Genomic DNA, 113,371 nt, shown 5'->3' with positions numbered 1-113,371 from the left:
CGCTGTTTCGTCCGCGCCTGATCATCGGGCCCGGTCGGCTCGGCATTCTCGAAAAACTGTTCAAGCTGATCGACTGGAGTTTTCCGGTGCCGATGATCGGTTCCGGCAAAAACCCCTATCAATTCATCTCGGTGTTCGACTGCGCCGAGGCCGCATGCGCCGCATGGAAGGCCGGTGTGCCCAACGAGGCCTATAATCTTGGCTCGCTCAACCCGCCACCGGTGAAGAAATTGCTTGGCGACCTGATCCGACATGCCGGCTCGAAGTCGATCCTGCTGCCTACGCCCGGCTGGGCGGTGAAGCGCACGCTCGACCTGCTCGATCTCATCAACCTGCCGATCATGGATCCCGAGCAATATCTGATCGCCGACGAGGAATGCGTGCTCGACGTGTCCAAGGCCGAGCGTCAGCTCGGCTGGGTCCCGCAATATCGAGATGAGGACATGCTGATCGCCGCCTATAGCGAATACCGTGCCAAGAAGGCCGGGCACGCCGTCGCCGCCAAACATGTGCTCGCCGAATAGCGGATAGCCAAACAGTTCTATGGCGCACGACGCTGGTCGTAGGCGCGGACAGGAGATTGAAATGACCGTCATGGCCAAGCCGGAACAGACGAATGCGCGCACCCTGGTTGACGCACCGGCGCTTTCGCCCGCCACCATCGCCAAGCCCGACCTGATCAGCGTCGAGCAGGCGAAGGCGATGGACGTGGCGCGGATGACCGACCTGTTCAAGGCGCATCTGAACCCCGGCCAGCTGCATTTCATGAAGTTGCTCGGCTTCCACAAGATCAAGATCGAGCGTGCCGAGGGCATGTTCTACATCGACCAGAATGGCCGCAAGATCCTCGACTTCTTCGGCGGCTTCGGGTCGCTGGCCTTCGGCCATAACCATCCGCGCATCCTGGAAGCGAGAAAGAAATTCCAGGAAGAAAAGCGCCAGGAGATCGCCATCGCCTTCATGTCGCAGTATGCGGCCGCGTTGGCGCATAACATCGCCAAATGCTCGCCCGGCGACCTCGACATGGTATTTTTGGGCTCGTCCGGCTCGGAGGCGATGGAAGCGGCGGTGAAGCTTGCCGAACGCGCCGCCGGCCCGAAGCGGCCGAAGATCGCCTATGCGGAGAACTCCTTCCACGGCAAGACCAAGGGCGTGCTGGGCATCACCGACGGCCAGCTCTACCGTGCCGACTTCAAGATGGCCGACAACACGGTCCGCATCCCCTTCGCCGATATCGAAGCGGTCGAACGCCTGTTCCGCTCCGATCCGGAGATCGGCGTCATCGTGCTGGAAACCATCCAGGGCGGCGGTGGCATCATCCAGGCGCCGGCTGAATACTGGCAGAAGCTGCGCGCGCTGTGCGACCAGTATGGCGTGCTGTGGGTCGCCGACGAAGTGCAGTGCGGTTATGGCCGCTCGGGCCGCTTCTATGCCTTCGAGCATTATGGCGTCGTGCCTGATGTGACGGCATTGGCCAAGTCGCTGGGCGCCGGCAAGGCCGCGGTCGGCGCGATGATTGCGCGTCGCGAAATCTACATGAAGGCCTATGGCACGCCGAAGACGGCGATGATCCACGCCATGGCCACCTTCGGCGGCATGGGCGAGGCATGTGCCACCGCGATCGAGGGCATCAACGTGCTTTACGACGAGGGGCTGATCGACAACGCCGCGATCACCGGCGACTATCTGCTGACCCGCTTGCAGGCGCTGAAAGAAAAATATCCGAAGATCATCAAGGACGTGCGTGGCAAGGGTTTGATGATCGGGCTGGAGTTCCACGACTTCTCGCAGACCTTGCCGATGGTGCTGCGCCCCATCGTCAGCGTGCTCGACGACAAGCTGAAAGGCTCGCTGTCCGGCTTCGTCGGCGCGCTGCTCTTGCGCGACTATGACGTGCTCGTCGCCTTCACCGAATACAACCGCAACGTCATCCGGCTCGAGCCGCCGCTGATCTGCCAGCGCGAACATGTCGACCGCTTCGTCGACACCTTCGACAGCCTGCTGTCACGCGGCATCGTGGCGATCGTGAAGGACTTCGTGAAAAGCCAGGTCCGTTGAACGTTAGCCGATCAGACATGCTGACCAAGTCGCCCGCTCCGCAAAATCCACTCGACCGGTTCGCCGAAGCCGGTCTGGCGTGGGGCGAGCGGACCTATGCACGACTGGCGGCTCCGATCGGTGCGGCGGCTTTCGCGCTCTATATCGTTTTGACGGCGCTCACGGCCTGGGTGATGCCCGATGCCAACTGGGACATGCTGCCCTATCTCGCCATAGCCGAGGAAGGCGCCCATCCCGATGCGCAGGCGCTGCATGATTATGCCTACAACACCGTCAAATCGGGTGTCTCGGCCGGCGACTACAAGGCGCTGACCGACGATGGCGGTGGCTTCCGCAGCCACATGGCGCAGAACGCCGCCGATTTCCATTCTCTGCTCGGCATGTACCGGATCAAGTTTCTCTATGTCGAGATCCTGTCGACGCTGGGTCCCGTAATGTCACCGGTCGAGGCGATGCGGCTGGTGCAGGTGTTTTCGGTACTGCTGTTCGGCGCGATCACATTACTCTGGCTGCGCGGGGAAAAGGCATTGGCGTTGGCGCCGGTGGTCGGCGCGGTGCTGATCATGGCCGATTTTGGCGATGCGGCGCGCGCCTCGACGCCTGATCTGCTCACGTCGGCGCTGCTGCTCGGAGGGCTCTATGCCTATATTAGAGGCCGTGAGGCGGCGACGGCGATCCTGCTCTTCCTTGCCTTCATGGTGCGGCCTGACAACATTGTTTTCCTTGCCGTTTTCGCAGTGCTGCTGGTCGTGTTCCGGCAGAAGGCATGGGGCGCATTGGCGGGCTTCGCCGCCTCGCTGGTCGCTTATTTCGCCATTTCGCATTGGGCGCATCATCCAGGCTGGTGGCCGCATCTGTGGTTCTCCAGCATCGAACAGCACTACAACATGGACGGGTTCGAGCCGGCTTTTTCCATCACCGCCTATCTCCGGGCGTTTGCCGCCTCGCTGCTGCTCGCCGTCAATCTGAACAGCTGGGTCGGGGTCTCGGTGCTGGCGCTGGCCGGCTGGTTTGCGGCCAACCGTGCCGGCTTCGGGCTCGGTCACCGTGCCGGTATCCTGTTTGCGGCGCTGGTGCTCGGTGCGCTGGCCAAATTCACCGTCTTCCCGATCCACGACACGCGCATCTATTTTCCGCATCTGGTCCCGCCCTTCCTGCTGCTGGCATCGCCCTTCATGGCGCTGTGGGCGGCGGTCGCCCGCGGCCAGCACCGCGTCGCCTTGCACGTCATACCAGGAGACAAATCATGAACTCGGTTTCCAGCCTGGCGCGCATTGCCCTGTCGCTTGGCCTTCCCGCCGGCCTGCTCGATCGCGGGCCGTCGCTGCGCGGCACCAAGTTCCTCGCCAAGGCAGCGCTGAAGGCACGCTTCGGCCGCGGCCGGCCATTCCAGATGGTCAATGTCGGCGCCTGCGATGGTGCGCTGTTCGATGACGTGACGCCGTGGCTCCACCGCATTCCGACGGCCCGCGCCATGCTGGTCGAGCCGATCCCGTACAACCAGAAACGGCTGCGCGCCAACTATCCCGACACTGACCGCTTCGTCATCGAACCGGTGGCGGTGACAAAGACCAAGGGCACGATCACCGTCCACACCTTCGACGCGGCCGCGCTCGAGGCCGGCACGCTGCCGATCGAGTTCATTGGCTGCTCGTCGGTCACGGACACCAACCTGATGTCGGGCAAGAATGCCTGGGGCGAGGCCGACGCGAATTTCAACAAGTTCGCGCCGCACCTGAAAGACATCGAGGTGCCATCGGAGACCTTGCAGACATTGCTCGACCGCAATGGCATCACCCATATCGATGCCTTCCTCGTCGATTGCGAAGGCGCCGACTGGATCGTGTTCGAGCAGCTCGACCTCAAGCGCTATCGTCCCGGCATGATCAAGGTCGAGGTCGGTCCTCTGCCTGCCCTGGAGATCGGTCAGGTCGTGGTCAAGCTGAAGACGGCGGGCTACCAGGTCGGTTTCCAGGCCGAGGATGTCTGGGCATTTGCCTGATGGGTAGCTGTTTTCCCTGATTTGGGAGGGGTCGCGCCGCATCCGCGGCGTGTCGCAAACAGGCGGTAGCGCCGTGCCCGTCGCCTGCATATTGTGCGCCGATCAAACGGGCGCCGAAGCCGCCCGCAACAGCATTCTGGAGTCGCGGGCAATGGCAGAGTTTCCGAAAAAGGCGAAGGTCGTCATCGTAGGCCTCGGCGGCATTGTCGGCGCATCGATCGCCCATCATCTGATCGAGCGCGGTTGGGACGACATTGTCGGGATCGACAAGTCGGGCATCCCGACCGACATCGGCTCGACCGCGCACGCTTCCGACTTCTGCTACACCACCAGCCACGATTTCCTGTCGTGCTGGACGACGCTCTATTCCATCGATTTCTACGAGAAGATGGGTCATTATGCGCGCGTCGGCGGCTTGGAAGTCGCCCGTGTCGGCGACGACAGCCGCATGGACGAGATCAAGCGCAAGATCGCTTCGGCCAAGGCTTTCGGCACGCGCGCACGCCTGGTCGAACCGGCCGAGATCAAGGAAAAATTCCCGCTGATCGAACAGGATCTCGTGCAGGGCGGCCTGTGGGATCCGGACGCCGGTCTCGTCATTCCGCGCTCGCAGACGGTCGCCGGCAAGCTGGTCGACCAGGCTGAAGCCTCCGGCAATCTCAAATCCTTTGCCAACACGCCGGCGAAGTCGCTTGTCGTCAAGGACGGCCGCATCAGCGCCGTGGTGACCGATCGCGGCACGATCGAGGCCGACTACGTCATCGTCTGCGCCGGCATCTGGGGCCGGCTCATCGCCGAAATGGTCGGCGAGGACCTGCCGGTCATGCCGATCGACCATCCGCTGACCTTCTTCGGTCCCTACACCGAGTTCGCCGGCACCGGCAAGGAGATCGGCTGGCCGCTGCTGCGCGACCAGGGCAACTCGGCCTATATGCGTGACACCGGCGACCCCAAGACCGCCGAGGGCGGCCAGATCGAATGGGGCTATTACGAAGAGACCAATCCGCGCCTTTGCCACCCCCGCGATCTGCTGGAGAAGGACCAGGCACGGCTGTCGCCGTCGCAGCGCGATCTCGATATGGAGCAGATCCTGGCGCCGCTCGAACGCGCCATGGAACTGACGCCGATCCTGGGCGAACTCGGCTACAACGAAAGCCATTCATTCAACGGCCTGCTGCAGGTGACGGCCGACGGCGGCCCATCCATGGGCGAAAGCCAGAAGGTGAGGGGGCTTTGGTATGCCGTCGCCATCTGGGTCAAGGACGGCCCCGGCATGGGCAAGCTGATCGCCGACTGGATGACGGACGGCCGCACCGAGATCGACCATCACGCCATCGACTATGCCCGCTTCTATCCGCACCAGACCAAGGAACAGTTCATCTGGGATCGCTGCACCGAGACGGCGATGAAGGTATACAATCCGGCGGTGCATCCGCGTGAACCCTTCTCCAAGGCCCGCAACATCAGGCGCTCGCCGTTCTGGGAGCGCGAGAAGGAACTCGGCGGCTATTTCATGGAGCTCGGCGGCTGGGAGCGTGCGCATGGCTATGCCGCCAACGAGCATCTGCTCGAGAAGTATGGCAACCGGGTGCCGGTGCGCGAGAACGAATGGGACAACCGCCATTTCTGGCGCGTCTCCAACGCAGAGCATCTGGCGATGAGCGAGGATTGCGGCATCGTCAATCTCTCGCATTTCTCGATGTATGACCTCGAAGGGCCCGACCATGTCGCGCTGCTGGAATGGCTGTGCGCGGCCAAGATCGGCGGCGACAACAACATCGGCAAGGGCATCTACACCCACTTCCTCGATGAGGAAGGCATGGTGCGCGCCGACTTCACCGTGATCCGCATGGCGGACCGCTGCCGGCTGATCGACGGCGCCGACGCCGGGCCGCGCGACTTCCAGTACATGCGCCGTACGGCTCAGGACAAAGGGTTCGACGTCACCATCACCGATGTGACCGAGAAGTACGTCACCATCGGCATCTGGGGACCGAACGCGCGGACGACCTTGAAGAAGGTGGTCGAGAACCCGGATGGGCTTTCGCCGGAGAATTTTCCATTCGCGGCCATCAAGCCGGTCAGGATCGGCGGCAAGGATGTCACCGCCTTCCGCATCTCCTATGTCGGCGAGCAGGGCTGGGAACTTCATATGCGCTACGAGGACGGTCTGGCCGTCTGGGACGCGCTGCGCTCGACAGGCGTCATGCCGTTCGGCGTCGAGACCTACGCCAACACCCGCCGGATGGAAAAGAGCCTGCGGCTGCAGAACGCCGACCTTCTGACCGAGTATAATCTGCTGGAAGCCGATCTCGCCCGACCGAAGGTCAAGGAGAACGATTTCTGCGGCAAGGCCAAACATTTGGGGTATCGCGAACGCGCGCATCAGCCCGCCATGCTGTGCACGCTGGTGATGACCGAGAATACGGATTCCAAGGGTGTTGCCCGTTATCCCGTCGGCATCATGCCGGTGATGGACCCCGAGAGCGGGGAAACGCTGGTCGACGAACTCGGCCGCCGCTCCTTCACCACATCGGTCGCCTATGGCCCGACCATCGGCAAGAACATCGCGCTCGCCTATCTGCCGTGGGCCTATGCGCAGGAGGGCCGCAAGCTCGCGGTCGAGTATTTCGGCGAGACCTATCCGGTCGAGGTGGCAAGCGTCGGCTACAAGCCGCTTTACGACCCGGAGAATCTGAAGCCGCGGAGCTGATCGCCCAACGCCAGGGCGCGCACAGATTGGATCAGCCCGGCAAAGGCCGGGCTTTTCTCTTTTTCGGTGGGCGATTCTGGCTTACCCTCGCGGAATGTCTGGTTTGCCCTGCGCAAGACATCTGTTTTCCGCCTCTGCCGTACTGGGACTGATGCTCTGGCCGGCGCCAATGTCCCGCGCGGACGAGCCGGTCGATGTCGAGCTGGTGCTGGCGGTGGATGTTTCGCTGTCGATGTCGGCGGATGAGCTTGAGATCCAGCGCCATGGCTACGCAGCGGCGCTGACGCATGACAATGTGCTGCAGGCGATCGCCGATGGCGTCTATGGCAAGATCGCCGTCACCTATGTCGAGTGGGCCGGTACCAGCTGGCAACGCGTCATCGTGCCGTGGACGGTGATCGCAAGCCGGGCCGACGCCGAGCGGGTTGTGGCGCAATTTTCGGCCCAGCCGCCCGACAGCGCGCGGCGCACCTCGATCTCCGGTGCGCTGGAGTTCGGCAGCGACCTTTTCGCCGAAAGCGGCTACCAGGGAACCAAGCGCGTCATCGACATTTCGGGCGACGGGCCAAACAACCAGGGCGCGCCGGTCAATCTCGCCCGCGACGGCGTGGTCAGGCAAGGCATCGTCATCAACGGCCTACCGCTGATGACCCGAGGCGGCTTTTCCGGGGTCTATGACGTCAACGATCTCGACCGCTACTACAGCGACTGCGTTATCGGCGGCGCCGGCGCCTTCATGATCCCGGTCAACGACTGGACGCAATTTCCCGAAGCCATCCGCCGCAAGCTGGTGCTGGAGCTTGCCGGCCCGGCGTCGCGCCAATGGGCGGCGGAGGAGGCGGATCACCCGCCAGTGGTGCTGGCGCAGGACAAACCCGCCGCCGACTGCCAGGTCGGCGAGAAAATGTGGCGCAACCGCAACTGGATGCCCGACACCAGGTAGAACAATCTGAAACCGGTTGCCGGCTGCTTTCCACGCAATCACGTTCCTGTCGATTGACAAGCCCATCGGCCTCTGTGAACAATTTCCCCCAGAGAAACAAAAGGGGAACCGATATGAACAGGATAACCGTCTTTGCCGCGACATTGACGCTTGCCGCGGGTTTGACCGCGCCGGCGATGGCCGCCACGTCACTTACCATCGGCATCAGCGGATGGACCGGATTCGCGCCGCTGACGCTCGCCAAGCAGACAGGGCTGTTCGAGAAGCATGGCCTCGACGTGACCTTGAAAAAGGTGCCGCAGGCCAGCCGTCCGCTCGCCATCGCCAGCGGCGACCTGCAATGCGCCGCCACCACGGTCGAGACCTGGCTGGTCTGGAACGCCAGCGGGGTAGCCACCAAGCAGATTTTCCAGCTTGACAAATCCTATGGCGCCGACGGCATCGTCGCGCGCAACGACATCAAGACCGTCGCCGATCTCAAGGGCAAGACCGTCGCCTCCTCGGCGCCAGGCACGTCGCCCTATTTCCTGCTCGCCTGGGTGCTCAACAAAAACGGCATGTCGACCAAGGACGTGACGGTCGTCAATCTCGAGCCTGACGCGGCGGCGCAAGCCTTCCTCGCCGGCCAGAACGATGCGGCGGTCACCTATGAGCCGTTCCTTTCGGCCGTGCGCGACAAGGCCGACCAGGGTCATATCCTGGCGACCACGCTCGACTATCCGATGGTTCTCGACACGGTCGGCTGCACGCCCGAATTCCTCAAGGCCAATCCCGACGCCGCCAAGGCGCTTGCCGACAGCTATTTCGATGCTCTCGACATGATCAAGAAGGATCCGCAGAAATCCTACGAGATCATGGGCGCCGACGTGAAACAGTCGGCCAAGGAATTCGAGGATTCGGCGAAGTACCTGAAATGGGCCGACAAGGCTGAGAACAAGCAGTTCTTCACCAAGGAATTCCAGGATTTTTCCAAGACCGCGGGTGCACTGCTGCTGCAGATGGGGCTGATCAAGGAGGCGCCCGACGTCGCCACGCTGGCCGACACCAGCGCCGTGGCGAATTGACGGTTCAACCCCTGGGCATCGTGCGGTGGCGCAGAGCGCCGCCGCCTTCCCCCTGACAAAGGACGAAGATGCGCCCCTTGCATCCTGTCTCACCGAGCCTGCGAACAGTGCTCGGCATTTCCTTCTTCGTGCTGTTCGTGGCCTTCTGGGCCTGGATCACGCTTGGCGGCCACGTCAACCGCATCTTCCTCGCCGACCCGTTGTCGATGCTGCGGGACGGCTGGCGGCTGCTGGTCGAGGACCGTTTCTGGCTCGACATACTGATCACCATCTGGCGGGTCTTCGGCGGCTTTGTGCTGGCCTCGGTCGTCGCCGTGCCGCTCGGCATCGCCATGGGCGCCTGGAAGCCGGTGGAAGCGTTTCTGGAGCCCTTCGTCTCCTTCGCCCGCTATCTGCCGGCGTCGGCCTTCATTCCGCTGCTCATCCTGTGGGCCGGCATTGGCGAACTGGAAAAACTGCTCGTCATCTTCGTCGGCTCGGTGTTCCAGATCATCCTGATCATTGCCGTCAAGGTGGGTTCCACGCGGCGCGACCTGGTCGAGGCCGCCTATACGCTGGGCTCGACCAGCAACGGCATCGTCAGGCGGGTGATCATGCCGGCCAACGCGCCCGAGATCGCCGAGACGTTGCGGCTGGTGCTCGGCTGGGCCTGGACCTATGTCATCGTTGCCGAACTGATCGGTTCGTCGTCCGGCATCGGCTACATGATCATCAACAGCCAATCGCGGCTGGCGACCGGTCAGATCATCTTTGGCATCATCGTCATCGGCCTGATCGGGCTGTTGTCCGACTTCGCTTTCAAGGCGTTCAACCGCTGGCTCTTTCCGTGGAGCCTGGCGTGAGCAAGCTTCTCATCGAGGGCGTTTCCCGGACTTTTGCCGGCGTGCGCGGCGGAGAGCCGGTCAGGGCGCTGATGCCGGTCGACCTGGCGGTCGCGGCGAATGATTTCATCACCATACTGGGGCCGTCCGGTTGCGGAAAGTCGACGCTGTTGAGGATCGTCGCCGGCCTGGAGGCGCCAAGCGAAGGCCGCGTTCTGCTTGATGGCAAGGCGGTGACGAGACCGGGACCGGATCGCGGCATGGTCTTCCAGTCCTACACGCTTTTCCCATGGCTGACGGTCGCCGAAAACATCGCCTTCGGCCTACGCGAACGCGGCATGGCCGAAGAGGAGCGGGACGGGATCGTCGCTTCCTATGTCGATCTCGTTGGGCTGAAGGGGTTCGAGAACCATTGGCCGAAGCAGCTTTCCGGCGGCATGCAGCAGCGCACGGCGATAGCGCGGGCACTGGCCAACGATCCGGAAATCCTGTTGCTGGACGAGCCGTTCGGGGCGCTCGACAACCAGACGCGCGGGCTGATGCAGGAATTGCTGCTCGGCATCTGGGAACGGCGCAAGAAAACGGTGCTGTTCGTCACCCACGACATCGAGGAGGCGATCTTCATGGCCTCGCGGGTTATCGTGATGACGGCACGGCCCGGCCGCATCAAGTCGGATGTCGCCATCGACCTGCCGCATCCGCGCCACTACACGCTGAAGACCAGTCCGGAATTCTCGGCGTTGAAGGCACGGCTGACCGAGGACATCCGCGTCGAAGCGATGCGGACGGCAGACGCGCACTAACCGCTCGCGGCTCGGTCGTCCGCGCGTATGGTTTGGATCAGGCCGCCAGCAACTGCTTGCGGTCTACGCGCTCTTGCTGCGGCGAGCGGGCGTAGAGCTCGCGGTAGCATTTCGAGAAATGCGAGGCCGAGACGAAGCCGCAGGCGACCGCCACTTCGACCACCGGCAGCGACGACTGGATCAAGAGATGGCGGGCGCGGTCGAGGCGGATTTCGAGATAGTAGCGGGCAGGGGAGCGGCCCATCTCGGTGCGGAACAGGCGCTCGATCTGGCGGCGCGACAGGTCGACATGGTCGGCGATCTCGATCAGCGACAGCGGCTCGGACAGATTGGCCTCCATCAGTTCGATGATGGTCAGCACTTTCGAGTTCTGCACGCCGAGGCGGGCGCGCAGCGGCAGGCGCTGGCGGTCGGTCGGGCTGCGCACACGGTCGGTCAGCACCTGCTCGCACACGCGGTTGACGAGGTTCTCGTCGAAATCGTCGCCGATCAGCTTCAGCATCATGTCGAGCGCGGCGGTGCCGCCGGCGCAGGTGTAGATGTTCTGGTCGATCTCGAACAGGTCGGCAAAGACATTGGCCTTCGGGAAGGCCTCGGAAAAGCCCGGCAGGTTTTCCCAATGGATGGCGCAACGCTTGTTCGACAACAGCCCGGCGGCGGCGAGGATATGCGCACCGGTGCACAGGCCGCCGACGGCGACGCCGCGGTTGTATTCCTCGCGCAGCCAGGCAAAGGCCGACTTGTTCTGGCAGCGCTCGACATTGATGCCGCTGCAGACGATGGCCATGTTGGGGCGATCCGGCCCCGCCATCTTCTTGCGTTCCTCCTCGAGCGAGGTGTTGACCGCACACTCCACGCCGTTCGAGGCGCGCACGGGTTTGCCGTCGATGCTGGCGAGACGCCAGCAATAGGCCTCGTAGCCGAGCATCCGATTGGCGGAGCGCAACGGGTCTAGCGCGGTCGCAAAAGCGATCATGGTGAAATCGGGGACAAGGAAGAACACAAACGATCGCTTGATCGGATGCTTGACGGCGTTCACGGGGAACCTCATCTGGCCATGACGCGAACAGGATGTCGCGAATAGCATAGCGTCATCAGGAAAAACCATTCCTGTCAATTGGCTAGACGGCTTTGGCAAGATTAAATTTGCGACATGGGTCGCAAATGGACAATCGCCGCGCGGTGCTGCTCAAACTAGGCCACCGCCAGGTTGTGAAAAGGCGATGGAAGCGCAACGAGATAAACGCCGCCTCGGCGGAACCGAAGCGGCGGCAGTCGACTCTCAAGCCGTTGCAGGGAGCATGGCTCTGGAGATATCTTTGTATTCTCTATTTTTTACGCAGTTCAGGCGACGAAGCCGAGACGCGCGGCAGCCATGGCGCCGGTCTGGCCAGGCATGGTCTTGGCAAGGCGCTGACGCTCGAGAGCCGTGGTCAAGTTCATTTCGCGGCGTGCGAAGAGGCGGGCAAAAAGCTTCATGATCATCTCCAATCGGTTGCTCAGACGGGTCGCCTTCGCTTGATGGAGTGGGGCAGCTCGTTTGCTGGCGCTGATATAGGCTCGTGTAAGCAGAAACTAAATCGCAAAAGCGAAGCGCTTGATATGAAAAACGACACCGAATGCGACAAATTTGGGCAGGGTGTGGGTGGTGTTCTCAATATTTACGAATAGTTACAGATGGTTAGCTTCAAAAGCGAGCTGCCATGCGGCTTGCTCATATGCGCCATGCGGCGGCAGCATGGCTCCTGAATTCATTTGAATACAAATAAAATAGAGAAAGCCTGCCGGGCGGGTTGCGCGGCAGGCCTTCAGCACGGGGTACACACGATCTACTTTACTCCAGCCCAGGATCCGACGCCATTGCGAATGCCGGTCTTGGTGTCGGAAGCTTCCGGCCAACCGATGTCCTTCTGCAACTCGATCGGCAGGGAACGGATGGCGCGTTCGGTCTGGTAGCGGGCGCGGGCCGCGCTGAATTCGGTCGCGATGCGGCCGAGGGAGGACAGGATAGACATTTCGATCTCCTTTGCAGCGGCGCGGGAGGCGCCGGCAATGCGTTACGTCAGTCTGTTTCAGCTTCATTTCACGTCGAATGCAGGTCTGCGCCGTGGGCGTTTCGTGACCGCTTCTGGCAGCATGCTGCTTCGATGGAGTTGACTATGCTCCTGATCTGATGTTCAATCAAACGAAATGGAATGATGCTTTGTATCAGAAAAATTGAAGGCTGATCGCCATGAACGCCCCACTCAATCACCCGCTGCCGCTGCTCGACCTCGATGTTTTGCGCACTTTCGTGGCGATTGCCGAGACCGGCAGTTTCACCACCGCGGCCAATGCGGTGTTCCGCACACCGTCGGCGGTCTCCATGCAGATCAAAAAGCTGGAAGACATTCTCGGCCGCTCGGTGTTCGCGCGCGACGCGCGTTCGGTGACGCTGACCACGGACGGCGAAATGCTGCTCGGCTATGCCCGCCGGCTTTTGTCGATCAACCGCGAGGTGGTGTCGAAGTTCATCATTCCCGACATTGTCGGCGTGGTGCGGCTCGGCTCACCTGACGACTATGGCGAGCGCGTGCTGCCGCATGTGCTGAAGCGTTTCGCGCAGTCGCATCCCTCGATCGCCGTCGATGTCACCATCGACCAGAGCAGCAACCTGCGTCGGCGCATGGACGACCGGGCACTCGACATCACGCTTCTGACCAACTCCTACAAGACCAGCGCGCTCGGCGCCGAGGTGCTTTTGACCGAGCCGATCGTGTGGGCCGGCGCCAAGGGCGGCTGCGCGCATCTGCGCGAACCGCTGCCGGTGTCCTTGTGGGAAGAAGGCTGTGCCTGGCGGGCCGGTGCGCTCGAAGCATTGGGCCGCGAGGGCCGCAGCTATCGCGTCGCTTACATGAGCGCCCATACCGCAGGCCAGCGTGCCGCGATCATGGCAGACCTTGCGGTCGCGCCGCTGCCGCGATCGTTCCTCGGCAACGACATGGTCGAACTCTGTCCGAAGGACGGAATGCCCGATATCGGCACTTACAATCTTGCAATGGTGGTGGCGCCGGACGCCAGCGCGCCGGTCAAGGCCGTCGCCGACCACATTCGCGCGACCTTCGAGGTGTTTCGGGAAACCGGCAAGTTCTGATCATCCGGGATACTCGGACCGAAGGCCTTGCTCCGCCACCTCTTCGGAGGGCGCTTTGAACCTTGCTGCCGTGCCTTGAACGATCGGCGAGGGGCTCTCGCTCAGGAAAGCGACGATGTGTTGGCGCGCACGCCGCGCTTCCGGCATGTCGATCAACGGCCAAACGTGGAACATGCCTTCCTCGTAGACCAACTCCACCTCGACACCGACGGCGCGGGCTTTTTGTGCAAAGATCAGATTGTCGGGCGTGAGAAGATCGCGGGAGCCCGTCAGGAGCAATGTCTTCGGCAATACCGACAGTTCGCCATAGACCGGGCTGATGCGCCAGTCGGTCGGATCCATGCCGGCACTATAGAGCCGGATTGCCTCCCGCCCACCGGCAATGCCCAACCATGGATCGTTCCGCTCCGCCTCGAACACTTCGGGGTTTGCGAGCGAGACGTCGAGCCCGGGTGAAATCAGCACATGGCGCCAGGGCAGAGGCAGGCCTTCTTCAGCCGCCATCATGGTCAGTACCACGGCCATGTTGCCGCCCGCGGAATCGCCCATGAAGATGATCTCTTCCGCCTCTGTCTCCTCGAGCATCTGGCGATAGACGGCGCCGACCATGCCGAACATGGCGTGGAAATCATGTTCCGGGGCGATGGGATAGATCGGCACGGTGATGCCGTAGCCCAGCCGCTCGGCCATGTCGGCGATCAGATACCAGTGATAAGGCGTAATCTCAAAGACATAGGCGCCGCCATGCAGGTAGAGTATCCGTTTGTGCTCTCCGGCTCTGGGGGCGATTTCGTAGACCGGGAAACCGTCAACGGTGCGCGTCCGGATGTCGTAACGCTGCTGCAGCGCGGCCGGCGGATGGTGATCCTCGGTTTTGCGCGCGGCCGCGATCCAGCGCTGCAGGTTTTCCGGGCTGGAAAAGGCCTGCTTGCGGCTGTGCCTGAGCACGAAGGACACTACGTGGCTTTTCAAACTTGGCATGCGGATACACGGACTTCGGCTGCAGCCGACTAAGAGAATTCCCCTTCGCTCTTGAAGATCGTGCCCTGGCCAAAGATGTCAAGATCAGCGCCTTGTCCACACGCTGGTGTGATTAATGGCGCGGCAGAAGTGCCGCGCGTAGCCGGTTGTTGGCCGTCGGGGACGTACGAGGTCCCCGGCGGAGGCCGAGCAATTTGCATTTCTCGGAGAAGGTCATCAGCGCGTCGTCCCCAGAAGCAGCGAGGCGAGCGTGGCCTGCGGATCGTTCGGCGGCGATGCGGGCCAGCCGATGTCCTTCTGGACATGCGCCGGAAGACTGTTCAGCGCGCGGATCGCCTTGTTCCTGGCATGGGTTTGCCTGATGGCCACACCGAAGCGGCCGAGATTTTCGAACATCGACATTTTCATCTCCCTTGATGAACGGCGCTGGCCAAGGACTGTCTTCGGCCGCCGTTCGATGCGGGGTAAATGCGCCTGACATGTATCGGATAGATTTCGCGAAAATAGAGCGTTCGTTTCAAGATCCACCTGATCTGGAAACATTGCATACAAATGAGTTTCCGAGGCGCTGAAGCCGTTTTCAGGCTCCGAAAAATTCCATGTCCTCGCGCGGTGGTGCGCTGCGACTCGAACAGAAAGTGGTTGACAAGTCGCCCCGCAACTGCCCGTAATTGTGCAGTGCAGCAGAAGAAGTGTGCGCTGCAGCGCAAATACGGAAATCATGACCGGGAGTCATCGTGCCGAGTATCCATAGTATTCAATACCTGCGGGCGTTGGCCGCGAGCGCCGTGGTCTGCTTCCACGTCAGCGAGCAGTTCGGCGGCCCGTTCTCGGTCGGCGCCGCCGGGGTCGACATCTTCTTTGTGATCAGCGGTTTCATCATGTGGGTGACGACGGCGAGCCGCCCGGCGGATCCAGCGGGCTTCATCAGCCGCCGGATCACCCGCATCGTGCCGCTCTACTGGATCGTCACCTTGCTGATTGCGTCAGCCATGCTTATCAAGCCGCAATTTTTTTACGATCATCTGTTCAGTCCGCTGAATCTCGGCCGCTCGCTGTTCTTCTTGCCGCTTCGGGAAAACGGCGCATTGCACCCAATCGTCCTCCAGGGTTGGACGCTGAGTTACGAGATGATGTTCTATCTCGTTTTCGCGTTGACTCTTTTTCTGGGCGAACGATGGCGTTTGAGCGTGCTCGTCGGCGTTCTCACCATCATCGTCGCGCTGCATCTTGTCTTGCCTGACGGATATCCACGCTCCTTCACCAGCCCGATCGTACTCGAGTTCGCGGCCGGTGTCATTGTCGGACGCCTGTGGGTCCAGGACGTTCGGCTCTCGTTTGCGCTGGCCCTGACGCTGCTTGTTGGCGGGTTTCTTCTGCTTGCCGTCACCCCTGTGGCGGATGCCGATATGCCGCGCGTACTGCGCTGGGGCATCCCGGCCATGCTGATCGTGACGGGCGCGGTCTTTGCCGAACGTGCTCGGCCATTCAGGCCTGTGGCCTTGTTCAACTTCCTCGGCGAGGCCTCCTATTCGATCTATCTTTGGCACGCCCTGATGGGCGTCGCGGTGACCGGCATCACCTTGCGGCTCGGCATGCTGCCGGCACTGCAGCCGGCAGTGATCGTCGTTCTCAGCTTTGCGTTCTCGGCGATGCTTTATCTGGTCGTCGAAAAGCCGCTCATCCGGGCGCTGCACCCCTCGCGCCCCTAAGGCTCCAAGCTCGGACAAGAGACCCCACTTGCACGGGACTCGTGAATCCGACCGCGATGGCCTGAAGCGTCAGTCGCGACTGCGCCGAGCAGCATGGCCTTCGCGGGAGCGTCGGCGCGGTGCTGCATCTCCGGCGATGCCATCCTCGCTCACCGTCTTGCGTGGCGGCAGTTTCACCGCCGCCGACAGTTTCGGGAACGGGTCGACCTTGTTGGGTAGCGCCATGGCGTAGACGAAATGCTCCTGGAATTTTGGCTCCAGTGCGGTCTCGATCTTCTCGATCTGGCTCACCGTCTCCTCGATCTCGCGGCGATAGCCGCGATTGAGCAGCGCCATGCGGGCACCGGCACCGGCCGCGTTGCCGACGGCCGAGACCTTGTCGAGATCGCAATCGGGGATAAGGCCGAGCACCATGGCGTATTTCGGATCGATGAAGGAGCCGAAGGCACCAGCGAAATGGATGCGGTCGACATGCTCGGTGTTCTGCTTTTCCATCAACAACTTGGTGCCGGCATAGAGCGCCGCCTTGGCAAGCTGGATGGCGCGCACGTCGGTCTGGGTGATGGTGATCTTGGGTTCGCCTTCCTTCAGCACATAGGAGAAAGTGCGGCCGTTGGCGACGACGCGCGGCGAGCGCGCGGCAAGCGATCCGTCGACGACACCATCCTCCGAGATGATGCCGGCGAGATACATTTCGGCGACGATCTCGATGATGCCAGAGCCGCAGATGCCGGTGACGCCGGTCGCCTGCACGCTGTCGAGGAAGCCCGGTTCGTCGGACCACAGTTCCGAGCCGATGACGCGGTATTTCGGCTCCAGCGTGTCGGGATCGATGCGCACGCGCTCGATGGCCCCGGGCGCGGCACGCTGGCCGCCGGAGATTTCGGCACCTTCGAAGGCCGGACCGGTGGGCGAGGAGGCAGCGACAACACGCGCGCGATTGCCGAGTACGATCTCGGCATTGGTGCCGACATCGACGATCAGCATCATCTCATCCTGGCGATGCGGGCCTTCCGACAGCGTCACCGCCGCCGCGTCGGCGCCGACATGGCCGGCAATGCAAGGCAGCATGTAGAGGCGCGCGCCCTGGTTGAGCTTGAGGCCTATGTCGGAGGCCTTGATGCGCACGGCGCCCGAGACAGCGAGCGCGAAGGGAGCGCCGCCGAGCTCGGTCGGATCGATGCCGAGGAACAGGTGATGCATGATCGGATTGCCGACGAAGACGGAATCCAGAATGTCGTTGCGCTGGACATTGCCTTCCGCGCAGACCTTGTCGACGAGGCCGGAGATCGCCTCGCGGACGGCAACCGTCATGCCTTCGCGGCCATCGGGGTTCATCATCACATAGGAGACGCGGCTCATCAGATCCTCGCCGAAGCGGATCTGCGGGTTCGACGTTCCGGACGAGGCGGCGACGCGGCCCGACAGCAGCGACACCAGATGCATGGCGATGGTGGTCGAGCCGATGTCGCAGGCCAGGCCATAGGCCTCGTTCTTGAGGCCAGGCCACAGCGCGATGACGCGCGCGATGTCGCTGTCGGCATCCTTGTGGATGGCGGCTGTCGCGGTCCAGTTGCCTTTGCGCAATATGCCTTGCACCTGCGGCAGCAGATAGAAGTCGAATTCGAGGTTCTTAAAACCCCAGTCCTTCATCAGCGCGATCTTGAGCCGGTCGAGATCGCCTGATGGATTGTGCATGTCGGGCTCCTCGATCTCGACATAGCACATGCGGATGGCGGTATCGCGGGCGATCACCCTGGTGTCTGCATCCTTGCGGATGGTCTGCGCATTGATGACGGTATCCTGTGGCACGTCGATGACGAGATCGCCGAGGATCTGGGCGGAGCAGGAGAGGCGGCGCCGTTCGGGCAGGCCGCGCACGCGTTCGTAGCGCTCTTCCTTGGGGCCCTTGGGCGAGATGTGATCGTTCGAGGAGGTGATCTTGTGCTTGGCGAAATTGCCTTCCTGCACCTCGATCTGGCAGCGCCCGCAAGTAGCGCGTCCGCCGCACACGCTCTCGACATAGACGCCGAGCTGGCGCGCGGCGTCGAGCACCGGCGTGCCGACAGGGAACCGCCCGCGCTTGCCTGACGGCATGAACAGCACGAGCGGATCGGTAATATTTGCAGGTGAATTCACGATTGCGCGCTTATCCCCGGCCCATCCGGGCTTCACGACCGCCGCGCCGCCGGCTGCCATTGCCGCCGCCTTCGCCCGGTGCATTGACCGCTGTCGGCGCCGCCACCGCGTGGCCGCCTTCGGCCGGCTTGTAGTCCTTGTAGGTCTTGATCCACTTGGTGCAGTTCTCGTCGGTGCCGTTCAGCACGTTGGCGCCGCGCACGGCTTCCATCTCCTGCGGCCGAACCGGGTTCATGATCGCCGAGGTCATGCCGGCGCCGATCACCATCGGGATGAAGGCGGCATTGATGCCATGGCGGTGCGGCAGGCCGAACGAGATGTTCGACAGGCCGCAGGTAGTGTTTACCTTGAGTTCCTCGCGCAGGCGGCGCAGCAGCGCGAACACCTGGCGTCCGGCATCGCCAAGCGCACCGATCGGCATGACCAGCGGGTCGACGACGACGTCATGCGCCGGAATGCCGAAATCGGCGCAGCGCTCGACGATCTTCTTGGCGACGGCGAAGCGCACATCCGGGTCCATCGAAATGCCGGTCTCGTCGTTGGAGATGGCGACGACGGGCACGTTGTACTTCTTGACCAGCGGCAGGATGGCCTCGAGCTTTTCTTCCTCGCCGGTGACGGAGTTGACCAGCGGGCGGCCTTTGGCGACCTTCAGCGCGGCCTCGATCGCGGCGCTGACGGAGCTGTCGATCGAGAGCGGCAGATCGACCAGGCCCTGGACGATCTCCAGCGTCTGCACCAGCAGGCCAGGTTCGGTTTCGTTCGGGTTGACCGAGGTGACGCCGGCATTGACGTCGAGCATGGTGGCGCCGCATGCGGCCTGCTCCAGCGCGTCCTTGATGACGGTCTCGAAATTGCCAACCACCATCTCGGCGGCGAGCTTCTTGCGGCCGGTCGGGTTGATGCGTTCGCCAATCACGCAGAAGGGCTGGTCGAAGCCGATGATGATTTCTCGTGTCGCCGAGGCGACGATGGTCCGGGTCATGAAATCTCTCCGTCGTGATATAAAGAGTTCTTTATATCGTTATCTGTTGTCGATCAAGCGAATGGTGATCGCGCAGCGCTCTCAATGCGCGGTCTTCACCATATCCACCTGGGTTTCGGTAATTTCGTCGTGCAGGATGTGATCCAGCCGTTCGGCGACCATCTGGTCGTCGCGGCGGATCTCACGCTTCCATGGCTGGCGGCCCTTCAGCACGCCCGATTCGTCGACGATCTCGGCGACATATTCTTCCTGGCGGTAGGCCATCACATGGACGCCTGAGACACCGGGAATTTCCTTCACCTCGTTGATGATGTCGGTGCAGAGCTGCTTGCCTTCCTTCTTCTGGTCCTGGGCGCCTTCCAGTCGCTTGATGACGGCGTCGGGGATATGGATGCCGGGCACATTGGAGCGGATCCATTTTGCCGTCTTGGCGGAAGCGAGCGGGCCGACGCCACATAGGATGAACACCTTTTCGGTGTGGCCGAGATCGCGGGCCTTCTGCATGAAGGTTTTGAACATCGGCACGTCGAAGCAGTACTGCGTCTGCACGAACTGCGCGCCGGCGGCGATCTTCTTGCCGAGATGGATCGGGCGAAAGTCGAAGGGCGGCGCGAACGGATTGACGGCAGCTCCCAGGAACAGCTGCGGCGGCGTCGTCAGCTTGCGGCCGGACAGAAACTTGCCGTTGTCACGCATGATGCGGCAGGTCTCCAGCAGCGACATCGAATCGAGATCGAACACCGGCTTGGCACCCGGCTGGTCGCCGGCCTGCACGCCGTCGCCGGTCAGGCACAGCATGTTGGCGACGCCCATCGCGGCACCCCCCAGCACATCGCCCTGAATGGCGATGCGGTTCTTGTCGCGGCAGGCGATCTGCATGATCGGCGCATAGCCCATGCGGGTCAGCAATGCGCAGATGCCGACCGAGGACATGTGGCAATTGGCGCCGGACGCATCGACCGCGTTGATGGCGTCGACCCAGCCGTCGAAGATCTTCGCACGGTTGTAGACGTCCTCGGGATCGGCGCTGTCGGGCGGGTTGAGCTCGGTCGTCACCGCGAACTCGCCCCGCCTGAGCACGCGCTCCAGCCGACCGCGCGAGGTGTGGCCGGGCAGCGGATCGAGCGGCAAATGGATGCCGGCCGGATTTTCGTCGAGCTGGCGGCCGATCATGCGGAGCCTCCGGTCTTCGCGGCAGCGGCCTCACGGGCTGCCGCGGCCTGCGCGGTCACCCGCAGCCAGGCCGAGGTTTCGCGTAAAGACTGGTCGACCGGCTTCTGCACGGTGAGGATCCTGTCGGAATTGACCATGTTCTGCGAACCTTCCCAGGCCTTGACCCAGACGCAGGGCATATTGGGCTCGACTTCGCAATTGCCGTTGGCGCGCACGCCGCCGCAAGGGCCGTTGCGCAACTGCTTGGGGCAGTTCATCGGGCACGACATACCGGTCGAGGACAGGATGCACTGACCGCACATGCGGCAGTCGAACATGAAGCCTTTGACGCGCTTTTCGACGAATTTGATCGGAGCTTCGACGCGGCCATAACCGATGCCCTTCCACAAGGGGTGCAGCAGCAGGAAGGCGTCGGAAAAACGGGCATAAAACCATTCGAGCAATCGCGAGTGCCGAACTGACCATAATCTCACCGCGAACGAGCGCTGTACGCGGCGCTGCGGCGACACGTCGGCCGGCTTGTAGTCGGATTTCGGCGCTGCCTTCTTGACCAGCGTGGCCTGGGTAACCGCCGGGTTCTCGTCAGACATTTTCTTTTCCGCCCGCCTTGACCAGAGCGACCAGCCGCTCGCGGTCGTATTTCGCGTCGAGTTCGTGGAATGCCTTTTCGACCTCGGCTTCGAGATCGTCACCGACCGCAACCGGATCGGCCTTGCGCCATTCGGCGAGATAGTCGTCGGTGCCACCGGCGCCGGTGCGCATGGCGCACATGTCGATCGCCTCGGTGAAGCGCAAGGGCAGTTCGCGCTTGGCGTTCTGCCGGCCTTTCCTGACGATGACCTGGGCAGGGATGTCGCGCCAGTAGACGACGATAAGATCGGCCATGAATTCTCGCTCCTCGATATTCCGAGCATTGCCGCAAGCGTCGTAAGGCTGCTTGTTATGGGACGACGCGCGCGCATTCAAAAGCGACGCATTTCGATGTCGTAAAATGAAAGGTGGGTTTATTCGTTTGCGACCCATGTCGCGACGGGGTCGATGCAGCAGCAATGGCGGCGGAGTTTGCGCTGTTCCTACGCTGGATGCGTTACCAGATGCCGGTTCTCAGCCCAGTCCAGACGTAGAACCAGATCGTCGGGTGGTACCACTGTTTCGATGGCAGGCCTGGATCGAACGTTGCGAGTTTCCCCGCCAGCGCGTCGCTGACCGCCTCGACGCAGATATCGCGCGAAAACGCCGTCTGGCGCAGCGCATAGCTCGAGATGGTGTCGCCTTGTTTCGGCTTGCCGTGCGCCTGCTTCAGCACACCGCCGGTGTCGACGCCTGCATCGACCAGATGGACGGTCGTGCCGAAATTCTGCGGATCGCCTGACGTCAACGCCCAATAGCCGCCATTCATGCCGCGATATTTCGGCGTGATGCCGGCATGATAGTTCAGCACCGGACAAGGCATTTTGCCCAGCATCTCCCTGGAAATCAGCCGGCAGCCGTTCAGCAGCACGACGCCGGGCTTGATCGTCTCGATCGCCTGCAGGCATTCCTGGCTGTTGGCGGATGCCACATGGACGATGACCTGGCCTTGCCGCGGTTCCGTTTCAAGCTTCTCCTCGGCAATCAACCGGGCGGCGTGTTTGACATTAAGCCGTTTGCCAAGCCTGCTCAGCACCATCGTGCCGAGCTGACCCATGGCGGAGATCCAGCCCTGGCGTCGGGCGCGGCCGCGCAGCAATTGTTTTTTGGATTCAGGGATTTCGAGGACGACGCTGACAGGGCCGACGCGGTCGGCGAGGTCGTTGATCATGGCCCAGACGTGTGCGCCGCCACCGGTGACGACTACAATCGGCCGCGGATTGGATTGCGACGCTGCCATTGATCTTGCCATGCTCCACGGACCGGCTGATGTGGCCGGGACCTTAGGGCAGGTGGGTTAATCCTTGGTGTGCCGGAAGCCTTACGAGGACATGAAGATGCCGGTCAGCGCTTGAACTCCATGATGTCGAGCTTCGATTCGTAGTAGGGCGCGGGGAATTCGATGCGCCATTCCTTGGCGCTGTTGCGGAAAGCGTAACCGACCTGGTCGGTTTGCGGGCCGCTGCCATAGGGCCTTGCCCGGTCGTCGTTGACGGAGCCGGAGCCAAGATAGATCGAGCGCTTGTCGCCATCGTCGAAGAAGCGGCCCCGGGTGCGCTGCGAACCACTGATCTTTTCCAGCCGCCAGCCGGAGCCATCATCGGTCACTCTGCATTTGAACCAGCCATAGATGACGAGCGGGCTCAGCCCGCCGACCTTGATCGTGCGGCACCGCCAGCTGCCGGTGAGGTCCTTGTCGGAGAAGGCGGCCAGCGGCTTGGCCAGCAGTGCGTCGAGTTGCTCGACCTCGGCGGGGTCGCCCGCCTTTGCCTCGGCGAGCGCCGCCTTGCGGATGTCGCCATATTTGTCGAGCCGCGCCTTGTCGGCGGCGGTGATCAGTTTCCGCACTTGACCGTCGGCAAGGGCGGGCATGGTACAGCAGAGCAGGCCAACAACGGCAAGCAAGGGGCGAAGGTTCATCAAAAGATTCCCTGTTTTCGTCTGGAAGGGCGCCGCTGCCGTCTGGCGCATAACTTACCGGGTCGCTGGCGCCTGTCATCCGTGCTCAACAGCGTCACGGTCGAAATTCATGGTGTGACGAATGCGAATCTTGCTCACGGGATCGTCGGGTTGGCTGGGAAGCGCGTTGGCGCCACTCCTGCGTGGGCTTGGACATGACGTCACCGGCCTCGATCCCGTTCTATCGGCCGAAACGCGGATCGTCGGTTCGATCGCCGACCGTGACCTTGTGATCGACCGGGTCTATGACGCGTCGCGGGCGAGGGACAGGCTGGATTTCGCCTGCAGGACCAGCTTTGCCGACGTGCTGGCGGCGCTGGCAGCCGAAGACGGGAGCTGAAGCCGTCAGGCGTTCGCGGCCGCCCGCGCCAGGCCCGGCGTCAGGTCGCCAAAACCGGTGGAGCGGCGCTCATAGGTAAGGCCAAGCAGGGCGGCGGCCTTTTCGGCGACCTTGTCGAGTTCCGGATCGTCGGTCTGCGCAAGGTAGATCAGCTTCTCGTAATTGCCGAAATAGTCCTTGATCAGCTCCGGGTGCTTGTCCAGCCCGAGCGGCTTCATGAAGAAGGCATCGAACTGGCGGCACAGGAAGTCCGTCATGTAGAACGACATCATGTCGTCGTCGGCAACCTTCGCATAGGCGTCCATGCCTTGATAGAAGGCGAAGCAATGCGGACCGGCCATGCGCTCGACGCCATGCTTCTCCAGGACGCGGTCAAGCAGGCCGCCTGTGCCGCAATCGGCATAGCCGACGAAGATGTGCTCATAACCCTCCGCCTTGGCCTTCTCGATCGCCTTGTCCATGGCCGGTGCGATGCTGTCGGGATAGAAATGAAATTCCGCCGGCAAACACGTCAATTCGAGGTGATCCAGCCCGAGCCGTTCCTTGACGGCCAACACCTCGCGCGCAATCATCCCGCAGGCGATGACGAGCAGCCTGTCTGTCTGATTCGGTTTCGTTTTTTTCGTCTTGACCAAGTCGAGCCGGCTTTTCGCTGCGGGGTTAATTTATCTGTCGAGGGAGACACCGTCCATGAAACTGCTACGGGTAGCGCCAATGGCTATCCTTGCCTGCGCGCTCGCACTCACGGCCTGCGCCAACACCATTCGGGGTGTCGGCAAGGATGTCAAATCGACGGCGAGGGCGGTCAAAGACACTGTCGCCGATTGATCGGCAGCCACCTCCTTCATCTGGGAACAAAAAAGCCGCGCTGCAAGGCGCGGCTCTTTTTCGTCGTCCTGATGCCTTGGATCAGGCCGAAGCACGCACATTGTGCTTGCGCTTCATGAAGTCCTTGGCGGTCTCGACCGCCACCGCGGCGTCGCGGCAATAGGCATCGGCGCCGACGGCCTTGCCGAATTCCTCGTTGAGCGGTGCGCCGCCAACCAGCACGACATAGTCGTCGCGAATGCCCTTTTCCTTCATCGTGTCGATGACGACCTTCATGTAGGGCATGGTGGTGGTGAGCAGCGCCGACATGCCGATGATGTCGGGCTGGTGCTGCTCGATCGCATCGAGATACTTTTCGACCGCGTTGTTGATGCCGAGGTCGATGACGTCGAAGCCGGCGCCTTCCATCATCATGCCGACGAGGTTCTTGCCGATGTCGTGGATGTCGCCCTTGACGGTGCCGATCACCATCTTGCCCTGTTTCGGCGCGCCTGTGGCGGCGAGCAGTGGGCGCAGGATGAACATGCCGGCCTTCATGGCGTTGGCGGACAACAGCACTTCGGGAACGAACAGGATGCCGTCGCGAAAATCCTCGCCGACGATACGCATGCCTTCGACCAGCGCTTCGGTCAGCACCTTGTAGGGCACCCAGCCGCGCTCGAGCAGAATGCGCGTGCCTTCCTCGATTTCTTCCTTCAGACCGTCATAGAGATCGTCGTGCATCTGCTGCACCAACTCATCGTCGGAAAGTTCGGAAAGGATAATCTCGTCGTCGGACATTTTAATCCAGCTCCTCACGGCATCGCGACTGTGTCGCAAGGCACAAAATAATGGCGTTCATACCTAACCCGCAACGGGCGGGTATCCATAGCTGATTTGCGACTTCCCGCAAAAGGAAAGCGACTGGAAAATCTATCGGATTTCTTGTCGATTTTGCGACAGGCGTTGGCGCGGACGGGCCGTTTCGAATAGGGTGCATGGCTACGATCCGGCGAAAGCCGCGCCATGCGGCCGCAACGGTTACGGACCGGCCATAGTCAGGCAGGCCATATTCAGGGAAGAGCGATCATGAGCGAACACGCGGCAGTCGACCAGGAAGCGTCCAACGCGCGGCGTGGGCGCGGCGCCAGCGGTGGAGCAGCGGCAAGGCGCGCGGCGCGCTCCGGCGGCGGCCCGGGCACCCAGCTCACCTACATCAAGCGCAAGATCAACGTCTACGAAGTGCTGAATGAGGAAGGCCTGGCGCTGATCGAGAAGAACACCGACACGGTGCTCGAGGAAATCGGCATCATTTTTCGCGATGACGCGGAAGCGCTGCAGCTCTGGAAAGAGGCCGGCGCCGACGTCAAGGGCGAGCGCGTGCATTTTCCCAAGGGGCTCTGCCGTTCGCTCCTGAAGACCGCGCCGCCCATCTACACCCAGCATGCCCGCAATTCGGAACGCTCGGTGCAGATCGGCGGCAACGCGACCGTGTTTGCGCCGGTCTACGGTCCGCCCTTCGTGCGCGATCTCGATGGTGTCAGGCGCTATGCGACGATCGAGGATTTCCAGAATTTCGTGAAGCTCGCCTATATGGCGCCGTCGATCCACCATTCGGGCGGCACGGTATGCGAGCCGGTCGACGTGCCGGTTAACAAGCGCCACCTCGATATGGTCTACGCGCACATCAAATATTCCGACAAGCCGTTCATGGGTTCGGTGACCGCGCCGGAGCGCGCCGAGGACACGGTGGCGATGGCCAAGCTGGTGTTCGGCGACGACTTCGTCGAGAACAACACGGTGCTGACCAGCCTGATCAACGCCAACTCGCCGATGGTGTTCGACGAGACCATGCTTGGCGCCCTGAAAGTCTATTCACGGCATAACCAGGCCTGCATCGTCACGCCGTTCATCCTGGCCGGTGCGATGAGCCCGGTGACGGTCGCCGGCACGCTGACGCAGGTCCTGGCCGAAGTGCTGGCCGGCGCATCGTTCACGCAGCTGATCCGCCCGGGCGCGCCGGTGCTGTTCGGCACCTTCGCCTCGTCAATCTCGATGCAATCGGGCGCGCCGACCTTCGGCACGCCGGAGCCGTCGCTGGTCTCCTATGGCGCGGCGCAACTCGCCCGCCGTCTCGGCTTGCCGTTCCGCACCGGCGGCTCGCTCTGCGCCTCGAAAGTGCCGGACGCGCAGGCGGCGTATGAGAGCGCCAACACGCTGAACTCGACCATTCTCGCCGGCACCAATTTCGTGCTGCATTCGGCCGGCTGGCTCGAAGGCGGCCTGGCGTCCTGCTACGAAAAATTCATGATGGATATCGACCAGCTCGGCATGACCCAAAAATTCTCCGAGGGCGTCGATCTTTCGGAAAACGGCCAGGCGATGGACGCCATCCGCCAGGTCGGGCCGGGCAGCCACTATCTCGGCTGCGACCACACCCAGGCCAATTTCCAGACCGCCTTCTACCGCTCGTCGATCGCCGACAACAACTCCTACGAGCAGTGGCTGGCCGAGGGTCAGAAGACCGCGCCGCAGCGCGCCAACGATCTGGCGCGGCGCTGGCTGGAGGCTTACGAGGCGCCGCACCTCGATGAAGGCATCGACGAAGCCCTGAAGGACTTCATCGCCAAGAAGAAGGGGTCGATGCCCGACGCCTTCACCTGAAAGGAGCCCGAGTCTGGCGGGGCTAAAGTCGCCAACATCATCCACAAGGAAGTCTGGCGGAGCGCCTTCTCCGATCCGGACAAGAAGGGATGATTGCGTGCGCGGCATGATCGAGGAGATCACGGCCGCGCTTGGCACCAACGGCCTCATCCTGCGTGGCGGCTTTCTTTTTCCCGATCACGAGGGTGCCCCTCATGGCGCCTCGGGCGCTTCGGCAAAGTCTGTCCTGCTGGTAGGGCAGGCGGGTGCGGCACCCTGGCCGCATTTCCTGCGCTGGCAGCAGCAGCAGCCACAGGCGATTGCCAATCCGCTCGACACCTGGTCGCGGCAGATCATCGGCGACGTGGCGCGAGAGTTTGGCGCGCGCGCCGTTTCGCCGTCGGACAAGCCTTATCTGCCGTTCCACCAATGGGCTGTTCGGGCGGAGGGGCTGAGGCCGTCGCCGCTCGGGATCCTCATGCATCCGCGAAACGGGCTTTGGCACGCCTATCGCGGCGCGTTGCTGTTCGAGGAAGAGATAGCGCTTCCCGAGCCCTGCGAGGCGATCCATCTCTGCGACACATGTGTCGACAAACCCTGTCTGAAATCCTGCCCGGTCGATGCCCATTCCACGGATGGTTTCGCCTACCAGCCCTGCCTTGCGCATGTGCGGGGCGCGGGCGGCGGGCCGTGCCGCGCTGGCGGTTGCCTTGACCGCAATGCCTGCCCCTATGGCACAAGCTACCGCTATCCGGCAGAGGTTCAGGCCTTCCATATGGCCGCATTCGCTGGTCTTTAGCGCCTCACGCGATCCCGCACGAAATGTTGACTGGCGGGTTCAGGCAACGCCTTGCCGTGGCCGCTTGCGCGGATATGTATCGCGCATCTGATCAACGGAGCAGGCAATGACGAAGCAAGACCTTCAGATCAAGACCCGTGACGGTGTGGCGAATGCAGGCCTGTTTCGTTCGGCCAAGGTTTCTCCAGCCAAGGCCGGTGTCATAATCTACCAGGACGCCTTCGGTCCGCGCCCGGCGCTTGACCAGATGGCGGAACGGCTGGCGGGCGAGGGCTATGCGGTGCTGGTGCCCGACCTCTTCTATCGCAACGCGCCTTACGGTCCGTTCGACGCCAAGACCGCCTTCACCGAGGAAAAGACCAAGGCGGCGTTGATGGCGCTGGTCACCGGCACGACGCAGGAGATGACCATCAGCGACAGCGGCGCGTTTCTCGAGGCGCTCGCCGGCGAAGGCGTTACGGGGCCGATCGGGACGGTCGGCTATTGCATGGGCGGTGCGCGGGCGATCAACGCCGCCGCGACCCACCCAGACCGGATCAAGGCCGCCGCCAGCTTTCATGGCGGCAATCTCGCCAGCGATGCGGCCGACAGTCCGCACCGCAAGGCGGCTTCCATCAAGGCGCGCGTCTATGTCGGCATGGCGGGGGTCGACCGGAGCTTTCCGCCGGAACAGTCGACGCGGCTGGAAGAGGCACTGCGGAACGCTGAAGTCGACCATACGATCGAGAATTATGTCGGCATGGCGCATGGGTGGTGCGTGCCCGACCATGGCGTCTTCAGCGCAGCCGGTGCCGAGCGGCATTGGAAGCGATTGACTGATTTGTTCGCCGAAACGCTGGTCTGAGCCTTCGCCCCCCTGTTGGCCGCGCGGCACATTGGAGGTATCAGGCGGGATGAGCGGCTCGCCCGGCTGGTGCGGCGCGGGGTCATGCGGGAACGATCAACCTGATGCAATCCTATGATGTCGTGATCATCGGCGCCGGCGCCGCCGGAATGATGTGCGCCGTGGAGGCCGCCAAGCGCGGCCGTTCGGTGCTGATCCTCGATCATGCGGCGGCACCTGGCGAAAAGATCCGCATCTCCGGCGGCGGCCGGTGCAATTTCACCAACGTCCATGCGAGCCCGAAGAATTTTATCTCCAGGAATCCGCATTTCTGCATCTCGGCGCTCAGCCGCTATACGCAACGCGACTTCATTGCGCTCGTCGAACGTCACGGCATTGCCTATCACGAGAAGACATTGGGGCAGCTGTTCTGTGACGGCTCCGCGCGCCAGATCATCGACATGATGGTCTCGGAAATGCGGGGCAGGGGCGCCGAGCTGGTATTGTCGACTTCCGTTGAGACTATCAGCAAAGCCGAGGAAGGGTTCGACCTCACGCTCTCCACCCGCACGGTCTCTTGCCAGTCCCTGGTCGTAGCCTGTGGCGGCAAGTCGATCCCAAAGATGGGCGCGACGGGCTTCGGCTACGAGCTTGCCGACCGGTTTGGCCTTGCCGTCGTCGAAACGCGGCCTGCCCTGGTGCCCCTGACCTTCGATGCAAAGACGCTCGAGCGGCTTTCGCCCCTGGCCGGAAACGCCGTCGACGCCGAGATTGCCTGCGGCAAGACACGGTTTTCCGAGGCGATGCTGTTCACGCATCGCGGCGTCAGCGGGCCATCCATCCTGCAAATTTCATCCTATTGGCGCGAGGGTGATGAAATCCGCATCGCCATGCTGCCAGGCACGGATGTGGCTGAGCTCGTCCGCGCCGCCAGGCGTGGCAATGGCCGGCAAGCGGTGCAGACCGTGCTCGCAAATCATTTGCCGAAACGGCTGGCCCAGGCGATAGCCGAGCGAACCGGGCTCGACGGCAATCTTGCCGATCTTTCCGAGGCCCAGATCAAAGCCGTCGAGGCCGCGGTCAACGACTGGCGCATCAAGCCGGCCGGTTCGGAGGGCTACCGGACCGCCGAAGTGACGCTAGGCGGGGTAGACACCAACGGCCTCGACCAGAAGACGATGCAGGCGAAGTTGGTGCCGGGCCTGTTTTTTATCGGCGAGGTCGTCGACGTCACCGGCTGGCTCGGCGGCTATAATTTCCAATGGGCGTGGTCGTCGGGCTGGGCGGCGGGCCAGGCGTGTTGACATTCAGGTGAGGCCGGCCTGACCTGAATCTCAACCCGCCCACAGCTGCAAAAGTCCCTGTTCGAAAAAAATCTTTCCATCACCCCAAGGATTAGCCATTAGCCTTCGTCCAACAGGCAAATGATGGCGATGATGCTGGATGAGAGCGAAGCCTCCGACGCCGAACTGATCGGGCGGGCGAAGGGCGGAGACCGGGGGGCTTTCGGCAAGTTGCTGGAGCGCCACTACGACTTCGTCTATCGCGCCGCCTATCGCTGGTGCGGCAGGAAGGCCGATGCGGAAGACATCGCCCAGGAAGTCTGCGTCCGGCTCGGCAAGGCGATCCGCGATTATCGCGGCGGCGGCGCGTTCACGACATGGCTCTATGCCATGACGATGAACGCCGCGCGCGACATGATGCGCAAGACCGCGCGCGAGACGGTCAAGTCCGAGGCCTATGGCGTCCATGCGCTGATTTCGGGCGAGGTCCCGGCCGAGAGCGAAGACCCCGCCGAGGCGCTCTGGGCGGCGGTGCGGCAATTGCCGGACAAGCAGCGCGATGCCGTGATGCTTGTCTATGGCGAAGGCTTGGGCCACGCGGCCGCCGCCGAGGCGATGGCGATCTCTGAGACGACGGTTTCCTGGCACATCCATGAAGCGAAGAAACGGCTGAAGACGTTGATGCGTTCAGCCGGGGAAGTGTGACCATGGTCGACGACAACGAACTCAGGAAGCTGCGCGACGCAGCAATACCGGTGCCCGGCGAGAGCGCGAAGGCGCGTGCCTTCGAGGCTGCCCTGCGCGCCTACGATCAGGAAAATATTTCCGAAGTCACCCAAGGATCGGTCGGCGGCCTTCGTCTCACAGAGCGAGCACAAAAGCTCTGGAGCGAGATCATGCAAAAGAAACTCATTGCCGCGCCGGCTCTTGCCGGGCTAGTCGCCCTGCCGATCGCCGGATACGCCACCTTCCATATTCTGAGGGAACAGCCGTCACCGTTCGGCGGCGACGAGAAGATCGCCGAGACGCTGGCCGACAAGCCGGCGACGCTGAAGCCATTGGCCAAGCAGGCACCGGGAGATCGGGCCGCCGACGAGCCGACCGTGACCACTGCGCCGACCAACGACAAGAAAGCCGACGCGGATGTGGAAAGCCGCGATGCGACCGATGCGCTTGTGACGCCGGCTTCGCCGCCGAAACCCGAATCGGCCCAGGCGGGCGGGGCAGCACAGCAGACTTCGTCGGAGCGTAGAGCGTTGGCCGAACCAACACCGCCGGCGCCGACCGGTGAATTCGCGCTGGATGGCGCCACTGGCGCGCCCAGCACGTCGCGGGTGGCCCGCATGCCGGCGGCCGAATCCAAGCCGATGGTCCAGCAGCCGGCCATGGCGCCGGCGGACCAGATCGCGCCGCAGGAGGAAAACCGTGACCGCGTCCAGGATTTCAAGACCAATCCGGTGCACGCCGCATTGGAAGACCCGGTCTCGACCTTCTCGATCGATGTCGACACCGCTTCCTATTCCTTCGTGCGCGGCTCGCTGAAGCAGGGCTACCTGCCGCAGGCCGATACGGTCCGCGTCGAGGAGATGATCAATTACTTCCCCTATGACTGGAAGGGGCCGGACTCGGCATCGACGCCGTTCAACTCGACCGTCAGCGTCATGCCGACGCCGTGGAACGCGCACACCAAGCTGATGCACGTCGCCATCAAAGGTTTCGACATCAAGCCGACCGAGCAGCCGAAGGCCAATCTGGTCTTCCTGATCGATGTCTCGGGCTCGATGGACGAACCGGACAAGCTGCCGCTGCTCAAGTCCGCGTTCCGCCTGCTGGTCAGCAAGCTGAAGGCGGACGACACGATCTCGATCGTCACCTATGCCGGTGACGCCGGCACCGTGCTGATGCCGACAAAGGTTGCCGAGAAGGACAAGATCCTCAATGCCATCGACAATCTGCAGCCCGGCGGCTCGACGGCAGGCGAAGCCGGCATCAAGGAAGCCTACAAGCTTGCCCAGCAATCCTTCATCAAGGACGGCGTCAACCGGGTGATGCTTGCCACCGACGGCGACTTCAATGTCGGCCAGACCGATGACGACGACCTGAAGCGGCTGATCGAGAGCGAGCGCAAGACCGGTGTGTTCCTGTCGGTGTTCGGCTTCGGCCGCGGCAATCTGAACGATGAAATGATGCAGACCATTGCCCAGAACGGCAACGGCACCGCCGCCTATATCGACACGCTGGCCGAGGCCGAGAAGGTGCTGGTCGAGGACGCTTCCTCGACGTTGTTCACCATCGCCAAGGATGTGAAGATCCAGGTCGAGTTCAATCCGAATAAGGTCTCCGAATACCGCCTGATCGGCTACGAGACCCGGGCGCTCAATCGGGAGGATTTCAACAATGACCGCGTCGATGCCGGCGATATCGGCTCGGGGCATTCGGTCACCGCGATTTATGAGATCACGCCCAAAGGCGGTGGCGGCGAGCAGATCGATCCGCTGCGCTATGGCCAGGCCACGGTGAATAATGGCGGCGTTGCCAATGCGGACGAATATGCCTTCGTCAAGATCCGCTACAAGCTGCCCAACGAGGACGTCTCGAAGCTGATCACCACGCCGGTGACCTCGGCCAATGAGGTGGCGTCCTTCGACCAGGCGAGCACTGATCAGCGTTTTTCCGTCGCGGTCGCGGCCTTCGGCCAGAAGCTGCGCGACGAGGATGCGACCGCGAAGTTCGGCTACGACAAGATCATGGAGATTGCCACTGCCGCCCGAGGAGCCGACCCGTTTGGGTACAGGTCCGAGTTCCTTTCGCTTGTGCGCCTTGCCTCGGCGCTGGGCGGTAACCGGTAGTGGCGATGACGGCCGGTTTCTTTCAGATGATGGGATCGTTCTGATAGCCGGCCCACGGGCGGGTGAGGCAGGCCGGCGAGGGATCTTCCCTTGCCGGCCTTTTTTTTGGATCTATTGATATTCAGGGGATGCCGGCCTGACCTGAATCTCAACAGATCCTAGGGCAGCGCGCTGGATCGTTAAATTGCGCTGCATTTCCGGTACCGGATCGCAATTTCCTCTCGCTACACCGGACATGTCTAAGGCTTGAGGGAGCCGGAATTGCAGATCAGAACCATCGCCAACTCTACTCCGCCGACACGGGATGCTGCGGCGGTTTCATCAGCCCCGTCAGCCGAATCCAGACGCATCAGCGATGACGTCGCGCAGGCGCGTCACACCGCCATGTCGGCGCTGACCAACGACCGCTTCCGCGCCATGCTGGAGCAGATTACCGATCCCGGCGCATCGGGTGCGCTGGCGACAATGCGCGGCGACAATGCGGTCGATCTCAAGTCGGCGCAGTCGAGCTACGCCGACAACAGCGAATAACCGCTAAAGGAATCGCGTCAGGCGCGGGTGCGCCGCCGCTCGCGGCGGGCTTCGCTGGTCTCGGCCGTGTTTGCGGTTGCCACCTTGTTGCGCATCGGGCCGATGCGCTCGACGATTTTTTCGACCGTCGGACGATCCGCTTTGGTGTGGGCGTCGAGCGCCTTGCGCATCGCGGCAAGATGCTGGAACGAGGTGCCGCAGCAGCCGCCGATGATTTTGGCCCCGCCATCCACGGCGAGCCGGACATAGTCGGCCATCAGTTCCGGCGTGCCGGAATAGTGGATCTCGGTGCCACGGAATTCGGGGATGCCGCAATTGCCCTTGACGATGACAGTCGCCTCCGGCTTCGCCTCGGTCATGTCGAGCAGCGAGGCCAGTATGTCTGAGGCACCGACGCCGCAATTGGCGCCGACGCCGAGCGGCGCTTGCGACAGGCCGTCGGCGACGCCGTGGATGTCTTTCGGCAGCAGTCCCATCATGGTACGGCCGGCGGTGTCGAAGGAGCCAGTATAGGTGTAGGGGAGGCCGACGCGGATGGCAGCTTCGGCGGCGGCGCGGATCTCGTCGGGCGCCGACATCGTCTCGATCCAGGCGACTTCGGCGCCGCCTTCCTTGAGACCCTCGATCTGCTCGGCGAAGGCGTCGACCGCCTCGCCATAGGTCATGGCGCCGAGTGGCACCAGCAATTCGCCGGTCGGGCCGACGGAGCCGGCGACGATCACCTTGCGGCCGGCCTTGTCGGCGACAGCGCGGGCAATCTCGGCGGCGCGTTTGTTCAGCGCATGGACGCGATCCTGCGCCTGGTGCAGCTTCAGCCGGTGGCGGGTGCCGCCGAAGGAGTTGGTCAAGATGATGTCGGCGCCGGCATCGACGAAATTCTGGTGCAGCCGGGTGATGGTGTCGGGCGCGGTTTCGTTCAGTAGTTCCGGCGCCTCGCCAGCCTCCAGACCCATGGCGAACAAATTGGTGCCCGTGGCGCCATCGGCCAGCAGCACACCCTTTTCGGCCAGCAGGGCATCGATCGGATTGGTCGTCGTCATCGGATTGGCTTTCGTGTCCTGGAATTCGAATAAGGATATAAAGAAGTCTTTATGTCTAGTCAATGAAATTGCAACGTGAAACGGCAGGCATGGAGGCGGTTAACGACCCGCGGTCATTCCTGGCGCGCTCTCAGACAGAACCTGATGCGAATGACATGCCGGCCAGATTGCGTGCGAAGGCGGCCGCCTCATGCGGATTGATGTCGGCGGCGCGGATCAGATTGTCGAAATGCTTGGTCAGTGCCTGGACCGGCTGGGTGGCGTTCAGCACCACGTACATGTCGCCGACATAGATGGCGGCGCGATAGGGGCCGAAGATGGTAAGCGGGATGGAATAGCGCATGCGGCCGTCATAGAGGAACAGGCGGAAGGTCGGATAGAGGTCGTCGAGCAGCGTCGCCATATGGGCAAGCTGCTGCTGGCGGTCTGTGGCCGGGAAGCGGTCCCACACGCCGAGACCGCGGGCGAAAATCTCCAGCGTGTGGCGCGGCATGCAGACTTCCATATCGGTTTCCGGCCGCCGGTTGTACTCGATGCGGTATTGCGTTTCGCTGGCCTGCGCCAGGCGGCTCCTATTGGTGATGTTGGCCTCGTAGTCGACGAGCGCGTGGGTGCGCAGGAGATCGGGAATGCCAGCGGGCACATAACGGATCTTGGTGCCGGCGGCTTCAGCGAACCATTTGGCCAGCAGCGTGCGGTCGAAGCCGTCGGGCGCTTCCTCGATTTCGAGGCTCTCGCGGATTTCGCCGGTCACGCCCTCGTCCTGGCTGAGACCGAGCAGCCAGTCCAGCGACACCTTGAATTCGGCGGCGATGTTGAGCAGCGTTTCGGCGCGCGGCAGGCGCGTCGAGGCGCCCGACATCAGTTGCGACAGCGCCGACCGATCGATGCCGACTGCTGACGCGAAAGCCGACTGGTTGAGGTCGGACCTTGTCAGGAGCAGCTTCAGACGCTCTCGGAAGATCGTCGACAGATCGCGCTTGTCCATGCCTTTGCTCCCTGTTTTCTGGAGGAAAAATTTGCGCCGGAGCCACACGAATAGCCGCTCGAGGCGTAAATGAATCCCTAAGTCTGTTCACAATGTACAACATATGCAGCCAAAAATGCGCATACGCAACATTTTGTACACTTTGTCGCGTTGAGTGGAATCACGTCTCCTGACACAATGCTGTCAGGAACCAGTTGGGGTTCCGGCGACTGAGGGACAGTGGTCGATAGCATGACTGGCAAGAGCATTGGGCGAAGCAGCAAACCGGCCATCGAGTGGCCAACCGTGGTTCTCGCTTTCTTCTGCTACGGCACATGGTTCGCCGCCGGCTTCTTCCTCTGGCCATCCTATCCCCTAACAGCACTGATCGTGATGGCCGTTACGCTGGCTCTGCAGTCCTCAATCATGCATGAGGTGCTGCATGGTCACCCCACCCGCAACGCCGTCGTCAATGAGGCCTTCGTCTTCCTGCCGATCGGTCTTGCGTGGCCGTTCCGCCGCTTCAAGACCATTCACCTGCGCCACCATGCGGACGAGCGGCTCACCGATCCGCTGGACGATCCCGAGAGCTACTACAAGGCTCTGTGGCATCACGATGAATTGCCGCCGTTGATGAAATTCGTGCTGAAGATCAACAATACCATGGCCGGTCGCCTCGTGCTTGGTCCGTGGCTGTCGTGCGTCGGCTTCTTCATCGATGACGCCAAGCAGGCGATCGCCGGAGACAAGGCGATCCGCAAGGCCTGGCTGCTGCATGCGATCGGCCTTGCCGTGGTGCTGCCGGTCGTGCAGTTCGGGTTCGGCATGCCGGTTTGGCTTTATGTGCTGGTGCCGGTGTGGCTCGGCCAGTCGCTGATCTCGATCCGCACCTATGCCGAGCATCAGTGGTCTGAACATCCGGAAGGCCGCACGGTGATCGTCGAGCGCTCGCCCCTATCGTTCCTGTTCCTCAACAACAATCTGCACTTTGTCCATCACAAGAGCCCGACCATCGCCTGGTACCAGCTGCCGAAGCTGTTTCGTGACCGGCGCGAGGAATGGCTGCGGATGAACAATGGCTATGCCTATCCGAATTATTTCGCGCTGGTCAAAGCCTATGCCTTCAAGGCCAAGGAGCCGATCGTGCATCCGGTGCTGCGCCGCGCACCGGAGCCGGGCAGGGCGTTCAAGCCGCGCGTCAGGGCGCGCAGCATCAATGGGCTCGGCACGGTGCCGGTCCCGGCCGAGCCGCCCAAGGAATAACATCCGCTGATAGCATGATATCGTGTCGGCCAATTCTGATCGGACGCCGCGTTTTTGCGATCTTTTTTCCGGGCATGGTGGTTTGGTATCGGCATGAGTGAATTGATTGCGGCGTTGCCGATGTATGACTGGCCCGAAGCGCGCGACGAGGTCGACGCGCAATGGGCGTGGTTGCGCGATGCCTTCCGGCGGAAGGGTATCGACGCGCCGCAATCCATCGTGCGCCGCAATGGCGAGCTGCCGCCGGTGCCGGGCGGCATTCGCGACGGCGAGGGTAAACTCATCGCTCCGGATCCGGCGACGCTGCCGCCGGACGAACTCGATTTCCACAAGCTCTGGCTGCATCCGGCGCTGCTGTTCGCGCAGACCTGTTGGGGGCCGATGGAACTTGGTCTATCCCGGCATGTGCAGGTTGTCGGCCAGCCAAGCTACGACGCCTATGAAGGCGGGCAGGGCGAACTCTATTCGAGCGCGCTGGTTATGCGCGCAGGCGAGGGACCGGAGGTCCGGTCGCCCGCCGACGGCAAGGCCTTGCTGCCGCTCGATCTCATCCGAGGCCGGCGCTTCACCTTCAACAGCCTCGATTCCATGTCGGGCATCATCGCGCTGACGCGCGACCTGGAAGCGGCCGGCGAAAGCCTCGACATATTTTCATCGAGCGGTGAAAGCTTTTCACCGAGCGGCGAAAGCGGCGGCCATCGCCACTCGATCGTGGCGGTCGCCGAAGGCAGGGCGGATGTCGCAGCGGTCGACTGCGAAAGCTGGGCGCTGGCGCAGCGTTTCGAATCGGCGGCGCGCAAGGTCGTGATCGTCGGCTGGACGGCACGGCGCAAAGGCCTGCCTTACATCACTGCCGAGACGACGCCGGAAAAGACAGTGCGCGCGATGCGCGAAGCCCTTGCCGGCCTAGCCGAGCAGCCTCGCATCCAACGGGTAGGTTGAAAGTTTTTCGTTGCCGGTCTCGGTGATCAGGATCTGCTCCTCGATCTTGACACCTTCGCGCCCGCCAAGCCGGCCGATATAGCTTTCCACGCACAGCACCATGCCTGGCTCAAGCACGCCGTCCGGCGTGTCTGGCGTCCAGTCGCTGGCATGCGGCAAGGTCGGGTATTCGTCGGCCAGTCCAACGCCGTGGTAGAGTACGCCGTAGCGGGTCGGGAAGCAGTCGCCTGGGGGCACCGCTGAGCGCTCGACGAGGTCGCGGAACGAGACGCCGGGCTGCATCAATGCCGTATTGTGTTCGATCTGATCGGCGGCGATGCGGAACAGATCGCGCTGTTCGTTGGTTGGCCTGGTATCGCCGCACAGCCAGGTGCGCGAGAGATCCGCGCAGAAGCCGTAGGGGCCGATCAGGTCGGTGTCGAAGGCGACAAGATCGCCTGATACAATGATCCGCGACGAGCATTCCTGGAACCACGGATTGGTGCGCGGTCCCGACGTCAGCAGCCGCGTCTCGATCCATTCGCCGCCGCGCGCGACGTTGCCGCGATGCAGCTCGGCCCACAATTCGTTTTCGGAGATACCGGGCTTTAGTGCCTGTTCCATCTCGCCCATACCTGCCTCGCAAGCGACGATGGCGCGGCGCATGGCGAGGATTTCGTCCGGCGATTTGATCAGCCGCGCATTTTCCATCACCGCTTCGCCATTGCCGATGGAGATACCAAGGCGGTGGAGTTCTTCAACGCCTTCCGGATTGATGTGGTCGACGGCGATGCGGTTGTTGCCGCCGCCGTGCTCCCTTACCAGATCGGCGATGCCGGCCGCCCAGCGGCGGACTTTCTGCTCGGTCAGCTCGCCGCCATAGAGATACATCCACGACACTGCCGGCCGCACTTCGTCGACGACACCGGAATGATCGGACAGGTGTTCGCAGGAGAAATAGTCGAACAGCACCACCGGACCCTCGGTGGCGACGAAGCAATGCCGCGTCGGATTGTGCGCGACCCAGAGCTGCATGTTGGTGCTGTCGGTCGCATAGCGGATGTTGACGGGGTCATAGAGCAGGGCGCCGGCATAGCCGCGGCGCTTCAGCTCGGCGCGGATGCGCTCGAGCCGGTATTTTCGCATAGCCGGCAGGTCGGGCGCGGCGATACCCGCCGCGGCCCATTCAGCTTCGGCTACAGCGCCATAACCCAGCACATGCTGGTTGAGCGAAGCCGCCTTCTCGCGGGAGGCGTCGCGCAACGCCTCGATCGAGCCTGGCTCGAACGGCATGATCTTGCGATGGCGGCCGAAGCTTCCCTTTGGCGCCTCGCTGTCCATGGCCGGACCTCAGGTCCGCATCTTCTCGCCATTTGGGTCGAAAGGCGCTTCGACATTGATGCGGGCTGGTCGGCGGGATCCAAGAATCTCGATCTCGAACAGTCCAGCACTTTCATCCTCGGCGAGGGCTGCCGGCACATAGCCTTGCGCCATCGACTTCTGCACGTAATGCGCATAGCCGCCCGACGTCACCCAGCCGACAACGCGCCAGTCGCCATCGACGATGCCGCGCACGGCGGACGCGCCTTCGGCGGCCTTCGAGCCACGTATTTCCTTGCCTGAAGTGTCGAAGCGCGGCGCGCCGTAGCCATGCGGCTTTTCCACCGTGCCGTAGTCCTTGCTGACTTTGGCCCAGATCGGCTCGTCGCCCATCACGTCGGCGTCCGCTGCGTCGACGATGAAGGAGACACGGCGTAGTTTTGGCCCTTCCGCCTGTTCCTTGGCGGCGGCGTCACGGCCGATGAAGTCGTTCTTCTCGAGCTTGATGAAGCGGTCCATCGAACCTTCGAACGGGCCGTAGATCGGCCGCAACTCGCGGAACCAGGTCGGAAAATTCTTTTCCAGGCGCATCGACAGCAAGGCGCGCATGCCGAAATCGACGATGCCGAATTCCTCGCCGGCATCCTTGATCTGATGATAGACAAGGCGCTCATAGGCCGGCGCCATCCATATCTCGTAGCCGAGGTCACCGGTGTAGGTGATGCGATTGACCAGGCATGGCGCGCCGCCGACCGCCATTTCGCGGAAATCCATGAAGCGGAAAGCCTTGGTCGAGATGTCGACATCGACCAGCTTCTGCAGGAGTTCACGCGACTTCGGACCGGCGATCGAGAGGCCGACCAGCGTCTGGTCGAAGCGGTGGATGCGGACCGAACCGTCCTTGGGCAGCTGCCTTTCGAACCAGCGCATGTGATACTTCTGCGCGGCCGACGAGCCCCAGATCATGAAGCGGTCTTCACCGGCCTTGGCGATGGTGAAGTCGCCGATCAGCTTGCCGAACTCGTTGATCATCGGCGTCAGCACGATGCGGCCGGTCTTCGGCATGCGGTTGGTCATTAGCCGGTTGAGGAACTCTTCCGCACCCGGTCCCGACACTTCGTATTTGGCGAAGTTGGCGATCTCGGTGACGCCGACACGCTCGCGCGTGGCCCGCACTTCCTCGCCGATCGGCCCAAAATCGTTGGAGCGGTGGAAGGAGACAACGTCCTTCGGCTCCTTGCCCTTTGGCGCGAACCAGAGCGGGGTTTCGAGGCCCCACGAGTCGCCCATGACGGCGTTGTTGGCGAGCATGGTGTCGTAGAGCGGCGTCGTCTGCGCTGGGCGGGCGGCCGGCAGTTCCTCGTTGGGGAAGCGGATCGAGAAGCGGCGCGAATAGTTTTCGCGCACCTTGGCGTTGGTGTAGCGCAGGCCGGCCCACTCGCCGAAGCGGGCGACATCCATGCCCCAGACGTCGAAGCCCGGATCGCCGTGGACCATCCAATTGGACAGGGCGAGGCCGACGCCGCCGCCCTGGCTGAAGCCGGCCATCACGGCGCAGGCACACCAGAAATTGGTCAGGCCCTGCACCGGACCGACCAGCGGGTTGCCGTCGAGCGCGAAGGTGAAGGGGCCGTTGATGATCTGCTTGATGCCGGCCTTCTCGATGCCAGGGAAGTGCTTGAAGCCGATTTCCAGCGACGGCGCGATGCGGTCGAGGTCGGGCGGCAGCAGTTCATGGCCGAAATCCCACGGCGTGTTGACCGGCGACCACGGCTTGCAGGCCTTTTCATAGGTGCCGAGCAGGATGCCGTTGCGCTCCTGGCGGGTGTAGATCTCGCCCTTGAAGTCGAGCACGCCGATCATCTCGCGGCCGGTCGACTTGTTGAACTCCTCGACCTCCGGCATCGGTTCGGTCAAGAGATACATGTGCTCCATGGCCAGCACCGGCAACTCGACGCCGACCATGCGGCCGATCTCGCGCGCCCACAGGCCGCCGCAGTTGACGACATGCTCGGCGTGGACCGTGCCTTGTTCGGTGACGACGTTCCAGGTGCCATCCGGCTGCTGCGTCAGGTCGACCACGCGGTTGCGCAGCACGATTTCGGCGCCGAGTTTTTTCGCCGCCTTGGAATAGGCGATGGTGGTGCCGGAGGGGTCGAGATGGCCTTCGACCGGATCCCACATGGCGCCGACGAAATTGGTCTCGTCCATCAGCGGGAACATCGCCTTGGCTTCGGATGGCGTGATCAGTTCGGTGTCCATGCCGAGATAGCGGCCCTTGGCGTGGGCAAGGCGCAGAAAATCCATGCGCTCGGGCGTATCGGCCAACATCACCCCGCCGGTCAGGTGCAGCGAACAGGACTGGCCCGAAATCTCCTCGATCTCCTTGTAGAGCTGCACCGTGTAGGCCTGCAGCTTGGCGACGTTCGGATCGCCGTTCAGCGTATGGAAGCCACCGGCCGCATGCCAGGACGAGCCTGAGGTGAGCTCCGAGCGCTCGATCAGCATGACGTCGGTCCAGCCGGCCTTGGCCAGATGATAGAGCACCGAGCAGCCGACGACGCCGCCGCCAATGACAACCGCTTTTACGTGGGATTTCATGAAGATAGGTCCGTTTTTGAAGAGATTGAATCGAATGAGTGGGGCGTGAAAGCAAAGCGGAGGTCGGATACAGCGATGTTTTCGGAGAGCTTGCCATCAAGCGCGGCAAGGATGGTTTCACAGACGGAAGTGCGATGTTTCAGGACATCGTGGCTCCAGACACGCAGGATCGAATAGCCTTGGGCGCGCATGAAATTGTCGCGGCGACGGTCATGGGGACTGTCGGCGTGCTGGGATCCATCGATCTCGATGACGAGCCATTTTTCGCGGCAGGCGAAGTCTGCATAGAAAGAGCCGATGGAGAGCTGACGGGTAAAGCGATGACCACCAAGCTTGCGCGCTTTCAGTTCAAGCCAAAGCAATGCCTCCGCTTGATTGCCCGCTTGCCGGAGTTTTCGTGCTCGCTGCGTTGTGCCGGTTTTGCGGCGGCTGCGCGATGCGTGAACGGCTTCCCCCACTCCGTCGCTGCTTCGCAGCGCCACCTCTCCCCCCTCAGGAGGGAGAGGAAGGGAGCCAACTAGGCTAGGCTCGCGCCCTTCCTCTCCCCCGTCGAACGGGGGAGAGGTGGCGAGCGAAGCTCGACGGAGTGGGGGTCGACCGCGCATCAAATCCATACAGATCAAAAATCGGTCGGCGCGCCGCCTTCGGCGGTGCGCTTCTGGACGAAGGCGTTAAGCTCCTCGCGGATCGCTGGGTCCATGTAGGGCTCGTCGTAGGACGCCAGCCGCTCCTTCCAGACCTTGTTGGCCTTTTCCAGCGCCGTCGGCGAGCCGGCTTCGGCCCAGGTCTCGAAATTGCGCCAGTCGGACAGGATCGGCGAATAGAAGGCGGTCTTGTAGCGGTCCTGCGTGTGCTGGGTGCCGAAGAAGTGGCCGCCGGGGCCGACCGACTGGATGGCGTCGAAGCCAAGCGCCTCTTCGGAGAGATCGAGCGGGGTCAGGAATTCGGCCACCATCTGCAACAGGTCGATATCCAGAATGGTCTTCTCGTAGGAGCAGCGCAGGCCGCCCTCGAGCCAGCCGGCGGCATGCATCATGAGATTGCCGCCGCCCTGGATGGCGCCCCACAGCGAGAACACGCTTTCATAGGCGGCCTGCGCGTCGACCGTGTTGGCGGCGCAGGTGTTCGAGGTGCGGTAGGGGATGTTGTAGCGGCGGGCAAGCTGGCCACCGACGAGCTGCGCCTTCATGTATTCCGGCGTGCCGAAGGCCGGTGAACCGGACTTCATGTCGACATTGGAGGTGAAGCCGCCATAGCCGACCGGCGCGCCCTTCCTGACCATCTGGGCGAAGGCAATGCCGGACAGTGCCTCGGCATTCTGCTGCACCAGCGCGCCGGCGATGGTGACGGGTGCCATCGCCCCCGACAGGGTGAAGGGCGTGACGATGACGACCTGGCCCTTGCTCGACATCTGGATGATGCCTTCCATCATCGGCACGTCGAGCTTGAGCGGCGAATTGGTGTTGATGATGGTGAAGACGGACGGCTCCGCGAGCAACTGCTCGTGGCTGATGCCGCGCGCGATGCGGGTGATCTCGATGCCGTCGACATTGCGCTCCTTGCCGAGCGAATAGATGTGGAACACCTTGTCGGTCAGCGTTGCGAGGTCGCGGATGCATTCGAGATGGCGGACCGACGGGTGGATGTCGGTCGGCTCGACCGGATAGCCGCCGGTGCAATTCAGGATGTTGTGCATCTGGGCCAGGCGCAGGAAATTGCGATAGTCCTGCTGGTTGCCTGGCCGCCGGCCGCGATCGATGTCGGAGCAATTGGGCGCCGAGGCCATCATCGAGATGATCAGATTGTCGCCGCCGAAGCGCACATTGTGCGCGGGGTTGCGGGCATGGATGGTGAATTCGGACGGGCAGTTCGACACCAGCTCCAGGATCATGTCGCTGTCGAAGCGCACGCGCTCCGAGCCCTCGCGCACATCGGCGCCATTCGCCTTCATGATGCGGCGGGCTTCGTCGTGCAGCACATCGACACCGATTTCCCTGAGCACGCGCAAGGAGGCGAGGTGGATCGATTCCAGCTCGTCCTCGGAAACCAGCTTGGTCGGCGTCAGGGGATTTTTCAGCTGGCGGAAGGCCGGCTGTTCGAACGCGGCCGAGCCACCGGCACGCTTTCCGGCGCGACCGCCACGGCGGGCACGGTCGGGTGCCAAAGCCGGTTCTGAGGGTTGTAGGACGGCGGTCATGATGGTCCTCGTAGGATGCGATAACGGGCGGCATAATGGACCGGCGCCCGTCCGGCCATTGCGGAGGCGGCGACCACTAGGGCGAGGGAAGCGACATGCCCGAACGGCAGCTGCGTGGCCGCGACATCCGCCTTGATCATCCATCCGTTGGCGCAAGCGGATCTTCCTCGCCGGCCCTTTCTTTCCCCCGATCGAGCACGTAGCCAGTAAGGCCTGTCGGCAGGGAGGCGGCCGGCACCGTGATCGTCGCCCTCGACGCTTTGCTGGTCGTCTTCGCGCTCCATAAATCAGCCAGCCGCAGAGGCTCCTGACAGGGTTTGGCTGGAGCCGAGCGTCGTTCGGGCTGCAAGGCTTACCGCCATTGGAACGAACCGCTAAGTCTGCAACCGCGACGGCATCATGGATATGGACTTGGTGGACACGAGAAGCGACGAGACGATGCAGTGGGCAGCGATCACCGGTGTGATCGCGACCGTGTCCGTGTTCGCCATCGCGCAGGGCCTGTCCTACCCGCTGCTGAGCTTCATCCTGCAGCGCCAGGGTGTCTCGCCAGCGATGATCGGCCTGTCGGCCGCAATGACCGCTGTCGGCTTCATCCTGTCATCGCCGCTGATACCCGGCCTGGCGCGCCGGTTCGGGGCAGGGCGCACGGCGCTCACTTGCGCGGTGCTTTCGGCTGTCGTGCTGGCGCTGATCGGCTGGACGCAGAATGTCTATCTCTGGTTTCCGCTGCGCTTCCTGATCGGCGTGGTGACCAATCCGCTCTATGTGCTCAGCGAAATCTGGGTGATCGCGCTGGCACCGCCGGCCCGGCGCGGCCGCATCATGGGTCTCTATTCGACGATCATTTCCGCCGGCTTCGCGGCCGGCCCGCTTTGCCTGCTTGCCGTCGGCACGGAGGGCTGGCCGCCGTTCCTTGTCGGCATCGGCGCCTTCGTGCTCTGCGGCTTCTGCCTGGCGTCGGTTCTGCCGCGGCTTCCCATGGTGGACGAGGCCGGGCATCAGGTTTCGGTGATGGGTTTCATGCCGCTCGCCTGGCTGCTTCTATCGGCGGTGGTCGTGGCCGCCGGCTTCGAGCAGGCGGTGCTGGCGCTGCTGCCTGTCTACGGCACGCATCATGGCATCGCGGAGGCTCGCATGTCCGCGCTGCTCTCGGTCATGATCGCCGGCAACATTGCCATGCAGGTGCCGCTTGGCCTGCTGGCAGAGCGGCTGACGGCCCGCCTGGTGCGCTTCCTCTGCGTCTTGCTGACGCTGTTCGGATGTACGCTGCTGCCGGTGCTGATTGAAACCCCGCTGGTCTGGCCCTGCGTCTTCGTCTGGGGCGCTGTGTCCTACGGCATCTACACGATGTCGATCATCGAGCTTGGCGAGCGCTTTTCCGGCTCGGCGCTGGTCGCCGGCAATGCGGCATTCTCCCTGATGTGGGGCGTCGGCGGCATTCTGGTCCCGCCGCTTACCGGCGGCGTGATGGATGTGCTCGGCGCGGGCGGCCTGCCGGCCACGCTGAGTGCGATCTGCGCTATGCTGGCGCTGGCGACGATCATCCGCCGGCGGGTTCTGTGAAGCAACGTGACGCGGACCGCAAAAGACCATATCGCATCTTGAATGTCGGCGCCGCCAAGGCGATGTAGGCAAAGCCGCCCAGAATCCCCCGGAGACCTGCATGACCTCTTCGACGACCAAAGCTCAGCCTTATCAGAAGGCCGGCGATCCCTTCCTCTGGCTGGAAGACAGGACCAGCAAACAGTCGCTCGACTGGGTTCATAGCCAGAACGAGGTCACGGTGGCGGAATTGCAGGGCGATCCATCCTACCAGGCGTCGTTCCAGACGGCGCTCGACCTGATGACTGCGGAGGACAATATCGCGGTTGGCGCGGCAATCGCGGGCCATGTCTACAATTTCTGGCAGGACAAGACCAATGCGCTCGGCCTGTGGCGGCGCACGACGGTCGCTTCCTACAAGACCGACAAGCCTGACTGGGAAACGATCATCGACTTCGATCAACTGGCGGCGAAGGAGGGGATAAAGTGGGTGTTCGGCGGCGCTGTCAGGCTTTACCCCGATTTCAACCTCTGCCTGGTCTCGATGTCGCCCGATGGCGGTGACGCCAGCGCGATGCGCGAGTTCGACATCGCGGCCAAGTCCTTCGTGGAAGGCGGTTTTCAGGCGCCGGCCTCGAAATCGGGCTTTGGCTGGCTGGACGAGGATACGGTCATCGTCTCGGCCGCATTCGAAGAGGCCGACAAGACCGAGTCCGGATATCCGCGCGTGGTCAAGCTCTGGAAGCGCGGCACCAAGCTGGAAGAGGCGACCCCGATCTTCGAGGGAAAGACCGAGGATCTTGCCATGGGCGCCGGTGTCGAGTTCGACGGCGAGAAGCGTCACCTGTTTCTGGCGCGGACACTCAACTTCTTCGCATCGCACAGTTTCCTGCGCCTGCCCTCGGGCGAGAACCGCCGGATCCCGCTGCCCGACGATGTCACCGATACCGCGCTCTTTAGGGATCAACTGGTGTTCGGGGTGCGTACCCCGTGGATGGCGCCGGACGGCACCGCATGTCAGCCGGACGGGCTTTATTCGATCGATTTCGCGTATTGGATCGAAACCGGCAGTTTTGGCCCGATCGAAACGTTGCTGGCGCCGGCATATCGCGTCTCGATCGCCGGTATCAGCCGCACGCAGGACCGCCTGTTCATCAACCTGATGGACAATGTCCGCGGCAAGGTTCTCGTTTGCGAGCGTAAGGATCACGCCTGGTCGCTGAAACCTGTGGCGCTGCCCGGAAACGGCACGGTCGGCATCAGCCATGCCGAGCATTTCGGCTCCACCGTCTCCTTTTCCTTCACCGATTTCCTGACGCCCAGTTCGATCATCTGGTCCGATGACGATGGCGAGACGCTTGCCACGGTGAAGTCGCAGCCGGCCCGCTTCGATGCCTCGCCGCTTATCTCGGAACAGTTCGAGGCACGCTCGAAGGACGGCACGATGATCCCTTACTTCGTCGTCAGGCGGCGCGACCAGAACGGGCCGGTGCCGACGCTGCTCTACGGCTATGGCGGCTTCGAAGTGCCGCTGTTGCCCGGCTATGCCGGCGTGCGCGGCAGGCTGTGGCTGGAGAAAGGCAATGCCTATGTGCAGGCCTGTATTCGCGGCGGTGGCGAGTTCGGCCCGGCCTGGCACCAGGCGGCGCTGAAAGGCAAGCGCCAGAACGGCTTCGACGACTTTGCCGCGGTGGCTGAGGATGTCGTCAGGCGTGGCATCGCAACGCCTCAATCGCTTGGCATCCAGGGCGGCTCCAATGGCGGCCTGCTGACCGGCGCTTCCCTGACGCAGCATCCCGAGCTTTTCGGCGCCGTCATCATCGAGGTGCCGCTGCTCGACATGCTGCGCTACACCGAACTGCCGCCGGGCGCTTCGTGGATGGCCGAATATGGCGATCCGTCAAACCCGGAGGACGTCAAATGGCTTTCCGCCTATTCGCCCTATCAACATGTCAAGGCGGATGCCCTCTATCCCCCGGTGCTGCTGACCACCTCGACCGCGGACGACCGGGTCCATCCGGGCCATGCGCGCAAGATGGCCGCCCGCCTGCAGGACGCAGGACACGGCAAGACGCTGTTCTTCGAGGAGACTGAAGGCGGACATGGCGGACGCGGCGACCGCCGGCCGCAGGCAGCGCAGACCGCGATGAAGTATGTGTTCCTGCAGCGGGCGTTGAGCGGCGAAGCCTGACCTCATTCCATGGCACCACTAGAGCAAAGGGTAGTTCTCCTCGACCATCCTTTGCTCTAAGGTGCCCTTCATGGCTCTCGCTAGATTATCAGCTCGCGCATTCCGCGTCGCGGTGACACCGTCGTCACGCACGCTGCGCGCCGAGCTTTTGCGGCTGTGCGCCCGCATCGGCTATTCGCCACCTGCCGTCCTCTGACGAATTCGCCCCGGCACCGCCGGAATGATTTCAGAGGAAAGATCAGACATGACCTATCAGAACTACTCGCTGAAGCAGCTTCAGCAGATCGACGCCGCGCATCATCTCCATCCCTTCACCGACCACAAGGAGCTGCGTGAGGCAGGCGCGCGCGTCATCACCCACGCCAAGGGTCCGTTCATCTACGATTCCGAAGGGACGGAACTGCTGGACGGCATGGCCGGCCTGTGGTGCGTCAATATCGGCTACGGCCGTGACGAACTGGCCGAGGCCGCCTATGCCCAGATGAAGGAACTGCCTTACTACAATTCCTTCTTCAAATGTTCGACGCCGACGCCGGTGCTGTTGTCGAAGAAGCTGGCCGAGATCGCGCCACGCAACGTCAACCAGGTGTTCTATGGCTCGTCCGGTTCGGAGGCCAACGACACCGCGTTGCGCCTTGTGCGCCACTATTGGGTGCTGGAAGGCAAGCCGGAGAAGAACCGCGTCATCTCGCGCAAGATGGCCTATCACGGCTCGACCATCGCCGGCACTTCGCTTGGCGGCATGGATGCCATGCACAAGCAGCTCAACGGCGCGGTGCCCAACATCGTCCATGTGATGATGCCCTATGCCTATGAGCTGGCGCTTCCTGGCGAAAGCGACCATGATTTCGGCCTGCGCGCGGCAAAGTCCGTCGAGGACGCCATCCTCGAGGCTGGCGCCGACAAGGTCGCGGCTTTCATTGGCGAGCCGGTGATGGGCGCGGGCGGCGTCAAGATCCCGCCGGCGAGCTACTGGCCCGAAGTGCAGCGCATCTGCCGCAAATACGATGTGCTTTTGATGCTGGACGAGGTCATCACCGGCTATGGCCGTACCGGCGAATGGTTCGCAGCCCAGACCTTCGGCATCGAAGCGGACACCATCACCACGGCCAAGGCGCTGACATCGGGCTATCAGCCTCTGTCGGCGCTGCTGGTTGGCGACCGCATTGCCTCGACGCTGGTCGAGAAGGGCGGCGAGTTCAACCATGGCTACACCTATTCGGGGCATCCCGTGGCCTGCGCCGTGGCACTGAAGAACCTCGAGATCATCGAACAGGAAGGCCTGGTCCACCGCGTCAGGAACGACACCGGCCCTTATTTCGCCAGGGCTTTGCAGGAGCGTATTGCCGGGCATGATCTGGTCGGCGAGGTGCGGTCGATCGGCCTGATGGGTGCCATCGAGATCGTCAAGGACAAGGCGACGAAGGAGCGCTTCCTGCCGTCGGGGAGTGCCGCCGTGACGGTGCGCGATCATGCGATCGCCAACGGCATGATGCTGCGCGCCACCGGCGACACGATGATCCTGTCGCCGCCGCTGATCTGGACCCGCGACACCATCGACATGGCCTGCCAGCGCATCGGCAAGGCGCTCGACCTGGCGCAGGCGGACCTGCGCAGGCGGTAAGAGCAAATCTCGATTGGGCGTTTCTTCGTAGAAACGCCCAATTCCTGGAAGTATGCGTCGTGGCCGGGAACGAATTTCGCCTTCGGCGAACCGGCCAGCCGCGCGGTGAAGGCGAATTTTCGCCGGCTTTGACAAAGGCTTGAAGCGGACGCCGCGGAACTTCTTTGCGCATCGACGAAGTCATGCGCTAGAACCAATCGGCATACGCACCGATGGGGAACAACATGGCCGGACAACCGCTCAACCAGCCGGCTGAAATTCCAGCCGAACTCGATCGCTGGAACTGGGGCGCCTTCTTCCTCAACTGGATTTGGGGCATTGGCAACAGCACCTTCATCGCGCTGCTGGCGCTGATCCCCGTCGTCAACCTCATCATGATCATCGTGCTCGGCGCGCGCGGGAGCCGCTGGGCCTGGCGGAACCGTGCCTGGCGCGACGCCGAGCAATTCCGCAAGACGCAGCGCAACTGGGCGATTGCCGGCCTTGCCGTCTGGGTGGTCAGCATCGGCGGCTGTGCGACAATGGTCGGCAGCATCCCTTTCGTGCTCAAAGGCAGCGACGCCTTCCGCATGACCATGGACGCCGTCCGCGCCGACACCCGGGTGAAGGCCACCATCGGCGACGATGTGACCAACAATTTCTGGGTCGGAGGCCACCTCAACGTCAATGCGAATGGCGCGGGCGACGCCCAATTCAGCATTCCCGTCCACGGCGCCAAGGGCAAAGGCACCGTGTTTTCTCATCTGGTTCGCAATGCGGGCATATGGAGCCCCCGCCTGCTCGTGGTCCGCGTGGACGGCGTCGATGCACCGATCGTGCTGACCAATGAAGATCACGTGCCGATCCCGGGTGCGGCGATCGGAATATAGACGGATCGTCGGTAACAAAGGGACCGGAAATGCAAAAACCGCGCCCCATCGGGAACGCGGCTTTGCCAGATACGCATGGCGTTTCGCTACGAAGACACTTGCGAAACTTACGGGCTCCGGTACGCGAGACCTGATCCGGAGCGCCGGGCGGATGCGATATGTCCGCCTCGCAATCCGTTTTATAGGGACATCGTTACCGCGGAGTTATCGAGAACTTAAGCAAATCTAAATTTACGGTGCTCTCTCTGGAAGGATCCGAAAAAAATCCATCGAATCCGCTGCTTACGCTGAATTGCCGCGTAGAAAATTAATTATACCGGAGAAATCGGCGCCGCCATGGCCCTGGGCGTTGAACAAGGCATAGAGCTGCGCCGCTTCGGCGCCGAGCGGCGTCACCGCGCCCGCGCCAAGCGCTGCTTCCTGGGACAATTTCAGGTCTTTCAGCATAAGAGCCGCCGCAAATCCCGGCTTGTAATCCTTGTTGGCGGGCGAAGTGGGCACCGGGCCGGGCACCGGGCAATAGGTGGTCAGCGACCAGCACTGGCCCGACGAGGTCGAGGCAACGTCGAACAGCGCCTGATGCGACAGGCCGAGTTTCTCCGCAAGCACGAAAGCCTCGGCGACGCCGATCATCGAAATGCCGAGGATCATGTTGTTGCAAATCTTGGCTGCCTGGCCGGCGCCGTTGCCACCGCAATGGACGATGCGGCCGGCCATCGGCTTCAGGATCGGCTCGGCGGCGGCAAAGGCATCGTCGGAACCGCCGGCCATGAAGGTCAATGTGCCGGCCGTGGCACCACCGGTGCCCCCCGAAACCGGCGCATCGATTGAGAGCAGGCCATGCTTCGCGGCAATCGCATGCGCCTTGCGCGCCGATTCCACGTCGATGGTCGAGGAATCGATGAACAAGGCTTTTTTCTTCGCCTTGGGGGCGATGTCCTCATAGACCGACAAAACATGCTTGCCGGCGGGCAGCATGGTGATCACCACGTCGGCGTCCTTTGTCGCGGCGGTCGCGTTGGCCATGACCACGACACCGTGTTCGCGCGCGACGGTGAGGTTCTCCGGGATCAGGTCGAAGCCATGCACGGCATGTCCTGCCTTGACCAGGTTTGCCGCCATTGGGTTGCCCATATTGCCGAGGCCGATGAAGGCGATGGTGGTCATAGTGGCGCTCCGTGATTGGGTAAGTAGGCAGTAGGCAGTAGGCAGTAGGCAGTAGGCAATCTATTCCGGCGCAAGTTTGCTGATGAGTTGGCGAAGCATTTTTCCGATGCCCTCGCTTGCTAACAGCATGCGGTCAGCTTGATCTTGCGTGGCAAGACCGATGCGCTCGGCGATCTGGAGGTGGGTCTCCAACTCCTTCAGGGAGCCTTGGGCGATCCTGAGAAATTGCTGATATGAGCCTCGATTGTCCCGGCCATAGCCTTCTGCAATGTTTGCAGGAATAGAGGTTGCAGAGCGGCGGATTTGGCTGGTCAGGCCATACAATTCCTCTTTAGGCCATGCTTTAGTCAAGGCGTATGTCGCGACGGCCAGATCCATCGCCTGCTGCCATACGATAAGATCCTTGTACGAATTGATCGTGCCGGTCATCTGCCTACTGCCTACTGCCTTTACCGTCCTATCAGTGCGCGCGCGATGATGACGCGCATAATCTCGTTGGTGCCTTCGAGAATCTGGTGGACGCGCAGATCGCGCACCAGCTTCTCGATGCCGTAATCATGCAGATAGCCGTAGCCGCCGAGCAATTGCAGCGCATCGTTGGCGACGTTGAAGCCGGTGTCGGTGACGAAGCGCTTGGCCATCGCCGACCATTTGCCGGCGTCCGGCGCCTTGCGATCGAGCTTCGAGGCCGCCGCATAAAGGAAGATGCGCGCGGCCTGCAACTCTGTCTCCATGTCGGCCAGCCTGAACTGCAGCGCCTGGAACTGGTTGATCTTCGAGCCGAAGGCCTTGCGTTCGGCCGTATAAGACAGGGCCTTGTCGAGCGCCGACTGCGCGCCGCCCAGCGAACAGGCGGCGATGTTCAGCCGGCCGCCGTCGAGCCCGGCCATGGCGATGCCGAAACCGGCGCCTTCGCCCGACAGTAGGTTCTCCGCCGGCACCTTGCAGTCCTCGAAGATGACCTGGCGGGTCGACTGCATGTGCCAGCCCATCTTGTGCTCGTTGGCCCCGAAGGACAGGCCGGGCGCATCCTTGGGCACGACAATGGTGGAGATGCCTTTCGGGCCGTCGGCGCCGGTGCGCACCATGACGGCGTAGACATCGCTGTCGCCAGCGCCGGAGATGAACTGCTTGGCGCCGTTGAGAACGTAGTCGCCGCCGCTCTTCACCGCGCGCGTCTTCAATGCGGCGGCATCGGAGCCGGAGCCCGGCTCGGTCAGGCAGTAGCTCGCCAGCCATTCCATGGAGGTGAGCTTCGGCAGGAAGCGCTGGCGCTGTTCTTCATCGCCGAAACGGTCGATCATCGAGGCCACCATGTTGTGGATCGAGATGAAAGACGAAAAGGCCGGATCGGCGTTCGAAAGCGCCTCGAAGATCAGCACCGCATCGAGCCGGCCGAGCGCGGAACCGCCGACGTCGTCCCTGATATAGATGCCGCCGAGCCCGAGCGGTCCGGTTTCACGGATCACGTCGGCGGGGAAGTGTTTCCGGCGATCCCAGTCGAGCGCGTTCGGCGCAACGCGATCGGCGGCGAAGGCCCGCGCCATCTCCTGAATGGCGCGCTGTTCCTCGTTGAGTTCGAACTGGCTGGTGCTCGCATCGACCGCGGCGTCCATGGCGTGCTCCCTGATGTCTGACCTGCTGGCCTGTCTTTTTTGGCTTTGCGCGCGCACCAATCTAGACCAATGATGCCGCCGCGCAACCCGACCTTCCGCGGAGCGGCTGTGCACCAATGCATGCCCGGAGCGAGATGTGACGACAAAATTCGATGAGCTGCAGGGACAGTTCCACGCCTATCTTGCTTCCGTCGACGACGCCGTGGTGCGTGAGGCCGTGGCGCGCATCGGCTGGGACATGCCGGCCCGCGATCTGGAGCCGCATGCGCTTGGCTGCCTGCGCCATCTGGATCGCGCGACTGAGCTGGCGCCGCCGGCCGCGAAACCGCTGGTGCAATTGCTGGCACGGCAGCGCAACGACCTCCATTGGGGGCAGACTTACAGCGAAGCGGATTTCGGAAAAGATTTCATCGACAATTACGGCTGGCTGGAAATCTTCGGCACGCGCGGCCATTTCGCCAATGACGTTGTCGCGGCCGGCCTGCTGATCCTTGGGCCCGGGATCGTCTATCCCGACCACCATCACGTTGCCGAGGAGATCTATATTCCGCTGACCGGCGGCACCGAATGGCGCATGGGCGAGGGCGGCTTTCGCACGCGTGAAGCCGGCGAGGTCGTCCACCACGCTTCCAATGTCAACCATGCCATGCGCACGGGCAAGGAACCGTTGCTGGCGCTTTATATCTGGCGCGGCGGGCCGCTGGCGCAGAAATCCACGATCACCGGAACCGCGACGCAGGGCCGGAGCTGATGACTAGGGCAATCATGCTGCAAGGCACGGGTTCGGATGTCGGCAAGACGGTGCTGGTCGCCGGGCTGTGCCGCGCCGCCAGGAATCGCGGCCTGAAGGTGCGGCCGTTCAAGCCGCAGAACATGTCGAACAACGCCGCCGTTGCCGATATTCCCGGTGACGACAACCATGGCGGCGGCGAGATCGGCCGCGCGCAATGGCTGCAGGCGATCGCTTGCGGGGTTGCGCCGTCGGTCCATATGAACCCGGTGCTGCTCAAGCCGCAGACCGATGTCGGCGCCCAGGTCATCGTCCAAGGCAAGGTGTTCGGCGAAGCGCGGGCGCGCGACTATCAGGCGCTGAAGGGCCGATTGATGGATGCTGTGCTCGATTCCTGGGGCAAGGTCGGCGAGGGCGCCGATCTCGTCATCGTCGAGGGCGCCGGCTCGCCGGCCGAGATTAACCTTCGCAGCCGCGACATCGCCAATATGGGTTTTGCCACGCGCGCCGACGTGCCGGTGGTGCTGGTCGGCGACATCGACCGCGGCGGTGTCATCGCCTCGGTCGCCGGCACGCACCTGATCCTGCCGGAAGAGGACCGGCGCATGATCGTCGGCTACCTCATCAACAAGTTCCGGGGCGATGTTTCGCTGTTCGACGATGGCCTGAAGGCGATCGAGAAATTCACGGGATGGCGCTGTTTTGGCGTCGTGCCGTGGCTGAAGTCGGCGGCCCGGCTGCCCTCGGAGGATTCGGTGGTGCTGGAGCGGCTGGCGTCCGGCGAGACGCGCGCGCTGAAAGTGGCGGTGCCGATGCTTGGCCGCATCGCCAATTTCGACGATCTCGACCCGCTCAAGGCCGAACCGCAGGTCGAGGTGGTGTTCGTGCCGCCGGGAAAGAAGCTGCCGGCCGATGCCGGGCTGGTGGTCATTCCCGGGTCCAAGTCGACGATCGGCGACCTCTTGAAGTTTCGCGAGAATGCCTGGGACCGGGACTTAGCGGCGCACCGCAAGCGCGGCGGCCATGTCGTCGGCATTTGCGGCGGCTTCCAGATGCTCGGCCGCATGGTGCGCGATCCCGATGGCATCGAAGGCAGCGTGACCGAGGCCGAAGGGCTGGGTTTGCTCGATATCGAAACGGTGATGGAGCCGGAGAAGACGGTGCGCAATGTCAGCGCCCGCTCGGTGCCGTTCGACCTGCCGCTCGAGGGCTACGAGATTCATCTCGGCCGCACCACCGGCCCGGACACCAGGCGACCGTCGGCGATCATCAACGGCGTCGAGGATGGTGCGATCTCCGCCGACGGCAAGGTGATCGGCACCTATATGCACGGTCTGTTCGGCGCCGATGCCTTTCGGGGAAAATTCCTCGAAAGCCTCGGCATCAAAGGCGGGGGCATCGATTACCGGGCCGAGGTCGAGCGGGCGCTGGACGAGGTCGCGGCCGAGCTGGAGGGCCATCTCGACTGTGACGCGATTTTTGGGCTTGCTCGGTAAGCCCGTAACATAGGCGATCAGCTGAAACGCCCGACACTTCGTCATCCACGGGCGGAGCAAGGAGCGCAGCGACGCGGCGCAGACCCGAGGATCCATGCCGCGACTTGGCGGACACAAGCATGCTGATTCAAGCCTTTTCACCTGCCTTCGGCCAGTAGGTGCCGAACGACCAGACATTGCCTTCGGGATCACGGCAGATGAATTCGCGGCTGCCATAATCGCGGTTCGTCAGTTCCTGGATGATCGTCGCGCCGCCCCTTCTGGCTTTGGCGTAGGCGGCGTCGGCATCGTCGACGGCGATATAGATCGACTTGCCGCCGCCTGAACCGGGTTCGCCGACCATCTTGCCGTAGTCGTCGTCGCGCACCGTGCCCAACATGATCATCGAAGAGCCGAAGACCAGTTCGGCATGGTGCACGACATCGCCTTCGCCATAGCGGGCGCGAACGCTGAAGCCGAAGGCTTCACAGAGCCAGTCGATCATTTTCGCCGCGTTTTTGTAACGCAGGGCAGGGTAGAGGCGGGGGGCTTCAGTGGTTGCGGGCACGGGAACCTCCTTCATCTGGATTGGTCTATTCCTCACACTGTTCGAAGACCGTTCCAGCGTCTTGAAGAAATGTTACCTGGCCGAAAGTGCCGTCGGCGTCTCGCCGGCAAGAACGCGGAACTCGCGCACCAGATGCGCCTGGTCGGCATAGCCGCAATCGGCTGCGACATCGGCCCAGTCGGCGGTCGGCTGCTTCGACAGGCGGAGCGCCCGGTTGAAACGGACGATACGCGATAGCGTCTTGGGGCCGACGCCGGTCGCGTCGAAGAATTTGTCGGCGAGGTGTTTGCGGCTCCAGCCCAGCCGTTCGGCAAGCGATGCAATCCGGGTCCGGCCGCCGGACGCGATGATACGGTCATAGGCCCAGGCGATTTCGAGCGGCGTCTCGGTGGTGCTCTCAAGGCGGGCGGCGACGAAGGCTTCGGCAATATCGAAACGTGCCGTCCAGTCAGGCGCGTTGCCGAGCCGTTCGCGCAACGCCGCGCCTTCCGCGCCAAGTAAGTCATCGAGGACGACCATGCTGTCAGTCAATTCGCTCATCGGCAGGCGGAAGAAGCGGCGTGCGCCAAGGGGGGTGAAATTGACCTGAACGCAGCAGGCTCCGCCGAAGGATTCGATCATCACCGGCCCGGCGAAAAGGCCGGCGGCGAAACTGGCGAAGCGGTCATTGTCATCAGGCGCCCTGCCGAGGCCGATGGCGAACGGTTCGGCGAAGCTGATCACCAACGGCACCGTCAGCGATGCATACTCGACATTGCGAAAATGGCCGGGAGCAGTTTCGCGGTAACCGCAGATGTCAGTGACGACACCGGCGAGTTCAGCGCCGGGGACGCGCCGCAGCATCTCGAAGCGACCGGCAATGGACTGGTCGCGTTCCTTGCGGTGTTGCATCTCCACCGGCATCGCTTTCCTCCGCAGTGAAGAATCTAGCAGACCACCGCCCAACATCAAAAGCGCCCGGCTTTTGACCGGGCGCTCCACGTTATCCAGGATTTCTGGTATTTACGCGCCGCGCATCAGGCAGCCGGCGGCGAGCACGATGTAGGCGACGAGCATGATCCACACCGATGCGAGCGGAATGAACGCAAGGACGCCAAACCCGGCGAGAAGACCGATGATGGCGATAACAAGGGAGATGATGAAGACAATCTGGGTAGGCGCGCTGAGATTCATGTCTGGTCCCTCCAACATGATTCGAACAATGTCATTGTAACAGGCGCGTGATCACACACCAATCATGACGCGCAGCGGGTTGGCCGGATCCGCCAGCAGCTTCACCGCCAGAGCCACGCAGACGATGACCAGCAGCGGCTTGATCAGTTTGGCGCCAATGCGCATGGCAAGGCTGGCACCAAGCCGGGCGCCGAGGAACTGGGCAACGCCCATCATCAGGCCGATCTTCCAAGAGATGACGCCGACGGCGGCAAAGACGATGAAGCCGCCAATGTTGGAGGCGAAGTTGAGCAGCTTGGTGTGCGCGGTCGCCTTGAGCACGCCGTAGCCGGCGAGCGTCACGAAGGCCAGCATGTAGAAGGAACCGGCGCCCGGCCCGAACACGCCGTCATAGAAGCCGATGGCCGGCACCAGGGTCACGCCGAACAGGAAGGGCGACAGGCGCTCGGCGCGGTCGACATCGTTCATGTTGGGCTTGAGGGCGAAATATAGTGCGATGGCAATCAGCACCAGCGGCAGGGCCGCGCGCAGCAGGTCGCCGGGCACGATCGTGGCCAGCAATGCGCCGATGGCACCGCCGGCAAGTGCCAGCAGCGCCGATGGCAATTGCCGGCGCAGATCGACATGGCCTTTCGAGGCATAGTGGATCGTCGCCGACCCGGAGCCGAACATGCCTTGCAGTTTGTTGGTTCCAAGCGCCTCGACCGGCGAGAAACCGGCCAGTAGCAGCGCCGGAATGGTGATCAGTCCGCCGCCGCCGGCAATCGAATCGACAAAACCCGCGGCGAAAGCCGCGAAGGCGAGCATGGCGATGGACTGGGCGGTGAGGTCGATCATCTGATGGGTCGAGATGTCCGGTCGGCTGAGATAGCGCGCGTTCGACCACGACCACCCCGTTTGCGCAAGGCCGATTCCGCGCTAATTCTATTTGAAGGGAATCGGAAAGGGGCCGTTCATGGCATTCGCGTTGCTGGACCAGATACGCTCGATCTTCGACGGCGACCCTGGCGTGCGCAAGGTCGCGGACGATCCCGTCCTGTCGGCGGAGCTGCTGATGCTGTTCCGCATGATCCTGGCCGACGGCACGGTCAGCGAGAGCGAGATGGTTGCCTTCCGGCGCATCTGCAAGGATGCCTTCGGCATTCCGGAAACCAGCATCGACAGCGTCATCGAATATCTCAACGAATTCGGCTACGAGACCAACGGCTCGCAGGCGATCGCGCTGTTCCGCGACCTCGACATCGAGCGGCGCAAGCAATTGGCGCAGCACATGGCCGAGATCGCCAAGGCGGATTCGCAGCTGGCCGAAACCGAGGTGCGCCTGTTGCGCCGCACGCTCGATTTGCTCGACATCAGCCCGGTTGATGTCGTGAAGCCGGACGAGTAGGGGCGGATGTCCCGGCCGGGGGGCCTACTGCCTGCGGCAGCTCCCCGGCGTTCGCGGCCTTCCATCGTGCCACCGGCACGATGGATTCGCTTCGCGAACCGGCTGCTCACCCCTGTTCCTGCAGCCGACGAGCGATCGCGCGATGCAAATCCGGGGCGGCGGTGACCAGCGCCCTGGCGGCCTCGGATTGCGGGTGGTCCAGCACTTCGTTGGTCTTGCCGCGCTCAACGATCTTGCCGTCATGCATGACCAGCACTTCATCCGTGATGGCGCGGGCGACGGTAAGGTCATGGGTGATGAAGAGATAGGCGATGCCAAGCTTCTGGTTGAGATCGGCGAACAGGTCGAGGATCTGGGCGCGGATCGAGACATCGAGCGCCGAGACCGGCTCGTCGGCGACCACCAGTTTCGGGCGGGTGATGATGGCGCGGGCGATCGACAGGCGCTGGCGCTGGCCGCCCGAAAACTCGTGCGGGTATTTGTCCATGTCGCGTTGGTCGAGGCCGACCTCGTGGAGCGCATGCGCCACCATCTCCCGGCGCTCGGCGCGCGTCGGTTTTTTCGCCAGGACATGCAACGGCTCGGCGACCAGCCTCTCGACCTTCTGGCGTGGATCGAAGGAGCCGTAGGGGTCCTGGAAAACGACCTGCATGTCGCGCCTGGCCGGCTTCAGCTCGGCTTCGCTCTTGCCGGTGATGGCTTCGCCGCGAAACCGGATCGTGCCTGAACCCGGTCTGTCCAGTGCCAGGATCATGCGGGCAAGGGTCGACTTACCGCAGCCGGAGCGGCCGACCAGCGCCACCGACTGGCCCGGCGCCATCGACAGGGAGACGTCGTCGACCGCGCGGATAGCAGGCGCGCGCCTGAACAGCGAGATGCGGCGGCCGGGGTAATCGCGGGTGACGCCTTCGACCTGGAGCAAAGGTTTGTCCGTCCCGACACTGTGAGGCCTGGCGCGCGCCGGAACATGCATCGAAGCCTGCGCCAGTTGGCGCGTATAGGGGTGGAGCTGACCGGAGAGCGTGCGCGCGGTGTCGCCTGCTTCCATCACCTCGCCATGGCGCAGGATGGTGATGCGGTCCGCCATCTCGGTCACGACAGCCAGATCATGCGAGATCAGCAGCAGGCCCATGCGGTTCTCCGCCACGAGGTCGCGCAGGAGGTCGAGGATCTGCGCCTGCAGCACCACGTCGAGCGCCGTCGTCGGCTCATCGGCGATCAGCAGCTTCGGCTTCAGCGCGCAGGCGATGGCGATGACGACGCGCTGGCGCTGGCCGCCGGACAGTTCGTGCGGATAGCGCGACAGCGGGAATTTCACTTCGGGCAGGCCGACGCGGTCGAGCATTTTTCGCGCCCGCTCCTCGGCCTCGGCGCGGCTCGCCCTAACGTGCCAGCGTATGCCTTCGGCCACCTGTTCGCCGATCGTCTTGACCGGATTGAGCGCTGTCATCGGTTCCTGGAACACCATGCCGATGTCGTCGCCGCGCAGGGCGCACATCTGGTCCTCGGTTGCCCTCAGGATGTCGACGCCGTCGAATGTGACGCGCCCGGTGGCGCGTGCGGCATGGGGCAGGAGCCGCATCACCGTCAGCGCGGTCATCGATTTGCCGGAGCCGGATTCGCCGACCAGCCCCATGACTTCGCCCGGCGCGACGGAGAGCTCCATATCTTTCAGGATCTGTGTGTCGCCGATGGCCAGCGACAAATTGTCGAGTTCGAGCAGGCTCATCGCTGCCGCCGCGATTTCGGGTCGAGAATGTCGGCGATGCCGTCGCCCAGGAGGTTCAGGCCGAGCACGGTGACGACGATCGCCATGCCGGGGAAGATCGCCATCCACGGCGCCACCACCATGCGCGTCTGCGCGTCGAACAGCATGCGGCCCCAGCTCGGCATAGGCGGCTGCGCGCCGAGGCCGAGATAGGAAAGCCCGGCTTCGGCCAGGATGCCCAGCGCGAACTGGATTGTGCCCTGCACCAGCAGCAACGTGGCGATGTTGGGCAGCACATGTTCGATCGATATCTGCGTGCTGCTCTTGCCGGCGGCGCGTGCGGCAAGGATGAATTCGCGCGGCCAGATGGCAAGCGCGCCGGCGCGGGCAACGCGGGCAAAGACCGGAATGTTGAAGATGCCGATGGCGATGATGGCGTTGACGGCGCCCGGCCCGAAAATGGCGGTGATCATGATCGCCGACAGCAGCGCGGGGAAGGCGAAGACGAGGTCGTTGACGCGCATCAGCGCCTCGTCGACGAGGCCGCCGCGCGCCGCCGCGAAGGCGCCGAGCGGCACGCCGATCCCCATGCCGATGCCGACGGCGACCAGCGCCACGGCAATCGAGTTGCGGGCGCCGACCATGATCATCGACAGGATGTCGCGGCCGAAATGGTCGGTGCCGAACCAATGGGCCAGCGAGGGGCCTTGCGTCTTGTCCGCTATGACCAGCTTCGTCACATCGTAAGGCGTCCAGACATAGGAGACGATGGCCATGGCAAGGATCAGCACGGTGATGACGAAGCCGGCGACGAATGCGATATTCCCAAACGCCTTGGCCAGGATGCCGCGGAACGTCTCGTCGGGGATGTCGATGCGCAGCGTCATTGCCGGGTCCTCAGGCGGGGATCGACCACCGCGTAGGAAAGGTCGACGACGAGGTTGACGGCGATGACGGCTGCGACCAGCAGCATAACGACGCTTTCGACGACGATCAGGTCGCGCTGGGTGATAGCCTGGAACACCAACCGGCCGAGCCCGGGCAAATAGAAGACATTCTCGATGATGATGGTGCCGGCGAGCAGGAAGGCGAATTGCAGGCCAAGGATGGTCAGCACCGGGATCATGGCGTTGCGCAGCGCGTGCCGCCACAGCACGGCGCGATAGGGCAAGCCCTTGGCGCGGGCGGTGCGGATATAGTCCTCGTTCAGCACCTCGATCAGCGCCGAGCGGGTGACGCGTGCGAGGATCGCCGCTTGCGGCAAGGCAAGCGCCACCGCCGGCAGAAGCAGCGATTTCAGCGCTGGCCAGGCACCGGCACTCCAACCGGGAAAACCACCGGCCGGGACCAGGCGCAGCCAGACGGCGAAGACATAGATCAGCATCAGCGCGAACCAGAAATTGGGCACGGCGACGCCAAGCTGCGCCACGCCCATCGAAATCGTGTCGCCGGCCCGTCCGCGCCGGCTGGCGGAAAACAGGCCGACCGGAATGGCGAGGATGGTGGAGAGCGCCAGCGCGATCAGCGCCAGCGGCAGCGAGACGGCGAGCCGTTCACGCACGAGATCGATGACCGGCACCGAATAGGTATAGGAGCGGCCGAAATCGAGGCTGAGCAGGCCGCCGGCCCAGTGCAGGTAACGCCAAGCCAGCGGCGCGTTGAGGCCCATCTGGTTGCGCAAGAGTTCCACCTGGTCGGCGCTGGCGTTCATGCCCAGCATCAGCCGCGCAGGGTCGCCGGGGAGGACTTCCAGCACGGCGAACACCACCATCGAGGCGAGGATCAGCGTGGCAAGGGCGATGGCGAGGCGCTTGAGGAGGTAGGCAGTCATGGGAGGCGAGGAGGCGGCAGCATGGCGTTCTTCCTTCTCACCTTGTGGGAGAAGGTGGCCTCGCGAAGCGAGGTCGGATGAGGGGTGCTGGACGAATTGCAGGTTGAGTTTGTTCCAGCACCCTTCATCCGTCTTGGCGCTTTGCGCCAATCCACCTTCTCCCACAAGGGAAGAAGGGAAGTCCCGCGCAACCGCTGCCGCACCACAAGCCTCACTCGCTCCATTTCACCTTGGTGAGATCATTGGCCTGGATCGGCGCGTTCTCCCACAGGCCCTGCAATTTGGCGTCCCAAACGCCAACCTTGGGCAATTCGTAGAGGAAGCCGACCACGGCGTCGTCGGCCAAGATCTTCTGTGCCTCGCCAAGCAGTTCCTTGCGCTTGGTTTCGTCGGAGGTGAGGTTGAGGTCGGCGATTATCTTGTCGAAGGTCGGGTTGTCGTAGTTGAAGTAGTAGTCCTTGCGCGAATAGATATCGATGTCGTTGGGTTCGGTGTGGGAGACGATGGTCAGGTCGTAGTCCTTCTTGGTGAACACCTGGTCCAGCCACTCCGCCCATTCGACCGGGATGATCTCGAGGTTGATGCCGACATCGCGAAGTTCCGAGGCGATGATCTCGCCACCCAGCCGTGCATAGCTGGGCGGCGGCAGTTTCAGCGTCGCCTTGAAGCCGTTCTCCAGCCCGGCTTCCTTCAGCAACTCCTTGGCCTTGTCGACATTGTGCGGATAGAGGCCGGTGAGGTCGACATAGTCCTTGTTGGCTGGCGACATGTGCGAGCCGATCGGCAGGCCGAGGCCGGCCGAGGCGCCGTCGATGATCGCCTTGCGGTCGAGCGCGTAGGAGATCGCCTGCCTGACCTGCAGCTTGTCGAAAGGCGGCTTCTTGTTGTTGATCGCCAGGATGGTCTCGCCCTCGGTCGAGCCGATCACCACCTTGAACCGCGGGTCGTCCTTGACCTGTGCCAGGCTGTCGGGATCGAAAAAGGGGAAGGCCTGGATGTCGCCGGACAGCAGCGCCGGCACATAGGCCGCGGCATCCGGGACGATGCGGAACTCGACCTTGTCGAGGAAAACCGGAGCGCCCCAGTAATGGTCTGCTTTTACCAGGGTGATCGATGATCCCTTGGCCCAGTTCTGGAACTTGAACGGGCCGGTGCCGATCGGTTTCTCCTTGTTGGTTTCGGCGGATTTCGGCGACACCATCACCGCGTCGCCCCAGCCCATATTGTAGAGGAAGGACCCTTGCGGGTTCTTCAGCGTGACCTTGACCGTTGCGGGATCGATGATCTCGACCTTGTCGATGGCCGCGAACAGGCCCTTCTGCGCATTGACCGAATTGTCGGCGCGGGCCCGGTCGAGCGAGAATTTCACGTCGTCGGCGCTGAAATCGGCGCCGTCGTGGAATTTGACGCCGGTGTGCAGCTTGAAGGTATAGACCTTGCCGTCATCGGAAATGGTCCAGCTTTCGGCCAGATCCGGCAGCACCTCACCCTTCGGGCCGATGCGCGTCAGCCCTTCGAAGACATTGGCGTAAAGCACCTCGTCGATCGCGGCCGCCGCACCCGCGGTCGGATCGAGATGCGGCGGTTCGAGCGGAATGCCGATGACCAGGTCGGTCCGCGCCGCGAACGCCTGAGTGCCTGCGGCCAGCATCAGCACGGCCGCGGCGGCCAGAATGGTTTTCCACAATTTCATCGCGCGACTCTCCCTATCAGCTCAAACATGCGCTCAAACCTAAGGGATAGAAGCGTGATTTCGCGCGGGAGTAAATTGCGTTTCGTGCTGCGCGGCGGCAGGGCCGGGAATGTCTTTCTCCCGGCGGCCTCGCCGATCGGTCCAAGCTTGGCCGTGCGGACATTATCCAGCGACTGTACCACGCAGCAGCACGTTGAGCCCGATCGCCATCACCTTGGCCGATTCCACCATGTCCGATATGCCGACCCATTCGTCCGGCCGGTGGGCAAGGTCGAGAATGCCCGGGCCATAGGCGATGCAGTCGTAGATATGGCCGATACGGGCGATATGCTTCTGGTCGTAGGTGCCTGGCGAAATGACGTAGTCGGGCTCGCGGTCGAAGATCGCATGAATGCCTTGCGCCACCGCCTTGACCACGGGTGCGTCGCGCTCGGTCATCAGCGGCAGCACTTCCATCAGGTCGCGGATTTCGTAGTCGAATTTTTTGCGCTCGCGCTTCAGCCGTTCGAGAATGCCGGTCACTTCGCTTTTGACCGTGGCCAGATCCTCCTCGAGCAGGAAGCGGCGGTCGATGGTCAGCCGGCAGGAATCGGGCACGTTGGGCGAGGGCAGGCCGGGCCGGAAATCCTCGGTCTGGCCGCCATGGATGGAATTGATGTTCATGGTCGAGCGCCTGGCGCCTTCCGGCACCACCGGCATGCGCGTCGTCTTGCGGTCGAGCGCCGGAAACAACTCGTCCTCGAAGGCTCGCAGGACGGCGCCCATGTGGCGCACCGCATTGTCGCCGAGAAACGGCATCGAGCCGTGCGCGATCTCGCCCTTGGTCTCGATCTCAGCCCACCAGACGCCGCGATGGCCAAGGCAGATGCGGTCCTTGTTCAATGGTTCAGGAATGATGACATGGTCGACCCTGGGTTTCGAGAAATAGCCGAGCCCGGCCAGATGGGCGACGCCGCCGAAGCCGCCGGACTCCTCATCGACCGTGCCCGAAATCTCGATGGCGCCGGGAAAGTCGGGGAAGACCTCCATGAAGGCTTCGACAGCGATGATGGAGGCGGCGAGGCCGCCCTTCATGTCGCAGGCGCCGCGCCCATAGACCTTGCCGTCCCTGATGACGCCGGCAAAGGGATCCACGGTCCAGCCTTCGCCAGCCTCGACCACGTCGATATGCGAATTGAAGTGGACGCAGGCGCCGGGTGACCGGCCGTCGAAACGGGCAACGACATTGATGCGCGGATAGCGATCGGTGTCGCCGGGCGTGCCTTCGGCGCGGATGAACTCGGTCTCGAAGCCGCGCTTCCTTAGCCGCGCGCCGATGTATTCGGCGCATGGTCGGTAGGCTTCGCCCGGTGGATTGATGGTCGGAAAGCGGATCAGGTCGGCGGTCAGCCCCACCAACTCGTCGCGCCTGCTATCGATTGCCTCGAGGAGTCGCTCGTTCATGCCGCGAGTTGAGCAGCGATCGCCACCGTTTTGCAAGCCCGTCGATCAGACCGTGCAGCGTGTCCTTGCGGCAACTATCGCGGGAAATCGTTCAAATTCGCTGCTTTGGATTGGCGAATTGGTCAAGGAATGTGTGTTATCCGTTCGCCGCCATTAAGAAGGTGAAAAAGAACGTGATGGCGGGCAGGCAAGGGGCAAAAAGGGGTTTGATCGCATGAAGAAGTTTTTACTTGTGTCCGCGGTGCTGGCAACCGCGTTGTTTGGCACATCTGTGGCGAGCCAGGCGGCGATGCTTGAAGCAAAGATCGATGTGTCATCGCAGACTATGACAGTGAGATATGGCCTGGAGGTTTACCGGTGGACGGTGTCCACGGCGCGTCCAGGTTATTTCACGCCGCGCGGCACCTACCGGCCGCAGCGGACCGCACGGATGTGGTATTCGAAAAAATACCACATGTCGCCGATGCCATATTCCGTATTCTTCCATGGTGGCTACGCAATTCATGGCACGGGTGCGGTGCGGCAGCTTGGACGTCCGGCGTCGCACGGATGCGTACGGCTGCATACGGCCAACGCCGCGACCTTCTATGCGATGGTGCGGGAAGTCGGATTCGGCAATACGCGCATTGTCGTCACCAATTAGGCGATTGGCGGTTCGCTGATATTGGCTTGGTGGTCCGGTATAGAGACTCGCGTTTCTCGCCGCCGCCTTTGCTCAGGTATTTGAGACGGGAACCGGCTTGGCGCGCTTCTTGCGCCGCCAGTTGCTGATCTCCCACCTTTTGTGGAACCACATCCACTGGCCGGGATCCTCGCGCACCCAGCGCTCGACGACGTCGTTCAGCATCTGGGTGGTGGCATGGACGTCGACGCTCCCGTCGGCGGTGCGCGGCAGGACCAGCTTGTCCTCGATCTCGAGCCGGAAGCGGTTCCCCGGTAACCTGACGCAACGCGCCGGGTAGACATCGCAGTCATAGTGGCGGGCAAGGGTGCCGAGTACGCGGTTGCTCTGGCAGGGACGGCCGAAGAAGGTGGTGTCCAGGCCGTTGGAGAATTTCTGGTCGACGAGAACGCCGATATTGCCGCCATTCTCCAAGACCCCCGCGAGCGCGAACGATGCACCGGCCATCGAAGGCAGCAAGCCTCCCATGGTCGATCGCCTTGTCGAAAGGATGTAGTCGGCAAGGTAGGGGTTGTTGGGCGGGCGAAACAGCGCCGTGATGTTCATGCCAAAGGTCGCGGCCGCCACCGGCAGCAGCTCGAAATTGCCGAGATGGCCGGTGAAGACGATGTGCGGCTGCTTCTCGGCCGCGATCTCGACGAAATGCTCTGTTCCCTTGACCTCGATCCGACCCAACTTGCCGGCCGCGGGGTCATAGTCGAACAGGGCGTCGAGGAAGATGTATTCGGCGGCAAGGCGGGCCATGTTGCCCCACATGTCGGAGGCGATGGCCTGGATTTCGCCGTCGCTCTTTTCCGGATAGGCCTTGCGCAGATTGTCGATGGCGACCTGGTGGCGTCCGACCCTTGGGCCGATGAGGCGAGCCGTGCGGTCGGCAAAATTCAGCGCGCTGTCGACCGGCAGCAGGCGCAGCAGCGACATGATGACCATCGCCGCGCGCGCGACAAGCCAGTAATTCACCTGGCGCAGTTGTCTGCCATAGCGAAATTTCAGATCGCGGCGAAGCTTCTTGAGCACGGAAATCGAGGCTCTAGGCGACGCGCAGGATGATCTTGCCGAAGACGTCGCGGCCTTCCATGCGCTTCAACGCGGCATCGATATCGTCGAAGCCGACCTCGGTGTCGATGACCGGCGCGACTTGTCCCGCGGCCATCTTCTGCATGGCGTTGGCCATGTTCTCCATGCGGCAACCGAAGGATCCGAGCAGTTTCAACTGCTGCTGGAAGAGCTGCATCAGGTTGATCTGCGTCGACACGCCCGAGGTTGAGCCGCAGGTCACCAGGCGGCCACCGCGCTTCAGGCACAGCATCGAGCCGGCAAAGGTGTCGGCGCCGACATGTTCGAACACGACGTCGACGCCTTTCTTCTTCGTCAGCTTGCGCACGACGCCTTCGAAGCGATCGTCACGATAGTTGATGACATGGTCGGCGCCGAGCGCCTTGGCCTTGTCGACCTTGTCGTTCGAACCGACCGTGGTGATGATCGTGCAGCCCATCCGCTTGGCCAACTGGATAGCCGCCGAGCCGATGCCCGATCCGCCGGCATGGACGAGGATCGTCTCGCCGGGCTGCAGCCTGGCATTGTCGAACAGCATGTGCTCGACGGTGCCGAAAGTAACGGGCGCCACCGCGGCCCCGATATCGGTCACGCCGGGCGGGGCGGGGACCAGCAGGCGCGCCGGCAGGTTGATCTTCTCCTGCGCGAAGCCGTCGAGATGGAAGCCGTGAACGCCAGAAACATGTTCGCATAGATTGTCGCGGCCTTCGCGGCAGGCGCGGCAGAGGCCGCAGGTGCGAGCGCCGTAGATCGACACCAATTGTCCGGGAAGCAGGCTGGAAACGCCGGGGCCGACCGCCTCGACCTCGCCGGAGGCCTCGGCGCCGACGACCAGCGGCAGCTTGCGCTTGGCGAAGGCCATGCCACGCCAACCCCAGACGTCGATATGGTTCAGCGCCACAGCCTTGATGCGCAGCGTCACTTCGCCGAGTGCGGGCGGCGGTGGGGACGGAAGGTCCACCGTCTCAAGACGGCGGTCCTCGATAAGTTGCAGTGCGCGCATGGAGCCTGTCGGTTCTGTTAAGCGGAAAGGGCTCGCTTAGACCGGTTCCCGTGCCATGACAAGGCAAGTGTTCTGGCCGCCGAAGCCGAAGGAGTTCGACAGAACGGTGCGAACCTGCGCATCGCGCTTCTTGTTCGGCACGACGTCGAGCACGATCGCGGGGTCGGGATTGTCATAGTTGATGGTCGGGGGAATGACGCTTTCGCGCATCGTCATCAGCGAAAACGCCGCTTCGACCGCGCCCGCCGCCGACAGTGTATGGCCGATCATCGACTTGTTGGACGAGATGGGCATCGAGCCGATGCGCTCGCCAAACACCGTCGACAGCGACAGGTGCTCCATCTTGTCGTTTTCCGGCGTCGAGGTGCCATGGGCGTTGACATAGTCGATCTCGTCCTGGCCGAGGCCCGCGTCGGCAAGTGCCGCCCGGACAGCGGCAATCGCCGGCGAACCGTCCGGCTTGGAGCGGGTGCGGTGGAAATCGTCGGCCTTTTCGCCACAACCGCTGAGGATGCCGAGAACGGCGGCGCCACGAGCAAGTGCCGCCTCCAGCGATTCCAGCACCAGAGCGCCGGACCCCTCCGCCAATACGAAGCCGTCACGGTCCTTGGAAAATGGCTTGGAAGCCTTTTCCGGATTGTCGTTGTGGGTGGAGAGAGCCGACAGCAGCGAGAATCGGATCAACGCCTCGGCGGTCGCCGAGCCGTCGGCGCCGATCGAGAGCGCCCGGTCGCATTCGCCACGGCGGATCGCCTCGACGCCGAGCTGGATGGCGGTGGCGCCGGACGCGCAAGCCGTCGAGAGCGTGATCGGCAGGCCGCGCGTGCCGAACCGGTCGGCGAGCCGGTCGGCGATCGAGCCGAACTGCGTGGTTTCGAAGACATCGAGTTCCTTCAGGCCGCGCGCCACACGCAGCAGCCTTTCGGCGCCGGAATTCTGCTTGTCGGAATTGTAGAGCGCGAAGCGCTCGTGCCAGTCGAGTTCGACCGGCGGCGAGGCAAGGAAGAGAGGACCGCCGAAATCGCTCGAATCAAGGCCGGATTCGGCTACGGCCTCGCGCGCGGCCGTCTCGGCCAGTTCGTAGGTCAGGGGGCTGGCGCCCTTCGAACTCGATGCAAGAAAGTCGACCATGCCGGAGATACGCGTGTTGAGGTGATCGACCGGGAAACGTGTAATCGGGTGGATGCCCGACTTGCCCGAAGTCAGCGCTGCCCAATTGTCCGATTTGCCGACGCCGAGCGAGGTCACCACCCCGATGCCGGTTACGGCGACAACGGGCCTGCCCATGTGATCTCTGTACTTGGCCATCGGGGAGCCCCTCTTATCTATGCGGCATGATCGCGAAACGCCGTCTCAGGCGGCGTTGACCAGCGCCATGCCCTCGAATTGGTGATAGCCGATCGCCGTTGCAAGGACGCTCGAGGGAATGCCTTCGAATGGCTTTTCGGCCGTAGCGTCAAAAACAGGGTAGGCGGCCTTGCGGTCGACAGCCAATGCCGCCAGCGCCACGGCGAATGGGAACTGTGCTTCCTTCATATGCCCGGTCAGCGTCGAGAAGCCGCGCGCGGCGATTGCCGGATTGGCGTCGAGCGCCGCTTTCTCGGCAATGGTCGCCGCATGTGCGCCGGACGCGCCCGACATGGCGAGCAGCTTGCCGCTAGGCGACGCCTGCTTGAGCAAAGCGGCGATCTCTGCATCGAGTTCTCCGCGCGACCGCCTGGCGCGGCCGGACACGACTTGTCCGAGCTCGGCGTAAATCTTGCGCCCCCGGCTTGCCGCGTGTTCGCGCTGCTCAAGCACCAGGAAGGCGCCGCCGGAACCCGACACCACGCCGCCGCCCTCGGCGCCCTGCCTTTGCCAGACAGGCTTCCACGGGCCGCGATGCAGATAACCGGCAAGCTCATAGCCGAGCAGCATGTCGGAATGTTCGGTCTGAAAGGCACCGCCGACCAGGATGTGCGTCGACTGGCCGGAGCGGATACGCGCGGCCGCGGTCTCGACGGCGGCGACGCCAGCGCCTTCCTCGCCCATGAAGGTGCGCGAGGACCCCGTCACCTTGTGGACGATGGAGATGTTGCCGGCCAGCAGATTGGACAGCTGCGCCAGGAACAACGTTGGGCGCAGCTCGGTGGTCAGCTTCTCGTTGAGCAGCACGTCGCGGTCGTTGCGGTTTTCCGAAGCGGCGAGAATGTCGGCGTCGACCGCTTCGTCGCGCTCGCCGCCGCCGGCCGCCACAACCATGTCCATGGTCGTGCAGAGTTCGTCATTGCCCTTGATGCCGGCATCGTCCAGCGCAAGTCCGGCGGCATAGGTGCCGAGCCTCTGCCATGTCTCCATCTGGCGCTGGTCGCCGCGCTTGGCGATCTGAAGGTTCCAGTCGATCTCGGGCAGCGGATGGACGGTGTAGGGTGCAAAGCGCGCGGCTTCGAGCACCGGCTCCCGGCCGGGTTGCGCCAGCTTCTGCCAATGGGCGTCGGGACCTTCCCCCAGCGAGGAAACAAGGCCGATACCAGTGATGACGACGTCGTGGGGGCTGCTCATGGGCGGCTTTGTGGGTCAGGCGACGGAGCGCGTCAAGTCACGCGTCCTGATGACCTCAGGCGGTCTTGGCGGCAACCAGCGCGTCGATCTTGGCGCATAGGTTCCTCATGACGAAGTAATCATCGGTCGAAGCCTTACCGTCATTGACTTCCTGGGTCCACTTTTCCAACGGCACCTTGATGCCGAATTCCTTGTCGATGGCGAAGACGATGTCGAGGAAGTCGAGGCTGTCGATACCGAGATCGTCAATGGTATGGCTCTCGGGCGTGATGGTGTCGATATCGATCTCGCTGGTGTCGGCAATGATCTTCGCGACTTTGTCGAACGTGGTGGAGTTCGTGGTGGACAAGGGGCTTTTCCTTCTTTGCGGGTGGAATCTGTCCGCATTCGTTTGGGCGCTGTCTAATCGGTTTTTTCCGGCAGGAAAAGGCCTGATAAGCCGGGCGCAGATGGGCAGGGCGCCCAGGAAATGCAAGAAGGGCCCCCGGGTGACCCGGCGGCCCTTCCATTGACGCAGCGTAAGCTCAGCCGTCGCGGAGCTTGACTAGGTCGTTCAACAGCCCGCCCGTTCCGTTGTGGACGGTCAGCCGCTCGACCTTGCCGGCGATGGTTTCCAGAGCCTCGAGCTCCTTCAGCCGCAGCATCACCGGGTTCTCCGCCATCACCCTGGCCGTGTTGAGCAGAGAACGCGTGGCGTTCGTCTCCTCGCGGCGGCGGATGACATTGGCCTCGGCCTGCTTTTCGGCCGAAACCACCTGGTTGAGGATCTCGCGCATCTCGCCCGGCAAGATGACATCCTTGAGCGCGATATCGCTGACCTCGACCCCGATCTCGGCCATGTCGGCCCGGACCTTGGCCGCCGCCTCTTCGTCGACCGTCACCTTCTTTTCAAGGATCTGGTCGAGGGTGAGCGCGCCCAACGTCTTGCGGAAGGCGTATTGCAGGGCACGGTAGAGGGCCTCGGAGAAGTCCTTCACCGCGCTCACCGCCTTGACCGGATCGACGACCCGGTATTCGGCGGCGATGTTGACGCGGATCGTGACGCGATCCCTGGTCAGCACTTCCTGCCCGGCGACGTCGAGCGACTGGCGCTTGAGGTCGACGACCTTGATCTGCACCATCCGTCCGACGTTCCAGAAGCCGTGCACGCCAGCGGCAAGCGTCCGCACAAGGACACCGTCGACGAACAGCAATCCGGCCTGACCATCCAGAACCGGATGGACGGACATCAACTCAGCCTTCCGGGCCTGGCCGAGCCGGCGCATGACCGCCGGATCGATGGCAAGATCGGCCGACGTTTCGATCATCGTCACCTTCCACGGTCCGGCATCGGTCCACAGCACCAGCTTGCGGTCCGGCGCCAGCACGGAATGGAGGTTGCCGTCACGCTCGATGATTGCGACCTCCGTGCGCCCGGTGCGGACGACGGTGAAATGACGCGCGGCCACGTCCGGGAGCTTGTCGAACAACGCCTTCTCGTACGCCGAAACGAATTCCGGGTTCTTCAGATCGTGCCGGGACACCTCAAGGCTCTGGTTCCGGTTGGCGAGCAAGTGCTCACCCGGCAGCAGGACAGCCTTGAGGTGTCCCTTATAGAGGGTGAGGGCACGTTCGTTTTCCTTTACGAGGACGCGCTCGCGTCCAAGAACCTTGTCGAGAATGGTCATCATTGTCTTACTCCTGTCGGGCATGGCCCCATGCGGGGCGTCACGTCATGCGTCGATCTTCCCTTCGTTTCTCGTGTCACTTCCAATTCCGGCACGAATGATCCGGGGACTGGTGGCATCAATCCGTGGCGGGTCCTCGGGAGCGGATCGCGGGGCAGTGAAGCGGGCGCCGGAGGCCAAAAGTCTCCGTTGCCGGCGACGTTGCGCCTTGACCATCACCGCGAGCCTGGCCGCGAGCCGACGGCGTCAGACGTTTCGATACGGCCTTGGCCCGAAGGCTTTGGCCGTCCGTTAGGTCTTCAGCATTCCAGTCCCCGGACCGTTTCAGATAACACCTGGTAGGTGCTGGCTTATCAGGCCAATGGAGAAGGAATCGAACCTTCGACAGTCAGATTATGAGTCTGATGCTCTCCCAGCTGAGCTATCCGTGGTGCAGACGACGGGACTCGAACCCACAACCTCCGGATTACGTCCGGCGCTCTCCCAGTTGAGCTACATCCGCGATCCCAATCCCCAAAGCGGCGCCGTACACAGGGCGGCAAAGCCGCCTGCACGGGCGGAGACGAAAGCTCCAACCGTTGTGCTCGCTTCGGTTTTCGTGACCGGGAGCGCGCCTATAGCCCCTGCGACGGGTTGTCGCAAGCGGCATTGACATGTCGAATTCGCGGCTTCTTTTCGGTGTGGCATTTTGGCAACGCTGGAGGCCGCGTCTGCAATCGGGAGCTGCAGCCTCAGAAGGTGACGCGGCCAAGCACGCGCAGGCCGTCGCCCTGCGGTTCGACGACCACCGCCTCGCCCTCGCGCGGCGCGACGCCGGTGAGCGCCACGATGTTTTCCAGATGGGTGACCAGGACCAGATTGTCGGAGCCGGAGTAGGCGCGGATTTCCTTCATGATGGCGGCGATCTGCGCTGCTTTCTGTGCATCGTCGCCCTTCAGGAGGTCGAGCGGTGGAAAAGGCTCCGGCTCGGCCTCGAAGGCGGTGCGTGCCGTGTCGAGGCAGCGGCAATAGCGGCTGGACAGAATGCGCTCGATGGGAGCCGCGCGGGCGGCAAACAGGGCGCCGATCTTGCTTGCCTGCTGCTTGCCGCGCGCCGACAGATTGACCTGGGTGGCGCAATTGCCGATGTCGAAATTGGCGGGGTCGGTGGTGCCGGTGACCATGGCGTGGCGCAGCAGCACGACATGGCCGCCGTCGCGCAGCAGCGCCCAGCCGGCGTCCGTCGCGTGCGCGGCGGCGGGGACCACAAGCAGGAACAACGCCAAGGCTAACCGGATCATCGCCACCCCTTCCATGAGTCCGCATCGGGTCCCAACCATTCGCATATAGGGATTGGAAAGCGGGCACAAAGACAAGCCAGGCGTCGGCCGCGTCTCATGCCTCACTTTTTGGCGAGCTGCTGCTTCACCAGATCGATCTTCTGGTCGGTGAGCGGCATGGGGATCGTGTAGCCGGCTTCGGTAAAGCTTGCCTGCCGACGATGATCAAATTCGGGCGCGATTGCGCCGCGACCGTGGGTCGCCTATCCCTGAAAAATGTCTCCGCTCACCGAAACCGTCCTGTTCGTCTTCAGTCTTGTCGCGCTCGGCTATCTCGCTGGGCTCACAGGCTATTTGAGGCCGGCGAGCGGCGAGGGGATATCCGACTTCGCGGTCTCGGTGGCAATGCCGCTGCTTCTGTTCCAGACCATGGTCAAGGCGGATTTCCACGGCGTGGCGCCTTGGCCGCTATGGGGCGCCTATTTCACGGCCGCGGCGATCACCTGGGCGGCGGGCCATGCCGTCACCACGCGGATCTTCGGTCGCGATGCGCGCGCCGGGGTGGTCGGCGGGGTGTCGTCGGCTTATTCCAATATCGTGCTGCTCGGCGCCCCCTTCATCCTTGGCATATTCGGTCCGAGCGGCTTCGAAGTGCTGTCGCTGCTGGTCTCGGTGCATCTGCCGATCATGATGATGGCGTCGATCGTGCTGTTCGAGATGTTCGGCCGGGGCAACGGCGAACATGTGCACCCGTTGCGGGTCCTGCGGAGCTTCCTGAGACGGCTGTTCATCAACCCGCTGATCATCGGCATTCTCCTGGGGCTGGCATGGCGGCTCAGCGGCGTGCCGCTGCCCGGTCTCGTCATGCGGCTGGTCGATGCGCTGGCGAATACGGCCGGGCCGGTGGCGCTGTTCGCCATGGGGCTCAGCCTGCGCCGCTTCGGCATATCGGGCAATGTCCGGCCGGCGCTGGCGCTCTCGGTGCTGAAGCTGTTCCTGATGCCGGCGCTGGTTCTTGCCTTCGTCTGGCTGCTCGGCCTGCCGCCGTTGACGGCCAAGGTGGCGGTCGTGGTGGCGGCGCTGCCCTCCGGCATCAACTCCTATCTCATCGCCGTCCAGTTCAACACCGGCCAGGCACTGGCGTCGAACCAGATGACCATCGCGACTGCCTGCGCCGTGCTCACCACCGCTTTCTGGCTGACGGTGGTCCTGCATGTCTTCGGGTGAGATTGACGACGGCGTGTGCCGGTCGCTCTCGCCTTGCGCTGGTCCAACCCCTATATGCCATCTTGCGATTGCTTGCGGGGCTTTCCCTAGGTTAAGAGCAATGGCTCCAGCGTGCGGCCCCGCCTGCGCTTTACCGAAGACATCCAGATAGCGGCCCGTGAGCGCCGAACGGAGGCTAGACCATGCTTCAGAAAACCAGCCATTTCATGCGCCAGGCCAATCTCATCAACGGCGAGTGGGTGCAGGCCGACAGCGGCCAGACGGTCGATGTGAACAATCCGGCTACCGGCCTCAAGATCGGCACGGTGCCGAAGTCGGGCAAGGCCGAGACACGCCGCGCCATCGAGGCGGCCGACGAAGCTTTCAAGACCTGGCGCAAGACGACCGCGCTCGAGCGCTCCAAGCTGCTGCGCAAGCTGCATGATGCGATGATGGACAATCAGGACGTGCTGGCCGAACTGCTCACCATCGAGCAGGGCAAGTCGCTGTTCGAATCCAAGGGCGAGATCGGTTCGGCTGCCGCCTACATCCTGTGGTTCGCCGAAGAAGGCCGCCGCACCTATGGCGACGTCGTGCCCTCGCCATGGGCGGACCGCCGCATCCTGGTGACCAAGGAACCGGTCGGCGTCATCGCCGCCATCACGCCGTGGAATTTCCCGTCCTCGATGCTGGCCCGCAAGCTCGGTCCCGCACTTGCCGCAGGCTGCACCGCCGTCGTCAAGCCGGCCTCGCAGACGCCGTATTCCGGCCTCGCCTGGGGCGCGCTGGCCGAGGAAGTGGGCTTTCCCAAGGGCGTCGTCAACATCCTGACGGGCGCCGCCGGCGAGATCGGTGACGAGATCTGCGCCAATCCGCTGGTCAAGAAGATCACCTTCACCGGCTCGACCGAGGTCGGCAAGATCCTGATCCAGAAATCGTCGGTCACCGTCAAGAAGGTGTCTATGGAACTCGGCGGCAACGCGCCGTTCATCGTCTTCGACGACGCCGACATCGATCGCGCGGTGGCCGGCGCGATCACCGCCAAATACCGCAATTCCGGCCAGACCTGCGTCTGCACCAACCGCTTCCTCGTCCAGGCCGGTGTTTACGACAAGTTCGTCGAGAAGCTCGCCGCGGCCAGCAACGGACTGAAGGTCGGTTCCGGCCTCGAAGAGGGCGTCCAGCAGGGGCCACTGATCGACGAGAAGGCGGTCGAGAAGGTCGAGGAGCTGATCGCCGATGCTACTTCGAAGGGCGGCAAGGTCGTCGCAGGCGGTCATCGCCACGCGCTCGGCGGCTCATTCTTCCAGCCGACGGTCATCGCCAACGCGACGCCGAAAATGCGCTTCATGAAGGAAGAGATCTTTGGCCCGGTCGCACCCGTGTTCAAGTTCGAAACCGAGGAAGAGGCCGTCGCTCTTGCCAACGACACCGAGTTCGGCCTTGCCTGCTATTTCTATACCGGTGATCTCGGCCGCGCCTTCCGGGTCATGGAAGGCCTGAAATACGGCATGGTCGGCGTCAATGAAGGCCTCATCACCACCCCTGAGGCACCGTTCGGCGGCGTCAAGGAATCCGGACTTGGCAAGGAAGGCGGACATCAGGGCATTGAGGACTACCTCGATACCAAATATGTGTGCATCGGCGGCCTCGGCCTCTGATAGGCTGGTGCTGGGGCAGGCTTGTAACCTGCCTCAGGGCTGAACAACCAGCCGAAGTCCTTTGGATCCACTGGCATTTGCGGGCATGATGATGAAGGACGGCGAGGTTTTCGGCACGACGCAGGCGGGCGAACCGATCCGCCGCTTCACCATCAGGGGCGGCGGCCTCACCGCCAACATCATCGGGCTTGGCGCCATCGTCCAGGACCTTCGCCTGACCGGGCATGATGCGCCGTTGGTCCTCGGCTACAGCAATCTGGAGGCCTATGAGACCGACACTGGCTTCTTCGGGGCCGTGGTTGGGCGCTACGCCAACCGCATCGGCGACGGCCGCTTCACGATTGGCGGCAACCGCTACCAGACCGAGCGCAACTTCCTGGACAAGCATACGCTGCATGGCGGCTCGCAAGGCTACTCCCACCGGCCATGGACGGTTTCACTGCATGGCAGGGACTTCGTCACGCTGACGCTGCATGATCCCGATGGCGCGATGGGCTTTCCCGGCGCGCTCGACGTGACCTGCACCTACCGGCTGAAAATTCCCGGCACGCTCAGCGTCGAACTGACGGCGACCTGCGAGGAGCCGACGCCGTGCAATCTCACCCAGCATTCCTACTTCAACCTCGATGATGGCGGCACGGGCGACATTCTCGACCACAGGATGATGCTGAACGCCGGCGCCTATCTGCCTGTCGACGGCGACATGATCCCGACCGGCGTGGTCAAGCCGGTCGACGGCACGCCTTTCGATTTTCGCCAGGCGCGGCCGCTGCGCATGGAGACCGAGGGTGAGCAGCTTCCCTACGACCAGAATTTCTGCCTGGCCGCGACACGCGGGCCGCTCAAGCAGGCAGCGTGGGTGCAAGGGGCGAATTCCGGCGTCGAGATGGAAGTCTGGACCACGGAGCCTGGTGTTCAGCTCTATACCGGCCAATATGTGACGCCACGCACCGGCCTGGAAGGACGAAATTACAAGGCCTTCAGCGGCTTCTGCCTGGAGCCGCAGATATGGCCGGACGCGCCGAACCGGCCCTATTTCCCGCAGGCGACGCTATGGCCGGGCGCAATCTACCACCACGTGACCGAATACCGGTTCCGGCAGGGTTAACTTTTTCAGGACTTGTCGAACGCCGCTCGTAGCGTCTCGAACGGCGCCAGCGCCCCGCGGACCTGCACGACGGCGGCGGCAACGCGGTGCGCGTGCCCGACAGCATCCGTCGGACCAAACCCGGCAAGCCGTGCGGCGAGATAGCCGCCGTTGAAGGAATCCCCGGCACCTGTCGTGTCCACGGGCGCCGCTACATGGATTGCGGCGACCTCCCGCAACGCTCCACCATCGGCAATCAAGGCCGGCGCTTCGCCGTTCTTGACCACGACCTCCTTGACCAATTGACCGAGGCGATCAGCGGTCGCCTGCGGTGTCTCATCACCGAACAGCATTTGCTCGTCCGGGAAGGTCGGCAATGCGATGTCGGTGACGGCAAGCGCCGCGACGATCGCTGCCTGCGCATCTTCGCGGCGGCGCCAGAGCCGGGGCCGATAATTCGGATCAAAAGCGATCAGCGAGCCCGCCGCGCGTGCCTTGGTCACCGCTGCAAGCAGTGTCTTGCGCGCGGCATCGTCCAGAATTGCCAAGGTGATTCCAGAAAAGTACACAAGCGCCTGATTTTCCAGATTTTTCGACAGTGCTGCTGGATCCGACGCGAGCTGCCTGGCGGCGGCGTCGCCGCGCCAGTAGGTGAAGGAACGCTCTGCGCCGGTCAGCGTGATCGCATAGAGGCCGGGGCGTGCGCCCGGTATGACCGGGCTGGAACCGATGCGGATGCCGTTTTCGGCGAAGAAAGCGATCTGGCCTTGCGAGAAAGGGTCGTCGCCGAAGGCCGAGACATAGGTTGCCGGCCGGTCGCCGCTCAGCGCATGCAGCGCCCACAGCGTGTTGAACGTGTCGCCGGCAAAGCCCATGCGCCAGTTCGGGCCGGTCTGGCCCGACAGTTCCAGCATGCATTCGCCGATCGAGGCGACGCCGTTTCCCGCCATCTGCAATCCTCCAGTGATTTGCGTGCTGTAGCTTTTTGCCGGGCGCAGCGCCATGCTTGGCAAGCAGGCATTTTTGCGCCACAGCGTTTTCCCACAGGCTGGCGGGATGCGATCCGCCCGGCAGAACGTTATCCGCGGAAGAGGAACCGGTTTGGCATCGTTATGGCGTTATCTGTTGGTGGGTCTTGGTCTGGCTGCTTTGCTGGTCGGCGTGCTGGCGGCCGTTTATCTGACCGCGCCGCATTCGGCACAGCCCGTCGGCCCGGATGTCTCGCGGACGAAGAAAACCGACAACGGGTTGTATGTAGCGAGCTTCGTGCCGGAACGGGGCGTGGTGCGGCAGGGCGAGCTGGAATCCTGGCTGCTGACGCTGAAGACAAAGACAGGGGCTTCGGTGGAGCGCGCCGCGATCGCCATCTCCGGCGGCATGCCGCAACACAATCACGGTCTGCCGACCAGCCCGCAGGCGACCGACTACCTGGGCGAGGGACGCTACCGCATCGAAGGGGTGAAATTCACCATGAGCGGCTGGTGGCAACTGCGTTTCGCCATATCGTCCGGCGCGGGCTCCGACACTGTGCTGTTCAACGTGGTGCTGTGAGCGGTCGATGAGGCGCTTTTTCTACATTTTGGCACTGACGGTGGCGGCGATCCTTGCCGGTTGCGGCAAGCCGGATTTTTCCGACGCCGAGAAGAAAACGATTGCTTCGCTGGCATTGAACACACTGCCGACGCTAAAGCCGGACACTACCAATCGCTTTGCGGATGTGCCAGCCGCCGCCGCACTCGGCTCGACGCTGTTCTTCGACGTCGGGATGAGCCGCGACGGTACGGTGTCCTGCTCGACCTGCCACAAGATCGACCGCCAGTTCCAGGACGATCTCCCGCAGGCGGTCGGCGTCGGCCGGACCAACCGGCGCACCATGCCGCTGGCCGGAGTGGCGCGCGACCCCTGGTTCTTCTGGGACGGACGTCGCGACAGCCTGTGGGCGCAGGCGCTGACACCGCTCGAAAACCCGTTGGAACAGGCGGGAAACCGCACCGCCTATGCGCATTACATGAAGACACGCTTCGGCGAACGTTATGAGCGGATCTTCGGGCCATTGCCTGATTTGCCCGGCATTCCGCCGAATGCCAGCCCGCTTGGAAGCGATGCGGAAAGGGCAGCCTGGAACGCGATGAGCGGCGCGCAGCGTGATGCGGTCAACCGCATCTTCGCCAATATCGGCAAGGCGATCGCCGCTTTCGAACGCTCGATCGAGCCGGCGCCGACGCGCTTCGACCGCTTTGCGCTGGACCTTGCCACAGGCGCCGAACCGACAGGCGACGCGGCCTTTTCGCAAGAAGAAATCCTTGGGCTGAAACTGTTCATCGGCAAGGCCAATTGCGTGACCTGCCACAACGGCCCGCGCTTCAGCGACAACGGTTTTCACAACACGGGTGTGCCGCCGGTTGCCGGCCTGCCGGCGGATCGTGGGCGGGTCGATGCGGTGGCCCAGGTCGAGGCCGACCCGTTCAACTGCTTCGGCGCCTATCGCGATGGCGACGCCAGTGCCTGCGGCGAACTGCGCTTCATGGTCAAGGATGCGCCGGAACTTGTGCGCGCCTACAAGACGCCGTCGTTGCGCGGTGCGGCGACGCGGCCGCCCTACATGCATGCCGGGCAGTTTTCATCGCTCGACGAGGTTGTGGCGCACTACGCCAAGGCCGCGCCAAGTGTGGAGGGGACATCCGAGATCCATCCACTGGAGCTGTCGGACCGCGAGCGCGCCGCGCTGGTGGCCTTCCTGAAGACGCTGTCGGAATGACGCCAAGGACTGTCAGTCGCATGCTGAGCAGTTGAAAAAATATTGCAAAAAAGATATGTTCTAACCCGATGAGCTGGTCAGTCGAGTTTCTCAATGTCGAGGTGAGACGGGAGCTGGAGGCCCAGCCAAAAGATATTCTCGCCAGTTTTCTGCGGATATCGCGGCTGATCGAAGTGCATGGGCTGCAGAAAGTCCATGAACCATATGTGAAGCATCTGGAAGGCCCGCTCTGGGAAATGCGGATGAAGGGCCGGGATGGCATTGCTCGCGCGGTCTATGTCACTGCTTTCGAACGCCGCGTGGTTGTGGTGCGGGTGTTTGCCAAGAAGACCCAGAAGACGCCGCGAAACGAGATCGAGCTTGCCCTAAAGCGAGCGAAGGAGGTTCCATGAGCCGAAAAGCAATTTCTGTCGAGGACGCCGCCAAGGAGTGGTTCAAGGACCCGCAATTCGTTCTCGAATACGATGCCTTGGAGGAAGAATTCGCCATAGCCGAAGCCTTGATCAGGGCACGAGGCGACGCCGATATGACTCAGGAACAGGTCGCTGCGGCCATGGGAACTACACAAGCCGTCATCGCTCGCCTGGAGAGCGGCCGAAACATGCCCTCGACCCGAACCTTGCAGCGCTTCGCAAAGGCGACCGGATCGAAATTGCGCATCAGCTTCGAGCCGGGCAAGCCGAAGTCACGCGCCGGCCATTAAGCGTCTACCGGTCCTTCACCGTCTCCATCGCCACGAAGGTTGAGGTCTGGGCGACGTGTGGCAAGGCCGATATACGCTCGCCGAGCACGCGGCGATAGGCGGCGATATCCCTGGTACGGACCTTCAGGAGATAGTCGAAGCTCGACGCTATCATGTGGCACTGCTCGATCTCCGGCACGGCCTGTACGGACCGGTTGAAGGCATCGAGCGCGGCGGATCGGGTGTCCGACAATTTCACCTGGACGAAGGCGACATGGCCTTCGCCCATGCGCTCGCGGTCGATGATCGCCTGGTATCCCCTGATATAGCCGTCCTTCTCCAGCCGCTTCACCCGCGCCTGCACCGGTGTCTTCGACAGGCCGACCTTGGCGGCCAGTTCCGACATGGAAAGCCGGCCATTGCCGGCCAGCGCCGACAGGATGTTCCTGTCGATGCGGTCCAATTGGTCTTCTGTCATCGAAACTGTAGCCTAAATCAGCGATTCTTAGCGCCATCATAGGTCAATTGATCTACGCTGTCGATTTTTTCAGACCGCCTGAAATCTGGTACTTGTGCTAGCTTGCGCCATTCGGTCCGGTGACCGCCGGCCCGTTCCCTTATGCTTGCTCATAGGACCGCCATGCCGCTCGACGCCATCCGCCAGCAGATCCGTGCCAACTATTTGCCCGACGAAGACGCAGCGGTTAAGCGATTAGCCGAGGCGACCGGGCTTTCGGCAGGAGACCGCAAGGCGATCTCGGTCCGCGCGGCCGACCTGGTGCGGGCGGTGCGGGGCTCCACCGATCCCCGCCTGATGGAAGTCTTCCTCTCCGCCTATGGTCTCTCCACCAAGGAAGGCGTGGCGCTGATGTGCCTGGCCGAGGCGCTGCTGCGCGTGCCCGATACCGAGACGATGGACGATCTCATCGCCGACAAGATCGCGCCGCACGACTGGTCGGCGCATTCAGGCGGTTCGAGCTCGATCTTCGTCAACGCCTCGACCTGGGCGCTGATGCTGACCGGCAGGGTGCTCGACGAAGGCGAGGGCGGCATCGAAGGCACGCTGCGCTCGATGGTGCGCCGTCTTGGCGAACCGGTCATCCGCAAGGCGGTGGCCGCCGCCATGCGCGAGATGGGCGAGCAGTTCGTACTCGGCCGCACCATCGCCGAAGCCGTCAAGCGCGGCCGGCCGATGATCCAGAAGGGCTACCTCTATTCCTTCGACATGCTGGGCGAGGCTGCCCGCACCGAAGCCGACGCCTTGCGCTACCACAAGGCCTATGCCGATGCCATTTCCTCGCTCGATTCCGGCTCCAACGGCCCCGATATCCGCTTCAACCACGGCATCTCGGTCAAGCTCTCGGCGCTGCATCCGCGCTACGAGGTGGCGCAGAAGGAAGAAATGCTGCCCGTGATGGCCGAGCGGCTGCTGTCGCTGGCTCTGGCGGCCAGACATTCGCGGATGGGCCTCAACATCGACGCCGAGGAGGCGGACCGCCTTGATCTGTCGCTCGACGTCATCGAGCGTGTGCTGGCCGAGCCGGAGCTCGCCGGCTGGAACGGTTTTGGCGTCGTCGTGCAGGCCTATGGCCCGCGCGCGGCTTTCACCATCGACTGGCTCTATGAATTGGCCAAAAAGTACAATCGCAACATCATGGTTCGGCTGGTCAAGGGCGCCTATTGGGACACCGAGATCAAGCGGGCGCAGACGCTGGGGCTGTCAGGCTATCCCGTGTTCACGCGCAAGGCCAACACCGACGTTTCCTACATCGCATGCGCGAAAAAACTGCTTGGCATGACAGGCCGAATCTATCCGCAATTCGCCACCCACAATGCCCACACCGTCGCCGCCATTCTGTCGATGGCTGACAACCGCGATACATTCGAGTTCCAGCGCCTGCACGGCATGGGCGAGGCGCTGCATGAAACGGTGCGCAAGGCAGAAGGCACGCGCTGCCGCATCTATGCGCCGGTCGGCGCGCATTCCGACCTGCTTGCCTATCTGGTCCGCCGGCTGCTGGAGAACGGCGCCAATTCCTCCTTCGTGCACCAGCTGACCGACGAGGAGGTCGAGCCGCAGGACATCGCGCGTGATCCGCTGGAAACGGTCGAAAGCCAGGGTCCAGCCGCCAATCCGGCGATTACCCGACCCTCCCAGATATTTGGCGCGGGCCGTCGCAACTCGAAGGGGTTCGACATCACCGACACGGTAACGCTGGCTGATATCGACAAGGCCAGGGCGGCATTCGCGGGTCCCGATCGCTGGCACGCGAAGCCGATCACGCGCGCGGCCGGCTACGGCAAGCAGCGCCCGATCGTCAATCCGGCAAAGCCTTCCGAGGTCGTCGGCACGGTTCACGAGGCCGCCGCCAAGCAAATCGCGACCGCCGTGCGCATCGCGGTGGAGGCGCAACCGGCCTGGGCAAAACGGCCGGTCGCCGAGCGTGCCCGCATCCTGAATCGCGCGGCCGACCTTTACGAAGCCAATGCGGTCGAGCTCTTTGCGCTCGCCACGCGCGAAGCCGGCAAATCGCTGGCCGACGGCGTCGCCGAGGTGCGCGAGGCTGTCGACTTTCTGCGCTATTACGCCATCGAGGCTGCAAACGCCGAGACGGGCACGCAAGCGCGTGGTGTCATCGTCTGCATTTCGCCATGGAATTTCCCGCTCGCCATCTTCACCGGCCAGATCGCGGCAGCACTCGTCACCGGCAATTCGGTGATCGCCAAACCGGCCGAGCAGACGCCGCTGATCGCCTTCCGCGCCGTCGAGATGCTGCGCGAGGCCGGCGTGCCGGAAGACGTCATCCAGCTCCTGCCCGGCGACGGCCCATCGGTCGGCGGCCCGCTGACAGCGGATCCGCGCATTGCCGGCGTCTGCTTCACCGGCTCGACCGAGGTTGCCAAGCTGATCGAAAAACAGCTGGCCGAGACGGCCGCGCCGGACGCCATGCTGGTTGCCGAGACCGGCGGTCTCAATGCCATGATCGTCGATTCCACCGCACTGCCCGAACAGGCGGTGCGCGACATCCTGGCGTCGGCGTTCCAGAGTGCCGGCCAGCGCTGCTCGGCGCTGCGCGTGCTCTATGTGCAGAAAGACGTCGAGAAGAAGATGCTGGAGATGCTGAAGGGCGCCATGGAGGCACTCAATGTCGGCGATCCCTGGCGGATTTCGACCGATGTCGGGCCGGTGATCGACGATGAAGCGCAAAGTTCGATCCGCGATTATTGCACGACGATGGGGCTGCAAGGGCGGCTGATCGCCAAGCTGGAAACCCCGAAGGACGGACGCTTCGTCGCGCCGCACGTCTTCCGCGTCAAGGGCATCGAGGAGATGGAACGCGAAGTGTTCGGGCCGGTGCTGCACGTCGCGACCTTCGACGCCGACCAGATCGACGCCGTCATCGCCGCCATCAACCGCAAGGGTTATGGCCTGACCTTCGGCCTGCATACGCGCATCGAGGGCCGCGTGCAGCATTTCGTCGACGGCATCCATGCCGGCAACATCTACGTCAATCGCAACCAGATCGGCGCCGTCGTCGGTTCGCAGCCATTTGGCGGCGAGGGCCTGTCCGGCACCGGGCCAAAGGCCGGCGGGCCGCACTATCTCAGGCGTTTCCGCAAGGGGCCCGAAGCGGGCACGGAAGTCGGCGAAGGCAATAAGGTGACGGCGACCGAACTGGCCGACAATCTGCCCGATCCTGCACTCGGCGGCTGGTCGACGCGGCCGGACCGGATCGCCATTCTGAGGAAGCATCTGCGCGGCAAGGGCGCGGCAGCGATCGGTGCCGCTGCCGGCATCGATTTCGGCCAGGTCGATTTGCCTGGCCCGACCGGCGAGGCCAACACGCTGTCGCTGTCGCCGCGCGGCCGGGTGCTGTGCCTGGGGCCGGACGCCGACACGCTGCTTGCGCAGACCATTCAGGCGCTCGCCGCCGGCAATGCGGTGCTGGCGGTGGCGCCAGGTGCCCCGGCGGCCCTCTCCGCATTGACCGGGAAAGGCCTGCCGCTGGCGGCCATCGACGGCCGCCCCGATCCTGTCGAGGCGCGCTCGCTGCGCGTCGATGTCGTTGCTTTTTCAGGCACGCCCGAGGCGGCGCGCATCGTGCGCAAGGTCATCGCCGAGCGCAGCGGGGCGATCGTGCCGCTGGTCAGCGAGGTGCTCAATCCGGCGGCCTATGCGCATGAGCGGGCGGTCTGCGTCGACACCACCGCCGCGGGTGGCAATGCCAGCCTCTTGGCCGCGGCATAGACTGGTAGGTACTTACGCGCCCTCGACGACGGAAAAGCCCTCGAACTGAGGGTGGCCGAGATAGTGGACCTTCGTCGTGCCGACATTGCGGTGGGCGGCGCGAAAATTCTCCGATTTGGTCCAGGCGACGAAGTCGCCGTGGCTCGCCCACACCGTGTGCGAGGCAAACAGCGTGTAGCCTTCGGCCTCGTTGATCGGGCCGCGCAGCAGATGGAATTCCCGAAAACCTTTCATCTCGGCAAGGCTGGAATCCCGGTTCTTCCAAACGGCTTCGAAGTCGGCCTCGGAGCCGGTCTGCACCTTGAAACGGTTCATGGCGATGTACATGGGGTTCCTTTCATGCGGATGTTGATGGCTGGCGCCGCAACGTTGTTCTTGGCCTGTTCAAAACGGGCCGATCCCGACCTCGAACTCCAAACTCGGAGTCCCGGCCTGTGGCGGAATTGGAGGGAAGGGAGCGGCCTTGCGCACGATGCCAAGCGCGGCCTCATCGAAAGTCGCCGATCCTGAGCTTTCCAGAATGCGCAACTGATCCATGTTGCCCTTCCGGCCTATGACGAATGCGACAACCGCATTGTTGCGCGCAGCCAGCTGCAGCGATGGCGGGAGAGTACGATTGACGCTGCCAAGCTTTCGAAAGACGTCGCCGCGGTAGCTGTCTTCCGCGGCGCTGCCGGCCTCTTTCCGCCTTTTCCCCTTGCTGGCCGCTTGCGCCGGCCGGTCCTGGCCATCGGCCGTGCCGCTCCTTTCGGCTGTCGCAGGGACGGTTGCCGAAGTTGGCCTTGCATAGGGGATCGGCGGCTGGTCCGGAACGGCGACAGGCATTTCGACCGGTTCGGCCCGGACGCTCGGCTGCACCGGCGTTTCGCTCCTGGCGGCCACGCTCTGCTCGTCCGGGCGCGAGGTTGCCGCCACCAACATGTCGGGCGTGACCACTGGCTGTTTGGCGGGTTCCCGCGAGGGCTCGGACGCTTGCTTTACGGCGTCACGGACGGGCTCGCGATCCTGTGTCGCGGCTTCCCGCACGGGCCGCGAAGATTCTGTCGGCGGCGTCGGCCTCGCCGCCTCTGCCTGATGTGGTTTGACCGGCGGCTGGTTCGGCACCAGCCTGACATCTATTGCCGCAGGGTCCTTGTCCAGGGCACTCCCGGCCACCTTGTTGCCTGTGTGATCGCCGCCTTCCGACTGCTCCGACTCCCTGGAATCGAACGTGCGGGCCGGCGAGATCAGAAAAGCAGCCGCTAGGCCTGCATGGAGCAGGCAGGAGATGACGATCGCAGCCGGCCATTTGCCGTTGCCGGCGAGCGGCCGCGTCTGGGCAAGCGGCTCGGCCGGCACGACGGCCAACTCGTCGCCGGCATCGGGGAGGGGACTGGTTTTCTGCATGTCGCGCAGCGGAAAATGCAGCGGCCCAGGCAACATTGTCAAATCAAGATAGACTGGCTCGAACGGCAGAAGGCCGACCAGAGGCCGGGCCACGATATGTCGTGCCAAGGCGGGTTTCAGTCCCACCTTAGGTCAGGACCGGCGCGGACTGTTCAGCCCACGCCGGAACCGTCGCAAGCGACATCGCCAGCGTCGAGGTCAGCAGACGAAGGGATGTCGTCAAGTCCGTCATGCTTAGCCTCCAAATCGCATGGTTGCCGCCAGCTTCAGCGTGATGCCGGGTTCGTAGACAGCGACGGTCGTGTTGCCATTCAGCGGGTTGGCGTATTTGACGTCGAACAGATTGTCGGCGCGGAAATCGACTTTCAGATCGTCAGTCGCCTGATAGCTGGCGAAGGCGTTGACCAGCGTATAGTCGGTGGCCACCGCATTGCCCTTCGGCTTGCCGTTGTACTGCACCTCGCCACCGACGGTCAGCTTGTCCTCGAGGAAGCGCAAGCCGAGTTGAGCGGTGACCTGGGAGGAGGGAATGGTGGCGAGGTCGGCTTCCACACCCTTATAGGAAACGGTGTGGCCGTCCGTGATCGAAGCCGAGAGGCCGGCATAGCCCCATCCCGCGTCGTAAACGCCTCCCAGCTCGAAGCCGTTGATCTGGGCCTTGGCGAAATTCTGATACTGGAAGCAGATCGGGATGCCGGGACCGAAGGGGCAGCCGCTGCCTGGGGCGAACGGTGACAGCGTTACGCCGTCGATATAGTCGTCGACATCGTTGTTGAAATAGGCCGCCTTGATACGGAGTGCGTCGCCAGCCTCGAAGATGTCGTTTTGCTTGTAATTGACGCCGAACTCCGTCGTCTTGCCGGTTTCAGGTCGCAGATTTGGATTGGGCAGGAACGGGAAGCTGACGCCAGCCGGATGGTTGCCGCTGATCAGCGTCTCCGTGATCGACGGCGAGCGGTAGCCTTCCGCATAGGTGCCGTAGAATTGCAGGCCGGCAAGCCCGGCGCTCTCGAAGGGCGAGGCACCGACCGTGACGCGCGGCGATAGCCTGTCGCCGGAAATATCGTGCGAGTCATCCTTCAGGCTGTAGTTGTCGTAGCGCAGGCCGGCGATGACTTCGAGCCAGTCCGAGGTGAGCTTGTCCTGGACGTAGGCGCCTGACACATTCCGTTTGCCCGAAGGGGTGTAGAAACTGTCGCCGCCTGCCGCGCCGCCTGTCTTGACGTTGTCGCCGACCCAGTCGCCGCCATAGGTCAGTTCATGCGCGATGGCGCTCGTTTCGAACCGTGACGTGTTCCAGATATCGATGCCGGTCGTGCCGACATCGAATGTCGACTGCGATCCTGCCGGCAGCACCACGGGAAGCCCGGTCACCGGATCGAAGCGGTTCTGCGGCACGAGACTGGTCAGGTCGAGATTGGTCTTGTTGTAGGAGGTGTTGATGTGGAGATCGAGCCAGCTCTTGTCTTCGTCCGTGATGTTGTAGCGGGCCGTGAAGGTGTTCGACTTCAGGTCGACATCATTCACAGGCACGCCGCCGCTGGTCTCGTCCCAGCCATCGCTCGAGCCGACCCAGCCGAGCTTCAGCTCGCTGTTCTCGGTCGGCCGGATGGTGGTCTTGAGCAGGCCGCTCAGCACGTCGAAGCCAGTGCCGTTGACGGGGTCGCCGTCGCCGTCCTTGTAGTTGCCGTAGTCGCGGTAGACGATGTTGCCCAGCACGTCCCAGTTCTCATTGATGCGATAAGCGCCGGATGCGCTTGATGTCCAGCCCTTGCGGTTGCTCTCGTAGCGTCCAGTGACGGAAGCGGCCCAGGTCTCGTCAGGCTTGAGGAAATCGACCGCATCCTTGGTGTCGAAGAAGACGACGCCGCCGATGGTGCCCGAGCCATAGGTGTTGGCGACCGGACCACGGATCATGTCGACGGATTTGACCAGTTCGGGATCGATGTAGAAGGTCGACTGGGTGCCGTGGTCGGAACGCTGGAAATTCTGGCGCGCGCCGTCGACGATGACGGCGACGCGGCCGAAATCCTGCAGGCCGCGTATGTTGATGCTGGTGCTGACGCGCCTGGCGTCTGCCTGCCCGACGACACCGGGCATACCGAAAAGCATCTCGTTCGGCGTCGTCGCCATGCGGCGGTCGAGTTGCTCCTGGTCGACATGGCTGGCCGAAGCCAGCGATTCGATTGCCGTTTCGCCGGTGCGGCTGAGCACCAGGATCTTGTCGAGCAGCGTCGCGCCCGCGGGAGCTGCTTCTTCCTGGTCAGTCTTCTTCGATTGATCGGTCTGCTCGCCCGCCGGCAGCGGGCAAACCTCGGTCGCCACCATGCTGCTCGCGGGTATAGCCCTGGCGGCACTTGCCATGGCACTGATCGGGATCCTGATATTCATGGCCGACGATCGCCAGTTGCGCGACCTCACCTTCTGGTCACTGGGATCGCTCGGTGGTGCGACATGGGCCAAGATCGCCTCCGTCGGGCCGATCATCGTTCTGGCACTTGCGGCGATGCCATTCCTGGCCCGCGGCCTGAACGCGCTGGCGCTCGGCGAGGCCACCGCCGGCCATCTCGGCATTCCGGTGCAGCGGCTGAAATACACGGCCATCATCGGTGTCTCGGCGGCGGTCGGCGCGTCCGTCGCCGTCAGCGGCGGCATCGGTTTCGTCGGCATCGTGGTGCCGCATCTGCTGCGCCTGCTGATCGGTCCCGACAATCGCTATCTGCTGCCGGCCTCGGCGCTGCTCGGCGCTTCGCTGCTGCTGCTCGCCGATGCCGTCGCGCGCACCATCGTGGCGCCGGCCGAATTGCCGATCGGCATCGTCACCGCGATAGCAGGCGCGCCGTTCTTCCTGTGGATCCTGCTGCGCAAACGCGGCCTGATCGACCTGTGAGATTTGGGACCCTGTAGGAGTGTTTCATGATCGAAGCGCGCGATGTTTCTGTGGCGATCGGCAAGAAGCGCATTGTCGCCAACGTCGATTTCAAAGTCAGGCCGGGTGAAATCTCGGCCATCGTCGGCCCCACGGATCGGCCAAGACGACCTTTCTCAAGGCCATGTCGGGGGATCTCGCCCATACCGGACGGATCGTCATCAACGGTTGCGATCTGTCGGCGATGACGCCGGTCGAGGCCGCGACCGTGCGAGCGGTGCTGCCTCAGGCAACGACCTTGTCCTTTCCCTTCACCGTGCGCGAGATCGTCAGGCTTGGCCTCCTCGGCGGCCGCTCGGGCGTGCTGCCCGGCGAGGACGAACGCCTGCCGGAGCGCGCGCTGGCGCGGGTCGATCTCGACGGCTTTGCCGGGCGTTTCTACCAGGAGCTTTCGGGTGGTGATCAGCAGCGCGTCCAGCTTGCGCGCGTGCTGTGCCAGGTCTGGGCGCCGGTGCTCGATGGCAGGACGCGCTATCTTTTCCTCGATGAGCCGATTTCCAGCCTCGACATCAAGCACCAGCTTATCATCATGAACATCGCCAGCGATTTCGCCAGGAGGGGCGGGGGCGTGGTCGCGATCCTACACGACCTCAATCTGACGGCCATGTACGCCGACCGCATCTTCGTGATGCATCGCGGCCGGCTGGCCGCGACCGGCTCGCCGCGGGGCGTGCTGAGCGACGACCTGATCGAGAAGGTGTTCGACTGCCGTCTCAAGGTCGGCGTGCTGCCGGTTGGCGACGTGCCGTTCGTGCTCCCGCAATCATTGGTCAGATGATGTTCAGGTGATGCCGGCCTGCAAATGGAGGTTTTTTGCGCTTCCAGTACTCGCGTACCCAAACGTACGCTCCGTTCCGGTTCTCAGAAGCCACTTTTTTCGACTCGACCCGACCTGAATCCGGGCCGACCTCGCACGACGCGACAGGGATCAAGCCGCCGGCGCGCGGCGCTCCATCAACATGTCGATGCCGAGCAGGTTGCGCACATTCGGCCGCGCCGCCACGAGGTCGGCGATCGTGTGGCGGGCAAGCACGGCGAAGAAGGCGTTGAGCGCTTCGCGCAAAGCCGAGTTCAATGCGCAGCTGTCGACCAGCGGGCATTCGGCGGCATCGTTCTCGAAGCACTCCGCCATGGCAAAGCTTTCCTCGGTCACGCGCACTACGTCGAAGAGGCTTATCGATTCGGCGGCACGGCCGAGCCGCACCCCGCCGTTCCGGCCGCGCACGGTCTCGACCAAGCCGTTCTCGACCAAAGGCTGCAGGATTTTGAACAGAAACAGTTCGGACACCGAATAGGCGGCCGCGATCTCCGGGATGCGGCTCAACCGTTCATTGTTGGCGGCGCAATACATCAGGATGCGCATGGCATAGTTGGTTTGGCGGGTAAGCCGCATTTCATCCTCACGAAGCGCTGGCGCGGGTGCAACCATGCCAGAGTCTAGAACTTTGCTGGCGCGGCTTCATCCGCTCCTCGGAGTCGCCACACTGGCCTCGTCCGAATATGGCCTATACCTTGGAATAATTCCAGACTGGCCGGGCATCATAGATGAACAAATTCGTCAACTTTATGTGCATCGCCGGGCAAAAGCCGGGACAAACCGGCCGCCACGGGCATTCCGGCGGCCGCAGCACTAGATAGGCTTGAGATCGACGAGGAGCGGCCCATCCATGGCTCAATCGGACCAGTCCCTGGCGCCACTGCGGTTCGATGCCGACGCGGGCGCCAAGCTTTCCGCGCTACGGCGGACAAAGTTCGTCGCCACCGCCGCACTGGCACTCTGCGTGCTGGTCTTTGCCTTGGCCAAGTCCTTCCAGAGCAGCTATCCGTGGCTCGGCTTCGTCGCCGCCTTCGCCGAGGCGGCAACTATCGGCGGCCTTGCCGACTGGTACGCGGTGGTGGCGCTGTTCAAACGGCCGCTCGGGCTGCCCATCCCCCACACCGCCATCATTCCGGAAAACCAGAACCGCATCGCCGACAATCTCGGCCGTTTCATCGAGGTCAATTTCCTGGCGCCGGAGCCGGTGCGTGAAAAACTCGCCGAGGTCGATTTTTCGGCGCTCGTCGCCGACTGGCTGGCCGATGCCGAGCGCGCCGCCGACCTGTCGCGCTTCGTCGTGAGACTGGTGCCGCAGGCGCTTGCCGCCGTCGAGCACTCCGGTCTGCGCGGTTTCGTCACCAGCCGCATGCTCGAGCAGATCGAAAAGGTGCCGCTGGCGCCGCTAGCCGCCGAACTCTTGTCGGCGCTCACCGACGACCGCCGCCACCAGAGGCTGTTCGACGAGTTCATCAAGGTCATCGGCCGGTTCCTCAGCGACGAACAGGCGCTGGCGACGATGCGCGACAAGATCCACGAGGAACTGCCGTCGCTGTTCAACCTGTTCCGCGCCGATGCCTATCTCCTGAAGAAGATCGTCGCCTCGGCGGGCTCGTTGCTGGATGAGGCGCGTGCCGATCCCGACCACCCGATGCGCGCTGAATTCGACCGTTTCGCGCAAGGTTTCGTCGAGCGGCTGCGCACGTCCAAGCAATATGCCAGGCGAGCGGAGAAAATGAAGCGCGATTTCCTCGCCAGACCCGAAGTCAGGGCGCTGGCCGGCGACATGTGGGAGAGCCTCAGCCTGTTCATCGAGCAGGACGCCAAGGCGCCGAATTCGCTGATACGAGAACATCTCGCCAACATGTTCGTCGAGGTCGGCCGCCATCTTGCCGGCGATGCGCAGATCCGGGCCGACATGAACGGAGGATTCGTGGTGGCGCTGGCCTCTTTCGTCGAGAACCAGAAGAGCGGCGTATCGAAATTCATCGCCGACCAGGTCAAGCGCTGGGATCTGGCGCAACTGACACGCCTGATCGAGATGAACATCGGCAGGGACCTGCAATATATCCGCTTCAACGGCATGATCATCGGCGGGCTGGCTGGCATCGTGCTCTATACGATCGAGTTGCTGCTCCCGGTCAATTGATCCGTGTCGACCGCCAGGCGTGCGTTCGAAATGGACACACGGCGTTCGAGTGCTATTCTCCCGTCGAGGGCGTCCGCACCCGCGGCGACAGGGGAGAAGACAATCATGGCCAGGCAACCGGAATCCGATTCCTTCATGGAGATGTTCGGCAGGTTCGGCCGCGACCTGAAGGTGCCCAACGTCGATGTCGAGGCGATCCTTGCCCATCATCGCAAGAATCTCGAAGCGCTGGAGAAGGCGGCACGGACCAGTGCGGCCGGGGCATCCTCGGTGTTGTCGAAGCAGCGCGAAATGCTGCAGGACACGCTGCGCGAGGTCGCCGACATGGCGCAGAGCTACCGCGCACCGGGCAATCCGCAGGAGCTAATGGCCAAGCAGACGGAGTTTGCCAGAAAATCCTTCGAGGCCGCGCTCAAGAACACGGGTGAAGTGGCTGAACTGGCCAGAAAATCAGGCACCGAATCGATCGACATCCTGCGGGCGCGCATCAAGGAGGCGATGGAGGAGGTCCGCGCCGGTTACGGGCAGAAGTAGATTCTCATCGATTGTCGTTCCGCCCGCGGCCGGGCACGGCGGTTCGCGATTCCGCAACCTTGCACATAGTTGCATTAGCGCCACGGCATGAACTCCTGGTAACCTGGAAGCTCGGAAAATCCGAATTCGGCCTGCCATCGCATGGCAAGGCATGGCACGAATGAGCTCGAATCCGCCGGAACGGATTTGCGCAGTACGAATTGACAGAGGCCGCCGGTTCGTGGTCCGGAAGCTTGGAAGCGATCGGGAAAGCAGGAATGACGGAAGTACGGCCTAAAACGCCGCCTACCTACGAGCAGTTGAGAACGATGTCCGGACAGGAGCTCGGCGTCTCGGAATGGACCACGGTCGACCAGAACCGTATCAACCAGTTCGCCGAATGCACGGGCGACCATCAATGGATTCATGTCGATCCTGAACGGGCGCGGCGGCAAAGCCCGTTCCGCACCACGATCGCGCATGGCTATCTGACGTTGTCGATCATCGGCGCGCTGGCCCTCGACATGGGGATCGTGCCCGAGAATACGCAGGCCGCTTTCAACTACGGTTTCGACAAGGTGCGTTTCCTGGCGCCGGTCAGGGTCGGCGCACGCATTCGCCTGCGCACGACCTTGCTTTCCATGGAAGACAAAGGCCCGGGCCAGTACCTGATGAAGGCTGCCAACACCGTCGAGATCGAAGGCGAGGAAAAGCCGGCGCTGATGGCTGAAACGCTGGTCATGCTTTACGAACGCCGCAAACGGGCAGGGGCCTGAACGGCGGTCCTTTGGGCTGCCCGCCGCCGGTAGCGTCAACAGGTCACGCAACCCCGGGCCGGGTACGGCCGGCAAAGCGCAGTGAGAACAGCGCGAGCAGCAGCGCAACCAGCGCCAGGGCCGTTGCCGTCTCAAAGGTGACCTGCATGCCCCGGGCGGCCGAAGCGGAACTCAGAACGTCCTGCCCTGTTCCTTGTCGCGTACCGGCCGATGCAACCGCGAATATGACGCCCATCAGCGATGCGCCGGTGATAAGACCGAGATTGCGCGACAGGTTGAGCAGACCGGAAACGACGCCACGCTCGTTTGCGCTTACACCGCCCATGACTGCTGCGTTGTTGGAGGTCTGGAACAGGGCGTAGCCGAAGCAGGTGACGGTGATTGGAACGACATAGCTGGCAATGCCGAGCTTGGTCAGGGCAAGCGACAGGAGGACCGTCCCCGTGGCGAGGCAGGCCAGGCCGGCGACCATCATCCTGCGGGCACCGAAGCGATCGGTCAGGCGGCCGGCCAACAGTGCCGACAGGGTCGAGACAAGTGGTCCGGTCGAAAGCGCCATTCCGACCATCGCGGCATCCAGTCCGAGCCCGCGCGACAGATAGAACGGAGCAACCACCAGGGTTGCCATCATCACCGTGGCGACGATCAGGCTCATGGCTAGGCCGGCGCTCAGTTGCGGGTCGCGGAAGCTGGCGGGTTGGACAAGGGGCGCCTTCGCCTTCGCCTGCGCGGTGGCGAACATGATGACGCCAATACCGGCCGCGATCAGCAAGCCCAAATTGAGCAAGCCGAAATTGCCTTTGCCGAGCGTCAATGCCAGGCATAGGCGCCCAAGGTAAGGGCCAGCAAGGCTGTGCCCATGACGTCAAACGTGCCTCGACCGGCCTCCATTGTTCCGCCACGCGCCGGCAAGGCACGCCAGGCGAGAGCGAAGGTGAGAAGGCCCAGCGGGACATTGACAAGAAAGATTGTCCGCCAGCCGATGCCGGCGATCAAAAAGCCACCAAGCGAAGGCCCGAGCGTCGTGCCGATCGCCGACATGGCGCCGAGCAGGCCCATGGCGCTGCCGGTTCGCTCCTTGCTCACGGTTTCCGCGACGAAGGCCAGCGTCAACGCCATCATCAGCGCGGCGCCAAGCCCCTGCATGGCGCGTGCCGCGATCAGCAGCCAGAGCGTCGGTGCCAGGCCGCAGAGCACCGATGCCAGCGTGAACAGTGCGATGCCGCCAAGCAGCAACGGCCGGCGCCCGAACATGTCGGCGAGCCGCCCGGCACCGACGATCAGCGTCGTGATGGCGAGCAGATAAGCGAGAACCACCCATTGCACGGACTGGAACGATGCATCGAAAGCCTGCATGAGCGACGGCAGCCCGACGCTGGCGATGCTGGTTCCCAACGACGATAGCAGGGTCGCAAGCGACAGGCTCGCCAGCGCCAGGCCGGCGGACCGGACCTGTCGCGGCGTCGATATCAGTTCCCGATTTTGCTCAGCGACTGCCAAGGCGATCCCCTTTCTGTCTGCTCTCGAAGCGGAGCTGTCGGAGATCTAGTCTTGTGGTTGATGCGGCGGAAGGAGCAGCATTTGCATCTTATCCGTGCGTCAAACGCCATATCATGCTATGATCGATCGATGACATCACCCGATCTCAATCTGCTGTTTGCCCTCGATGTCCTGCTGGCCGAGGGCAGCGTGGCGCGCGCGGCGCGCCGTCTGCGCCTCAGCCCTTCGGCGATGAGCCGGACGCTGGCGCGGCTGCGCGAGGCAACGGGCGATCCTCTGCTGGTGCGTGCCGGGCGCGGCCTGGTGGCGACGCCGCGTGCGGAGGAATTGCGGCGACAGGTCGGCCGTGTCGTCCAAGACGCGGAGGTGCTCCTGCGCCCTACCGAGTTGCTTGATCCCCGGAGCCTGGACCGGGTCTTCACGTTGCGTACCAACGAAAGCTTCGTCGAGGAGTTCGCGCCCCGCCTCGTCGCCCGCATCGAGGCCAATGCGCCGGGGGTGCGGCTGCGTTTCTCGCCGAAGTCCGACAAGGATGCGATGTCGCTGCGTGAGGCGGCGATTGACCTTGAAATCGGCGTTGCCGGCGAAACCGGACCCGAGTTGCGCATACAGGCGCTGTTTCGCGATCGCTTCATCGGCGCTGTTCGATCAGGCCACCCCCTGAGCGAGGGCAAGGTGACGCCCGAGCGCTATGCGGCCGGCCGGCACATCAGCGTTTCGCGGCGCGGCCGCGAGAAAGGGCCGATCGACGAGGCCTTGGGCACGATTGGCTTGCGGCGGACGGTGGTGTGCATGGTCTCGGGTTTTTCGGCGGCACTTGCCATGGCGCGTGCCTCGGACCTGATCGCCAGCGTACCCGAGCGGCATACGACAGGAGCGCGCGCCGGCATGCACAGTTTTCCCCTGCCGGTCACCATCGCGGAGGTCACTATCTCCATGCTTTGGCATCCGCGCCTCGATGCCGATCCGGCGCAACGCTGGTTGCGTGAGTGCGTGCGCGAGGTCTGTGCGAAGCACTGACGATTTCTTGCCAAATCAGCGAGCCATCGCCGTTTCGAGCGCCTTGAAAATTCGCTCGTCCGCGCACTGGGCGACGTTGAAGCGCAGGAAGCGGCTGGCGGACTGCGACAGGCTGAACGCGTTGCCGGGTGCCAGCACGATGTTGTCGGCCAGCGCGCGGCGGGCGATTTCGGCCGCGTCCACCCCGTCCGGCAGGCCGCACCACAGGAACAACCCGGCCGGCTGCTCGATCCAGGGCGTGATGCCGATCGCTTTCAGCCGGGCTCTGGTCTCTACCATGGCGCGTGCAAGGCGGGCGCGCAGCAAATCCATGTGCTTGCGGTAGCTGCCGTCCTTCAGCAACGTCAGCACCAGTTCGGCCGCCAGCCGTCCGCCGCCGAATGTCGTGGCGATCTTGAGGTCGGTCAGGCGCTCGATCCAGTCGCGGGGCGCGGCGATGAAACCGCAGCGGACCGATGCCGATAGCGTCTTGGAGAAACTGCCGATCTGGACGACGCGGCTGAGGCCATCGAACGCCGCCAACCTGGGGGCAGGGGTGTGCTCGAAATCGGCGAAGATGTCGTCCTCGACGATCGTCAGATCCGACTGGTCGGCCAGCTTGAGCAAACGATGGGCCGTCACCGGAGACAGGATCGCGCCCGTGGGATTGTGGATGGCGGAGTTGGTGATGTAGAGGCGCGGCCGATGTTCGGCGAGCGCCTGGCCGAACAACTCTATGTCCGGCCCCGACGGCGTATAGGGAACGCTGACGACCTTGGCGCGATGGGCGCGCAGCAAAGCGTGGAAATTGAAATAGCAGGGATCGTCGACCAGCACCGTGTCGCCGGGCTCGATCAGGAACCGGCAGAGCAGGTCGATCGCCTGGGTGCCCGATTCCGTCAGCATGATCTGTTCGGGCGAAGCTTCGATGCCGTGCCCGGCCATGCGCCGCGCCAGCAGTTGTCGCAACGGCGGCAGCCCGAGCGGCGTGCCGTAATCGGCAAGCGCGACATCGTCGGCACGCGCGACCGTGCGCAATGCCCGGCGCAGCCCTGCCTGTGGCATCCATGAAGCCGGCAGCCAACCGCAGCCGGGTTTCAGGACCTCCTCGCCTGCCTCCAGCGACTGGCGCGAAACCCAGAGCGGATCGACGGCACGATCTAACCGGGGGCCGATCTCGGCCAAAGACAGCGGCGCCAGAGAGCCGGCGGCATAAAATCCGGAACCCGGCCGTGAGCGAATCGCGCCTTCGGCGGCGAGCCGCTCATAGGCTTCGACGACGGTGGATTTGGACACCCGCATGGACTTCGCGAAGGCACGGATCGACGGCAATCGGGTTCCCGGTGTCAGGCTGCGCGCGGCGATCCGCTGACGGATGGTCGCCATGACGCTCTCCACAAGGGTGCGTGCGCCGTCAGTTTCCAAAGCAAGGTCTGTCATCCGTACTGCTCGATCCGCCATTACAGTTTCATCGAATTGTACCCTATTGTCTCTGGCCGCACCATGGGCGTCCGCACGATAGAGGGCGAAAGCGATGGAGCCTGCGATGGACAAGACGGCGAGCGGCTGGGTGAACGGATTTATCGGCGTGCTGATCTTCAGCGGTTCGTTGCCGGCTACGCGTGTGGCGGTGATGGATCTCGATCCGATATTCCTGACATCGGCCCGCGCGGTCATAGCTGGTCTGCTTGGCGTCGCGCTGCTGCTTGCATTCCGCGAGAAACGCCCTTCGCGTCATGACTTGCTGTCGCTTGTCATTGTTGCTCTTGGCGTGGTGGTCGGCTTTCCCTTGCTGACGGCATTGGCGCTGAAGCATGTCACCTCGGCCCACTCCATCATCTTTGTCGGCCTGCTGCCGCTGGCGACCGCGATCTTCGGTGTGCTGCGCGGCGGTGAACGGCCCCGGCCGGCCTTCTGGCTGTTCTCATGCCTCGGCAGCGCGCTGGTGGCGGGTTTCGCGCTTGCGCAAGGCGTTACGGCTTCGCCGGTCGGCGATGGGCTGATGCTTGCGGCCATCATCGCCTGCGGCCTTGGCTACGCCGAGGGTGCAGCATTGTCGCGCAAGCTCGGCGGCTGGCAAGTGATCTGCTGGGCGCTGGTGCTGTCTCTGCCGGTGATGCTTGTGCTGACGTTTGCGACCCTGCCGCCATCCTTCGCCAGTGTCGGCTCCAATGCCTGGATCGGTCTTGGCTATGTCTCGCTGTTCAGCATGCTGATCGGCTTCGTCTTCTGGTATCGCGGCTTGTCCCAAGGCGGCATTGCAGCGGTGGGGCAGCTGCAGCTCCTGCAGCCGTTTTTCGGGCTCGCACTGGCGGCGACGCTGCTGCACGAGCAGGTCAGCCCGATGATGATCGTCGTCACGCTCGGCGTGGTGACATGCGTGTTCGGCGCGAAGAAGTTCGCCAGGCGGGATTTGCCGCGGCGTGCGACTGCATAGTGATGATGCCGACCCCCGACTAGTTCTTCGTATAGTCAGGCCCAACGCGTGTCGGCAGGCCGTCGGCGAGTTTCAACCAAGGGACCTTCTCCTCAAAAGCGACATGCAGCGTGGGTGCGAATTTTTCTGGCTCCTCCATCGCCGCGGCAAAAAAATGCATGACACCAGACATGTTCGTCGAGCGGAAGGACAGCGGCGTTCCGCAGTTATCGCAAAATGTTCTTTCCACACCGGGAGAGGAATTGAATATTTTCGGTGGCTTGCCCAGCCATCGCCAGTGGCCGTCCAAGACGCCAATGTAGGTGGTCATCGGCGCGGAACATTGTTGCCGACAACTTTCACAATGACAGGCCACGCATGCTTGCGCCGTCCCATCGACTTCGAAAGCAATAGCGCCACATAAGCAATGACCACGCATAGAAACTCTCCTCAAGTCACTGACCCAATAAGTTGTACCGGGCGTGGTGGGAGAGTCGCCATGAGGTGCGCCGAGTTGGCGCTCAATTGCGACATTGCCGATGAAAGTACCAGCGGCGCCTTCTGTCTGTCGAGCATGGCCTTGGCGGCCATCAGATTGTCGTTTCGCTTTATGAATCCGCGGCCTAGACTAGACTAGAACTTCGTCACCACGCCGATGCCGATGCCCTCGAAACCGCCCATCGCCATCAAGGCCGCTGGCGCCTCGTCAAGGCTGATCTTCTTGCCGACCAGCAGTTCGGGCTTGAGCTTGCCGTGGCGGATCATCTCCATCATCGCGGGGTAGCGATAGGCCTGCATGCCGTGACTGCCGAGGATTTCGAGTTCGAAGGCGATCACCTTGTCCATCGGCACTTGCGGGCGGGCGTGCTCGCCCAGCATCAGGCCGACCTGCACGTGACGGCCGCGCCGGCGCAGATTGGCGATCGAGTTGAAGGACGTCGTGGGGTGGCCCAGCGCGTCCATCGACATGTGGGCTCCGCCATTGGTGATCTGCTTGACCGCCTTGACCACGTTCGGCGTCGTCGAAGCGTTGATGGTCGCCACGGCACCGATCTTTTTGGCGAAGTCCAGCTTTTCCTCGGTGAGGTCGATGGCGATGACATTGGCGCCCACCGAACTGGCGATCATGATCGCCGACAGGCCGACGCCGCCGCAGCCATGCACCGCCACCCATTCGCCCGGCGTCACCCGGCCCTGGTCGACGATGGCGCGGAACGATGTGACGAAGCGGCAGCCGAGGCTGGCGGCGGTGGCAAATTCCATTTCGTCGGGCAGGCGCACCAGATTGGTGTCGGCGTGTTCGATGGCGACATATTCGGCGAACGAGCCCCAGGCGTTGAAGCCAGGCTGGGATTGGTGCTCGCAGACCTGATGATTGCCTGATGTGCATTCGAAGCAGTGGCCGCAACCGACGGCGAACGGCACGGTGACACGTTCGCCCGCCTTCCAGCGGGTGACGTGCTTGCCGGCGGCGACAACCATTCCGGCAAGTTCGTGACCCGGCACGTGCGGTAGGCGGATATCGGCGTCATGGCCCATCCATCCGTGCCAGTCGCTGCGGCAGAGCCCGGTCGCCTCGACCTTGATGACGACGCCATCGGCGGCCGGCTTCGGATCGGGCACGGTCCGGATGGTCGGCGCTTCGCCGAATTTCTCGAAGACCACGGCTTTCATCGGTCACTCCACCCTTGAGACTGAACGCATTGTGGGAAACGATAGCCGATTCCTTGACCGGTCAAGCGGAAATCGTTTCCGCTACGCCAACGGAGTAGGCGAATGGCGGTTCGTCGTTTTCCTCCAGCACATAGAGGATGTGGCAGCCATACGCCTCGATATCGGCCAGCGCCTTTGCCTCGCCGGCATCGGTGGCTTCTCTATTCTGCATCGATCTGGTTCTGTGGCGCGGCTTTCTGGAAGGCGGGTAGCGCCATGCAGGCGGCGTTGATGCGCGCGATTGTCGGATAGGGCGTCATATCGACGCCGAAACGGGCATTGCTGGTGACTTGCGCGGCAAGGCAGATGTCGGCCAGCCCCGGCGTGTCGCCGTGACAGAATGCGCCGGTTTCGGGCGAAGCCGTCAGCAATTGCTCGAGCGGCGCAAAACCCTCATTGACCCAATGCCGGAACCAGTTGGCGACATCCTGGTCGCCGGCGCCGAACAGGGTGCGCAGCGAGGTCAGCACGCGCAGATTGTTCACAGGGTGGATGTCGCAGGCGATGATCTGCGCCAGCATTCTCACCCGTGCCCTGTTTGGCGGGTCTTTCGGCAACAGCGGGGGTTCAGGTATGGTCTCGTCGAGAAATTCGATGATCGCCAGCGATTGCGTCAGGAGCATGCCGTCGCTCCAGACCAGGGCCGGCACAAGCCCCTGCGGATTGACCGCGAGATAGGCCGCCTCCAGATGCTCGCCGTGGCGTAGGTGATGCGGGATGTAGTCATAGTCCACCCCCTTCACCTCCAGGGCGATCCGCACCCGGTGCGAAGTAGACGAGCGGAAGTAGTTGTGCAGGACAATGTCGCTCATGACTTCGGCTGGCCGATGGTCACTTTGATCGTGCCGATGCCGTCGACCCCGCCTGATATCGTCTCGCCTGGCTTGACCGCGCCGACACCGGCGGGCGTGCCGGTGAAGATCAGGTCGCCGGCCTGCAATTCCACGCCTTCGCTGCAGATCGAAACGATATCGGCGATCGGCCAAATCAGCTCGGCGAGGTCGGCATCCTGTTTCACCGCGCCGTCGACGGCGAGCCAGATACGCCCCTTGGCTGGATGGCCGGCTTTTTGTGCTGGGACCAGCGGGCCGCAAGGCGCGGAACGGTCGAACGCCTTCGACCAATCCCAGGGCCGGGCCGCCTTCTTGGCGGCATCCTGCAGGTCGCGGCGGGTGAGGTCGATGCCAACGGCATAACCCCAGACGTGGTCCAGCGCCTTGTCGCGGGATATGCGAAAGCCTGACGTACCGATCGCCACCACCAGCTCGATCTCGAAGTGGAGGTTTTCCGTCAGCGGCGGGTAGGGGATTTCAGTGCCGGAATCGACCACCGCGTCGGCCGCTTTGGTGAAAAAGAAGGGCGGATCGCGCTCGTCATTGCCGAATTCGCGCGCATGCGCCGCATAATTGCGGCCGACGCAGAAAATACGCCGCACGGCAAAGCGTTCACCGGAACCCGCAATGGCGACAGAAGGCCTTGGCGGGACGGGAAGGACGAAAGCGGTCATGGCGATCTCTGCGTTTGATGGGAAGCTGGCGGCACATTCGGCCGATTTCGGAGGCCGGGCAAGGCGTCGCTTTTCGCAAAGCACGGGCTTTGCCGCGGCCACATAAGGAATTCAGGCATCCGGTCATTCTTGCAGCGATGAATTTCATCAACCGACGATAGACTATTTGCCAATAATCGGGCCATGGTCTGGAGACTATGGTGTGCCCGGTGAACCGGAACGAGCCCTATGACCCCTCCCACCGATCGCGCCCGGTTTCTTATCATCGACGACCATCCGCTGTTTCGCGAGGCGCTGCACAGCGCCGTCCAAATGGCTTATCCCGAGGTCGACACGGTCGAAGCGCGCTCGATCACCGAGGCGCTGGACCTGCTGGCCGACGCAAAGCCTTTCGACCTTGCGCTTCTCGACCTCAGCATGCCCGACGTGCACGGCTTCGACGGGCTGCTGCAGCTCAGGACCCGCTATCCGCGCCTGCCGGTGGTGATCGTGTCGGGCTATGAGGAGCCGAGAATCATCTCCGAGGCCTTGTCCTACGGCGCTGCCGGTTTCATCCCGAAATCGGCGCGCAAGAGCGATCTCGCCGCCGCCATCCGCTCGGTGATGGACGGCGCGATCTATGTGCCGGAAACCTATGAGGGCCTGCCGCCGGGCGCCGACAGCACCGATCGCGCCGACATGCTCCAGCGCCTCTCCAAACTGACGCCGCAGCAATTGCGCGTCTTGCAGATGTTGCGCCAGGGCCTGCTCAACAAACAGATCGCCTACGAACTGCAGGTCGGCGAGACCACCGTCAAGGCGCATGTCTCGGAGATACTACGCAAGCTCAACGTCTACAGCCGTACGCAGGCGGTGATCGAGGTGTCGAAGCTGGACAATGCGGAGTTGTTTCGGGATCAGGCCGGATTTTGAGCGACTAACTCGCCACCGGTCCCTAAGCCAGCAAATGCGCCAGCAGCGCGCGCAGTTGCGCGGGCTTCAGCGGCTTGCGCATCAGTTCGATGCCTGCTGAGCGGGCGGCCTTGGCGACGGCCTCCGAGCCGTCGGCGGTGACGATCAGCGCCGGCACGGCGCGGCCGAGGTAGTCGCGGACCTCCGATATGGTGGCGGTGCCGAGATCGCCGCCGTCGAGATGCTGGTCGGCAATGATGATGTCAGGCACCCAGTCGGTATCGCCGAGCATGTCGAGCGCATCGTCGGTCGAGGTCGCGGCGCGCACGAGGCACTGCCAGCGTTCGAGCAGGAAGGTCATGGCGTCCAGCACCTCGGCGTCGTTCTCGACCAGCAGCACCTTGGTGCCGAACAGGCCGTAGCCGCGCGGTCGCTCCAGGCTGGCGGCGCTGGCGATGGCATCGGCCGGTGCGCCGAGGCCGACGGGAACATCGATATGGAAGATGGTGCCGCGGCCGACCTTGGATGAAAACGTCACGGGGTGGCCGAGCGCGCCGGCCATGCGGCGCACGATGGCGAGCCCGAGCCCCAGCCCGCCGCCATCGAGCTCGGCATTGGCCGGCGAGGTGCCGCGATGGAACTCCTCGAACACTGCCTCGCGCTGGTCCTCGGGAATGCCGCAGCCCGTGTCGGCGACATCGATGCGGATAGTGTCGCCGCGATGGCGAGTGCCGACAAGGACGCCGCCCGAGCGTGTATAGACCAGCGCGTTGGAGAGGATGTTCTGCAGGATGCGGCGCAACAGCGTCCTGTCCGAGCGGACCACCGCATTGACCGGCCGGAATTTCAGCGACAGCCCCTTCAATTCCGCCACGGGCTGAAAATCCGAGCGCAGCGACGAGAACAACGCCTCCAGGCTGACGTCGCCGATGTCGGGCTGGACCACGCCGGCGTCGAGCTTGGAAATGTCGAGCAAGGTGCGCAGCAGGTCTTCCATCGTCTCCAGCGAGCGCTCGACCTGCCGCACCAGCTTTTTTCCCTCGTCACTGGTTTGCACCTCGGCGAGCGCCGAGACGGACAAGTGGGCGGCGTTCAGCGGCTGCAGCACGTCGTGGCTGGCGGCGGCGAGAAACCTTGTCTTGGAGAGATTCGCCAGCTCGGCGTTTTCCTTGGCGGCGCTGAGGTCGATGTTCGACTGTTCCAGCCTGCGCAAGGTCGAATGCAGTTCCTCGGTGCGCGTGCGCACCCGGTTTTCCAGCGAGATCGCGGTCTGGAACAGCGAAAAGGCATTGCCTTGCTGGTCCATCGAGCGCTCGACGCGGCTGACCAGGGCGGCGTTGATCTTCTTCAGCCTGTCGAGATCGTTTATGTCCCTGAGCGGCATCCCGGTTCGCCGCCTACTCAGCCGCCTGGCGATCGCCGAAGGCGATGCCGGTGAAAGTCTGGTTCAGGTGCATCGACCGGTATTGTTCGCCATAGGTGCCGAAGCCGACGACGTTGTTGACCCGGTAGAGCTCCGAAATATCGCGAAAGACCTGCCGATTGCGCGCATCCAGCCGGCGCAGCACGCAGTCGAAGCCAAGGATCATATCGATACCGCCCAGCCTTTCCTCGACCTCGCGCAATGCCGCGCGTGTCGATTCGACCATGTCCTTGGGCTGGGCGATCGACAGCACGACGCCGTCGTCGATGGCGCAGAAGAACGACAGCGAGCCATCCGCGTGCATCCTCTGGATCGAGCGGCAGTAATATTCGCCGCCCACCTTCACCACCACGGGATGCGAGGCGAAGCTCAGCGGTGTCAGGGTCTGCGGGACGATCCCGACCGAGGCGGCATATTCCTCCGCCGCATTGGTGGCGTTGAACTCCCGCACGATGCGGTGATCCGGATCGGACGCGGTCACCACCAGCTTTTCGTCGGTGGGAACGAAATTGTCGGTCTTGAAGACGTGGAACGGAATTTCCGTGGCGACCAGCACGATGATGGCGCTGTCCGAAGTGACCGCGCCGTTCGAGATCAGACGCGTCGTCTCGAATTTCAAATCGTCACCGGCCGAGCCGCCGAGCAGCGGTATGTCGTCAAGACCCCAGTGGATTGCCGAACTCACTGCTTCCTCGGCATAGGACAGCCCGTCGATGAAGCAGAGTGCGAAGGTGTTCTTGGTCCGCTCGCCGCCGAGCCGGGCGCGCAGCATGCGCCGCAGGGCCTCGACCTCTTCGGTGATCCTGTCCATGCCCGATGTCGACAAATTGTCGACCATGGTGCTGACCGCCGTGAAGGACGCCGAGGGCAGCAGCATCGCCAGCATATGACCTTCCTCGAGCCCCTGCGGCGTGATCTCGCCCGCGGTGGAGCAGCCGGCATGGTGGAGATCAGGCGCGCGCGTCGTGAGCGCCTGCGAGAGGGCGCCGGCCTCGACGAGGCTTTGGGAAAAGAACACGAGGGCAAAGCCGGCATCGATGGCGGCGGCCTCGGCGGCCACCGCGCGTGCGAAGACATCCGGGTCGGGCTCGTCCGTGGTGAGCGCCGACAAACCGCATGCGTAACGCGTCAGTGAACTGGTCAGCGGCGTTCTCCCGCATTTCCTCCGACGCCTTCTTGTGCGCGGCTTTTCAGTGCTTCTGGCGCGCGGGCGACGACGGTATTGTTGCCGCCAAGAGGCGTTTTGGCAATGGGGCCGCAGGAATGCACTTTGGTGCCTTGGCCATGATCGAAAGTACAATGATCCGCCTTTTCCCTTGTGTTGTTTTTTGTGCGTTGTGCGGTGTACGAATAACGCATGGCCGAAGTGCCAGCGGCGCGTCGGCAACGTGATGACCAAGGTTGACACCCAGGGAGGGGCTATGTCGGACGTTTCGTTGATGGTGAACGGCAAGCGCGTCGGCGGCGCCGTCGAGGATCGAACGCTGCTCGTCCATTTCCTGCGGGAGAATCTCGGCCTGACCGGCACTCATGTCGGTTGCGACACCTCGCAATGCGGAGCCTGCGTCGTCCATGTCGACGGCAAGGCGGTGAAGTCCTGCACCATGCTGGCGGTCCAGGCGTCCGGGTCGAACGTGGTTACGATCGAGGGCCTTGCCGACGGCGCCGACCTGCATCCCGTCCAGGCGGCCTTCAAGGAACATCATGGTCTGCAATGCGGCTTTTGCACGCCAGGCATGATCATGGCTGCAACCGACATGATCAACCGTCATCCCGAAGGCCTCGACGAGGCTACGGTGCGGGCAGAACTCGAAGGCAATATCTGCCGCTGCACCGGCTACCACAACATCGTGAAGGCGGTCCTGGCCGCATCGAAGACGATGTCGAAGGGGGCCAAGGGCAAGGCGAAACAAGCAGCATAGGCAGTAGGCAGTAGGCAATAGTGAGTAGGGCAAACATCAATATGACCACGAGCCCTCCCGCTACTGCCTAACCCCTACTGCCTATCCCCTAAATTCGGGAGGAATTCTGATGGGCATCGAAGGTGTTGGCGCTCGGGTCGCGCGCAAGGAAGACAAAAGGTTCATCACCGGCGCCGGCCGCTATGTCGACGACATGGTGGTTCCCGGCATGAAGCACGCGGCTTTCGTGCGCAGCCCGCACGCGCATGCGCAGATCAAGAAGATCGACGTGAAAATGGCTCAGGGCATGCCGGGCGTCATCGGCGTGCTGACCGGCAAGGAGCTCAAGGCCGACGGTATCGGCAACCTCATCTGCGGCTGGATGATCCATTCCAAGGACGGTACGCCGATGAAAATGGGCGCATGGTCGCCGCTGGCCGTCGACAAGGTCCGCTATGTCGGCGATGCGGTCGCGGTGGTGGTGGCCGAAACCAAGGGCCAGGCACGCGATGCGGCCGAGGCGGTCGACATCACCTACAAGGAACTGAAGGCCGTCGTAGACGCGACAAAGGCGCTCGAAAAGGGCGCGCCGCAGGTCCATGCCGAGGCCGAGAACAACCTGATCTTCGACTGGGAGATCGGCGATGCCAAGGCGACCGATGCCGCCATCGAGGCGGCGGCGCACGTCACCCGCATGAAGATCGTCAACAACCGGCTGGTGCCGAACGCCATGGAGCCGCGTGCGGCGCTCGGCCATTACGACAAGGCCGAGGATCATTACACCTGCTGGACGACATCGCAGAACCCGCATGTCGCGCGGCTGGTGATGAGCGCCTTCTACAATGTCGCACCCGAAAACAAGCTGCGCGTGATCGCGCCGGACGTCGGCGGCGGCTTCGGCTCCAAGATCTATATCTACCCGGAAGAGATCGTCTGCCTGTGGGCCTCCAAGAAGACCGGCGTGCCGGTCAAATGGGTCGCCGACCGCACCGAGAGCTTCCTCACCGACGCGCATGGCCGCGACCACGTCTCGACCGTGGAAATGGCATTCGACAAGGACAACAGGATCACCGGGCTGAAGGTCGACACGATCGCCAATCTCGGCGCCTACATGTCGCTGTTCTCGTCCTGCGTGCCGACGTATCTCTACGCCACGCTGCTGTCGGGTCAGTATGACATCCCCGCCATCCACGCCAATGTGCGCACCGTCTACACCAACACCGCTCCTGTCGATGCCTATCGCGGGGCAGGGCGGCCGGAAGCCACCTATCTTCTGGAGCGCACCATGGAAGCCGCGGCACGTGAGCTCGGCGTGTCTCCGGCCGAACTGCGCCGCAAGAACTTCATCACGACCTTCCCGCACCAGACACCGGTGATCATGAACTATGACGCCGGCGACTATGTGACCTCGCTCGACGCGGCCATGAAAACCGCCGACTATGCCGGCTTTGGCAAGCGCAAGGCGGACGCGGCTGGGAAGGGCAAGCTGCGCGGCATTGGCATGAGCTGCTACATCGAGGCCTGCGGCATCGCGCCGTCGGCCGCGGTCGGCTCGCTCGGCGCTGGCGTCGGCCTGTGGGAATCGGCTGAGGTAAGGGTCAACGCCGTCGGCACCATCGAGGTGCTGACGGGGTCGCACAGCCATGGCCAGGGGCACGAGACGACTTTCGCGCAACTGGTCAACCAGCGTTTTGGGGTGCCGATCGATTCGGTTTCGATCGTCCACGGCGACACCGACAAGGTGCAGATGGGCATGGGCACTTACGGCTCGCGCTCGGGCGCGGTCGGCATGTCGGCGATCGCCAAGGCGCTCGACAAGGTCGAGGCCAAGGCCAAGAAGATCGCCGCCCACCTGCTCGAGGCCGACGAGGGCGACATCGTCATCGAGAACGGCGAAGTCAAGGTCGCCGGCACCGACAAGAGCCTGCCGTGGTTCCAGGTGGCTCTGGCCGCCTATACCGCGCACAATTTGCCGGCCGGCATGGAGCCAGGATTGAAGGAAACGGCGTTCTACGATCCGGCGAACTTCACCTTTCCGGCGGGCTGCTACATCTGCGAGGTCGAGATCGATCCGGAAACCGGAACGACGGAGATCGTCCAGTTCGTAGCGGCCGACGATTTCGGCAACATCATCAATCCGATGATCGTCGAAGGCCAGGTGCATGGCGGCATCGCCCAGGGTGTCGGCCAGGCGCTGCTGGAAGGCGCTCACTATGACGCCAGCGGGCAACTGCTGACGGCGAGCTACATGGATTACACCATGCCGCGTGCGGACGACCTGCCGTCGTTCAAGGTCTCGACGTCGAACACGCCATGTCCGAGCAACCCACTGGGCATCAAGGGCTGCGGCGAGGCCGGAGCCATCGGCTCGCCGCCGGCGGTGATCAATGCCATCACCGACGCCATCGGCATCGCCGATATCGCCATGCCTGCCAGACCGTCGACCGTGTGGGCCGCGATCCGTGCGGCGAATGAGTGAGTAGGGAGTAGTGAGTAGCGAAAAAGGGTCCAGCTCCTGCGGCGGCCATTCCCTACTCACTACTGACTACTGCCTAACCACCTAGGGGAGGATCCCATGTACGCAGTCAACTACCACCGTGCCGCCTCGGTCACTGAAGCCGCCAGGCTCGTGAAGAGCGGCGACGCCAAGCTGCTCTCCGGCGGCATGACCTTGATCCCCGCCATGAAGACGCGGCTGGCGGCGCCTTCCGATCTGGTCGACCTGTCACGCATCAAGGAACTGCAGGGCGTCAAGGTGTCAGGCAAGACGGTCACCATCGGTGCCGCCACGACCCACTACGATGTCGCCAATGACGAGAAGCTGCGCAAGGCCTGCCCGGCGCTTGCCCATCTGGCGTCGCTGATCGGCGACCCGGCGGTACGCCACAAGGGCACGATCGGCGGTTCGATCGCCAACAACGATCCGGCGGCGGACTATCCGGCCGCACTTCTGGCGCTGGGCGCCACCATCATCACCAACAAGCGCGAAATGTCAGCCGACAAGTTCTTCAAGGGGCTGTTCGAAACCGCCTTGAAGGATGGCGAGATCGTCACGGCCGTCTCCTTCACCGCGCCGGCCAAGGCAGCCTACGAGAAATTCCGCAACCCGGCCTCGCGTTACGCGATCGTCGGCGTGTTCGTGGCCAAGGGCAAGGACGGCGTCCGTGTTGCCGTGACCGGCGCCGGCGACGACGGCGTCTTCCGCTCGAAGGAGATCGAGGCGGCACTCGCCAAGAGCTTCGACGCCGCGTCGCTCAATGGCGTGAAAGTGCCGGCGAAGAACCTGATGAGCGACATCCACGCTTCCGCCGACTACCGCGCCAACCTTATCACGGTCATAGCCAAGCGCGCGGTGGCGGCAGCCAACGCCTGACGCAAGATCATTGCGGACACGAAAAGGGGCTGTCACGGCCCTTTTTCGTTCCTGGCGCCTGTGCTGCCCAGTTCCCGGCGGCCGCGTCCCATCCTTGCTTGAGGCAATTGCGGCCCTGCTTGCCTCGGAATTGCACCGGCGCCAATCTCGCACTTGCACAAACTTATATTGCACTGCAGTATGGGGCGGGCGGGAATGCGAGCCGGGTTCGGACTGCGTACCGCCGTGCCCTTTCGCATGCCAATGCGAAAGGATCGGCATGTCCGAAATTTCCGCGGCCCAATTGGTTCCGTCCCGAGCGATTGCCGACCGATCGGCCAGGATAAGACTGGCCTATCTCGATGGCTGGCGCGGCCTGTCGATCGCCCTAGTGCTGATCGGGCATTTTTTTCCCGTTCCCGGCATCAATCTGGGCGTGCTGGGCGTCGAATTCTTCTTCGTGCTCAGCGGCCGGCTGATGGCCGAAATCCTGTTCATCGAACGCTACCCGCTGAAGAAATTCTTCAAACGCCGCTTCTCGCGCATCTATCCGGCGCTTCTGATCTTCGTCGTCGTCGGCATGATCGCGCTCTCCGGCACGTTCATCGCCTTCAAATGGAAGGCCGCGTTGACGGCGCTGACATTCACCTACAACTATGCCGGAATTCTCCTGAACCGGGCCGGCGCACTCGACCACATCTGGTCGCTCTGCATCGAAGAGCATGCCTACATCATCCTGGCGGCGATCAGCGCAATCGTTGCCAGCCGCAGCCGTGTCATCCCGCTGCTGCTGATCCTGGCTCTGCTGGCCATGGGCAATGGCGCGGCTTCCTACTGGTTCCTGCACATGGATTATGAAACCACGTACTGGCGCACCGACGTACACATCGCCTCGATCCTGCTGTCGGCCGCGATCTGCCTGCTCAAGGCCGACGGCAAGCTGCCGGCCTTGTTGAAGGGCCCCTATGTCGCCGTTGCGGCGGCCATCGGGGCGGTTTTCCTGTTCACGGACTCGGTACCGACACCGATCCACTACCTGATCGCGGTGCCATTGCTTGCGATTGCCGTCAACGCGCTGGATTTCAGCACGCGGTTCTTTTCCGGATGGCTGTCATCCTTACCGATGACGACACTGGGTCTGTGGTCGTATTCGCTCTATCTGTGGCAGCAGCCCTTCTACAAATTCGTCTACGAGCAGGGCAGCAATCCATGGCCGATGCTGGCCGGGGTTTTTGCCTGCGCGCTCTGCAGCTACTACCTCATCGAGCGCCCATCGCGCGAATGGCTCAACCGCAACTGGTGAATGAGCGTCGCCGATTTTTCCATGTGGCCAGACGAGAGGCCGCACGGATTTTAGAATAGGTAAGCCGGCAGGTTCAGGCGGCGATCTGCCTGACGTAGTAGCGCACCGCCTTCTTGCCGCCATGGATCACCGCGTCGCCGACTTCGGCGAAGCCGAGGGCGGCGTGGAAGGCATCCGAGGCGGGGTTGGGCGGGTCGGTGTTGACCTCGCAGGTGACCAGCGTATGGCCAGCGCTCTCCGCATGGTCGAACAGGTCCCGATAGAGCCGGCGAGCATGGCCGCGGCCCCTTGCGTGCGCCGCGACGACGACGCGGTCGACATAGATGAAGCGTTCATAGCGCTCGCGGAACCAGACGAAGTTCGGGCTGTCGTAGTTTGCGTCCTGGTCGAAGGTCATGATGAAGGCTTCGAGATCGCCAATGCGGCGTGCATAGAAGGACTCGCCGAGCAGGAAGGACAGCCGTTCGGCTTCGAGCCACGACAATTCGGCGGCGTGCTCGTTGTTGAGCGCCAGAATGGCGGCTTCGTCGTCCTGCGCTATGCGGTCTATCGGAGAGGTCATGCCTTGGCCGCCGTGACTGTCGCCGCCACCAGCAGTGTATCGGTCAGCGTGTTGCGATACTCGCGGTCGAGATCGGAGCCGCCCATGCCGACCTTGGGATTGCGGTAGCGCATGGCACTCGGCACGTCCTTGAGGGCCGCGAAATGCATTTCGGCCAATCCGGTTTTTCCTCGCACCTCGGCGATGTTGCCGAGATCGAGCCCGCCGCAGCCAAGGATGATGATGCGCTCGCCGGCCTGCCGGACCAGCTCCGCCAGCACTGGCAAGCCCTCGATTGCGGTGTCGCGCTGGCCGCTGGTCAGCACGCGGCCGACCTTGCAGCGGATCAGCGCTTCCAGCGCCTCGGCCGGATCGCGCGTCATGTCGAAGGCGCGGTGGCAGGTGACGTTCAACGAGCCCGCGGCCTCTGTCAATTCGCCCATGCGCTTCTCGTCGATGGTACCGTCGGCGTTCAGGCAGCCGAACACCACGCCGGGCACGCCGAGCTCGCTGAGTGCGGCGACATCGGCCAGCATCGAGCGGTATTCGGTCTCGCTGTAGAGAAAATCGCCGCCGCGCGGCCGCACCATGACGTGGAACGGCACGGTCGCCTGGTCGAGTGCGGCGCGCACCGTGCCGAGGCTCGGCGTAATGCCGCCCTCGACCAGGCTGGCGCAGAGTTCGACCCGGTCGGCGCCCGCGGCCTGCGCGGCCAGCAGGCCATCGATGCCTTCGACACAGATTTCAATCAGCGGCGGGCGAGTTTTTGTGGTCAAGGGGTGATCCAGTTCACGATGCTGTCGAGAGCCCTAGCACCAGGACGGCTGACGCGAAAGCGTGAACGCCACGCCGCCATTTGGACCAGATGGCAGATTCCTTTCTTGACAGTCGCATAACCGCAAGGTTATGAGTGACGTATAGCTGGCGGGTTATTGATTGCGCGTGCGTGGCACGACGACAACAACGAGAGGAGCATGGCATGACGGAAACCAAATCGATCGTCGTCGAAAGGTTGATTCCGTATTCGGCGGAAAAGATATGGCGCGCACTGACCGTGCCGGCACTCGTCGGCGAATGGCTCATGCAGAATGACTTCGCTGCGCAAGAGGGGCATCGCTTCACATTCCGCGCGACACCAGTTCCCGGATGGTCTGGCGTGACGAACTGCGTGGTGCTGAAAGTCGAGGCGCCGCGGCTGCTGGCCTACAGTTGGGGCGATGGGACGGAATCGGACAGCGGGTTGAAAACCGTGGTGACGTGGTCACTGACGCCCGAGGGTGTGGCGACCCGGGTGCGAATGGAGCAGTCGGGATTTCGGCCGGCGGACGAGCGTGGCTATGTCGGGATGGGAAGTGGCTGGCCGCGCATTCTCGAACGGCTCGAACAGATTGCCGTAAAACAGGCCTGATACGCGGCAGGCAGCCAACAGTTTCATCAAGTTCGAAACCCTGGATGCGAGGCGTCCGGGCCGGGAAAACACGCCCGGAGAAACAATTCAAAAGGAGAAGAATCATGCGAGCAAGGATCAAGAACCCGGTGATGCTCATCCCCGGTTCGGTGCAGGCGCTGCTGGCGCTGGACAAGTCGACCGAGGCGGCCGACGTGCCCTATGTGACGCGCAAGCTCATTCATCTGCGCGCCAGCCAGATCAACAACTGCAGCGCCTGTGTCGACATGCATGCGCGCGAATTGAAGAAGGCCGGAGAAAAGGACGAGCGCATCTTTGCGCTGGCGGCATGGCGGGAGACCCCGTATTTCACCGATGCCGAGCGCGCGGCATTGGCGTTGGCAGAAGCCGGCACCAGGCTCGCCGACCGGCCGGACGCGGTGCCGGACGATGTCTGGGACGAAGCGGCCCGCCATTATGACGAAAAGGCGCTTGCCGCACTGGTCATCCAGATCGCCCTGATCAACGCCTTCAACAGGCTGAACGCAACGACCCGGCAGCCGGTTGGCGCCTGGGGCTAAGCGCCTGGTTCGAATGGTCCGCGAGGCAAGGGCGGGGGGCATTGCCTTTCCGCCCACCGGGCGGGGCATAGCCTTGGTGGCTACTGGCGCAATTCCGTATTCTTGACGCCTTCCTCGACCTGATCGATCACCAGGAGCTTGACCGTCCCGTCGCCAATGTTGGTGGCCTGATGCCACTGCCCGATCATCTCGATGATGAAATCGCCTGTCTTGTAGGTGTTGCTGTTGCCGGTCTCGACATTGGTGACCTTCAGCGTTCCAGCCTCGACATAGGCGTAGCGCGGGAAGGGGTGGCGATGGACCGGCAAGGTCGCGCCGGGTGCGATGTCATAGGTCGAGACCAGCACCTGCACGTTCTTCCGCGGCAGCGTGATCGGTTGACCGGATGCCGTGGTGGTGCGTGATGCCAGCGGGGTGACGATGACGGGGGCGTCGCTGCTGTCCAGTGCCAGGGCACAATTCGCATAAAGTGCAGCCGCGGCCAGCAGCAGCGCCACCAGGATTTTTCGCATGATTCCTCCACGGCCGCAGCATTGCTCCGGAGATTCCCCATGTGCAAGCCTGCCGGCGAGAAATCGGCTCACGCTATAGGCCCGGCGGCTTTCGGCTGCTCAGGTGGCCGGGCTTTCTTCGTCTGTGGCAGAAAAGTCACGCAACCCGGATATAAAGCGCTGCAACTGGCGCGCGCTTATTATCCAGCTAGGCGAGGCGTATCGTCATCTTGGGTAAAGGGGGCCGTTGACCGCACGCACGTGTCATTTCCTCCCATGAACTAGCGCCCGCTACGCAAAACGTGGCGGGCTTTTTCTTAATTCAGGGGCGTCACGGCCCGGGTGGCTTCGGTGAACTGACCCCGTAAAGTTGGACGGTTCATTGATCTGGTAGATTTAAGGGCTGGGTCCTGTATTGCACAGGGGCC

108 protein-coding genes, 2 tRNA genes and 3 pseudogenes (1 of these 113 cut by a window edge) are annotated in these 113,371 nt (G+C 63.2%); 54 read left to right on the top strand and 59 right to left on the bottom strand.

The genetic code is table 11. The features are described from left to right. From LB543_RS17480 to LB543_RS17440, 9 genes are all read left to right on the top strand, one after another. Positions 1-524 carry the 3' portion of an NAD-dependent epimerase/dehydratase family protein gene (locus LB543_RS17480; RefSeq protein WP_224614917.1) on the top strand. Its footprint begins 484 nt before the window's first position, so 524 of the gene's 1,008 nt are visible here — the last part of the coding sequence; the start codon falls outside the window, past its left edge; it ends in the stop codon at positions 522-524. Positions 525-585: 61 nt separating this feature from the next. Then, positions 586-2,058 (top strand): aspartate aminotransferase family protein, encoded by a 1,473-nt coding sequence (locus LB543_RS17475; protein WP_411908764.1) that lies wholly within the window; start codon positions 586-588, stop codon positions 2,056-2,058. Between the two features lie 17 nt (positions 2,059-2,075). Beyond that, positions 2,076-3,308, top strand: a complete 1,233-nt coding sequence (locus LB543_RS17470) for a hypothetical protein (protein ID WP_224614916.1) — start codon at positions 2,076-2,078, stop codon at positions 3,306-3,308. Next, positions 3,305-4,060, top strand: coding sequence for an FkbM family methyltransferase (locus LB543_RS17465; protein WP_224614915.1), 756 nt, complete (start codon positions 3,305-3,307; stop codon positions 4,058-4,060). The genes LB543_RS17470 and LB543_RS17465 overlap by 4 nt, the downstream gene beginning before the upstream one ends. A gap of 151 nt (positions 4,061-4,211) precedes the next feature. Further along, on the top strand, positions 4,212-6,773 hold the full coding sequence (locus LB543_RS17460) for an FAD-dependent oxidoreductase (RefSeq protein ID WP_224614914.1): 2,562 nt from the start codon (positions 4,212-4,214) through the stop codon (positions 6,771-6,773). Positions 6,774-6,867: 94 nt separating this feature from the next. After that, the gene (locus LB543_RS17455; protein ID WP_181178486.1) at positions 6,868-7,716 is read left to right on the top strand and encodes a DUF1194 domain-containing protein; all 849 of its coding nucleotides are present in this window, start codon (positions 6,868-6,870) and stop codon (positions 7,714-7,716) included. A 113-nt stretch (positions 7,717-7,829) separates the two neighbouring features. After that, positions 7,830-8,780 carry an ABC transporter substrate-binding protein gene (locus tag LB543_RS17450; protein ID WP_140758238.1) on the top strand — a complete coding sequence of 317 codons (951 nt, stop codon included), beginning with the start codon at positions 7,830-7,832 and terminating at the stop codon, positions 8,778-8,780. A 68-nt stretch (positions 8,781-8,848) separates the two neighbouring features. Continuing rightward, complete coding sequence (locus tag LB543_RS17445) at positions 8,849-9,622, top strand: ABC transporter permease (protein WP_140758239.1); 774 nt, start codon at positions 8,849-8,851, stop codon at positions 9,620-9,622. After that, on the top strand, positions 9,619-10,404 hold the full coding sequence (locus LB543_RS17440) for an ABC transporter ATP-binding protein (RefSeq protein WP_140758240.1): 786 nt from the start codon (positions 9,619-9,621) through the stop codon (positions 10,402-10,404). Before LB543_RS17445 ends, LB543_RS17440 begins: the two co-directional genes overlap by 4 nt. A 37-nt stretch (positions 10,405-10,441) precedes the next feature. On the opposite strand, the gene LB543_RS17435 is transcribed toward LB543_RS17440, so the two are convergent. Next, a complete protein-coding gene (locus LB543_RS17435; RefSeq protein WP_263498731.1) occupies positions 10,442-11,455 on the bottom strand; it encodes a GlxA family transcriptional regulator in 1,014 nt (337 codons plus the stop codon). A gap of 113 nt (positions 11,456-11,568) precedes the next feature. Here LB543_RS17435 and LB543_RS17430 point away from each other — a divergent pair, with 113 nt between their 5' ends. Then, positions 11,569-12,075 carry a hypothetical protein gene (locus LB543_RS17430; protein ID WP_224614929.1) on the top strand — a complete coding sequence of 169 codons (507 nt, stop codon included), beginning with the start codon at positions 11,569-11,571 and terminating at the stop codon, positions 12,073-12,075. Between the two features lie 158 nt (positions 12,076-12,233). Here the strand turns inward: LB543_RS17430 and LB543_RS17425 are convergent, their stop codons facing one another. Next, positions 12,234-12,419, bottom strand: a complete 186-nt coding sequence (locus tag LB543_RS17425) for a hypothetical protein (RefSeq protein ID WP_140812411.1) — start codon at positions 12,417-12,419, stop codon at positions 12,234-12,236. A 218-nt stretch (positions 12,420-12,637) separates the two neighbouring features. On the opposite strand from LB543_RS17425, the gene LB543_RS17420 reads away from it, so the two are divergent. Continuing rightward, positions 12,638-13,537 carry a LysR substrate-binding domain-containing protein gene (locus LB543_RS17420; RefSeq protein ID WP_224614912.1) on the top strand — a complete coding sequence of 300 codons (900 nt, stop codon included), beginning with the start codon at positions 12,638-12,640 and terminating at the stop codon, positions 13,535-13,537. Here LB543_RS17420 and LB543_RS17415 read toward each other — a convergent pair whose 3' ends face one another. Continuing rightward, a complete protein-coding gene (locus LB543_RS17415; protein ID WP_224614911.1) occupies positions 13,538-14,518 on the bottom strand; it encodes an alpha/beta hydrolase in 981 nt (326 codons plus the stop codon). A gap of 216 nt (positions 14,519-14,734) precedes the next feature. Next, the gene (locus tag LB543_RS17410) at positions 14,735-14,920 is read right to left on the bottom strand and encodes a hypothetical protein (RefSeq protein ID WP_181183014.1); all 186 of its coding nucleotides are present in this window, start codon (positions 14,918-14,920) and stop codon (positions 14,735-14,737) included. A 335-nt stretch (positions 14,921-15,255) separates the two neighbouring features. Here LB543_RS17410 and LB543_RS17405 point away from each other — a divergent pair, with 335 nt between their 5' ends. Further along, complete coding sequence (locus LB543_RS17405) at positions 15,256-16,230, top strand: acyltransferase family protein (protein ID WP_224614910.1); 975 nt, start codon at positions 15,256-15,258, stop codon at positions 16,228-16,230. A gap of 69 nt (positions 16,231-16,299) precedes the next feature. On the opposite strand, the gene LB543_RS17400 is transcribed toward LB543_RS17405, so the two are convergent. The 7 genes from LB543_RS17400 to LB543_RS17370 all read right to left on the bottom strand — a co-directional run bounded on the left by LB543_RS17400 (position 16,300) and on the right by LB543_RS17370 (position 23,077). Beyond that, positions 16,300-18,429, bottom strand: coding sequence for an ASKHA domain-containing protein (locus LB543_RS17400; protein WP_224595316.1), 2,130 nt, complete (start codon positions 18,427-18,429; stop codon positions 16,300-16,302). Further along, a complete protein-coding gene (locus LB543_RS17395; protein WP_140758244.1) occupies positions 18,380-19,354 on the bottom strand; it encodes a methyltetrahydrofolate cobalamin methyltransferase in 975 nt (324 codons plus the stop codon). Before LB543_RS17395 ends, LB543_RS17400 begins: the two co-directional genes overlap by 50 nt. Positions 19,355-19,435: 81 nt before the next feature. Then, a complete protein-coding gene (locus LB543_RS17390) occupies positions 19,436-20,527 on the bottom strand; it encodes a methylenetetrahydrofolate reductase (RefSeq protein WP_224614909.1) in 1,092 nt (363 codons plus the stop codon). Then, entirely contained in the window at positions 20,524-21,117 is a 594-nt protein-coding gene (locus LB543_RS17385; RefSeq protein ID WP_224595311.1) for a methylenetetrahydrofolate reductase C-terminal domain-containing protein, read from the bottom strand. Before LB543_RS17385 ends, LB543_RS17390 begins: the two co-directional genes overlap by 4 nt. After that, a complete protein-coding gene (locus LB543_RS17380) occupies positions 21,110-21,412 on the bottom strand; it encodes a virulence factor (RefSeq protein ID WP_140758247.1) in 303 nt (100 codons plus the stop codon). Before LB543_RS17380 ends, LB543_RS17385 begins: the two co-directional genes overlap by 8 nt. 202 nt (positions 21,413-21,614) lie before the next feature. Beyond that, entirely contained in the window at positions 21,615-22,397 is a 783-nt protein-coding gene (locus LB543_RS17375) for a formyl transferase (RefSeq protein WP_224614908.1), read from the bottom strand. 104 nt (positions 22,398-22,501) lie between these two features. Next, positions 22,502-23,077, bottom strand: coding sequence for a DUF4893 domain-containing protein (locus tag LB543_RS17370; RefSeq protein WP_224614907.1), 576 nt, complete (start codon positions 23,075-23,077; stop codon positions 22,502-22,504). Between the two features lie 121 nt (positions 23,078-23,198). Here LB543_RS17370 and LB543_RS34070 point away from each other — a divergent pair, with 121 nt between their 5' ends. Continuing rightward, complete coding sequence (locus LB543_RS34070) at positions 23,199-23,456, top strand: NAD-dependent epimerase/dehydratase family protein (protein ID WP_318012974.1); 258 nt, start codon at positions 23,199-23,201, stop codon at positions 23,454-23,456. A 5-nt stretch (positions 23,457-23,461) separates the two neighbouring features. Here the strand turns inward: LB543_RS34070 and LB543_RS17360 are convergent, their stop codons facing one another. Further along, positions 23,462-24,091 (bottom strand): DUF1638 domain-containing protein, encoded by a 630-nt coding sequence (locus LB543_RS17360; protein ID WP_224614906.1) that lies wholly within the window; start codon positions 24,089-24,091, stop codon positions 23,462-23,464. 55 nt (positions 24,092-24,146) lie between these two features. On the opposite strand from LB543_RS17360, the gene LB543_RS17355 reads away from it, so the two are divergent. Beyond that, complete coding sequence (locus LB543_RS17355; protein ID WP_224614905.1) at positions 24,147-24,284, top strand: EncA/B family entericidin; 138 nt, start codon at positions 24,147-24,149, stop codon at positions 24,282-24,284. 81 nt (positions 24,285-24,365) lie between these two features. On the opposite strand, the gene LB543_RS17350 is transcribed toward LB543_RS17355, so the two are convergent. Continuing rightward, on the bottom strand, positions 24,366-25,064 hold the full coding sequence (locus tag LB543_RS17350; protein WP_027046950.1) for a corrinoid protein: 699 nt from the start codon (positions 25,062-25,064) through the stop codon (positions 24,366-24,368). Positions 25,065-25,352: 288 nt separating this feature from the next. Between LB543_RS17350 and LB543_RS17345 the strand changes: the two genes are divergently transcribed. The 7 genes from LB543_RS17345 to LB543_RS17315 all read left to right on the top strand — a co-directional run bounded on the left by LB543_RS17345 (position 25,353) and on the right by LB543_RS17315 (position 33,191). Beyond that, on the top strand, positions 25,353-26,927 hold the full coding sequence (locus LB543_RS17345; RefSeq protein ID WP_140615930.1) for a trimethylamine methyltransferase family protein: 1,575 nt from the start codon (positions 25,353-25,355) through the stop codon (positions 26,925-26,927). Between the two features lie 97 nt (positions 26,928-27,024). Beyond that, entirely contained in the window at positions 27,025-27,705 is a 681-nt protein-coding gene (locus LB543_RS17340) for a 4Fe-4S dicluster domain-containing protein (protein WP_224614904.1), read from the top strand. A gap of 106 nt (positions 27,706-27,811) precedes the next feature. Beyond that, a complete protein-coding gene (locus LB543_RS17335; RefSeq protein ID WP_224614903.1) occupies positions 27,812-28,549 on the top strand; it encodes a dienelactone hydrolase family protein in 738 nt (245 codons plus the stop codon). Between the two features lie 104 nt (positions 28,550-28,653). Continuing rightward, a complete protein-coding gene (locus LB543_RS17330) occupies positions 28,654-29,832 on the top strand; it encodes an NAD(P)/FAD-dependent oxidoreductase (protein ID WP_224614902.1) in 1,179 nt (392 codons plus the stop codon). Positions 29,833-29,955: 123 nt separating this feature from the next. Continuing rightward, positions 29,956-30,516, top strand: coding sequence for an RNA polymerase sigma factor (locus LB543_RS17325; RefSeq protein WP_224614901.1), 561 nt, complete (start codon positions 29,956-29,958; stop codon positions 30,514-30,516). A gap of 2 nt (positions 30,517-30,518) precedes the next feature. Then, positions 30,519-32,660, top strand: a complete 2,142-nt coding sequence (locus tag LB543_RS17320) for a vWA domain-containing protein (protein WP_224614900.1) — start codon at positions 30,519-30,521, stop codon at positions 32,658-32,660. A gap of 261 nt (positions 32,661-32,921) precedes the next feature. After that, a complete protein-coding gene (locus LB543_RS17315; protein ID WP_181178492.1) occupies positions 32,922-33,191 on the top strand; it encodes a hypothetical protein in 270 nt (89 codons plus the stop codon). A 17-nt stretch (positions 33,192-33,208) separates the two neighbouring features. Here the strand turns inward: LB543_RS17315 and bmt are convergent, their stop codons facing one another. Next, positions 33,209-34,231: a betaine--homocysteine S-methyltransferase gene (bmt, locus tag LB543_RS17310; protein ID WP_224614899.1), complete on the bottom strand. Its 1,023-nt coding sequence runs from the start codon at positions 34,229-34,231 to the stop codon at positions 33,209-33,211. 130 nt (positions 34,232-34,361) lie between these two features. Further along, positions 34,362-35,219: a helix-turn-helix domain-containing protein gene (locus tag LB543_RS17305; RefSeq protein ID WP_224614898.1), complete on the bottom strand. Its 858-nt coding sequence runs from the start codon at positions 35,217-35,219 to the stop codon at positions 34,362-34,364. A 231-nt stretch (positions 35,220-35,450) separates the two neighbouring features. Here LB543_RS17305 and LB543_RS17300 point away from each other — a divergent pair, with 231 nt between their 5' ends. Next, positions 35,451-36,461, top strand: a complete 1,011-nt coding sequence (locus LB543_RS17300) for a fatty acid desaturase (protein WP_224614897.1) — start codon at positions 35,451-35,453, stop codon at positions 36,459-36,461. Between the two features lie 93 nt (positions 36,462-36,554). Beyond that, a complete protein-coding gene (locus LB543_RS17295) occupies positions 36,555-37,403 on the top strand; it encodes a phosphate/phosphite/phosphonate ABC transporter substrate-binding protein (protein WP_224614896.1) in 849 nt (282 codons plus the stop codon). Here the strand turns inward: LB543_RS17295 and LB543_RS17290 are convergent. From LB543_RS17290 to LB543_RS17275, 4 genes are all read right to left on the bottom strand, one after another. After that, positions 37,368-38,723 (bottom strand): M24 family metallopeptidase, encoded by a 1,356-nt coding sequence (locus LB543_RS17290; RefSeq protein ID WP_224614895.1) that lies wholly within the window; start codon positions 38,721-38,723, stop codon positions 37,368-37,370. The genes LB543_RS17295 and LB543_RS17290 overlap by 36 nt on opposite strands. A gap of 9 nt (positions 38,724-38,732) precedes the next feature. Next, on the bottom strand, positions 38,733-41,303 hold the full coding sequence (locus LB543_RS17285; protein WP_224614894.1) for an FAD-dependent oxidoreductase: 2,571 nt from the start codon (positions 41,301-41,303) through the stop codon (positions 38,733-38,735). Continuing rightward, positions 41,300-41,785 carry an endonuclease domain-containing protein gene (locus LB543_RS17280; RefSeq protein ID WP_224614893.1) on the bottom strand — a complete coding sequence of 162 codons (486 nt, stop codon included), beginning with the start codon at positions 41,783-41,785 and terminating at the stop codon, positions 41,300-41,302. Before LB543_RS17280 ends, LB543_RS17285 begins: the two co-directional genes overlap by 4 nt. A 137-nt stretch (positions 41,786-41,922) precedes the next feature. After that, on the bottom strand, positions 41,923-43,500 hold the full coding sequence (locus LB543_RS17275) for a trimethylamine methyltransferase family protein (protein ID WP_224614892.1): 1,578 nt from the start codon (positions 43,498-43,500) through the stop codon (positions 41,923-41,925). Between the two features lie 405 nt (positions 43,501-43,905). Between LB543_RS17275 and LB543_RS17270 the strand changes: the two genes are divergently transcribed. The 5 genes from LB543_RS17270 (at position 43,906) to LB543_RS17250 (ending at position 49,729) form a co-directional block, all read left to right on the top strand. Continuing rightward, a complete protein-coding gene (locus LB543_RS17270; protein ID WP_224614927.1) occupies positions 43,906-45,066 on the top strand; it encodes an MFS transporter in 1,161 nt (386 codons plus the stop codon). 100 nt (positions 45,067-45,166) lie between these two features. Then, complete coding sequence (locus tag LB543_RS17265; RefSeq protein ID WP_224614891.1) at positions 45,167-47,236, top strand: prolyl oligopeptidase family serine peptidase; 2,070 nt, start codon at positions 45,167-45,169, stop codon at positions 47,234-47,236. A 70-nt stretch (positions 47,237-47,306) separates the two neighbouring features. Further along, positions 47,307-47,432, top strand: coding sequence for a capsid protein (locus tag LB543_RS17260; protein WP_081850491.1), 126 nt, complete (start codon positions 47,307-47,309; stop codon positions 47,430-47,432). Positions 47,433-47,480: 48 nt separating this feature from the next. Then, positions 47,481-48,860: an aspartate aminotransferase family protein gene (locus tag LB543_RS17255; RefSeq protein WP_224614890.1), complete on the top strand. Its 1,380-nt coding sequence runs from the start codon at positions 47,481-47,483 to the stop codon at positions 48,858-48,860. Positions 48,861-49,084: 224 nt separating this feature from the next. After that, positions 49,085-49,729, top strand: coding sequence for a cytochrome c oxidase assembly factor Coa1 family protein (locus LB543_RS17250; RefSeq protein WP_224614889.1), 645 nt, complete (start codon positions 49,085-49,087; stop codon positions 49,727-49,729). Between the two features lie 282 nt (positions 49,730-50,011). Here LB543_RS17250 and mmsB read toward each other — a convergent pair whose 3' ends face one another. Genes mmsB through LB543_RS17235 form a run of 3 tightly spaced genes read right to left on the bottom strand, consistent with a single transcriptional unit; the run spans position 50,012 to position 52,512 of the window. Beyond that, entirely contained in the window at positions 50,012-50,896 is an 885-nt protein-coding gene (gene mmsB / locus LB543_RS17245; protein WP_224614888.1) for a 3-hydroxyisobutyrate dehydrogenase, read from the bottom strand. Positions 50,897-50,956: 60 nt separating this feature from the next. Then, complete coding sequence (locus LB543_RS17240) at positions 50,957-51,325, bottom strand: four helix bundle protein (protein WP_224614887.1); 369 nt, start codon at positions 51,323-51,325, stop codon at positions 50,957-50,959. 20 nt (positions 51,326-51,345) lie between these two features. Further along, positions 51,346-52,512 carry an isobutyryl-CoA dehydrogenase gene (locus tag LB543_RS17235; RefSeq protein WP_224614886.1) on the bottom strand — a complete coding sequence of 389 codons (1,167 nt, stop codon included), beginning with the start codon at positions 52,510-52,512 and terminating at the stop codon, positions 51,346-51,348. Positions 52,513-52,648: 136 nt separating this feature from the next. Here LB543_RS17235 and LB543_RS17230 point away from each other — a divergent pair, with 136 nt between their 5' ends. Continuing rightward, positions 52,649-53,263, top strand: a complete 615-nt coding sequence (locus LB543_RS17230; protein WP_224614885.1) for a dimethylsulfonioproprionate lyase family protein — start codon at positions 52,649-52,651, stop codon at positions 53,261-53,263. Then, positions 53,263-54,738, top strand: coding sequence for a cobyric acid synthase (locus LB543_RS17225; RefSeq protein ID WP_224614884.1), 1,476 nt, complete (start codon positions 53,263-53,265; stop codon positions 54,736-54,738). The genes LB543_RS17230 and LB543_RS17225 overlap by 1 nt, the downstream gene beginning before the upstream one ends. Before the next feature lie 127 nt (positions 54,739-54,865). Here LB543_RS17225 and LB543_RS17220 read toward each other — a convergent pair whose 3' ends face one another. From LB543_RS17220 to LB543_RS17205, 4 genes are all read right to left on the bottom strand, one after another. Next, on the bottom strand, positions 54,866-55,285 hold the full coding sequence (locus LB543_RS17220) for a VOC family protein (protein WP_140758272.1): 420 nt from the start codon (positions 55,283-55,285) through the stop codon (positions 54,866-54,868). A 72-nt stretch (positions 55,286-55,357) separates the two neighbouring features. Next, positions 55,358-56,188, bottom strand: coding sequence for a helix-turn-helix domain-containing protein (locus LB543_RS17215; protein ID WP_224614883.1), 831 nt, complete (start codon positions 56,186-56,188; stop codon positions 55,358-55,360). Between the two features lie 99 nt (positions 56,189-56,287). Beyond that, a complete protein-coding gene (locus LB543_RS17210; protein ID WP_140758274.1) occupies positions 56,288-56,458 on the bottom strand; it encodes a hypothetical protein in 171 nt (56 codons plus the stop codon). A 51-nt stretch (positions 56,459-56,509) separates the two neighbouring features. Then, the gene (locus LB543_RS17205; RefSeq protein WP_140758275.1) at positions 56,510-57,295 is read right to left on the bottom strand and encodes a TSUP family transporter; all 786 of its coding nucleotides are present in this window, start codon (positions 57,293-57,295) and stop codon (positions 56,510-56,512) included. A 118-nt stretch (positions 57,296-57,413) separates the two neighbouring features. Here LB543_RS17205 and LB543_RS17200 point away from each other — a divergent pair, with 118 nt between their 5' ends. After that, positions 57,414-57,845, top strand: coding sequence for a TerB family tellurite resistance protein (locus LB543_RS17200; RefSeq protein ID WP_140758276.1), 432 nt, complete (start codon positions 57,414-57,416; stop codon positions 57,843-57,845). Positions 57,846-57,951: 106 nt separating this feature from the next. Here the strand turns inward: LB543_RS17200 and LB543_RS17195 are convergent, their stop codons facing one another. From LB543_RS17195 to LB543_RS17175, 5 genes are all read right to left on the bottom strand, one after another. Next, the gene (locus LB543_RS17195; RefSeq protein WP_224614882.1) at positions 57,952-59,574 is read right to left on the bottom strand and encodes an ABC transporter ATP-binding protein; all 1,623 of its coding nucleotides are present in this window, start codon (positions 59,572-59,574) and stop codon (positions 57,952-57,954) included. Then, positions 59,571-60,440: an ABC transporter permease gene (locus LB543_RS17190; RefSeq protein ID WP_140758278.1), complete on the bottom strand. Its 870-nt coding sequence runs from the start codon at positions 60,438-60,440 to the stop codon at positions 59,571-59,573. Before LB543_RS17190 ends, LB543_RS17195 begins: the two co-directional genes overlap by 4 nt. Next, the gene (locus tag LB543_RS17185) at positions 60,437-61,384 is read right to left on the bottom strand and encodes an ABC transporter permease (protein WP_140813187.1); all 948 of its coding nucleotides are present in this window, start codon (positions 61,382-61,384) and stop codon (positions 60,437-60,439) included. Before LB543_RS17185 ends, LB543_RS17190 begins: the two co-directional genes overlap by 4 nt. A 211-nt stretch (positions 61,385-61,595) precedes the next feature. Next, complete coding sequence (locus tag LB543_RS17180) at positions 61,596-63,077, bottom strand: ABC transporter substrate-binding protein (protein WP_224614881.1); 1,482 nt, start codon at positions 63,075-63,077, stop codon at positions 61,596-61,598. Positions 63,078-63,239: 162 nt separating this feature from the next. Next, on the bottom strand, positions 63,240-64,520 hold the full coding sequence (locus tag LB543_RS17175; RefSeq protein WP_224614880.1) for an acetylornithine deacetylase/succinyl-diaminopimelate desuccinylase family protein: 1,281 nt from the start codon (positions 64,518-64,520) through the stop codon (positions 63,240-63,242). A gap of 214 nt (positions 64,521-64,734) precedes the next feature. Here LB543_RS17175 and LB543_RS17170 point away from each other — a divergent pair, with 214 nt between their 5' ends. After that, positions 64,735-65,163: a L,D-transpeptidase gene (locus tag LB543_RS17170; protein WP_224614879.1), complete on the top strand. Its 429-nt coding sequence runs from the start codon at positions 64,735-64,737 to the stop codon at positions 65,161-65,163. A gap of 72 nt (positions 65,164-65,235) precedes the next feature. Here LB543_RS17170 and LB543_RS17165 read toward each other — a convergent pair whose 3' ends face one another. The 9 genes from LB543_RS17165 to LB543_RS17125 all read right to left on the bottom strand — a co-directional run bounded on the left by LB543_RS17165 (position 65,236) and on the right by LB543_RS17125 (position 72,749). After that, a complete protein-coding gene (locus LB543_RS17165) occupies positions 65,236-66,219 on the bottom strand; it encodes a lipid A biosynthesis lauroyl acyltransferase (protein WP_224614878.1) in 984 nt (327 codons plus the stop codon). A 13-nt stretch (positions 66,220-66,232) separates the two neighbouring features. Further along, on the bottom strand, positions 66,233-67,261 hold the full coding sequence (locus LB543_RS17160) for a zinc-binding dehydrogenase (RefSeq protein WP_224614877.1): 1,029 nt from the start codon (positions 67,259-67,261) through the stop codon (positions 66,233-66,235). 36 nt (positions 67,262-67,297) lie between these two features. Next, the gene (locus LB543_RS17155) at positions 67,298-68,569 is read right to left on the bottom strand and encodes a beta-ketoacyl-ACP synthase (RefSeq protein ID WP_224614876.1); all 1,272 of its coding nucleotides are present in this window, start codon (positions 68,567-68,569) and stop codon (positions 67,298-67,300) included. 45 nt (positions 68,570-68,614) lie between these two features. After that, positions 68,615-69,802 carry a beta-ketoacyl-ACP synthase gene (locus tag LB543_RS17150; protein WP_224614875.1) on the bottom strand — a complete coding sequence of 396 codons (1,188 nt, stop codon included), beginning with the start codon at positions 69,800-69,802 and terminating at the stop codon, positions 68,615-68,617. Positions 69,803-69,857: 55 nt separating this feature from the next. After that, positions 69,858-70,151 (bottom strand): acyl carrier protein, encoded by a 294-nt coding sequence (locus tag LB543_RS17145; RefSeq protein ID WP_140813160.1) that lies wholly within the window; start codon positions 70,149-70,151, stop codon positions 69,858-69,860. Positions 70,152-70,326: 175 nt separating this feature from the next. Beyond that, positions 70,327-71,469: a slipin family protein gene (locus LB543_RS17140; protein ID WP_224614926.1), complete on the bottom strand. Its 1,143-nt coding sequence runs from the start codon at positions 71,467-71,469 to the stop codon at positions 70,327-70,329. A gap of 358 nt (positions 71,470-71,827) precedes the next feature. Further along, positions 71,828-71,895 (bottom strand) — tRNA-Met (locus LB543_RS17135). A gap of 2 nt (positions 71,896-71,897) precedes the next feature. Next, positions 71,898-71,971 (bottom strand) — tRNA-Tyr (locus LB543_RS17130). A gap of 229 nt (positions 71,972-72,200) precedes the next feature. After that, positions 72,201-72,749, bottom strand: coding sequence for a histidine phosphatase family protein (locus LB543_RS17125; RefSeq protein WP_140813159.1), 549 nt, complete (start codon positions 72,747-72,749; stop codon positions 72,201-72,203). A 255-nt stretch (positions 72,750-73,004) separates the two neighbouring features. Between LB543_RS17125 and LB543_RS17120 the strand changes: the two genes are divergently transcribed. The 3 genes from LB543_RS17120 to LB543_RS17110 all read left to right on the top strand — a co-directional run bounded on the left by LB543_RS17120 (position 73,005) and on the right by LB543_RS17110 (position 76,703). Next, positions 73,005-73,955, top strand: a complete 951-nt coding sequence (locus tag LB543_RS17120) for an AEC family transporter (RefSeq protein ID WP_224614874.1) — start codon at positions 73,005-73,007, stop codon at positions 73,953-73,955. A 182-nt stretch (positions 73,956-74,137) separates the two neighbouring features. After that, positions 74,138-75,595 (top strand): NAD-dependent succinate-semialdehyde dehydrogenase, encoded by a 1,458-nt coding sequence (locus tag LB543_RS17115; RefSeq protein WP_140758288.1) that lies wholly within the window; start codon positions 74,138-74,140, stop codon positions 75,593-75,595. Between the two features lie 85 nt (positions 75,596-75,680). Then, positions 75,681-76,703 (top strand): aldose epimerase family protein, encoded by a 1,023-nt coding sequence (locus tag LB543_RS17110; protein ID WP_224614873.1) that lies wholly within the window; start codon positions 75,681-75,683, stop codon positions 76,701-76,703. A gap of 5 nt (positions 76,704-76,708) precedes the next feature. Here LB543_RS17110 and LB543_RS17105 read toward each other — a convergent pair whose 3' ends face one another. Beyond that, entirely contained in the window at positions 76,709-77,632 is a 924-nt protein-coding gene (locus tag LB543_RS17105) for a sugar kinase (RefSeq protein WP_140758290.1), read from the bottom strand. Positions 77,633-77,783: 151 nt separating this feature from the next. Between LB543_RS17105 and LB543_RS17100 the strand changes: the two genes are divergently transcribed. The 4 genes from LB543_RS17100 (at position 77,784) to LB543_RS17085 (ending at position 80,143) form a co-directional block, all read left to right on the top strand. Continuing rightward, positions 77,784-78,233 (top strand): FixH family protein, encoded by a 450-nt coding sequence (locus tag LB543_RS17100; protein WP_140758316.1) that lies wholly within the window; start codon positions 77,784-77,786, stop codon positions 78,231-78,233. A 7-nt stretch (positions 78,234-78,240) separates the two neighbouring features. Further along, complete coding sequence (locus LB543_RS17095; protein ID WP_224614872.1) at positions 78,241-79,440, top strand: cytochrome-c peroxidase; 1,200 nt, start codon at positions 78,241-78,243, stop codon at positions 79,438-79,440. A gap of 68 nt (positions 79,441-79,508) precedes the next feature. Continuing rightward, entirely contained in the window at positions 79,509-79,832 is a 324-nt protein-coding gene (locus LB543_RS17090) for a type II toxin-antitoxin system RelE/ParE family toxin (protein WP_140758292.1), read from the top strand. Then, complete coding sequence (locus tag LB543_RS17085; protein WP_224614871.1) at positions 79,829-80,143, top strand: helix-turn-helix domain-containing protein; 315 nt, start codon at positions 79,829-79,831, stop codon at positions 80,141-80,143. The genes LB543_RS17090 and LB543_RS17085 overlap by 4 nt, the downstream gene beginning before the upstream one ends. A 4-nt stretch (positions 80,144-80,147) precedes the next feature. On the opposite strand, the gene LB543_RS17080 is transcribed toward LB543_RS17085, so the two are convergent. Further along, entirely contained in the window at positions 80,148-80,600 is a 453-nt protein-coding gene (locus LB543_RS17080) for an Lrp/AsnC family transcriptional regulator (protein WP_224614870.1), read from the bottom strand. A gap of 162 nt (positions 80,601-80,762) precedes the next feature. Here LB543_RS17080 and putA point away from each other — a divergent pair, with 162 nt between their 5' ends. After that, positions 80,763-84,371, top strand: coding sequence for a bifunctional proline dehydrogenase/L-glutamate gamma-semialdehyde dehydrogenase PutA (gene putA / locus LB543_RS17075; protein ID WP_224614869.1), 3,609 nt, complete (start codon positions 80,763-80,765; stop codon positions 84,369-84,371). A gap of 12 nt (positions 84,372-84,383) precedes the next feature. Here putA and LB543_RS17070 read toward each other — a convergent pair whose 3' ends face one another. The 3 genes from LB543_RS17070 to LB543_RS17060 form a co-directional block, all read right to left on the bottom strand. Beyond that, positions 84,384-84,698 (bottom strand): antibiotic biosynthesis monooxygenase family protein, encoded by a 315-nt coding sequence (locus LB543_RS17070; RefSeq protein WP_224614868.1) that lies wholly within the window; start codon positions 84,696-84,698, stop codon positions 84,384-84,386. A gap of 57 nt (positions 84,699-84,755) precedes the next feature. After that, entirely contained in the window at positions 84,756-85,865 is a 1,110-nt protein-coding gene (locus LB543_RS17065) for a TonB family protein (RefSeq protein ID WP_318012972.1), read from the bottom strand. Positions 85,866-85,991: 126 nt separating this feature from the next. After that, positions 85,992-88,085 carry a TonB-dependent hemoglobin/transferrin/lactoferrin family receptor gene (locus tag LB543_RS17060; RefSeq protein WP_224614924.1) on the bottom strand — a complete coding sequence of 698 codons (2,094 nt, stop codon included), beginning with the start codon at positions 88,083-88,085 and terminating at the stop codon, positions 85,992-85,994. Here LB543_RS17060 and LB543_RS17055 point away from each other — a divergent pair. Then, positions 88,063-88,647 (top strand): annotated as a pseudogene (locus LB543_RS17055) (FecCD family ABC transporter permease); the annotation flags it as partial. The gene LB543_RS17060 and the pseudogene LB543_RS17055 sit on opposite strands and share 23 nt — an antisense overlap. A gap of 26 nt (positions 88,648-88,673) precedes the next feature. Further along, a pseudogene (locus tag LB543_RS17050) lies at positions 88,674-89,464 on the top strand (heme ABC transporter ATP-binding protein). A gap of 150 nt (positions 89,465-89,614) precedes the next feature. On the opposite strand, the gene rirA reads toward LB543_RS17050, so the two are convergent. Then, on the bottom strand, positions 89,615-90,079 hold the full coding sequence (gene rirA / locus LB543_RS17045; protein WP_140813152.1) for an iron-responsive transcriptional regulator RirA: 465 nt from the start codon (positions 90,077-90,079) through the stop codon (positions 89,615-89,617). Between the two features lie 274 nt (positions 90,080-90,353). Here rirA and LB543_RS17040 point away from each other — a divergent pair, with 274 nt between their 5' ends. The 3 genes from LB543_RS17040 to LB543_RS17030 all read left to right on the top strand — a co-directional run bounded on the left by LB543_RS17040 (position 90,354) and on the right by LB543_RS17030 (position 92,938). Continuing rightward, complete coding sequence (locus LB543_RS17040; RefSeq protein WP_224614867.1) at positions 90,354-91,649, top strand: DUF445 domain-containing protein; 1,296 nt, start codon at positions 90,354-90,356, stop codon at positions 91,647-91,649. Positions 91,650-91,754: 105 nt separating this feature from the next. Further along, complete coding sequence (locus LB543_RS17035) at positions 91,755-92,183, top strand: phasin family protein (RefSeq protein ID WP_224595228.1); 429 nt, start codon at positions 91,755-91,757, stop codon at positions 92,181-92,183. Between the two features lie 257 nt (positions 92,184-92,440). After that, positions 92,441-92,938 (top strand): MaoC family dehydratase, encoded by a 498-nt coding sequence (locus LB543_RS17030; protein ID WP_224614866.1) that lies wholly within the window; start codon positions 92,441-92,443, stop codon positions 92,936-92,938. Between the two features lie 43 nt (positions 92,939-92,981). Here the strand turns inward: LB543_RS17030 and LB543_RS17025 are convergent. Then, positions 92,982-94,438, bottom strand: a pseudogene (locus LB543_RS17025) (MFS transporter). A 129-nt stretch (positions 94,439-94,567) separates the two neighbouring features. Between LB543_RS17025 and LB543_RS17020 the strand changes: the two are divergent. Next, complete coding sequence (locus LB543_RS17020; protein WP_224614865.1) at positions 94,568-95,458, top strand: LysR family transcriptional regulator; 891 nt, start codon at positions 94,568-94,570, stop codon at positions 95,456-95,458. A 15-nt stretch (positions 95,459-95,473) separates the two neighbouring features. On the opposite strand, the gene LB543_RS17015 is transcribed toward LB543_RS17020, so the two are convergent. Then, entirely contained in the window at positions 95,474-96,877 is a 1,404-nt protein-coding gene (locus tag LB543_RS17015; protein ID WP_224614864.1) for a PLP-dependent aminotransferase family protein, read from the bottom strand. 106 nt (positions 96,878-96,983) lie between these two features. Here LB543_RS17015 and LB543_RS17010 point away from each other — a divergent pair, with 106 nt between their 5' ends. Continuing rightward, entirely contained in the window at positions 96,984-97,874 is an 891-nt protein-coding gene (locus tag LB543_RS17010) for a DMT family transporter (protein WP_140813145.1), read from the top strand. Between the two features lie 19 nt (positions 97,875-97,893). Here LB543_RS17010 and LB543_RS17005 read toward each other — a convergent pair whose 3' ends face one another. The 5 genes from LB543_RS17005 to LB543_RS16985 all read right to left on the bottom strand — a co-directional run bounded on the left by LB543_RS17005 (position 97,894) and on the right by LB543_RS16985 (position 101,073). Continuing rightward, the gene (locus tag LB543_RS17005; protein WP_224614863.1) at positions 97,894-98,292 is read right to left on the bottom strand and encodes a GFA family protein; all 399 of its coding nucleotides are present in this window, start codon (positions 98,290-98,292) and stop codon (positions 97,894-97,896) included. A gap of 194 nt (positions 98,293-98,486) precedes the next feature. Next, positions 98,487-99,527, bottom strand: coding sequence for a zinc-dependent alcohol dehydrogenase family protein (locus LB543_RS17000; RefSeq protein ID WP_224614862.1), 1,041 nt, complete (start codon positions 99,525-99,527; stop codon positions 98,487-98,489). Between the two features lie 61 nt (positions 99,528-99,588). After that, positions 99,589-99,738: a DUF4262 domain-containing protein gene (locus LB543_RS16995; protein ID WP_224614861.1), complete on the bottom strand. Its 150-nt coding sequence runs from the start codon at positions 99,736-99,738 to the stop codon at positions 99,589-99,591. Continuing rightward, on the bottom strand, positions 99,728-100,378 hold the full coding sequence (gene maiA, locus LB543_RS16990; protein ID WP_140761497.1) for a maleylacetoacetate isomerase: 651 nt from the start codon (positions 100,376-100,378) through the stop codon (positions 99,728-99,730). The genes LB543_RS16995 and maiA overlap by 11 nt, the downstream gene beginning before the upstream one ends. Further along, complete coding sequence (locus LB543_RS16985; RefSeq protein WP_224614860.1) at positions 100,375-101,073, bottom strand: fumarylacetoacetate hydrolase family protein; 699 nt, start codon at positions 101,071-101,073, stop codon at positions 100,375-100,377. The genes maiA and LB543_RS16985 overlap by 4 nt, the downstream gene beginning before the upstream one ends. 228 nt (positions 101,074-101,301) lie before the next feature. Between LB543_RS16985 and LB543_RS16980 the strand changes: the two genes are divergently transcribed. Beyond that, positions 101,302-101,985, top strand: coding sequence for a response regulator (locus LB543_RS16980; RefSeq protein WP_224614859.1), 684 nt, complete (start codon positions 101,302-101,304; stop codon positions 101,983-101,985). Between the two features lie 22 nt (positions 101,986-102,007). Here LB543_RS16980 and LB543_RS16975 read toward each other — a convergent pair whose 3' ends face one another. From LB543_RS16975 to LB543_RS16965, 3 genes are read right to left on the bottom strand one after another with little or no spacing between them, the layout of a single operon-like run. Continuing rightward, positions 102,008-103,348, bottom strand: coding sequence for a hybrid sensor histidine kinase/response regulator (locus LB543_RS16975; protein ID WP_224614858.1), 1,341 nt, complete (start codon positions 103,346-103,348; stop codon positions 102,008-102,010). Between the two features lie 13 nt (positions 103,349-103,361). Next, positions 103,362-104,498: an FIST signal transduction protein gene (locus tag LB543_RS16970; protein WP_224614857.1), complete on the bottom strand. Its 1,137-nt coding sequence runs from the start codon at positions 104,496-104,498 to the stop codon at positions 103,362-103,364. A gap of 29 nt (positions 104,499-104,527) precedes the next feature. Beyond that, entirely contained in the window at positions 104,528-104,746 is a 219-nt protein-coding gene (locus tag LB543_RS16965) for a hypothetical protein (RefSeq protein ID WP_140808860.1), read from the bottom strand. Between the two features lie 62 nt (positions 104,747-104,808). Here LB543_RS16965 and LB543_RS16960 point away from each other — a divergent pair, with 62 nt between their 5' ends. The 4 genes from LB543_RS16960 (at position 104,809) to LB543_RS16945 (ending at position 109,943) form a co-directional block, all read left to right on the top strand. Further along, entirely contained in the window at positions 104,809-105,309 is a 501-nt protein-coding gene (locus tag LB543_RS16960) for a (2Fe-2S)-binding protein (protein WP_224614856.1), read from the top strand. A gap of 109 nt (positions 105,310-105,418) precedes the next feature. Then, positions 105,419-107,767: a xanthine dehydrogenase family protein molybdopterin-binding subunit gene (locus LB543_RS16955; RefSeq protein WP_224614855.1), complete on the top strand. Its 2,349-nt coding sequence runs from the start codon at positions 105,419-105,421 to the stop codon at positions 107,765-107,767. A 96-nt stretch (positions 107,768-107,863) separates the two neighbouring features. After that, the gene (locus tag LB543_RS16950; protein WP_224614854.1) at positions 107,864-108,661 is read left to right on the top strand and encodes an FAD binding domain-containing protein; all 798 of its coding nucleotides are present in this window, start codon (positions 107,864-107,866) and stop codon (positions 108,659-108,661) included. A gap of 259 nt (positions 108,662-108,920) precedes the next feature. Beyond that, on the top strand, positions 108,921-109,943 hold the full coding sequence (locus LB543_RS16945) for an acyltransferase family protein (protein WP_224614853.1): 1,023 nt from the start codon (positions 108,921-108,923) through the stop codon (positions 109,941-109,943). A gap of 73 nt (positions 109,944-110,016) precedes the next feature. On the opposite strand, the gene LB543_RS16940 is transcribed toward LB543_RS16945, so the two are convergent. Continuing rightward, complete coding sequence (locus LB543_RS16940; protein ID WP_224614852.1) at positions 110,017-110,505, bottom strand: GNAT family N-acetyltransferase; 489 nt, start codon at positions 110,503-110,505, stop codon at positions 110,017-110,019. Further along, the gene (locus LB543_RS16935) at positions 110,502-111,260 is read right to left on the bottom strand and encodes a copper homeostasis protein CutC (protein ID WP_224614851.1); all 759 of its coding nucleotides are present in this window, start codon (positions 111,258-111,260) and stop codon (positions 110,502-110,504) included. The genes LB543_RS16940 and LB543_RS16935 overlap by 4 nt, the downstream gene beginning before the upstream one ends. A gap of 203 nt (positions 111,261-111,463) precedes the next feature. On the opposite strand from LB543_RS16935, the gene LB543_RS16930 reads away from it, so the two are divergent. Next, positions 111,464-111,892, top strand: coding sequence for an SRPBCC domain-containing protein (locus tag LB543_RS16930; protein WP_224614850.1), 429 nt, complete (start codon positions 111,464-111,466; stop codon positions 111,890-111,892). A gap of 104 nt (positions 111,893-111,996) precedes the next feature. Further along, positions 111,997-112,452 carry a carboxymuconolactone decarboxylase family protein gene (locus tag LB543_RS16925; RefSeq protein ID WP_140761459.1) on the top strand — a complete coding sequence of 152 codons (456 nt, stop codon included), beginning with the start codon at positions 111,997-111,999 and terminating at the stop codon, positions 112,450-112,452. An 80-nt stretch (positions 112,453-112,532) separates the two neighbouring features. On the opposite strand, the gene LB543_RS16920 is transcribed toward LB543_RS16925, so the two are convergent. Further along, entirely contained in the window at positions 112,533-112,964 is a 432-nt protein-coding gene (locus tag LB543_RS16920) for a cupin domain-containing protein (RefSeq protein WP_140808842.1), read from the bottom strand. Between the last annotated feature and the right edge of the window lie 407 nt (positions 112,965-113,371).

Source organism: Mesorhizobium sp. ESP7-2, from assembly GCF_020164715.1.
In the GTDB taxonomy this organism is placed as follows: domain Bacteria; phylum Pseudomonadota; class Alphaproteobacteria; order Rhizobiales; family Rhizobiaceae; genus Mesorhizobium.
This window is presented reverse-complemented; position numbering and strand designations above follow the sequence as displayed.

Coding starts and splice junctions, on each gene's coding strand:
- LB543_RS17475 (WP_411908764.1), top strand. CDS start 586: ATGACCGTCATGGCCAAGCCGGAACAGACGAATGCGCGCACCCTGGTT.
- LB543_RS17470 (WP_224614916.1), top strand. CDS start 2,076: ATGCTGACCAAGTCGCCCGCTCCGCAAAATCCACTCGACCGGTTCGCC.
- LB543_RS17465 (WP_224614915.1), top strand. CDS start 3,305: ATGAACTCGGTTTCCAGCCTGGCGCGCATTGCCCTGTCGCTTGGCCTT.
- LB543_RS17460 (WP_224614914.1), top strand. CDS start 4,212: ATGGCAGAGTTTCCGAAAAAGGCGAAGGTCGTCATCGTAGGCCTCGGC.
- LB543_RS17455 (WP_181178486.1), top strand. CDS start 6,868: ATGTCTGGTTTGCCCTGCGCAAGACATCTGTTTTCCGCCTCTGCCGTA.
- LB543_RS17450 (WP_140758238.1), top strand. CDS start 7,830: ATGAACAGGATAACCGTCTTTGCCGCGACATTGACGCTTGCCGCGGGT.
- LB543_RS17445 (WP_140758239.1), top strand. CDS start 8,849: ATGCGCCCCTTGCATCCTGTCTCACCGAGCCTGCGAACAGTGCTCGGC.
- LB543_RS17435 (WP_263498731.1), bottom strand. CDS start 11,455: ATGAGGTTCCCCGTGAACGCCGTCAAGCATCCGATCAAGCGATCGTTT.
- LB543_RS17430 (WP_224614929.1), top strand. CDS start 11,569: ATGGACAATCGCCGCGCGGTGCTGCTCAAACTAGGCCACCGCCAGGTT.
- LB543_RS17425 (WP_140812411.1), bottom strand. CDS start 12,419: ATGTCTATCCTGTCCTCCCTCGGCCGCATCGCGACCGAATTCAGCGCG.
- LB543_RS17420 (WP_224614912.1), top strand. CDS start 12,638: ATGAACGCCCCACTCAATCACCCGCTGCCGCTGCTCGACCTCGATGTT.
- LB543_RS17415 (WP_224614911.1), bottom strand. CDS start 14,518: ATGCCAAGTTTGAAAAGCCACGTAGTGTCCTTCGTGCTCAGGCACAGC.
- LB543_RS17410 (WP_181183014.1), bottom strand. CDS start 14,920: ATGTCGATGTTCGAAAATCTCGGCCGCTTCGGTGTGGCCATCAGGCAA.
- LB543_RS17400 (WP_224595316.1), bottom strand. CDS start 18,429: ATGGCAGCCGGCGGCGCGGCGGTCGTGAAGCCCGGATGGGCCGGGGAT.
- LB543_RS17395 (WP_140758244.1), bottom strand. CDS start 19,354: ATGACCCGGACCATCGTCGCCTCGGCGACACGAGAAATCATCATCGGC.
- LB543_RS17390 (WP_224614909.1), bottom strand. CDS start 20,527: ATGATCGGCCGCCAGCTCGACGAAAATCCGGCCGGCATCCATTTGCCG.
- LB543_RS17385 (WP_224595311.1), bottom strand. CDS start 21,117: ATGTCTGACGAGAACCCGGCGGTTACCCAGGCCACGCTGGTCAAGAAG.
- LB543_RS17380 (WP_140758247.1), bottom strand. CDS start 21,412: ATGGCCGATCTTATCGTCGTCTACTGGCGCGACATCCCTGCCCAGGTC.
- LB543_RS17375 (WP_224614908.1), bottom strand. CDS start 22,397: ATGGCAGCGTCGCAATCCAATCCGCGGCCGATTGTAGTCGTCACCGGT.
- LB543_RS17370 (WP_224614907.1), bottom strand. CDS start 23,077: ATGAACCTTCGCCCCTTGCTTGCCGTTGTTGGCCTGCTCTGCTGTACC.
- LB543_RS34070 (WP_318012974.1), top strand. CDS start 23,199: ATGCGAATCTTGCTCACGGGATCGTCGGGTTGGCTGGGAAGCGCGTTG.
- LB543_RS17355 (WP_224614905.1), top strand. CDS start 24,147: ATGAAACTGCTACGGGTAGCGCCAATGGCTATCCTTGCCTGCGCGCTC.
- LB543_RS17350 (WP_027046950.1), bottom strand. CDS start 25,064: ATGTCCGACGACGAGATTATCCTTTCCGAACTTTCCGACGATGAGTTG.
- LB543_RS17345 (WP_140615930.1), top strand. CDS start 25,353: ATGAGCGAACACGCGGCAGTCGACCAGGAAGCGTCCAACGCGCGGCGT.
- LB543_RS17335 (WP_224614903.1), top strand. CDS start 27,812: ATGACGAAGCAAGACCTTCAGATCAAGACCCGTGACGGTGTGGCGAAT.
- LB543_RS17330 (WP_224614902.1), top strand. CDS start 28,654: ATGCAATCCTATGATGTCGTGATCATCGGCGCCGGCGCCGCCGGAATG.
- LB543_RS17325 (WP_224614901.1), top strand. CDS start 29,956: ATGGCGATGATGCTGGATGAGAGCGAAGCCTCCGACGCCGAACTGATC.
- LB543_RS17320 (WP_224614900.1), top strand. CDS start 30,519: ATGGTCGACGACAACGAACTCAGGAAGCTGCGCGACGCAGCAATACCG.
- bmt (WP_224614899.1), bottom strand. CDS start 34,231: ATGACGACGACCAATCCGATCGATGCCCTGCTGGCCGAAAAGGGTGTG.
- LB543_RS17305 (WP_224614898.1), bottom strand. CDS start 35,219: ATGGACAAGCGCGATCTGTCGACGATCTTCCGAGAGCGTCTGAAGCTG.
- LB543_RS17300 (WP_224614897.1), top strand. CDS start 35,451: ATGACTGGCAAGAGCATTGGGCGAAGCAGCAAACCGGCCATCGAGTGG.
- LB543_RS17295 (WP_224614896.1), top strand. CDS start 36,555: ATGAGTGAATTGATTGCGGCGTTGCCGATGTATGACTGGCCCGAAGCG.
- LB543_RS17290 (WP_224614895.1), bottom strand. CDS start 38,723: ATGGACAGCGAGGCGCCAAAGGGAAGCTTCGGCCGCCATCGCAAGATC.
- LB543_RS17285 (WP_224614894.1), bottom strand. CDS start 41,303: ATGAAATCCCACGTAAAAGCGGTTGTCATTGGCGGCGGCGTCGTCGGC.
- LB543_RS17275 (WP_224614892.1), bottom strand. CDS start 43,500: ATGACCGCCGTCCTACAACCCTCAGAACCGGCTTTGGCACCCGACCGT.
- LB543_RS17270 (WP_224614927.1), top strand. CDS start 43,906: ATGGACTTGGTGGACACGAGAAGCGACGAGACGATGCAGTGGGCAGCG.
- LB543_RS17265 (WP_224614891.1), top strand. CDS start 45,167: ATGACCTCTTCGACGACCAAAGCTCAGCCTTATCAGAAGGCCGGCGAT.
- LB543_RS17260 (WP_081850491.1), top strand. CDS start 47,307: ATGGCTCTCGCTAGATTATCAGCTCGCGCATTCCGCGTCGCGGTGACA.
- LB543_RS17255 (WP_224614890.1), top strand. CDS start 47,481: ATGACCTATCAGAACTACTCGCTGAAGCAGCTTCAGCAGATCGACGCC.
- LB543_RS17250 (WP_224614889.1), top strand. CDS start 49,085: ATGGCCGGACAACCGCTCAACCAGCCGGCTGAAATTCCAGCCGAACTC.
- mmsB (WP_224614888.1), bottom strand. CDS start 50,896: ATGACCACCATCGCCTTCATCGGCCTCGGCAATATGGGCAACCCAATG.
- LB543_RS17240 (WP_224614887.1), bottom strand. CDS start 51,325: ATGACCGGCACGATCAATTCGTACAAGGATCTTATCGTATGGCAGCAG.
- LB543_RS17235 (WP_224614886.1), bottom strand. CDS start 52,512: ATGGACGCCGCGGTCGATGCGAGCACCAGCCAGTTCGAACTCAACGAG.
- LB543_RS17225 (WP_224614884.1), top strand. CDS start 53,263: ATGACTAGGGCAATCATGCTGCAAGGCACGGGTTCGGATGTCGGCAAG.
- LB543_RS17215 (WP_224614883.1), bottom strand. CDS start 56,188: ATGCCGGTGGAGATGCAACACCGCAAGGAACGCGACCAGTCCATTGCC.
- LB543_RS17210 (WP_140758274.1), bottom strand. CDS start 56,458: ATGAATCTCAGCGCGCCTACCCAGATTGTCTTCATCATCTCCCTTGTT.
- LB543_RS17205 (WP_140758275.1), bottom strand. CDS start 57,295: ATGATCGACCTCACCGCCCAGTCCATCGCCATGCTCGCCTTCGCGGCT.
- LB543_RS17200 (WP_140758276.1), top strand. CDS start 57,414: ATGGCATTCGCGTTGCTGGACCAGATACGCTCGATCTTCGACGGCGAC.
- LB543_RS17195 (WP_224614882.1), bottom strand. CDS start 59,574: ATGAGCCTGCTCGAACTCGACAATTTGTCGCTGGCCATCGGCGACACA.
- LB543_RS17190 (WP_140758278.1), bottom strand. CDS start 60,440: ATGACGCTGCGCATCGACATCCCCGACGAGACGTTCCGCGGCATCCTG.
- LB543_RS17185 (WP_140813187.1), bottom strand. CDS start 61,384: ATGACTGCCTACCTCCTCAAGCGCCTCGCCATCGCCCTTGCCACGCTG.
- LB543_RS17180 (WP_224614881.1), bottom strand. CDS start 63,077: ATGAAATTGTGGAAAACCATTCTGGCCGCCGCGGCCGTGCTGATGCTG.
- LB543_RS17175 (WP_224614880.1), bottom strand. CDS start 64,520: ATGAACGAGCGACTCCTCGAGGCAATCGATAGCAGGCGCGACGAGTTG.
- LB543_RS17170 (WP_224614879.1), top strand. CDS start 64,735: ATGAAGAAGTTTTTACTTGTGTCCGCGGTGCTGGCAACCGCGTTGTTT.
- LB543_RS17160 (WP_224614877.1), bottom strand. CDS start 67,261: ATGCGCGCACTGCAACTTATCGAGGACCGCCGTCTTGAGACGGTGGAC.
- LB543_RS17155 (WP_224614876.1), bottom strand. CDS start 68,569: ATGGCCAAGTACAGAGATCACATGGGCAGGCCCGTTGTCGCCGTAACC.
- LB543_RS17150 (WP_224614875.1), bottom strand. CDS start 69,802: ATGAGCAGCCCCCACGACGTCGTCATCACTGGTATCGGCCTTGTTTCC.
- LB543_RS17140 (WP_224614926.1), bottom strand. CDS start 71,469: ATGACCATTCTCGACAAGGTTCTTGGACGCGAGCGCGTCCTCGTAAAG.
- LB543_RS17125 (WP_140813159.1), bottom strand. CDS start 72,749: ATGATCCGGTTAGCCTTGGCGTTGTTCCTGCTTGTGGTCCCCGCCGCC.
- LB543_RS17120 (WP_224614874.1), top strand. CDS start 73,005: ATGTCTCCGCTCACCGAAACCGTCCTGTTCGTCTTCAGTCTTGTCGCG.
- LB543_RS17115 (WP_140758288.1), top strand. CDS start 74,138: ATGCTTCAGAAAACCAGCCATTTCATGCGCCAGGCCAATCTCATCAAC.
- LB543_RS17110 (WP_224614873.1), top strand. CDS start 75,681: ATGATGATGAAGGACGGCGAGGTTTTCGGCACGACGCAGGCGGGCGAA.
- LB543_RS17105 (WP_140758290.1), bottom strand. CDS start 77,632: ATGGCGGGAAACGGCGTCGCCTCGATCGGCGAATGCATGCTGGAACTG.
- LB543_RS17095 (WP_224614872.1), top strand. CDS start 78,241: ATGAGGCGCTTTTTCTACATTTTGGCACTGACGGTGGCGGCGATCCTT.
- LB543_RS17090 (WP_140758292.1), top strand. CDS start 79,509: ATGAGCTGGTCAGTCGAGTTTCTCAATGTCGAGGTGAGACGGGAGCTG.
- LB543_RS17085 (WP_224614871.1), top strand. CDS start 79,829: ATGAGCCGAAAAGCAATTTCTGTCGAGGACGCCGCCAAGGAGTGGTTC.
- LB543_RS17080 (WP_224614870.1), bottom strand. CDS start 80,600: ATGACAGAAGACCAATTGGACCGCATCGACAGGAACATCCTGTCGGCG.
- putA (WP_224614869.1), top strand. CDS start 80,763: ATGCCGCTCGACGCCATCCGCCAGCAGATCCGTGCCAACTATTTGCCC.
- LB543_RS17070 (WP_224614868.1), bottom strand. CDS start 84,698: ATGTACATCGCCATGAACCGTTTCAAGGTGCAGACCGGCTCCGAGGCC.
- LB543_RS17060 (WP_224614924.1), bottom strand. CDS start 88,085: ATGGTGGCGACCGAGGTTTGCCCGCTGCCGGCGGGCGAGCAGACCGAT.
- rirA (WP_140813152.1), bottom strand. CDS start 90,079: ATGCGGCTTACCCGCCAAACCAACTATGCCATGCGCATCCTGATGTAT.
- LB543_RS17040 (WP_224614867.1), top strand. CDS start 90,354: ATGGCTCAATCGGACCAGTCCCTGGCGCCACTGCGGTTCGATGCCGAC.
- LB543_RS17035 (WP_224595228.1), top strand. CDS start 91,755: ATGGCCAGGCAACCGGAATCCGATTCCTTCATGGAGATGTTCGGCAGG.
- LB543_RS17030 (WP_224614866.1), top strand. CDS start 92,441: ATGACGGAAGTACGGCCTAAAACGCCGCCTACCTACGAGCAGTTGAGA.
- LB543_RS17020 (WP_224614865.1), top strand. CDS start 94,568: ATGACATCACCCGATCTCAATCTGCTGTTTGCCCTCGATGTCCTGCTG.
- LB543_RS17015 (WP_224614864.1), bottom strand. CDS start 96,877: ATGACAGACCTTGCTTTGGAAACTGACGGCGCACGCACCCTTGTGGAG.
- LB543_RS17010 (WP_140813145.1), top strand. CDS start 96,984: ATGGACAAGACGGCGAGCGGCTGGGTGAACGGATTTATCGGCGTGCTG.
- LB543_RS17005 (WP_224614863.1), bottom strand. CDS start 98,292: ATGCGTGGTCATTGCTTATGTGGCGCTATTGCTTTCGAAGTCGATGGG.
- LB543_RS17000 (WP_224614862.1), bottom strand. CDS start 99,527: ATGAAAGCCGTGGTCTTCGAGAAATTCGGCGAAGCGCCGACCATCCGG.
- LB543_RS16995 (WP_224614861.1), bottom strand. CDS start 99,738: ATGCAGAATAGAGAAGCCACCGATGCCGGCGAGGCAAAGGCGCTGGCC.
- maiA (WP_140761497.1), bottom strand. CDS start 100,378: ATGAGCGACATTGTCCTGCACAACTACTTCCGCTCGTCTACTTCGCAC.
- LB543_RS16985 (WP_224614860.1), bottom strand. CDS start 101,073: ATGACCGCTTTCGTCCTTCCCGTCCCGCCAAGGCCTTCTGTCGCCATT.
- LB543_RS16980 (WP_224614859.1), top strand. CDS start 101,302: ATGACCCCTCCCACCGATCGCGCCCGGTTTCTTATCATCGACGACCAT.
- LB543_RS16975 (WP_224614858.1), bottom strand. CDS start 103,348: ATGCCGCTCAGGGACATAAACGATCTCGACAGGCTGAAGAAGATCAAC.
- LB543_RS16965 (WP_140808860.1), bottom strand. CDS start 104,746: ATGCGTTATTCGTACACCGCACAACGCACAAAAAACAACACAAGGGAA.
- LB543_RS16960 (WP_224614856.1), top strand. CDS start 104,809: ATGTCGGACGTTTCGTTGATGGTGAACGGCAAGCGCGTCGGCGGCGCC.
- LB543_RS16955 (WP_224614855.1), top strand. CDS start 105,419: ATGGGCATCGAAGGTGTTGGCGCTCGGGTCGCGCGCAAGGAAGACAAA.
- LB543_RS16950 (WP_224614854.1), top strand. CDS start 107,864: ATGTACGCAGTCAACTACCACCGTGCCGCCTCGGTCACTGAAGCCGCC.
- LB543_RS16945 (WP_224614853.1), top strand. CDS start 108,921: ATGTCCGAAATTTCCGCGGCCCAATTGGTTCCGTCCCGAGCGATTGCC.
- LB543_RS16940 (WP_224614852.1), bottom strand. CDS start 110,505: ATGACCTCTCCGATAGACCGCATAGCGCAGGACGACGAAGCCGCCATT.
- LB543_RS16930 (WP_224614850.1), top strand. CDS start 111,464: ATGACGGAAACCAAATCGATCGTCGTCGAAAGGTTGATTCCGTATTCG.
- LB543_RS16925 (WP_140761459.1), top strand. CDS start 111,997: ATGCGAGCAAGGATCAAGAACCCGGTGATGCTCATCCCCGGTTCGGTG.
- LB543_RS16920 (WP_140808842.1), bottom strand. CDS start 112,964: ATGCGAAAAATCCTGGTGGCGCTGCTGCTGGCCGCGGCTGCACTTTAT.